95 protein-coding genes and 3 pseudogenes (1 of these 98 cut by a window edge) are annotated in these 115,343 nt (G+C 68.2%); 59 read left to right on the forward strand and 39 right to left on the reverse strand.

The features are described 5' to 3' along the window. Positions 1-285: 285 nt before the first annotated feature. The 3 genes from CTP10_RS27390 (at position 286) to CTP10_RS27400 (ending at position 6,124) form a co-directional block, all read left to right on the forward strand. Entirely contained in the window at positions 286-933 is a 648-nt protein-coding gene (locus tag CTP10_RS27390) for a response regulator transcription factor (protein WP_116319491.1), read from the forward strand. Between the two features lie 26 nt (positions 934-959). After that, positions 960-4,565: an ATP-binding protein gene (locus CTP10_RS27395; protein ID WP_116319490.1), complete on the forward strand. Its 3,606-nt coding sequence runs from the start codon at positions 960-962 to the stop codon at positions 4,563-4,565. 167 nt (positions 4,566-4,732) lie between these two features. After that, positions 4,733-6,124: an MFS transporter gene (locus tag CTP10_RS27400; RefSeq protein WP_116319489.1), complete on the forward strand. Its 1,392-nt coding sequence runs from the start codon at positions 4,733-4,735 to the stop codon at positions 6,122-6,124. A 42-nt stretch (positions 6,125-6,166) separates the two neighbouring features. On the opposite strand, the gene CTP10_RS27405 is transcribed toward CTP10_RS27400, so the two are convergent. After that, positions 6,167-6,979 (reverse strand): SDR family oxidoreductase, encoded by an 813-nt coding sequence (locus CTP10_RS27405; protein ID WP_116319488.1) that lies wholly within the window; start codon positions 6,977-6,979, stop codon positions 6,167-6,169. A 3-nt stretch (positions 6,980-6,982) separates the two neighbouring features. Next, entirely contained in the window at positions 6,983-7,960 is a 978-nt protein-coding gene (locus tag CTP10_RS27410) for an IclR family transcriptional regulator (RefSeq protein ID WP_233528121.1), read from the reverse strand. 221 nt (positions 7,961-8,181) lie between these two features. Here CTP10_RS27410 and amrS point away from each other — a divergent pair, with 221 nt between their 5' ends. Continuing rightward, positions 8,182-9,393 carry an AmmeMemoRadiSam system radical SAM enzyme gene (amrS, locus tag CTP10_RS27415; protein ID WP_233528120.1) on the forward strand — a complete coding sequence of 404 codons (1,212 nt, stop codon included), beginning with the start codon at positions 8,182-8,184 and terminating at the stop codon, positions 9,391-9,393. A gap of 25 nt (positions 9,394-9,418) precedes the next feature. After that, positions 9,419-10,447: a TGS domain-containing protein gene (locus tag CTP10_RS27420; RefSeq protein WP_116319486.1), complete on the forward strand. Its 1,029-nt coding sequence runs from the start codon at positions 9,419-9,421 to the stop codon at positions 10,445-10,447. A gap of 80 nt (positions 10,448-10,527) precedes the next feature. On the opposite strand, the gene CTP10_RS27425 is transcribed toward CTP10_RS27420, so the two are convergent. After that, complete coding sequence (locus CTP10_RS27425) at positions 10,528-10,830, reverse strand: hypothetical protein (RefSeq protein ID WP_116319485.1); 303 nt, start codon at positions 10,828-10,830, stop codon at positions 10,528-10,530. Between the two features lie 420 nt (positions 10,831-11,250). Between CTP10_RS27425 and CTP10_RS27430 the strand changes: the two genes are divergently transcribed. The 7 genes from CTP10_RS27430 (at position 11,251) to CTP10_RS27460 (ending at position 16,677) form a co-directional block, all read left to right on the forward strand. Beyond that, the gene (locus tag CTP10_RS27430; protein ID WP_271815817.1) at positions 11,251-11,379 is read left to right on the forward strand and encodes a hypothetical protein; all 129 of its coding nucleotides are present in this window, start codon (positions 11,251-11,253) and stop codon (positions 11,377-11,379) included. 115 nt (positions 11,380-11,494) lie between these two features. After that, the gene (locus CTP10_RS27435) at positions 11,495-12,358 is read left to right on the forward strand and encodes a branched-chain amino acid ABC transporter permease (RefSeq protein WP_116319484.1); all 864 of its coding nucleotides are present in this window, start codon (positions 11,495-11,497) and stop codon (positions 12,356-12,358) included. Positions 12,359-12,371: 13 nt separating this feature from the next. Beyond that, the gene (locus CTP10_RS27440; protein WP_116319483.1) at positions 12,372-13,400 is read left to right on the forward strand and encodes a branched-chain amino acid ABC transporter permease; all 1,029 of its coding nucleotides are present in this window, start codon (positions 12,372-12,374) and stop codon (positions 13,398-13,400) included. Continuing rightward, positions 13,393-14,157 (forward strand): ABC transporter ATP-binding protein, encoded by a 765-nt coding sequence (locus CTP10_RS27445; RefSeq protein WP_012356559.1) that lies wholly within the window; start codon positions 13,393-13,395, stop codon positions 14,155-14,157. The genes CTP10_RS27440 and CTP10_RS27445 overlap by 8 nt, the downstream gene beginning before the upstream one ends. After that, positions 14,144-14,851, forward strand: coding sequence for an ABC transporter ATP-binding protein (locus CTP10_RS27450; protein ID WP_116319482.1), 708 nt, complete (start codon positions 14,144-14,146; stop codon positions 14,849-14,851). The genes CTP10_RS27445 and CTP10_RS27450 overlap by 14 nt, the downstream gene beginning before the upstream one ends. A 57-nt stretch (positions 14,852-14,908) precedes the next feature. After that, positions 14,909-16,081, forward strand: a complete 1,173-nt coding sequence (locus CTP10_RS27455; protein WP_116319481.1) for an ABC transporter substrate-binding protein — start codon at positions 14,909-14,911, stop codon at positions 16,079-16,081. Between the two features lie 125 nt (positions 16,082-16,206). Continuing rightward, complete coding sequence (locus tag CTP10_RS27460) at positions 16,207-16,677, forward strand: DUF1801 domain-containing protein (protein WP_116319480.1); 471 nt, start codon at positions 16,207-16,209, stop codon at positions 16,675-16,677. A gap of 19 nt (positions 16,678-16,696) precedes the next feature. Here CTP10_RS27460 and CTP10_RS27465 read toward each other — a convergent pair whose 3' ends face one another. The 3 genes from CTP10_RS27465 to CTP10_RS27475 form a co-directional block, all read right to left on the reverse strand. Beyond that, on the reverse strand, positions 16,697-17,284 hold the full coding sequence (locus CTP10_RS27465; RefSeq protein WP_116319479.1) for a J domain-containing protein: 588 nt from the start codon (positions 17,282-17,284) through the stop codon (positions 16,697-16,699). Between the two features lie 74 nt (positions 17,285-17,358). After that, positions 17,359-20,244, reverse strand: coding sequence for a DUF6600 domain-containing protein (locus CTP10_RS27470; protein WP_116319478.1), 2,886 nt, complete (start codon positions 20,242-20,244; stop codon positions 17,359-17,361). Positions 20,245-20,568: 324 nt separating this feature from the next. Then, the gene (locus CTP10_RS27475) at positions 20,569-21,897 is read right to left on the reverse strand and encodes a putative bifunctional diguanylate cyclase/phosphodiesterase (protein ID WP_116319477.1); all 1,329 of its coding nucleotides are present in this window, start codon (positions 21,895-21,897) and stop codon (positions 20,569-20,571) included. A gap of 319 nt (positions 21,898-22,216) precedes the next feature. On the opposite strand from CTP10_RS27475, the gene CTP10_RS27480 reads away from it, so the two are divergent. The 9 genes from CTP10_RS27480 (at position 22,217) to CTP10_RS27520 (ending at position 32,641) form a co-directional block, all read left to right on the forward strand. Next, the gene (locus tag CTP10_RS27480) at positions 22,217-23,833 is read left to right on the forward strand and encodes a methyl-accepting chemotaxis protein (RefSeq protein ID WP_116319615.1); all 1,617 of its coding nucleotides are present in this window, start codon (positions 22,217-22,219) and stop codon (positions 23,831-23,833) included. Between the two features lie 53 nt (positions 23,834-23,886). Next, the gene (locus CTP10_RS27485) at positions 23,887-24,360 is read left to right on the forward strand and encodes a chemotaxis protein CheW (protein WP_116319476.1); all 474 of its coding nucleotides are present in this window, start codon (positions 23,887-23,889) and stop codon (positions 24,358-24,360) included. Next, the gene (locus tag CTP10_RS27490; RefSeq protein ID WP_116319475.1) at positions 24,357-25,643 is read left to right on the forward strand and encodes a CheR family methyltransferase; all 1,287 of its coding nucleotides are present in this window, start codon (positions 24,357-24,359) and stop codon (positions 25,641-25,643) included. Before CTP10_RS27485 ends, CTP10_RS27490 begins: the two co-directional genes overlap by 4 nt. Further along, entirely contained in the window at positions 25,636-26,412 is a 777-nt protein-coding gene (locus CTP10_RS27495; protein WP_116319474.1) for a chemotaxis protein CheW, read from the forward strand. The genes CTP10_RS27490 and CTP10_RS27495 overlap by 8 nt, the downstream gene beginning before the upstream one ends. Beyond that, positions 26,409-28,718, forward strand: coding sequence for a hybrid sensor histidine kinase/response regulator (locus CTP10_RS27500; RefSeq protein ID WP_116319473.1), 2,310 nt, complete (start codon positions 26,409-26,411; stop codon positions 28,716-28,718). Before CTP10_RS27495 ends, CTP10_RS27500 begins: the two co-directional genes overlap by 4 nt. Continuing rightward, the gene (locus CTP10_RS27505; protein ID WP_116319472.1) at positions 28,715-29,758 is read left to right on the forward strand and encodes a chemotaxis response regulator protein-glutamate methylesterase; all 1,044 of its coding nucleotides are present in this window, start codon (positions 28,715-28,717) and stop codon (positions 29,756-29,758) included. The genes CTP10_RS27500 and CTP10_RS27505 overlap by 4 nt, the downstream gene beginning before the upstream one ends. An 82-nt stretch (positions 29,759-29,840) precedes the next feature. Further along, positions 29,841-30,887, forward strand: coding sequence for a response regulator (locus CTP10_RS27510; RefSeq protein WP_367395062.1), 1,047 nt, complete (start codon positions 29,841-29,843; stop codon positions 30,885-30,887). Between the two features lie 379 nt (positions 30,888-31,266). Beyond that, on the forward strand, positions 31,267-32,049 hold the full coding sequence (locus tag CTP10_RS27515) for a DUF4397 domain-containing protein (RefSeq protein WP_116319471.1): 783 nt from the start codon (positions 31,267-31,269) through the stop codon (positions 32,047-32,049). A gap of 223 nt (positions 32,050-32,272) precedes the next feature. Then, positions 32,273-32,641 carry a VOC family protein gene (locus CTP10_RS27520; RefSeq protein ID WP_116319470.1) on the forward strand — a complete coding sequence of 123 codons (369 nt, stop codon included), beginning with the start codon at positions 32,273-32,275 and terminating at the stop codon, positions 32,639-32,641. Positions 32,642-32,661: 20 nt separating this feature from the next. Here the strand turns inward: CTP10_RS27520 and CTP10_RS27525 are convergent, their stop codons facing one another. The 4 genes from CTP10_RS27525 to CTP10_RS27540 form a co-directional block, all read right to left on the reverse strand. Further along, a complete protein-coding gene (locus tag CTP10_RS27525) occupies positions 32,662-32,970 on the reverse strand; it encodes a helix-turn-helix transcriptional regulator (protein ID WP_116319469.1) in 309 nt (102 codons plus the stop codon). 220 nt (positions 32,971-33,190) lie between these two features. Beyond that, positions 33,191-34,693, reverse strand: coding sequence for a tripartite tricarboxylate transporter permease (locus CTP10_RS27530; RefSeq protein ID WP_063237226.1), 1,503 nt, complete (start codon positions 34,691-34,693; stop codon positions 33,191-33,193). 13 nt (positions 34,694-34,706) lie between these two features. Beyond that, positions 34,707-35,168, reverse strand: a complete 462-nt coding sequence (locus CTP10_RS27535; protein ID WP_116319468.1) for a tripartite tricarboxylate transporter TctB family protein — start codon at positions 35,166-35,168, stop codon at positions 34,707-34,709. Between the two features lie 496 nt (positions 35,169-35,664). Further along, on the reverse strand, positions 35,665-37,119 hold the full coding sequence (locus tag CTP10_RS27540; protein WP_116319467.1) for an MATE family efflux transporter: 1,455 nt from the start codon (positions 37,117-37,119) through the stop codon (positions 35,665-35,667). Between the two features lie 380 nt (positions 37,120-37,499). On the opposite strand from CTP10_RS27540, the gene CTP10_RS27545 reads away from it, so the two are divergent. Both CTP10_RS27545 and CTP10_RS27550 read left to right on the forward strand, forming a co-directional pair. Beyond that, complete coding sequence (locus tag CTP10_RS27545) at positions 37,500-38,294, forward strand: MHYT domain-containing protein (protein ID WP_116319466.1); 795 nt, start codon at positions 37,500-37,502, stop codon at positions 38,292-38,294. 220 nt (positions 38,295-38,514) lie between these two features. Continuing rightward, a complete protein-coding gene (locus CTP10_RS27550) occupies positions 38,515-39,954 on the forward strand; it encodes an NAD-dependent succinate-semialdehyde dehydrogenase (protein ID WP_029047530.1) in 1,440 nt (479 codons plus the stop codon). 65 nt (positions 39,955-40,019) lie between these two features. On the opposite strand, the gene CTP10_RS27555 is transcribed toward CTP10_RS27550, so the two are convergent. The 6 genes from CTP10_RS27555 to CTP10_RS27580 form a co-directional block, all read right to left on the reverse strand. Beyond that, entirely contained in the window at positions 40,020-40,406 is a 387-nt protein-coding gene (locus CTP10_RS27555) for a cytochrome C oxidase subunit IV family protein (RefSeq protein ID WP_116319465.1), read from the reverse strand. 8 nt (positions 40,407-40,414) lie between these two features. Next, entirely contained in the window at positions 40,415-41,116 is a 702-nt protein-coding gene (locus tag CTP10_RS27560; protein ID WP_116319464.1) for a heme-copper oxidase subunit III family protein, read from the reverse strand. A 33-nt stretch (positions 41,117-41,149) separates the two neighbouring features. After that, complete coding sequence (locus CTP10_RS27565; protein ID WP_116319463.1) at positions 41,150-41,797, reverse strand: bb3-type cytochrome oxidase subunit III; 648 nt, start codon at positions 41,795-41,797, stop codon at positions 41,150-41,152. Beyond that, positions 41,794-43,551: a cytochrome c oxidase subunit I gene (ctaD, locus tag CTP10_RS27570; protein ID WP_116319462.1), complete on the reverse strand. Its 1,758-nt coding sequence runs from the start codon at positions 43,549-43,551 to the stop codon at positions 41,794-41,796. Before ctaD ends, CTP10_RS27565 begins: the two co-directional genes overlap by 4 nt. A 10-nt stretch (positions 43,552-43,561) precedes the next feature. Beyond that, entirely contained in the window at positions 43,562-44,899 is a 1,338-nt protein-coding gene (locus CTP10_RS27575) for a cytochrome c oxidase subunit II (RefSeq protein ID WP_116319461.1), read from the reverse strand. Between the two features lie 302 nt (positions 44,900-45,201). Further along, positions 45,202-45,705: a hypothetical protein gene (locus CTP10_RS27580; RefSeq protein WP_116319460.1), complete on the reverse strand. Its 504-nt coding sequence runs from the start codon at positions 45,703-45,705 to the stop codon at positions 45,202-45,204. Positions 45,706-45,991: 286 nt separating this feature from the next. Here CTP10_RS27580 and CTP10_RS27585 point away from each other — a divergent pair, with 286 nt between their 5' ends. Together CTP10_RS27585 and CTP10_RS27590 are read left to right on the forward strand one after the other, a co-directional pair. Next, positions 45,992-46,171 carry a hypothetical protein gene (locus CTP10_RS27585; protein ID WP_116319459.1) on the forward strand — a complete coding sequence of 60 codons (180 nt, stop codon included), beginning with the start codon at positions 45,992-45,994 and terminating at the stop codon, positions 46,169-46,171. 68 nt (positions 46,172-46,239) lie between these two features. Then, positions 46,240-46,404, forward strand: coding sequence for a hypothetical protein (locus CTP10_RS27590; protein WP_199414578.1), 165 nt, complete (start codon positions 46,240-46,242; stop codon positions 46,402-46,404). Positions 46,405-46,444: 40 nt separating this feature from the next. Here the strand turns inward: CTP10_RS27590 and CTP10_RS27595 are convergent, their stop codons facing one another. Then, complete coding sequence (locus tag CTP10_RS27595; protein ID WP_116319458.1) at positions 46,445-46,642, reverse strand: rubredoxin; 198 nt, start codon at positions 46,640-46,642, stop codon at positions 46,445-46,447. A 93-nt stretch (positions 46,643-46,735) separates the two neighbouring features. Then, entirely contained in the window at positions 46,736-50,758 is a 4,023-nt protein-coding gene (locus CTP10_RS27600; RefSeq protein ID WP_116319457.1) for a DUF748 domain-containing protein, read from the reverse strand. Positions 50,759-51,035: 277 nt separating this feature from the next. Between CTP10_RS27600 and CTP10_RS27605 the strand changes: the two genes are divergently transcribed. Further along, a complete protein-coding gene (locus CTP10_RS27605) occupies positions 51,036-52,346 on the forward strand; it encodes an MFS transporter (protein ID WP_116319456.1) in 1,311 nt (436 codons plus the stop codon). 75 nt (positions 52,347-52,421) lie between these two features. Here the strand turns inward: CTP10_RS27605 and CTP10_RS27610 are convergent, their stop codons facing one another. Beyond that, a complete protein-coding gene (locus CTP10_RS27610) occupies positions 52,422-53,543 on the reverse strand; it encodes an extracellular catalytic domain type 1 short-chain-length polyhydroxyalkanoate depolymerase (RefSeq protein WP_116319455.1) in 1,122 nt (373 codons plus the stop codon). Between the two features lie 325 nt (positions 53,544-53,868). On the opposite strand from CTP10_RS27610, the gene CTP10_RS27615 reads away from it, so the two are divergent. Further along, entirely contained in the window at positions 53,869-54,588 is a 720-nt protein-coding gene (locus CTP10_RS27615) for a Crp/Fnr family transcriptional regulator (RefSeq protein ID WP_376790662.1), read from the forward strand. 108 nt (positions 54,589-54,696) lie between these two features. On the opposite strand, the gene CTP10_RS27620 is transcribed toward CTP10_RS27615, so the two are convergent. Together CTP10_RS27620 and CTP10_RS27625 are read right to left on the reverse strand one after the other, a co-directional pair. Then, positions 54,697-55,080: a hypothetical protein gene (locus tag CTP10_RS27620; protein WP_116319454.1), complete on the reverse strand. Its 384-nt coding sequence runs from the start codon at positions 55,078-55,080 to the stop codon at positions 54,697-54,699. Positions 55,081-55,159: 79 nt separating this feature from the next. After that, the gene (locus CTP10_RS27625) at positions 55,160-55,450 is read right to left on the reverse strand and encodes a transposase (RefSeq protein ID WP_158577668.1); all 291 of its coding nucleotides are present in this window, start codon (positions 55,448-55,450) and stop codon (positions 55,160-55,162) included. A gap of 952 nt (positions 55,451-56,402) precedes the next feature. Here CTP10_RS27625 and CTP10_RS27630 point away from each other — a divergent pair. After that, positions 56,403-57,362 carry a LysR family transcriptional regulator gene (locus tag CTP10_RS27630; RefSeq protein ID WP_116319452.1) on the forward strand — a complete coding sequence of 320 codons (960 nt, stop codon included), beginning with the start codon at positions 56,403-56,405 and terminating at the stop codon, positions 57,360-57,362. Between the two features lie 346 nt (positions 57,363-57,708). Beyond that, positions 57,709-58,374 (forward strand): response regulator, encoded by a 666-nt coding sequence (locus tag CTP10_RS27635; RefSeq protein ID WP_116319451.1) that lies wholly within the window; start codon positions 57,709-57,711, stop codon positions 58,372-58,374. 41 nt (positions 58,375-58,415) lie between these two features. Here CTP10_RS27635 and CTP10_RS27640 read toward each other — a convergent pair whose 3' ends face one another. The 3 genes from CTP10_RS27640 to CTP10_RS27650 all read right to left on the reverse strand — a co-directional run bounded on the left by CTP10_RS27640 (position 58,416) and on the right by CTP10_RS27650 (position 61,273). Next, positions 58,416-58,877: a MarR family winged helix-turn-helix transcriptional regulator gene (locus CTP10_RS27640; RefSeq protein WP_116319450.1), complete on the reverse strand. Its 462-nt coding sequence runs from the start codon at positions 58,875-58,877 to the stop codon at positions 58,416-58,418. A gap of 63 nt (positions 58,878-58,940) precedes the next feature. Beyond that, a complete protein-coding gene (locus CTP10_RS27645) occupies positions 58,941-60,536 on the reverse strand; it encodes an MFS transporter (RefSeq protein WP_116319449.1) in 1,596 nt (531 codons plus the stop codon). A 74-nt stretch (positions 60,537-60,610) separates the two neighbouring features. After that, complete coding sequence (locus CTP10_RS27650; protein ID WP_116319448.1) at positions 60,611-61,273, reverse strand: TetR/AcrR family transcriptional regulator; 663 nt, start codon at positions 61,271-61,273, stop codon at positions 60,611-60,613. A gap of 222 nt (positions 61,274-61,495) precedes the next feature. On the opposite strand from CTP10_RS27650, the gene CTP10_RS27655 reads away from it, so the two are divergent. Genes CTP10_RS27655 through CTP10_RS27665 form a run of 3 tightly spaced genes read left to right on the forward strand, consistent with a single transcriptional unit; the run spans position 61,496 to position 66,583 of the window. Then, positions 61,496-62,938 carry a coniferyl aldehyde dehydrogenase gene (locus CTP10_RS27655; protein WP_116319447.1) on the forward strand — a complete coding sequence of 481 codons (1,443 nt, stop codon included), beginning with the start codon at positions 61,496-61,498 and terminating at the stop codon, positions 62,936-62,938. 25 nt (positions 62,939-62,963) lie between these two features. Then, a complete protein-coding gene (locus CTP10_RS27660; protein ID WP_116319446.1) occupies positions 62,964-64,553 on the forward strand; it encodes a GMC family oxidoreductase in 1,590 nt (529 codons plus the stop codon). Between the two features lie 44 nt (positions 64,554-64,597). After that, a complete protein-coding gene (locus CTP10_RS27665) occupies positions 64,598-66,583 on the forward strand; it encodes an alkyl/aryl-sulfatase (RefSeq protein WP_116319445.1) in 1,986 nt (661 codons plus the stop codon). 95 nt (positions 66,584-66,678) lie between these two features. On the opposite strand, the gene treF is transcribed toward CTP10_RS27665, so the two are convergent. The 4 genes from treF to CTP10_RS27685 form a co-directional block, all read right to left on the reverse strand. Further along, on the reverse strand, positions 66,679-68,421 hold the full coding sequence (gene treF / locus CTP10_RS27670) for an alpha,alpha-trehalase TreF (protein ID WP_116319444.1): 1,743 nt from the start codon (positions 68,419-68,421) through the stop codon (positions 66,679-66,681). Positions 68,422-68,610: 189 nt separating this feature from the next. Then, positions 68,611-70,077, reverse strand: a complete 1,467-nt coding sequence (locus CTP10_RS27675; protein ID WP_116319443.1) for a sensor histidine kinase — start codon at positions 70,075-70,077, stop codon at positions 68,611-68,613. Next, a complete protein-coding gene (locus tag CTP10_RS27680; RefSeq protein WP_116319442.1) occupies positions 70,074-70,799 on the reverse strand; it encodes a response regulator transcription factor in 726 nt (241 codons plus the stop codon). Before CTP10_RS27680 ends, CTP10_RS27675 begins: the two co-directional genes overlap by 4 nt. Positions 70,800-70,936: 137 nt before the next feature. Beyond that, positions 70,937-71,116, reverse strand: coding sequence for a hypothetical protein (locus tag CTP10_RS27685; protein WP_233528119.1), 180 nt, complete (start codon positions 71,114-71,116; stop codon positions 70,937-70,939). Here CTP10_RS27685 and CTP10_RS27690 point away from each other — a divergent pair. Further along, a complete protein-coding gene (locus CTP10_RS27690; protein WP_233528118.1) occupies positions 71,115-73,052 on the forward strand; it encodes a ligand-gated channel protein in 1,938 nt (645 codons plus the stop codon). The genes CTP10_RS27685 and CTP10_RS27690 overlap by 2 nt on opposite strands. A gap of 77 nt (positions 73,053-73,129) precedes the next feature. Next, positions 73,130-74,068, forward strand: a complete 939-nt coding sequence (locus CTP10_RS27695; protein WP_116319440.1) for a siderophore ABC transporter substrate-binding protein — start codon at positions 73,130-73,132, stop codon at positions 74,066-74,068. Between the two features lie 57 nt (positions 74,069-74,125). Here the strand turns inward: CTP10_RS27695 and mdtD are convergent, their stop codons facing one another. After that, positions 74,126-75,574, reverse strand: a complete 1,449-nt coding sequence (gene mdtD / locus CTP10_RS27700; protein WP_233528117.1) for a multidrug transporter subunit MdtD — start codon at positions 75,572-75,574, stop codon at positions 74,126-74,128. 145 nt (positions 75,575-75,719) lie between these two features. Then, a complete protein-coding gene (locus CTP10_RS27705) occupies positions 75,720-77,906 on the reverse strand; it encodes a TonB-dependent receptor family protein (RefSeq protein WP_116319439.1) in 2,187 nt (728 codons plus the stop codon). Between the two features lie 305 nt (positions 77,907-78,211). On the opposite strand from CTP10_RS27705, the gene CTP10_RS27710 reads away from it, so the two are divergent. From CTP10_RS27710 to CTP10_RS27730, 5 genes and pseudogenes are all read left to right on the forward strand, one after another. Next, complete coding sequence (locus CTP10_RS27710; RefSeq protein ID WP_116319438.1) at positions 78,212-78,832, forward strand: flavodoxin family protein; 621 nt, start codon at positions 78,212-78,214, stop codon at positions 78,830-78,832. Positions 78,833-79,146: 314 nt separating this feature from the next. Further along, positions 79,147-80,871, forward strand: a pseudogene (locus CTP10_RS27715) (ribonucleoside triphosphate reductase); the annotation flags it as partial. Then, positions 80,868-81,041, forward strand: a complete 174-nt coding sequence (gene nrdD, locus CTP10_RS27720) for an anaerobic ribonucleoside-triphosphate reductase (protein WP_116319437.1) — start codon at positions 80,868-80,870, stop codon at positions 81,039-81,041. The pseudogene CTP10_RS27715 and the gene nrdD, both read left to right, overlap by 4 nt. Then, entirely contained in the window at positions 81,004-81,783 is a 780-nt protein-coding gene (locus CTP10_RS27725; protein WP_116319436.1) for an anaerobic ribonucleoside-triphosphate reductase activating protein, read from the forward strand. Before nrdD ends, CTP10_RS27725 begins: the two co-directional genes overlap by 38 nt. A gap of 168 nt (positions 81,784-81,951) precedes the next feature. Beyond that, positions 81,952-83,055 carry a methyl-accepting chemotaxis protein gene (locus CTP10_RS27730; protein ID WP_116319435.1) on the forward strand — a complete coding sequence of 368 codons (1,104 nt, stop codon included), beginning with the start codon at positions 81,952-81,954 and terminating at the stop codon, positions 83,053-83,055. A gap of 139 nt (positions 83,056-83,194) precedes the next feature. On the opposite strand, the gene CTP10_RS27735 is transcribed toward CTP10_RS27730, so the two are convergent. Continuing rightward, entirely contained in the window at positions 83,195-84,538 is a 1,344-nt protein-coding gene (locus CTP10_RS27735) for an aspartate aminotransferase family protein (protein WP_116319434.1), read from the reverse strand. Positions 84,539-84,902: 364 nt separating this feature from the next. On the opposite strand from CTP10_RS27735, the gene CTP10_RS27740 reads away from it, so the two are divergent. The 8 genes from CTP10_RS27740 (at position 84,903) to CTP10_RS27775 (ending at position 93,247) form a co-directional block, all read left to right on the forward strand. Beyond that, complete coding sequence (locus CTP10_RS27740; RefSeq protein ID WP_116319433.1) at positions 84,903-85,367, forward strand: SRPBCC family protein; 465 nt, start codon at positions 84,903-84,905, stop codon at positions 85,365-85,367. Then, positions 85,336-85,695, forward strand: a complete 360-nt coding sequence (locus tag CTP10_RS27745) for an ArsR/SmtB family transcription factor (protein WP_116319432.1) — start codon at positions 85,336-85,338, stop codon at positions 85,693-85,695. The genes CTP10_RS27740 and CTP10_RS27745 overlap by 32 nt, the downstream gene beginning before the upstream one ends. A 204-nt stretch (positions 85,696-85,899) precedes the next feature. Continuing rightward, positions 85,900-87,117 (forward strand): efflux RND transporter periplasmic adaptor subunit, encoded by a 1,218-nt coding sequence (locus CTP10_RS27750; RefSeq protein ID WP_116319431.1) that lies wholly within the window; start codon positions 85,900-85,902, stop codon positions 87,115-87,117. Between the two features lie 37 nt (positions 87,118-87,154). After that, a complete protein-coding gene (locus CTP10_RS27755) occupies positions 87,155-87,847 on the forward strand; it encodes an ABC transporter ATP-binding protein (protein ID WP_116319430.1) in 693 nt (230 codons plus the stop codon). A 6-nt stretch (positions 87,848-87,853) separates the two neighbouring features. After that, positions 87,854-89,008 carry an ABC transporter permease gene (locus CTP10_RS27760; protein ID WP_116319429.1) on the forward strand — a complete coding sequence of 385 codons (1,155 nt, stop codon included), beginning with the start codon at positions 87,854-87,856 and terminating at the stop codon, positions 89,006-89,008. 14 nt (positions 89,009-89,022) lie between these two features. Further along, on the forward strand, positions 89,023-90,189 hold the full coding sequence (locus CTP10_RS27765; RefSeq protein ID WP_116319428.1) for an ABC transporter permease: 1,167 nt from the start codon (positions 89,023-89,025) through the stop codon (positions 90,187-90,189). Between the two features lie 291 nt (positions 90,190-90,480). After that, on the forward strand, positions 90,481-91,671 hold the full coding sequence (gltS, locus tag CTP10_RS27770) for a sodium/glutamate symporter (protein ID WP_116319427.1): 1,191 nt from the start codon (positions 90,481-90,483) through the stop codon (positions 91,669-91,671). Between the two features lies 1 nt (position 91,672). Further along, entirely contained in the window at positions 91,673-93,247 is a 1,575-nt protein-coding gene (locus CTP10_RS27775; protein WP_116319426.1) for a TAXI family TRAP transporter solute-binding subunit, read from the forward strand. A gap of 40 nt (positions 93,248-93,287) precedes the next feature. On the opposite strand, the gene CTP10_RS27780 is transcribed toward CTP10_RS27775, so the two are convergent. Next, positions 93,288-94,127, reverse strand: a complete 840-nt coding sequence (locus CTP10_RS27780; protein WP_233528116.1) for a CDP-diacylglycerol diphosphatase — start codon at positions 94,125-94,127, stop codon at positions 93,288-93,290. Beyond that, positions 94,115-94,348 (reverse strand): CDP-diacylglycerol pyrophosphatase, encoded by a 234-nt coding sequence (locus CTP10_RS27785; RefSeq protein ID WP_116319425.1) that lies wholly within the window; start codon positions 94,346-94,348, stop codon positions 94,115-94,117. Before CTP10_RS27785 ends, CTP10_RS27780 begins: the two co-directional genes overlap by 13 nt. 139 nt (positions 94,349-94,487) lie before the next feature. On the opposite strand from CTP10_RS27785, the gene CTP10_RS27790 reads away from it, so the two are divergent. Further along, on the forward strand, positions 94,488-94,973 hold the full coding sequence (locus CTP10_RS27790; protein WP_116319424.1) for a DM13 domain-containing protein: 486 nt from the start codon (positions 94,488-94,490) through the stop codon (positions 94,971-94,973). Between the two features lie 137 nt (positions 94,974-95,110). Here the strand turns inward: CTP10_RS27790 and CTP10_RS27795 are convergent, their stop codons facing one another. After that, positions 95,111-96,181, reverse strand: a complete 1,071-nt coding sequence (locus tag CTP10_RS27795) for a porin (RefSeq protein ID WP_116319423.1) — start codon at positions 96,179-96,181, stop codon at positions 95,111-95,113. Positions 96,182-96,499: 318 nt separating this feature from the next. On the opposite strand from CTP10_RS27795, the gene CTP10_RS27800 reads away from it, so the two are divergent. Continuing rightward, on the forward strand, positions 96,500-99,097 hold the full coding sequence (locus tag CTP10_RS27800; protein WP_116319422.1) for a penicillin-binding protein 1A: 2,598 nt from the start codon (positions 96,500-96,502) through the stop codon (positions 99,095-99,097). Positions 99,098-99,153: 56 nt separating this feature from the next. On the opposite strand, the gene CTP10_RS27805 is transcribed toward CTP10_RS27800, so the two are convergent. After that, entirely contained in the window at positions 99,154-100,479 is a 1,326-nt protein-coding gene (locus CTP10_RS27805) for a DUF1501 domain-containing protein (protein ID WP_116319421.1), read from the reverse strand. A 22-nt stretch (positions 100,480-100,501) separates the two neighbouring features. After that, a complete protein-coding gene (locus CTP10_RS27810) occupies positions 100,502-102,121 on the reverse strand; it encodes a DUF1800 domain-containing protein (RefSeq protein WP_116319420.1) in 1,620 nt (539 codons plus the stop codon). Between the two features lie 183 nt (positions 102,122-102,304). On the opposite strand from CTP10_RS27810, the gene CTP10_RS27815 reads away from it, so the two are divergent. Both CTP10_RS27815 and CTP10_RS27820 read left to right on the forward strand, forming a co-directional pair. Next, on the forward strand, positions 102,305-103,234 hold the full coding sequence (locus CTP10_RS27815; RefSeq protein ID WP_116319419.1) for a DMT family transporter: 930 nt from the start codon (positions 102,305-102,307) through the stop codon (positions 103,232-103,234). Continuing rightward, positions 103,218-103,991 (forward strand): AraC family transcriptional regulator, encoded by a 774-nt coding sequence (locus CTP10_RS27820; RefSeq protein ID WP_116319418.1) that lies wholly within the window; start codon positions 103,218-103,220, stop codon positions 103,989-103,991. The genes CTP10_RS27815 and CTP10_RS27820 overlap by 17 nt, the downstream gene beginning before the upstream one ends. Before the next feature lie 20 nt (positions 103,992-104,011). Here the strand turns inward: CTP10_RS27820 and CTP10_RS27825 are convergent, their stop codons facing one another. Next, positions 104,012-104,773 (reverse strand): NADPH-dependent F420 reductase, encoded by a 762-nt coding sequence (locus tag CTP10_RS27825; RefSeq protein WP_116319417.1) that lies wholly within the window; start codon positions 104,771-104,773, stop codon positions 104,012-104,014. A 175-nt stretch (positions 104,774-104,948) separates the two neighbouring features. Between CTP10_RS27825 and CTP10_RS27830 the strand changes: the two are divergent. The 4 genes and pseudogenes from CTP10_RS27830 to CTP10_RS27845 form a co-directional block, all read left to right on the forward strand. Further along, positions 104,949-105,374, forward strand: a pseudogene (locus CTP10_RS27830) (outer membrane protein assembly factor BamB family protein); the annotation flags it as partial. Positions 105,375-105,954: 580 nt separating this feature from the next. Further along, on the forward strand, positions 105,955-107,334 hold the full coding sequence (locus CTP10_RS27835; RefSeq protein WP_116319416.1) for an amino acid permease: 1,380 nt from the start codon (positions 105,955-105,957) through the stop codon (positions 107,332-107,334). Between the two features lie 83 nt (positions 107,335-107,417). After that, entirely contained in the window at positions 107,418-107,555 is a 138-nt protein-coding gene (locus tag CTP10_RS27840) for a hypothetical protein (protein ID WP_158577667.1), read from the forward strand. Between the two features lie 2 nt (positions 107,556-107,557). Further along, positions 107,558-108,706 (forward strand): glycosyltransferase, encoded by a 1,149-nt coding sequence (locus CTP10_RS27845; protein WP_116319415.1) that lies wholly within the window; start codon positions 107,558-107,560, stop codon positions 108,704-108,706. A gap of 65 nt (positions 108,707-108,771) precedes the next feature. Here the strand turns inward: CTP10_RS27845 and hpnA are convergent, their stop codons facing one another. Next, positions 108,772-109,776 (reverse strand): hopanoid-associated sugar epimerase, encoded by a 1,005-nt coding sequence (gene hpnA / locus CTP10_RS27850; protein ID WP_116319414.1) that lies wholly within the window; start codon positions 109,774-109,776, stop codon positions 108,772-108,774. A gap of 234 nt (positions 109,777-110,010) precedes the next feature. On the opposite strand from hpnA, the gene ispH reads away from it, so the two are divergent. The 3 genes and pseudogenes from ispH to CTP10_RS27865 form a co-directional block, all read left to right on the forward strand. Continuing rightward, positions 110,011-111,036: a 4-hydroxy-3-methylbut-2-enyl diphosphate reductase gene (ispH, locus tag CTP10_RS27855; protein ID WP_116319413.1), complete on the forward strand. Its 1,026-nt coding sequence runs from the start codon at positions 110,011-110,013 to the stop codon at positions 111,034-111,036. Positions 111,037-111,054: 18 nt separating this feature from the next. Next, on the forward strand, positions 111,055-112,236 hold the full coding sequence (gene hpnH / locus CTP10_RS27860; protein ID WP_116319412.1) for an adenosyl-hopene transferase HpnH: 1,182 nt from the start codon (positions 111,055-111,057) through the stop codon (positions 112,234-112,236). Positions 112,237-112,299: 63 nt separating this feature from the next. Further along, positions 112,300-112,800 (forward strand): annotated as a pseudogene (locus CTP10_RS27865) (lysylphosphatidylglycerol synthase domain-containing protein); the annotation flags it as partial. Here the strand turns inward: CTP10_RS27865 and CTP10_RS27870 are convergent. Next, positions 112,797-113,432, reverse strand: a complete 636-nt coding sequence (locus CTP10_RS27870) for an MlaC/ttg2D family ABC transporter substrate-binding protein (protein ID WP_116319411.1) — start codon at positions 113,430-113,432, stop codon at positions 112,797-112,799. The pseudogene CTP10_RS27865 and the gene CTP10_RS27870 overlap by 4 nt on opposite strands. A gap of 195 nt (positions 113,433-113,627) precedes the next feature. Here CTP10_RS27870 and CTP10_RS27875 point away from each other — a divergent pair, with 195 nt between their 5' ends. After that, positions 113,628-115,343, forward strand: the 5' portion of a protein-coding gene (locus CTP10_RS27875; RefSeq protein WP_116319410.1) for an MMPL family transporter. The gene runs 927 nt beyond the window's last position; the window shows 1,716 of its 2,643 coding nt (coding positions 1-1,716); it begins with the start codon at positions 113,628-113,630; the stop codon falls past the right edge of the window.

The following is a 115,343-nucleotide window of genomic DNA, read 5'->3' on the forward strand; positions in this document are numbered from 1 at the left end:
GTCGGCGGTTCACTTCCGCCGTGCATTGATGTCACGCAAATGCCATGGCGCGCGAACCGCGGATCAATGGCGCTGCCACCGTGCAATTCGCCGTAAAGGCGTGGGGGCCAGACCGTACCCTTGTACACCTCATGCCGGCCTGGCACGACGGCAGTGACCGTGAACTAGCCGAATTACGATTCAGGGGCGCCGGGAACATAGCCAGAATGCGGATTCGCCGTGATGCCGTGGCGCCGGCAGGTGCCCCGGGCCAGCAAGCGTCGAGAACCCGAGGACCCGAAAACGATGTACGACCAGATCATCCGTGTCGCACTGGCGGACGACCATCCGCTGGTCATGGCCGCGCTGCGCGACTGCCTGCAGCGCACGCCCAACTTCCAGGTCGGCAGCACCTGCGGCAACGGCACGGAATTGCTGGCCGCGCTCGACCGCGAGCCCGCCGGCATTGCCGTCACCGACTTCTGCATGGGCCGCGGCGATGCATCGCTGGACGGCTTCAACCTGCTGAACCGGCTCGCACGGCGCCATCCGCGCACCCGCATCGTGGTGCTCAGCGCCCAGGCCAACGCCGCCATCATCCGCCGCGCCATGAAGCTGGGCGTGCGCGCCTACGTCAGCAAGGAGGATCCGATCGATGAAGTGGTGCGCGCCTGCGTCCAGGTTGCCACCAGCGACGGCTGCTACTGCTCGCCTTCGGCGCAGGCCATGCTTGACAGCGCCGCGCTCGCCTCGGCACCGGCGACCGAGCTGACGCTGCGCGAACTCGAGGTGGTGAGGCTGTATTCGCAAGGAATCCAGCTCGCGGACATCGCCAACAAGCTCGGACGCTCGGTCAGCACCATTTCCAGCCAGAAGACGATCGCCATGCGCAAGCTCGGCGTGCAGACCAACACCGGGCTGATCCGCTACGCGTACGAAAATGGCCTTATCTGACGCGGCACCGGCCTGAACACGCGCCGATGGAATCGACCGTGGAGCGCACGCGCGAATCGCTCGCGAGCGCCTTCGATAAGCTGGCCGAGCAATCCCGGCGCCAGCTGCAGCGCTACGCCGCCACCATTGCCGTGCTGATCGCCGTGGTGGTGTTCTCCGGCCTGCTGCTGGCCGGGCTGGCCGCGGGCCGGCACCTTGATTACCGGCGCGGGCACGTCGCGCAGTACATGGCGGCGCTGTCGCAACTGCTGCAGAACGAGGCGTCGTTCCTGCGGCGCAGCGTGCTGACGCTCCGCTACCAGCGCGAAGCCCCTGCCCCCGAGCGGGCGCTCGATGCCGCCGTTGAATCGTTCCGGCGCATCGGCGCGGCCAGTATCCACGTCGATGCGGTAGGCAAGGACTACCACCTGCTCGCCGCCGCCGGCACGCGGCAAGCCTGGGGCGCAAGGCTGCCGGCGCAGTTCGCGGAGCTGCGCCATATCGCGCTGGCCACCATGGCAACGCAGCTGGCATTCGGCCTCGATCACGATGCCTATGCCGTCGCGCTGGACGAAGACAGCGCCGTGGTCATCCGCCAGCCCGAAGCCGGCGCGCGCGCGCCGATGGCGCTCGATCCCACGCTGATCCCGCTGCTGCGCACGCGCCTGACCGAAGCGCTGCTGGACCGTACCGGCCATGCCGTGCCGACGCGCGACCAGCCGGTGTGGATCGGTCCGCTGCGGCACCCGGTCGACGATACCCCGGTCATGATGCTGGTCAGTGCCGCCTACGCCGGCGACAGGCCGACTACGCTGGTCGCCGCCTGCATCCCGGTTCAGGATTTTCTGACGAACCTGCACCGGCCAGGCAAGCCGGCGCTGCTGCTGCTGGTCAGTGAAGCCGACGAGATCATCGGCGTGTCGCCGCGCGAGGGCGTGGTGTCGGCCGCCCAGATTTACCACCTGGCTGCGCGGGCGCGCCACGTCGATCACGATACGCTGCTGTACACCGGCAATGGCGTGCTGCTGGTCGAGCCACTGCAGGCGGGCCTTGGCCTGCTGGTGTACTTCCTGCCTTACCGGATGCTGGCCGCAGCGCTCGCCGCAGAGTTCGCAGGCATCGCGGCGGCCATGCTGGTGCTGGTGGGCGGCATCGTGCTGACCGCGCGCTACTGGAGCCGCCACCTGCTGCGGCGCACGCACGCCGAAGCCTCGCGCGCGCTGGAAAGCGAGCTGATGACGCATATCCTGGTCAGCGCCACGCCGGTCGGCCTGTGCATCGTGCGCCAACGCGACTATGGCGTGCTGATGCGCAACCAGCGAGCCGACATGCTGCTGCAGCTGCATGGCTCCATGCAAATGCCCGACGCGCTGGTACAAGCTTTCGGGGCGCAAGCGTGCCGCCGCGGCGACGGTCCTGCCGCCATTGCCAGCCTGACTGTCGCCGCGCCGGCAGCGGCCCCGGCGGACGAAGCCGCATCGAACGCCGTGCAGGTCGACGGTACCGCACTGCCGGCCGACGCCACCAACGCCACCAACGCCACCAACGCCACCAACGCCACCATCGCCGCCAACGCCGCCAGGCGCTTCCTGCAGATCACCTATGCGCCGGCGCGCTACCGCGATGACGACGTGCTGTTCTGCGCGGTGCTGGACTGTACCGCACAACAGGCGCTGGAGGACCAGCTGCGCTCGGCGCAACAGGCCACGGAGTCCATGATGCGCGCCCGCTCGACTTTCTTTGCCGCCATGAGCCACGAGATCCGCACGCCGCTCAATGCGCTGCTCGGCAACCTGGAGCTGCTCGCGCGCAGCCCGGGGCTGCAGCCGCATGCGGCGCGCCTGCAAGCGCTTGACGCGGCCGCCGAGGCATTGCGGCGCATCGTCAACGATGTGCTGGACTTCTCCAAGATCGATGCCGGCAAGCTCGAACTGTTCGAAGAACCCTTCCGCCCGATCGACGCACTCGAAAGCCTGGCACTGACCTATGCGCCGATGATGGCGGGCCGGCCGCTGCGCTTTCAACTCCTGCTGTCGCCGTCGCTCGACGTGGAAATCACTGGCGACAGCACGCGGCTGGTACAGGTGTTCAACAACTTGCTGAATAACGCGTTCAAGTTCACCGCCAGCGGACGCATCATCTTCAGCGCGGAACTGTGCACTGACGGCCAGGGCGTACCCCAGCTGGTCTGCCGCGTCGCCGATTCGGGCATCGGCATGCCGCCGTCGCTGGTGGAGCGGGTGTTCCAGCCGTTCGTGCAGGGCGATGGCGTCGGCGCCGGGCGCCATGGCGGCACCGGGCTCGGGCTGTCGATCTGCGCGCGGCTGTGCGAGCTGATGGGCGGCAGCGTCACGGTGGCGAGCGTTCCCGATATCGGCAGCGCCTTCACGGTGCGCCTGCCGGTGCGGGTCACGCCGGCGGCGCACCCGGCCGCCGGGCACGCTGACACCACTGCGCCGCGGAGCGATGTGCTGGTGCTGTGCCAGGATGCGCGCATCGGGGAAAACCTTGCAGCATGGCTCAAAGCCGCAGGCTGGCGCGCGAACTGGCTGGCATCACTGGCAGCGGCGCAGGAATACCTGGCGTACAAGCCCGCCCGGGTCATTGTCGCCAGCGACGACTTTCCGCTGGCCGCGCTCACCACGCTGCTCGAAGCGGCCGCCGCCACGGTGGCATGGGTCACGCCGGACGGCCCCCATCGCCCGCGCCAGCGCGCGCCCGGGATTCTCGAGGTCACGGCCTACAGCCATCATGCGTTGCTGGCGTGCGTAGCCATGGCAGCCGACAACGCTGCGCAGGCTCTGCCCGCCGCGGTCAGCGACCGCCCCAGCGATGCACTACCTCATGCACTACCCCATGCACTACCCCATGCACTACCCCATGCGCCAGACCATGCCGTCAGCAATGGCAGCATCGCGCCCGCGGCGCCGCAGGCTCCACCAGCCCAAGCCACGCCGCTGGCAACCATCCTGGTGGCCGAGGACAACCCGCTGAACCGGGCCCTGGTCACAGAGCAGCTGCAGACACTCGGCTATCAGCCGATCGTGGTCAGCAACGGCAAGCAGGCGCTTGCCGTGCTGGAGACCACGCCGGTCGACGCCTTGCTGACCGACATCCAGATGCCGGGCATGAGTGGCTACGAACTGCTGGAAGCGGTGCGCGACCGGCATGCCGGCGTGCCGGTGCTGGCGTTCAGCGCGTTCGCGGGCAGCGAGTGGACGACCGGCTGGCGCCAGCGCGGGTTCGCCGGCCATGTGTCCAAGCCGGCCTCGCTGCAGGACCTGCAGGCATGCCTGCGCAGGTTGCCTGGTTGCTGCCCGGCCCATGCCGATGCCGAGGGCAACGCCGGCGCGGATGCCGGCGCCGCCGACCGCGAGCGCTATGAAGCCATGCTGCGCACCCAGCTGCGGCAGGACCTGCCAGAACTTGAGCACATCATCGCGCAATGCGAGCTGGCTGCGCTGCGGCGCTGGACACATTCCGTGGCCGGCGCCTTCATGATCGTGCGCCGCAAGTCGATCGTACGCGAGTGCCGGGCATTGGAATCGCTGTGCGTCGCGGCCAGAGCCTGGACACCCGCGATCGCCGCCGCTGCCGCGGCGCTGCGCGAGCGGCTGCGCAGCTACATCGAAAACATTGGCGCCGCGTCCTAGCGCGCCCTAGCGTGCCTGCAAGTGCCCGCAAGTGCCTTGCCGGCACGCCTTACCACAATTGGCGGATTTGCGAGTACCGCCACGCAGGACGATAATGGCGGGGCCGCGCGATGGCCCGCCATCCCCCCGCCTTTCCGGGCGCGCCATTGTCTCCAATGTCTTCCCCCATGCAGCCAGAACAAGGCCTCCCCCAGCCGCAACGCACCTGGGCGATCCTCACCGTTTTCTTCGGCCTGATCATGGCCGTGCTCGATGGATCGATCGCCAACATCGCACTGCCCTCCATCTCGCGCCAGCTGCAGGCCGAGCCGTCGAGCACTATCTGGGTCGTCAACGCCTACCAGCTCACCGTGACGGTGTGCCTGCTGCCGCTGTCGTCGCTGGGCGACATCCTCGGCTACAAGCGCGTGTACCGCGTCGGGCTCGCTACCTTCCTGGTGGGCTCGCTGCTGTGCGCGCTGTCGGTCAACCTGCCCATGCTGGTGGCGGCGCGCGTACTGCAAGGCATTGGCGGCGCGGGCATCATGAGCGTCAATACCGCGCTGGTGCGCTTTATCTACCCGCCCACGAAGCTGGGTCGCGGCATCGGGCTGAATGCGGTGGTGGTTGGCGTGACCATTGCGGTGGCGCCTTCGCTGGGCGCCATGATCCTGGCGGTGGCCAGCTGGCAGTGGCTGTTCGCGGTGAACGTGCCGGTGGCAATCCTTGCATTGGCCATGAGCCGGCGCTCGCTGCCGGAGACGCCGCCGCAGCCTCGCGACTTCGACTATCCCAGTGCGCTGCTGTCGGCGCTGGTGTTCGGCCTGTTTATCCTGAGCGTGGATGGGCTCGGCCATGCCCGCTGGCGCGCAATCGGCGTCGCGGGGCTTGTCGCTGCAATCCTGCTGGGATGGCTGCTGGTGCGGCGCCAGCGGGGCCGCACCGCGCCGCTGGTGCCGGTGGACCTGTTTGCCAGCCGGTCCTTCACGCTGGCGGTAGGCACCTCGTTCTGCTCCTTCATGACGCAGATGCTGTCCTTCGTGGCGCTGCCTTTCTACCTCGAATACCAGCTTGGCCGCTCGCTGCAGGAGACCGGGCTGCTGATCACGCCCTGGCCGCTGATGGTGGCGGTGATGGCCGCGCTGTCGGGGCGGCTTTCGGACCGCTACCCGGCCAGCATCCTCGCGGGCCTCGGGCTGGCCATGCTGGCCGGCGGGCTGGTGGGACTGGCTACGCTGGGACCGGATGCCAGCAGCCTCGACATTGCGTGGCGCATGGCGATGTGCGGCACCGGCTTCGGCTTCTTCCAGTCACCCAACAACCGCGCCATGATCGGCGCCACGCCGCCGGCCCGCAGCGGCGGTGCCAGCGGCGCGCAGGCCACCACGCGGCTGCTGGGGCAGACCACCGGTACGGCGGTGGTGGCCTTGCTGTTCAGCCTGGTGCCGGACGGCGCTGCGCGGGTCGCGTTGTATGTGGCGGCGGCGGTCGCGACCGTCGGCGCCATCATCAGCCTGAGCCGGCTGCGCGATCCCAGCGGCGAAGGCAATGCGCAGGCGGCGGCCGAACCGGACGCCTGAGGACGACACGCGAGAGCCCGCGGCCGCAGGCCCTGTGCGGTTCTACACCGCGATGCCGCCGAACTCCTGCATCACCTTGTCATGCAGGCGCCGCATGCCGCGCAGCCAGCGATCGTAGTCCTGGCCCTTGCGCCGGTAGTATTCCAGCACCTCCGGGTGCGGCAGGATCAGGAAGCGCTCGTCGGCCACGCCCTCGAGAGTCACCGCGGCAACATGCTCGGCGGTGACCGACCCCTCCTGCAGGAAGCCCTTGCGCTCTCCTTTCTCGCCGAACAGCATGTTGGTCTGCACGCCCTGCGGGCAGATGCAGCTGACCTTGATGCCGCGGTCGCCGTAGGTGATCGACAGCCATTCGGCAAACCCGATCGCCGCGTGCTTGGTCACCGCGTACGGAGCCGAGCCGATCTGCGACAGCAGCCCCGCCGCCGATACCGTGTTGATGAAGTAGCCGTCGCCGCGCTCGAGCATCTGCGGCAGCACCGCGCGCGCCGCATGGATATGCGCCATCACGTTGATTTCCCAGATGCGCTGCCATTCTTCGGCACCGGCGTCGAGGCCCTTGCGCAGGATGATGCCGGCGTTGGAGCAGAAGATATCGACCTGCCCGAAGCGGCGGGTGGCTTCGTCGGCCAGTGCCTGCACCGCGTTCGCGTCGGCGACGTCGACCGCTTGCGCGAACACCTGGCACGACGGCACGGCCTCCTGGACTTCAGCGGCGACGCTGGCGGCGCCGGCCTCGTTCAGATCAGCCACGGCCACGCCACGCGCTCCGGCCTGTGCAAACGCCAGCGCCAGCGTGCGGCCAATGCCGGTGGCCGCACCGGTTACCACGACGGACTTGTTGCGTACTTCCATGCGCTATCTCCTCATTGATCCTTGTTGATATGGGTGTGTCACCGCGTCATTCGTTGGTGGCCGCTCGCTGGCGGCACACGCGCCCGCCTCGGGCGCATCCGCTGGCAGCCGCATCGACGCGCGCGCGCCGCCGGGCTGCCACAGGCGCGCCTGCAGGGTCCCGGCCAGGTCGCGGATGCGCGGGCCGAGATTGCCTTCCAGGATCTCCGGCGACAGGCGCGCCGCGGAGCCACCGATATTCATCGCCAGCACTTCGCTGCTGCCCGCGAGCCGCAGCGGCGCGGCGGCGCCGCTGACGGTGCGGTCCCATTCGGCGTGCGCGACGCAGAAGCCGCGCCGGGCATGGTCTTGCAGCGCCCGCTCGATGCCGCTGCGCACGGCGGGCCAGCGGGTGCCGTAGTGGCGCGCCAGCTCGCCCAGCGCGGCCTCGCGATGGCCGGCGTCGAGTCCCGCCAGCCAGGCGCGACCGATCGCCGAGGTCGCCATCGGCAGGCGCGCACCCGGCGCCAGCCGGATCACCAGCGCGCCGCGCGGCTGGCAGCTTTCCAGGTAGACCATGGCGTGCCGGTCCGGCATCGCCAACGCCACCGTGCAGTCGGTGGCGAAAGCCAGCGACTGCATCAGCGGCTGCGCGATCTCGCGGATGCCCGCGCCGGCGATGTAGCGATGGCCCAGCACCATCGCGCCCTGCCCGAGCCGGTATTTCTCCGAACCCTCGATATAGGTCAGGTAGCCAAGCGTGGCCAGCGTGTAGGTCAGCCGCGACACGGTCGGCCGCGGGATGCCGGTGCGGCGCGAGAGCTCGGCATTGCCGAGGTAATCGTCCTGCGGCCCGAAGGCCCGCAGCAGCTCCATGCCGCGCGCCAGCGCCGTGACGAAGTTGCGGTCGTCGGCGCAGTTCGGACCCGCCGGCGCGTCAGCCGGCGCAAGCGCATGGGCAGCGTCAGGTGGCGGAGTCGGGATGGTGGTGGAGCGCTTCATGAGGCAGGCGGCGACGGCTTGCGGCAACGGCAGAGGACTCTTGATAGCAGTTTCCTGCCCGGACCTGGCACCGCTATGTAGCAAAAACATGTGAGCCAATAACGGGACTTATAGATTCAAATCAAGGTGTTAGCACCCTTCCTGAGACGCAAGGACCAGGCGCAGTAACGGGGGCAGAGCGAGCGCAGAGGCGGGGCGCAGTAGCGGGCAGATACGTCCCAATGGAATCAAGCACTTACCTGCCGGACCCGCCTGCCGCCAGGGGCGCGAACCGCGGTCTAGAATGGAACTGCCCTTTGGCGATTGAGTCGCTTTGGGCGCTTCGGGAGGGATATGCCATGACGGCAATCGAAGAGCCCTCTCCGGGAACGTATCCCGGTCGCTACTGGCATTTCCTGGACGATGGCCGCATGCAGTGCGACCTGTGTCCGCGCCACTGCCGCCTGCATGACGAGCAGCGCGGCGCCTGCTTCGTGCGCCAGCGGCTTGGGGACCGGATGCTGCTGACCGCCTATGGCCGCTCATCCGGCTTCTGCATCGACCCGATTGAAAAGAAGCCGCTCAACCACTTCTACCCGGGCAGCGCCGTCCTGTCGTTCGGCACGGCGGGCTGCAACCTGGCCTGCAAGTTCTGCCAGAACTGGGATATCAGCAAATCACGTGAAATGGAGACACTGGCCGTGGCAGCCATGCCCGAAGCCATCGCCGAAGCGGCGGCGGCCCATGACTGCAAGAGCGTGGCTTTTACCTATAACGACCCGGTGATTTTCGCCGAGTACGCGATGGACGTCGCCGATGCCTGCCGCGAACTCGGCATCCTGGCGGTGGCGGTGACCGCCGGGTATATGGGCGAGCAGGCACGACGCGATTTCTACAGCAGGATGGACGCGGCAAACGTCGACCTGAAGGGCTTTACCGACGCGTTCTATGTCGCACTCACCGGCGCGCATCTGCAACCGGTGCTGGATACGCTCCTGTACCTGAAGCACGCAACCAAAGTCTGGTTCGAGATCACGACGCTGCTGATTCCCGGCAAGAACGACAGCGATGATGAGATCCGCGCTGAGGCCCGGTGGATCGCGAGAGAACTTGGCACCGACATCCCGCTGCACTTTACGGGGTTTCATCCAGACTACAGGATGCGCGACGTGCCGCCCACGCCGTTCTCCACGCTTGCGCATGCCCGCAAGCTCGCGATCGATGAGGGGCTGCGTTACGTGTACACCGGCAACGTCCACGACACTGAAGGCGCAACCACCTACTGCCCCGCCTGCCGTGCACCGCTGATCGTGCGCGACTGGCATGCGATCGATAGCTATCGCCTCACGCCCACCGGAACCTGCCCGGATTGCTTTGAGCCGGTTGCCGGCTGCTTCGGGCATTTCAGGCATCACTACGGGCGGCGCCGGATTCCTGTGCACGTCGGAACGTAGGCCAGTGATGCAGCACTGACGGCCCATGCCAGCAAACCTCACCCCCGAATACAAGCAGGCCGAACAAGCCTACCGGCTGGCACGCCAGCCGCGCGAGCAGCTCGAATGCCTGAAGGAGATGCTCCGTGTCATCCCCAAGCACAAGGGGACGGAGCGTCTGCAAGCCGATATCAAGTCGCGGATCAGGGAACTGACCCAGGAATCAGCGGGCCACGGGAAGGCGGCGCACAGGGGGCCGTCACATGCAGTGCATGCTGAAGGCGCGGCCCAGCTCTGTCTGATCGGCCCGTCCGGCGCGGGAAAATCCAGCCTGCACGCGCGGCTGACTGGCTCGGGCAGCGAAGCCGGGCCCTACCCCCACCCGACCCAGTTGCCGGTTCCCGGCATGTTGCAGTTCGAGGACATTGCCTTTCAGCTGGTGGATCTGCCACCTGTCTCAGCCGAATTCATGCAACCCGGGCTCACCGATATCGTGCGGGTGACAGACGGCGTACTGCTCGTGGTCGACCTGAGCGCGCCAGACTGTACAGAACAGCTGGCGCTGATGCTCCAGCGACTCGCCGAGGCAAGGATTAACCTGTCGGAGCGCTGGCCGGGCCAGGCCGACAGCACTGCCGCATCGGCACCATCGGGGGAATCGGCGGCGGCTGACCCGTTCAGTGTTCACCTCCCTGCGCTGCTGCTGGCCAACAAGGCCGATCTCGCCAGCCCGGAGGACGCGGCCGTGCTCGAAGACCTGCTCGGCGTACATTTTCCGGCGCTCGCAACCTCGGCAACCCGCGGACAAGGACTGGCCGGGATCGGTCCGTTTCTTTTCGGGGCTCTGAGCATCGTGCGCGTCTACACCAAGGCGCCCGGGAAGCCCGTCGACCAGAGTCGGCCATTTACGATGCGCCGCGGCGACACCGTGCTGGATGTCGCCCTGCGGGTGCACCCGGATCTCGCGCGTACGTTCAAGTTCGCCCGCATTTGGGGGAGCGGAAAGTTCAGCGGGCAGCAGGTGGGCGCCGATCATCCGGTAGCCGATCGGGACGTGGTGGAACTGCATGCGTAGGTGCCGGCCCGCGCGGCGGGCGGCACAGCCGGCTTCAGGTTGACCGCCGCACTGGAGCGATTCCGGCAGGGCGACAAGCCCTAGATATCGGGAGCGAGCAGGAGTCCGGTCTTCACTGTGTGGATCAGCGCGAGGCGATCTTCGACTGCCTTGCGCAGGACTTCTCGTCCCCTGAACGGATCCGTCAGGTAACTGGCGTACTGGCTTGCCCGAATCTGCACCTTGAGGGTCATCACCATCGCCCCGCTCTCCGGCCATGTCACCGTGAACGCCGGATGGCTGTCCGCGCATTCAACGAAAGCCGTGTCAGGCGACACAAAACAGGAATCAGCGCCCTGGGCCAGGAACTGGAGATCCTTGTCCTTGAACTCGTAAGTTGCCATGTCTTTCTCCCATCGCGCGGAAGATCGTGGCGTGAACGTTATCAGCGCTGGCAGCCGCCGCAATCTGCTCATTCCCATGTTAATACGCCTGGAGCTTCCAGGAGTAGCCATCAATCAGGGACGGCGGCGGCCTGTGGAACGGCGTGGCACAAACGGCTAGTGGGCATTCCATCCCAGCTCCCTCAGGGCTTTCCCGAGGTCATTCCCCCAGCACTGGCGCCGCTATTTCGCTGTGCGGAATACTCCACCGGTTTCCTTGACGATGCCGCGAAGCCTATGCAAAAGTCGGTGAAAACGAACGACCGTGCGGGAATACTCCCGACACCTCGTCACCGGGCTTTCGCTGCCGCCGGCCTCGTCGGCGCAGCGTTACCCGGCAAGCCGGGCGGCCACGTTGCCGCATCGCACAGGAGACAGTCCATGCAGCATCCGCACCTCGCGTCCGCGCATCCGCCCCGTAGCCGTCGCGGCGCGATCCCGGCCACGCCGACCTGCCCGCGCCAGCCTGGCGCTGGCGCCCGCTATACAGCGCGCACGCCGCGCGCCTGATCCACACGCCCCGAATTCTTGCGTGGCAGCGCCCGGCGCTGCCGCGAGGGATCACGCCCGGGCCTTGTCCGCGCGTGCCTGGATTTCCGATTCGCGAACCGCATGAGGTAACCCCGTGGCATTGTTCCTACAACAGATACTCAACGGCCTGACGCTGGGCGGCGTCTACAGCCTGGTGGCGCTTGGCCTGACGTTGGTCTACGGCATCCTGCACGTGCCCAACTTCGCGCACGGCGCGTTCTACATGGCCGGCGCCTACGTGTCGTACTACCTGATGACATCGCTGGGCTTGAACTACTGGCTGGCCATGGTGGGCGCCGCGCTGGTGGTGGCCGTGCTGTCGATGCTGGCCGACCGGCTGGTGTTCCACCCGCTGCGCAATTCGCCCGAGCTGCACGACATGATCGCGGCCATCGGCATCCTGCTGTTCCTGGAGGCCGGCGCGCAGGCGCTGTGGGGCGCGGACTTCCACCGCATGCCGACGCCGTATGGGCAGATCGTCGACGTCTTCGGCCTGACCGCGCCCCTGCAGCGCCTGCTGATCATCGGCGCCGCCTTTGCGCTGATGGTGCTGCTGCACCTGTTCCTCACGCGCACCATGACCGGCGCCACCATCATGGCGATGGCGCAGAACCGCGAAGGCGCCGCGCTGGTCGGCATCGACGCCACGCGCGTCACGCTGCTGGTGTTCGCCATCTCGGGCGCACTGGCCGCGATCGCCGCCACGCTGTACGCGCCGATCAACCTGGTCTACCCGAGCATGGGCAACCTGGTCATCACCAAGGCCTTCGTCATCATCATCCTGGGCGGCATGGGCAGCATCCCGGGCGCCATCGTCGGCGGGCTAATCATCGGCATGGCCGAGAGCTTCGGCGGCTTCTACGTTTCCACCGACTACAAGGACATCATCGCCTTCGTGCTGCTGGTGGTGATCCTGTCAATCCGGCCGCAGGGCCTGTTTGCCGCCAAGGCAGCCTGAGGAGGCGCACAACATGAAAGCACTGCAAGGAAAGACCGGCTGGATGCTGCTGCTGGCACTGGCCATCGCGTTCCCGCTGGTCACGCCCAACAGCTACTACCTGAGCGTGATGACGCTGGCCTTCATCTATGCCCTCGCCACGCTGGGGCTGAACCTGATCACCGGCTACACCGGCCAGCTGAACCTGGCGCACGGCGGCTTCATGGCGATCGGCGCCTACACGCTGGGCATCCTGACCGTTGACCACCAGGTGCCGTTCTGGCTCGCGTTTGCGCTGTCCGGCGTGGTGTGTATGGTGCTGGGCTATGTGGTCGGTGTGGTCTCGCTGCGGCTGAAGGGCCATTACTTCTCGATCTTCACCATGTGCATCGGCTACATCATCTACCTGGTGATCGAGAAATGGGAAAGCCTGACGCATGGCACCGTCGGGCTGATCGGCATCCCGGTGCCGGCGGCGATCGGGCCGTTGGCGTTCGACAGCGTGCAAGCGCAGTACTACCTGGTGCTGTTCTTCCTGGCGGCGGGCACGTTCCTGATGCACCGGATCGTCACCTCGCTGCTGGGCCGCAGCTTCATGGCCGTGCGCAACAGCGACGCGCTGGCCGAGGCGCTGGGCATCAACCTGATGCGCACCAAGATCCTGTCGTTCGTGCTGTCGGTGGGCTACGCGGGCTTTGCCGGCGCGCTGTATGCCGGGCAGGTGCGCTTCCTGGGTCCGGACATTGCCCGCACCGACCTGACCTTCGACATGGTGATGTCGATGCTGGTGGGCGGCATCGGCACGCTGTTCGGGCCGCTGCTGGGCGCGGTGCTGGTGCCGTGGATCACGCAGTCGCTGCAGTTCATGCAGGACTACCGCATGCTGGTGTTCGGCCCGGTGCTGATCCTGCTGATCATCTTCGTGCCGGACGGCATCGTGGGCTCCTGGCTGAAGAAGCAGGCACGCAGGGCCGCCGCCGCACGCCGCGGCAAGCCCACGCAGCCCGCCGTTACCGGCAATCACGCTGTCCCGACCACCCGCGCCGGAGCCGACCATGCTTGAGATTCGCAACCTGACCAAGAAATTCGGCGGCCTGACCGCGGTGCACGATGTCTCGGTGACCTTCGAGCAGGGCCACATCAACGCCATCATCGGCCCCAACGGCGCCGGCAAGACGACCTTCTTCAATCTGGTGGCAGGCACGCACGCCCCCTCCTCCGGGCAGATCCTGTTCAAGGGCCAGGACGTGGCCGGCCTGCGCGCCGACCAGATCGCGCGCCTGGGCGTGGCGCGCACCTTCCAGGCGACCGCGCTGTTCGACCGCGCCACGGTGCTCGACAACCTGATCGTCGGCCACCGGCTGCGCACGCGCTCGGGGCTGGGCGACGTGCTGTTCAACACGCGCCGCCTGCGCGAAGAGGAACGCCTGTGCCGCGACAAGGCCGAAGCCGCGCTCGACTTCGTCGGCCTGTCGCACCTGGCGCATGAAGTCGCCGCCGATATCACGCAGGAAGCGCGCAAGCGCGTGGCCTTCGCGCTGGCGCTGGCGACGGACCCGGAACTGCTGCTGCTCGACGAGCCCGCGGGCGGCGTGAACCCGGAGGAAACCGTGGGTCTCGCCGAACTGATCCGCAAGATGGTGCGCCATGGCAAGACCGTCTGCCTGATCGAACACAAGATGGACATGATCATGCGGCTGGCAGACAAGATCATGGTGCTGAACTACGGCGAGAAGATCGCCGAAGGCACGCCCGCGCAGATCCAGCAGGATCCGCATGTCATCGAGGCCTACCTGGGAGCCGACCATGTTGCAGCTTGAACGCGTCTCGCTGTCGTACGGCAGCTTCCGTGCCCTGGACAACATCACGCTGCACGCCGCGGCAGGCGAGCTGGTGGTGCTGCTGGGCGCCAACGGTGCCGGCAAGAGCTCGATCTTCCTGGCGATGAGCGCGATCCACCGCATCAGTGGCGGCAGCATGCGCTTCGACGGGCGCGAGCTGTCCGGCATGAAGCCATCGCAGATCGTGCAGGCGGGGCTGGTGCATTGCCCGGAGGGACGCAAGCTCTTTCCGGCGATGAGCGTGGAGAAGAACCTGGTGCTGGGCGCGTACGTGCACCGGCGCGATGGTGCGGGCATCCGCAAGACGCTGGAGGAAGTCTATGAACTCTTCCCGATCCTGAAGCAGAAGAAAGACGACCCGGCCGGCTCGCTGTCAGGCGGACAGCAGCAGATGGTGGCACTGGGCCGCGCCCTGATGAGCCGGCCGCGCGCGCTGCTGCTGGACGAGCCGTCGCTGGGGCTGGCGCCGCTGGTGGTCAAGCAGATGTTCGAGATCATCCAGCGCATCAACCGTGCGGGGACGACGGTATTGCTGGCGGAGCAGAACGCCTACGCGGCGCTGGGGATCGCGCATCGCGCCTATGTGATCGAGAGCGGGCGGATCGTGATGGAGGGGGACAGGGATACGTTGCTGAAGGATGAGGGGATTCGGAAGGCGTATATCGGCGGGTAAAAGTCAATCGCAAGACCGCCGCAACTGACAAGCGCAGTACTTTCAGGAGACATAGCAATGCAAAGCAAGATCATGCGCCGCATCATCCCGCTGGCCGCCACCGCCGTGGCCGCGATGCTGGCTTCGGGCGCCGCGCTGGCGCAGGAAGTCGTCAAGATCGGCTATACCGGCCCGCTCTCGGGCGGCGCTGCGCTGTATGGCAAGAACGTGCTGTCGGGCGTGCAGATGGCTGTGGACGAGATCAACGCCGCGGGCCTGGAAGTCAAGGGCAAGAAGGTCAAGCTGGAAGTGGTGGCGCTGGACGACAAGTACTCGCCCGCCGAAGCCGCCATCAACGGCCGCCGCCTGGTGCAGCAGCACAAGACGGCGGCGGTCTTCGTGCCGCACTCGGGCGGCATCTTCGCCCTGCAGGCGTTCAACGAGCAGGAAAAATTCCTGGTGATGGCCTATTCCAGCGTGCCGCGCATCACCGATGCCGGCAACAAGCTGACCATCCGTATCCCGCCGGCATACACCGGCTACATCGAACCGTTCATCAAGGCGCAGATGAAGCGCTATGGCAAGAACGTGGCGCTGACGCCGGCCGACCACGACTACGCCAAGGCGTGGGTGCAGGCCTTCGTGCCGGCGTGGGAATCGGCGGGCGGCAAGGTGGTGGCCAACAATCCGATGTCGTACACCAAGGCCACTGACTTCTACAGTGGCGTGTCGCGCGCCATCAGCGAAAAGCCGGACGTGATGTTCGTCGGCGGACCGTCGGAGCCGACCGCGCTGGTAGTCAAGCAGGCACGCGAGCTGGGCTTCAAGGGCGGCTTTATCGTGATGGACCAGGCCAAGATGGACGAGATGGCCAGGGTCACCAACGGGCTGGCGATGCTGGAGGGTTCGATCGGCGTGCTGCCGCTGGTCAACGACAACCGCCCGGCGGCGCAGGCATTCAATGGCAAGTACAAGAAGCTGCATGACGGGCGCGATGCGACCACCGAGATGTCGCTGAACTACACCATGGTCTATGCACTGGCCGGCGCCATGAAGCTGGCCGGCACCACCAGCGATGCCGCGGCGATCCGCGCGAAGATGCCCGACGCGGTGAAGGGGCTGGCCAAGGAGGTCAATCCCAACGAGGTCGACGGCATCGACGCCAAGGGCGGCTCGGTGGCCGATACCGTGGTGGGCTGGGTGCAGAACGGCAAGATCTCGCAGGTGCGCCTGTCCGAGCTGGCCAAGTAAGCTAGTCAACTAAGCGGACCGGCCGCGCCGGTGAAGCCCTGCAGGCCGCGTGGCCTGCAGGGCTTTTTCTTTGGGCGGCCAGCCGATAGGATCCGTGCTTGTGCGTCTTAGTTGGAGGGAAGCCGATGGCCAGCCAGACTCCCAGGAAGCCGGCAAAAGCCGCAAGCAAGGTCGCTGACAAGGGCGGCGACGGAAGGCCCCGCCTGCTCTCCGGCGGCAATCCCCAGATCGCCAAGGCCGACGGCGATGCGCCGGTGCAGGCATATATCGCGGCCATGCCGGGCTGGAAAAGCGACGTCGGCCGCCGCCTTGACGCGCTGATCGTGCGTCACGCCCCCGACGTGCGCAAGGCGGTGCGGTGGAACTCGCCCTTCTATGGCATCGAGGGCCAGGGCTGGTTCCTCAGCTTTCATTGCTTCACGAAATACATCAAGGTGGCGTTCTTCCGCGGCGCGGCGCTGAAGCCCCTGCCGCCCGGCGAGTCCAAGGATCCGGACACGCGCTATCTCGATATCCGCGAGCAGGACGCTATCGACGAAGAACAGCTGGCGAGCTGGATCCGGCAGGCGTCGGCATTGCCGGGCTGGACCCCATAGCGTCCCGCGTGCGCTGCCGCTACGAGCGAACGCCGAACAGGCCGTGCCAGAATGAATCGAAGGCGCCGGGCTGGCGCCTGGCCCGCTCGGGGGCCTCGTGGCCCGACGCCGTTGCGGCCTCCGCCTCGGATGCTTGCGCAGCGGCCGCGCTTGCCCGGCGCGATGCCTGCAAGGCCGAAACACTGTCGGCGATACGTGCCGCCAGTTCCGCCTCGCAATCCCGGCCAAGCAGCACGCCAAAAAGGACATCGCGGTTGTGCCCGTCGTCGGCAAAGCGCATGGCGATGGCGACCATCTTCTCGTACTGCTCCTGCGCCACGCGCTGGGCCTCGCGTTGTACGGCGCGCTCCTGCTCTTCCTGTGCGTCTTGCTCCGCTTGCCAGCGGCGCATCTCGCGCTCGAAGACTTCGTCGTAGATCTGGCGCTGTTCGGCGTCGGACAGGATCGCGTAGGCGTCGCGGATGTCCTGGAACGCCGCGTGCGCCTCGGCCTCGCGGCCGAGGTTGCGATCCGGGTGCCATTTCATGGCGGCGCGCCGGTACGCCTGCTTGATCTCGTCAAGGGTAGCGTCGGATTGGACGCCTAACGTCGCGTAAAGAGTGGTCATGGGCCGATGGGGAGCGCTGCTGGGCTGGCGTTCATGCTAGCACGGCACGGTGACCCCTCGGTGGGCCACCGCCGCTACTGGCGCCTGTCGCCGTCACGATTGCGTGCTTCCATCTGCCCACGGTCGTGCTGGGCGCGCTGCTGTTGCTGTTGCTGGCGCTGCTGTTCCTGCTGCTGGCGCTGGCGGTCCTGCATCTGCCGCTGCTGCTCCTGCTGATGGCGCTGCTGCTCCTGCATCGCCCGCTGCTGCTCCTGCATCTGCCGCTGCTGCGCCTGCGCGGCGCGTTGCTGCTGCTCTGCCTGCTGGCGCTGCATGGCCTGCTGGCGTTGCTGCTCCTGCATCTGACGGTGCTGTTCCTGCATTTGCCGTTGCTGCTCCATCTGCTGGCGCTGGGCCGCCTGCGCCTGGCGCTGCTGGGCTTCCTGGGCCTGGCGCTGCTGCGCCTCTTGCATCTGCCGCTGCTGCTCGAAGCGTTGGCGCTGCATCTCCTGGCCCTGACGCTGCTGCTCGGCCATCTGGCGCTGGCGCTCCACCTGCTGACGCTGCTGCTCGCCCGCCTGCCGCTGCTGGTCCATCTGCTGGCGTTGCGCGTCCTGCGCCTGGCGCTGCTGGTCCAGCTGCTGGCGCTGCGCGTCCTGCGCCTGGCGCTGGCGGCTTTCCTGCATCTGGCGTTGCTGGGCGTCCTGCGCCTGACGCTGCTGCGCCTCTTGCATCTGGCGTTGCTGCTCGAAACGCTGGCGCTGCATCTCTTGCGACTGGCGCGCCGTATCGGGGCGATCCTGTCCGTCCGCCCACTGGCGTTGCTGCGCGCGCTGCTGTTCCTGCTGGCGCCGCTCCACCGCCTCCTGTTGCTGGCGCTGCAGCTCGCGCGCCTGCTGTTGTTCGCGGCCCGGCTGGCCCTGCCACTGGCGCTGCTGTTCCTGCTGGCGGCGCTCCATCGCTTCCTGCTGCTGCCGCTGCTGTTCGCGCGCCTGCTGCTGTTCGCGGCCCGGCTGGCCCTGCCACTGGCGCTGCTGCTCCTGCTGGTGGCGCTCCATCGCTTCCTGCTGCTGCCGCTGCTGTTCGCGCGCCTGCTGCTGTTCGCGGCCCGGCTGGCCTTGCCACTGGCGCTGCTGTTCCTGCTGGTGGCGCTCCGTCGCTTCCTGCTGCTGCCGCTGCTGTTCGCGCTGCATGGCCTGCGCCTGCCGTTGCGCATCGGGCTGGCCGGCGAAGCCGCGTGCGTCGTCGGGACGCGCGCTCTGTCCGCGGCCATTGCCGCGCCAGCCATCCGGGCCCTGACCCGGGTCTGGCCGACCGGCGCGCGGCTGCTGCTCGCGTGCGGCCAGGGCTGCCTGGCTCATGCGCACGTCTGGCATCCGCTGCGCCTCGCGCCCCGGCCGCCCCGGGCGTTGCTCGGCACCGCCACGCCAGGCCGGGCCCGCGCCAGGGACGACGCCCCCCTCGCGGGCGAAGCGGCGGGCCAGGTCGTCGGTGGCGGGCCGTCCCGGGGGATACGCCGCGATCGCCTGGCGCTCGAAGCCCGGTCGTGCTTGTGGCGGCAGTTGCCGCACCGGCGCGGCGCCGACCAGGCTGTTCTTGACGGGCGCCACCGGCGGGCCACCGCGTGCCTCGCCCGCCGGCAGGTTGCGCCATTCGGCGCGATGCATGCCGCGCGCCGGGCGTCCCTCGACAAAATTGCGCGCCGGCATGCCGGTGATGGCGCCAGGCACGTTGCGGTTGGCGTAGGGCGCGGGCCGACCCCGGTCGCCCATCACGAAGTTGTTGACGGTGACACGGTTGATACGCGCGACATAGCTGGGGCTGGCGCGGTATGCCGGCCGGTAGGCATCGCGCGGGCCCAGCGGGTACCACGCCACGCCGGGGCCGCCGCCCACATGCACGCCGCTCCAGCCGTGCCCGCCGCCGCCACCGCCGACAAAGGCGACCACGGCCGGCGAGTAGCACGGCCGCACGCGCGGGCCCGGCACCCAGCCCCAGCGCGTGCCCACATAGGCCCAGCGTCCGTAATGCGACGGGGCGAAGCCCCATGGGGCATCGTCGATCCAGGTCCAGCCCCATGGCGCGACCCAGGCCCAGTGGCCGACGCTGTAGGGTGCCCAGCCTGCACTGACGGCGCGCGGGAACCAGACCGCGCCATAGGCGGGTTCTTCCTGCCAGTCGCCGTAGTCATCGAGCGCCGCGTAGCCAGGCATTTCGCGCGGCAGGTAGCGGGCCGACGGCGACGCGTCTTCGCGCGCGTCGCGTGCCAAGGTCCAGCGGTCGAAGCCGTCGTCGGCAACGGGGCCGCCGCCGGCGTCGGCCAGGTCGGTGCCGGCAAAGCGCATGCGGTCGCCGCGCTGCAGTTCGATCGAGCGGCTGTCGCCGTAGACCATGGCGCTGCCATGCCGCATCGTCACCGTGGTGGTGCTGCCGTCCGGCGCCACGTCGAGCCGGTAGTCGCCCGGTTCGCGCGGCACGAAGGCGAGGTTGGGGGTATCGATCTCGACGGTCTGGTCCTGCGGCAGCGCGCGCACGCGTACCTGCAGCGTGCCCTGCGTCAGCTTGACCTGCGTGGTGTCGTCGTCCAGGTTCAGGATGCTGGCCGCGGTGGCGCCGCCCATGCGCATGGCGACCGTGCCGGCATGCAGCTCGGCGCGGCCGCCGGCGTCCATCCACAGCCGGTCGCCCGTGGTGACCGGCCGGTTCAGGCCCGTGGCGGCCCACTGATCCGAGCCCGCCGGCGCGAAGCTCAGGTTGCCTTCGACCGCGGTCAGCGTGGCGATGCGGGCGGACGGGTCGGCCTGCGCGACCGCGGCGTCGGCCACCGGCGCGTCCAGGTAGGGCTGGCCGGGTGCCGGCACCTGGGCCAGTGCAGCAGCCGCCACCGCCAGGGCGGCCGCGGCGGCCAGCGTGGTCAGGGCGAGCCGGCTGCGCGGCCCGGCAAGCGGGCGGGTACCACCAGGTTGGACGGATTCGGACATGATTTCAGGTCGGGACAAGACGCTCCGGATGCGGCGCGGGCCCACTGATCGGAGGCCGATCGGCGAAGCCAATGGCAACGCGCCATCCTATTGTCACCATACATTGCCGGGAAGCCAGGCAGCACGGCCCGCGCGGCGGACTTTGTAAGCGCGTATTTCGCCATGTGGCATGGCGGCTCGCGGCGCAACCGGGCGCGAGGCAGGCGGCGGGCGGGAAGGCGGGCGGCCGGCGATGCGCGGCGGCACGCCGGCCGTCAAAGGTGGAAACAACTATTGCCGCTATGGCCAAGCCCGGCGCATGCCGGCTGCTGGCCGGCGGCGGATTCAGCCGCCTTGCTGCTGGCGCAACAGTTCGGTCACGCGGTCGGCCGGCATCGGCCGCCCATACAGGTAGCCCTGGGCCTCGTAGCAGTCGTTGGCCAGCAGGAAGTCGCGCTGGTCGGTGGTTTCGACGCCCTCGGCAACCACGCCGATGTGCAGGCTCTTGCCCACGTTGATCACCGAGCGCACGATCGCGGCGTCGACCGGATCCTGGGTGACATTGCGGATAAAGGACTGGTCGATCTTCAGCCGATCCACCGGGAACGACTTGAGGAAGCTCAGCGACGCATAGCCGGTGCCGAAATCGTCGCAGGTCAGCGTCACGCCGTCTCGGCGCAGCGCCTGCAACTGGTCCGAGACTTCGTCGCCCTGCTGCAGCGCGATGGTCTCGGTAATCTCGATTTCCAGGCATTCCGGTGCCAGCTCCAGCGCGCGCAGCACGTGGCGCACCTCGGTCAGAAGGCGGCTTTCGGACAGTTGCGCGGCAAACAGGTTGATGGCCACGCGCGGCGGCTGCGGGAACGCCAGTGCCCAGGCGCGCGCCTGCGCGCACGCGGTCTGCAGCAGCCACATGCCGACATCGCTGGCGATGCTGCTGGCGGCCAGCGCATCGATGAACAGCGCCGGCACCACCAGGCCCCGGGTCGGATGGCGCCAGCGCATCAGCGCCTCGGCGCCGCGGATGCGGCCGTCGCGCAGGTCTACCTGCGGCTGGTACAGCAGTTCGAACTGGCGCTGCGCGTAGGCTTCGTGCAGGGCCTGCACCAGAGACAGCCGGGCGGTCACGTCCGAGCGCATCTGCGGCTTGAAGAAGCGGATGGTGCGGCCGCCATCGTGCTTGGCACGGGCCAGCGCCAGGCTCGCGGCGGCGAGGACGTCAGAGCCCTGTTCGCCGGCAGCGGGGATCACGCAGGCACCGATGCTGGCCAGCACATGGTGGCGGCGCCCGGCGTGCTCATGCGGGGAAGACAGCATTGACAGGATCGCCGCGCCAACATGCCGGACCAGCGTGGGATCGGAAATGGAAGGCAGCAGCACGCCGAACTCATCGCTGCCGACGCGGCCGATGGCAGCATCGCGCGGCGATGCGTCGCGCAGGCGCCGGGCCACGCGCTGCAGGATGACGTCGCCCTCGACATGGCCGTGCATATCGTTGAAGGCACGGAAATCGTCGATGCCGATCAGCAGCAATGCGCAGCGGGGCACTGCCTCAGCCTGCAGGCGCGCCTCCAGCCGCTTCAGAAACCCCTGGCGATTGTCAACGCCGGTCAGCGGATCGAGATCCGAGCCTGGCGAGGCGCCAGCCGCCTTCGCGCCGGACTTGGCCACCATCCCTGCCCCATCTGTAATTGTCGACATTGTTACCCGCTAGCAATTTAGCAAGTGTGACGAAAACTTGGAAAAAATCAAGAAGTTCCCGCCGGCTGCCGAAACCCCAATGCGGCGGCGCAACGCTGGCGAGCCCGCCGCGCCGTTGCGCGTTGAATCGGCATCCGGCTTACAGTACCCTACCGCGCACCAGGGCAGTGCCAGCGGCCGTGCCGCCGGAAGCCGCCCTGGGCGCGGCGATGCGGGCAATGGCCGCTCCCCGGAGCCTGTGCTCCGTAGCCACTGCCCCACCCTGAACAAGAACATAACCGGGACCTTCACCGTGAACGCTTGGACCATCCGCACCCGCATTCTGGCCAGCTTTTCCATGATCCTGCTGGTCATGGCCCTGATGGGCGTGGTCGCGTACACGCGGCTGACCGCGATCGAGCGCGAAACCACGCTGATGCTGCATGACGCGCTGCCGGGGCTGAACTACAGCACCGGCATCCGCGGCGTCTGGGGCGAGCGCTATGTGCTCGCCTGGCAGACCATCAATGCCTCCGGCGACGCCGAGCGGCGCAGCTTCCAGCAGGAGAGCCAGAATGCCGCCGCGCGCCTGGACAAGCTGGAGCAGCAGTACGAGGATTCGATCACGCGCAGCGACGACCGGGTCGCCTTCCAGGCCTACCGCGACCTGCGCGCCCAGTATGAACAGGCCGCACAGGTGCTGGTCCAGCCCGGCGACTGGAACGGCGCGGCCGCGGTAGCTGCCCTGCGCGGCAACGTGCATGATCGCTGGATCGCCGCGCGCAAGGCGGCCCAGCACCTGGTCGACGACAACAGCGCGGTCAATGCACGCGCCGCGCGCGGCATCGACGACGCCGTCAACGCGGCCAAGATCGGCATCGAGGCCGCGCTGGTCGTCGCCCTGCTGGTCGCGGTGGTCTGCGGCTACCTGCTGCTGCGTTCGATCACCGTGCCGATGCAGTCGATCGTCGGCCTGCTCACCGGCATGCGTGGCGGCGACCTGCGCCTGCGCATGGCGCTGCGCCGCAAGGACGAGTTCCTGGAGGTCGAGGAAGGCTTCAACCAGATGACCGGCGAGCTGACCTCGCTGGTGGGCCAGGCCCAGCGCACCGCGATCCAGGTCACCACCTCGGTCAACGAGATTGCCGCCACCGCGCGCCAGCAACAGGCCACCGCCACCGAGACCGCCGCCACCACCACGCAGATCGGCGCCACCTCGCGCGAGATCTCGGCTACCGCGCGCGACCTAGTGCGCACCATCCATGAGGTGTCCAGCGCCGCCGAGCAGGCGGCCGGGCTGGCCGGCACCGGGCAGGTGGGCCTGTCGCGCATGGAAGGCACCATGCAGCACGTGATGGAAGCCGCCGGCTCGGTCAACGGCAAGCTCGCCACGCTGAACGAGAAGGCCGGCAATATCAACCAGGTGGTGACCACCATCGCCAAGGTGGCCGACCAGACCAACCTGCTGTCGCTCAATGCCGCGATCGAGGCCGAGAAGGCCGGCGAGTACGGCCGCGGCTTCTCGGTGGTGGCCACCGAGATCCGCCGCCTGGCCGACCAGACCGCGGTGGCCACCTACGACATCGAGCAGATGGTGCGCGAGATCCAGTCGGCCGTGGCCGCCGGCGTGATGGGCATGGACAAGTTCTCGGAGGAAGTGCGCCGCGGCATGTCGGAGGTGACGCAGGTGGGCGACCAGCTGTCGCAGATCATCGCGCAGGTGCAGTCGCTGGCGCCGCGCGTGGTGATGGTCAGCGAAGGCATGCAGGCACAGGCCGGGGGCGCCGAGCAGATCAACCAGGCGCTGATGCAGTTGTCGGAGGCCGCGCAGCAGACGGTCGACTCGCTGCGCCAGTCGAGCCAGGCCATCGACGAGCTGACGCTGGTCGCCAACGACCTGCGCAGCGGCGTCTCGCGCTTCAAGGTCTAGGCGGCCACGTCGGCCTGCCGCGCTGCCTTTGCCATGTTTTCCGCCTCGCGACCATGAAGCTCTTCCTGCTGTTCCGCCTTGGCGCCGACCATTACGCGCTCGATGCGGCGGAGGTCGCCGAGGTGCTGCCGCTGACGCGCCTGAAGCAGATTCCCGGCGCGCCCCCCTGGGTGGCCGGCATGATGGAGCGCCGCGGCCAGCCGGTGCCGGTGATCGACCTGCCCGCGCTGGCCACCGGCGTGCCGGCGGCGCTGCGCACCAGCACGCGCACGGTGCTGGTTTACTACCGCCATCGCGGCACCGCGGCGCCCCGGCTGCTGGGCCTGCGGCTGGAGTCCGCCACGCAGATGCTGCGCTGCCCGGCCGAATCCTTCGTCGACGGCGGCATTGCGGGCGCCAGCCCGCGCTACCTGGGGCCGGTGCGCCATGACGCGCGCGGCCTGGTGCAGTGGGTGCGCATCGACGCCCTGCTGCCAGACGAAATCCATGCGATGCTGTTCGCCGACACGTCCGGAGACCCAGCATGAGCACTGCCACGCACATCGAGGCCCTGCTCAAGGCCCGCATCGGCCTGGACGCCGATGCCATTGGCAGCGGCGCGGTGGAACGCGCGGTGCGCGAGCGCAGCCAGGCGGTGCAGGCGGCCGACACGCAGGCTTACTGGAACTTGCTGCACGGCACCGCGGGCGAGTTCCAGGCGCTGATCGAGGCCGTGGTAGTGCCCGAGACCTGGTTCTTCCGGCACCGCGAAGCGCTGCTGGAGCTTGGCCGCTTCGCTGCCGAGCGCGTTTTTGCGAACGGCACGCGCACGCTGCGCGTGCTCAGCCTGCCCTGCTCCACTGGTGAAGAGCCCTACTCGATTGCCATGGCCCTGCTCGATGCCGGCGTGCCCGCGGCGCGCTTCCGCGTCGACGCCGTCGACATCAGCGCGCGTGCGCTGGCGCGCGCGCGCCAGGGCGAGTACGGCGCCAACGCCTTCCGCAGCGGACCGCTCGACTTCCGCGACCGCTATTTCACGGCCAGCCCCGCCGGCTACGCGCTGGACCCGCGTGTGCGTGCGCAGGCGCGGCTGCTGCAGGGCAACCTGTTCGATGCCAACCTGCTCGCCGGCGAGCCGCCCTATGACTTCGTGTTCTGCCGCAACCTGCTGATCTATTTCGATGCGCCCGACCAGCGGCGCGCGGTGCAGATGCTGGCGCGGCTGACCATGGCCGACGGCCTGCTCTTCGTCGGTCCGGCCGAGGCCAGTTTGTTGAGCGCGCAGGGGCTGGTGCCCGTGGGCGTGCCGCTGACCTTTGCCTTCCGCAAGCCGGCGCCGCCCGTCCCCTTGCACGCGGCGCCGGCCGCTACCGCCCATCCGCCGCAGGTGGCGAGGATGGCCGCTCCGCCGCGCCTGCCGCGCGCGCCGGTGCCAGCCCGGCCGGTGCCCGCGCGTCCGGCCACGGTGGCTGCCTGGCCCGCCATACCCACCCCGCCTGCCAATGCACACGCCGCCAAACTGGTCCGCATCGCCGCCATGGCCGACCGCGGCGAGCTGGAGGCCGCCACCGCCGCCTGCCAGGCGCTGCTCGAGCGCATCGGCACGACTGCCGGCGCCGTTGGTGCCTGGTGCATGCTGGGCGTGCTGCACGACGCCGCCGGCCGCACCGCGCAGGCGCACGCCACCTACCGCAAGGCGCTGTACCTGGACCCGTCGCACCAGGAAAGCCTGTATCACCTGGCCGCGCTGCTCGACACCGAAGGCGACCACGACGGCGCCATGCGCCTGCGCCACCGCGCGCAACGCCATACCCGCAAGCATCATGGCTGAACCGCAAGGCACTTTCTCGGGCACTTTCTCGGGCACATTCTCGGGGTCCTCAGGCAACTTCGCGGACACCTCCGCGGCCACCATCGTGGTGGACGATTGCTGGCGCCGCATCGGCGTGCGCGGCGACGGCTCCTGCCCGGCGCTGGCCGAGCATGCGCACTGCCGCAACTGCCCCACCTACGCGCAAGCCGCTGCCATGCTGCTGGATGCGCAGCAACTGGACCAGCTCGCCGATTCACTGCCCGACGCGGCAATGCTCGCCGCGGAAGCAGACGGCCCGTACACCGGGGATGGCACGGCGCTGTCGTGCCTGGTCTTCCGCATCGGTGACGAATGGCTGGCGCTGCCGACCGCGGCGCTGGGCGAAGTCACCGCGCCGTGCCCGGTGCATTCGCTGCCGCACCGCCGCGATGCCGCCGTGCTTGGCCTGGCAGCCGTGCGCGGCAACCTGCTGGTGTGCCTGTCGCTGGCACGGCTGTTTGGCTCCGGCGCCGGCACCGGCAGTGCCAGGCCCGCTACCGTCGATGCCGGCGAGGCCGCGGGCAGCCGCTTCCTGATCCTCGGGCAGGGCCGCGCCGCGCTTGCGCTGCCGGTGGCCGAAGTATCCGGCGTAGTGCGCGTGGCCAGGCCCGCGCTGCAGCCGCTGCCGGCCACGCTGGGCCGGGCGTCGGCGCACTACTCGCAGGCGCTGTTCCTGGACCAGGGCCGCAGCGTCGGCCTGCTCGACGCGACCCTGCTGCGCCAGGCCCTGGCACGGAGCCTGGCATGAACCCGGAACAATTGCGCGACGCCTCCCTGCTCGAGCTGTTCGCGCTCGAGGCTGAATCGCAGGCCGAGATCCTCAACGCCGGGCTGCTGGCGCTGGAACGCAACCCGGCCGCCGCCGAGCACCTGGAAGCGTGCATGCGCGCGGCGCATTCGCTCAAGGGCGCAGCGCGCATCGTCGGGCTCGATGCCGGCGTGCGCATCGCACACGCGATGGAAGACTGCCTGGTGGCCGCGCAAGGCGGCATGCCGCTGGCCGCCGCGCACATCGACGCGCTGCTGCAGGGTACCGACCTGCTGCTGCGCATCGGCCATCCGCCCGGCGGCGATCCAGGCTGGGCCGACGCTGCCGGCCGCGCCGAGATCGATGCGGTGGTGCAGCGGCTGGGCACGCTGGACGGCGGCCTGGCCTTGCCGCCTGCCACCGCTCCGATGGCCGCGCCCTCGACCGTGCAGGCAGGCGACGCGCCCGCCGTGCCACCTGCGCCATCCGCACCCGTCCCGCGGCCGCAGGCAGTGGAGACCCTGCCGCAGCCGACCGCCGCCGGCGAGGCGCAGGAACGCATGCTGCGCGTCAGTGCCGATGCCCTGGACCAGCTGCTGGCGCTGTCCGGCGAGGCCATGGTCGAATCGCACTGGCTGCGGCCTTTCAGCCAGGCGCTGCAGAAGGCCAGGCGCCAGCAGGCGCGCGCCCTTCGCGTCGCCGACGCGCTGCAGGACGCGCTGCAGGACACGCTCGGGGACAACGCCGGCGCGCGCGCGGCGCTGGCCGAGTTGCGCCAGCTGCTCGACGACGGGCATGGCGAGCTGTCGCGGCGGGCCGATGAATTCGACCAGTACGACCACCGTGCCACGCGCCTTGCGCGCCGGCTCTACGACAGCGCACTGGGTTCGCGCATGCGCCCGCTGGCGGATGGCCTGACCGGCTACGCGCGCATGGTCCGCGACCTGGGGCGCACGCTGGGCAAGTCCGTGCACCTGGAACTGGTCGGCGCCGGCACCCAGGTCGACCGTGACATCCTGGAAGCGCTCGACGCCCCGCTCGCCCACTTGCTGCGCAACGCCGTGGACCACGGCATCGAGCCGCCCGCGGTGCGCCAGGCACAGGGCAAGCCCGCCGAAGGCCGCGTCACGCTGCAGGCGCGCCACAACGCCGGCCGGCTGGTGATCGAGATCTTCGACGACGGCGCCGGCGTGGACCTGGACGCGCTGCGGCGCGCGATCGTGCGCCGCGGCCTGGCCTCGGAAGACACCGCGGCGCGGTTGTCGCAAGCGGAGTTGCTCGATTTCCTGCTGCTGCCCGGCTTCAGCATGCGCGACACCGTGTCGGACGTCTCCGGCCGCGGCGTGGGGCTGGACGCGGTGCAGGAGATGGTGCGACGCGTGCGCGGCAGCCTGCGCCTGACGCAGCAGCCCGGACAGGGCCTGCATTTCCAGCTCGAGCTGCCGCTGACGCTGTCGGTGGTGCGCACGCTGCTGGTCGAGGTCGCGGGCGAGGCCTATGCCTTCCCGCTCGGGCGCGTGCTGCGCGCCACCGCGGTCGGGCGCGCGCAGATCGAGCAGACCGAAGGCCACCAGCATTTCCGCCATGAGGGCCGCGCCGTCGGCCTGGTCAGCGCGGCGCAGGTGCTGCAGCGGCCGGAGAGCGCCGCGCCCGAGCACGACGACGTGCAGGTGATCGTCGTCGGCGAGGGCGAACGCACCTACGGCATCGCGGTCGACCGCATGCTGGGCGAGCGGCTGCTGGTGGTGCAGCCACTGCCCGCCGCGCTGGGCAAGGTGAAAGACATTGCCGCCGGCAGCCTGACCGACGACGGCACGCCAGTGCTGATCTTCGATGTGGAGGACCTGCTGCGCTCGGTCGAGAAGCTGGTCTCCGAAGGCCGCATCGAAGGCGTGCGCCAGGCCGCCGAAGCCAGCGTGCAGTCGCGCGCGCGGCGCGTGCTGGTGGTGGACGACTCGCTTACCGTGCGCGAGCTGCAGCGCAAGCTGCTGGCCGGGCGCGGCTACGATGTCGCGGTGGCGGTCGACGGCATGGACGGCTGGAACGTGCTGCGCGCCGAGCCCTTCGACCTGGTCATTACCGACATCGACATGCCGCGCATGGACGGCATCGAGCTGGTGAGCAGGATCCGCCATGATGCCGCGCTGCGCCAGCTGCCGGTGATGGTGGTGTCGTACAAGGACCGCGAACAGGACCGCCAGCGCGGCCTGGAAGCAGGCGCGGACTACTATCTGGCCAAGGGCAGTTTCCACGACGCCGCGCTGCTCGACGCGGTGCAGGACCTGATCGGCGAGGCACGCTCATGAAAATCGGCATCGTCAACGATTCCCCGCTCGCGGTCGCCGCGCTGCGCCGCGCCATCGCGCTGGACCCCGCCTTCGAGGTCGCCTGGGTCGCCGGCGACGGCGAACAGGCCGTGCAGATGGCGGCGGCCCGCACGCCCGACCTGATCCTGATGGACCTGCTGATGCCAGTGATGGACGGCGTCGAGGCCACGCGCCGCATCATGGCGGCCACGCCTTGCGCGATCGTGGTCGTCACCATGGATCTCGGCCGCAATGCCGCGCAGGTGTTCGACGCGATGGGACACGGGGCCATCGACGCGGTCGATACGCCCACGCTGGCGGAAGCCGATGCGCAGCTCGCGGCCGGCCCGCTGCTGCGCAAGATGCGCAATATCGGCCGGCTGCTGGCGGGCCGCGTGGCCCCGCAGCACACACTGCAAGCCGCCCCGCGCGCGCTGACCGCGCCGCGGCTGGTAGCGATCGGCGCTTCCGCCGGCGGCCCCGCCGCGCTGGCGACGTTGCTGGGCGCGCTGCCGGCCGACTTCGGCGCGGCGGTGGTGGCCGTGCAGCACGTCGACGAGGCCTTTGCCGCCGGCATGGCCGACTGGCTCGATGGCCAGTGCGCGCTGCCGGTGCGCATCGCCCGCGCCGGCGACACGCCGCAGGCCGGCACGGTGTTGCTGGCCGGCACCAACGACCACCTGCGCCTGGCCAGCCCGACGCGCATGGTCTATACCGAGCAGCCGTGCGACTACTTGTACCGGCCCTCCATCGATGTTTTTTTTGAAAGCGTGGTCGAACACTGGCGCGGCGACGTGGTCGGCGTGCTGTTGACCGGCATGGGCCGCGACGGCGCGCTCGGCCTGAAAGCGATGCGCGACCGGGGCTTCCTGACGATCGCACAGGATCGCGCCACCAGCGCGGTGTACGGCATGCCGAAAGCGGCGGCGACAATCGGCGCGGCCGCCGAGATCCTGCCGCTGAACCGCATCGCGCCGCGGCTGGTGCAGGCATGCGGGCGCAGCGGCCTGCCGGCCCCCATGCCGTCTCCCTTGCCCTGAGCGCCCCTGAACACGCTGAGCGCCACCAGACCGTTCGACGACATCCCGCCCGGCAGCGGGACCGAATACCCAGGATTACAGCATGCAACCCCAATACCCTGCCTCTTCACCCAATGCGGCCGCCACGGCTGCCACGCCTGGCACCACACAGGACTACCAGGTCATGGTGCTGCTGGTGGACGACCAGGCCATGGTCGGCGAAGCGGTGCGCCGTGCGCTGTCCACCGAGCCCGACATCGATTTTCACTATTGCTCGCAGCCCGACGAGGCCGTCGCCGTGGCGCAGCGCACCCGCCCCACGGTGATCCTGCAGGACCTGGTCATGCCGGGCGTGGACGGACTGACGCTGGTCCGCCACTATCGCGAGAACGCCGCCACGCGCGATATCCCGATCATCGTGCTGTCGACCAAGGAAGAGGCCTCGATGAAAAGCGCGGCCTTCGCCGCCGGCGCCAACGACTACCTGGTCAAGCTGCCCGACAGCATCGAGCTGATCGCGCGCATCCGCTACCACTCGCGCTCGTACCTGAACCTGCTGCAACGCGACGAAGCCTACCGTGCGCTGCGGCAAAGCCAGCAGCAGTTGCTCGAAACCAACCTGGAACTGCAGCGGCTGACCAACTCGGACGGCCTCACCGGGCTCTCCAATCGCCGCTACTTCGACGAGTACCTCGGTGCGGAATGGCGTCGCGCGCAGCGCGAGCAAACGCAGCTGGCGCTGGTGATGATCGATGTCGACGCCTTCAAGGCCTACAACGATACCTATGGCCACGTCGCCGGCGACGACGTGCTGCGGCGCGTGGCCGCGGTGATCAAGGACAACTGCGCGCGGCCCTCTGACCTGCCCGCGCGCTTCGGCGGCGAAGAGTTCGCGATGGTGCTGCCGGGCACCTCGCCCGGCGGCGTGCGGCTGCTGGCCGAGAAAGTCCGCCGCGCGGTGCAGGGCCTTGCCATCGCGCACAGCGGCTCGCCCACCAGCGATTGCGTGACCGTCAGCATCGGCGGCGCGCTGCTGGTACCGCAGGCCGGCGAGCCGTCGAGCCGGCTGGTGGAAGTCGCCGATGCGGGTCTTTACCAGGCCAAGCGCAACGGGCGCAACCAGGTCATGATGTCGCTGCCGCACGGATGAGTCCGATCGCGCCAAAACCATTGCCTTAATGACGGCGTCAATCTGGCGCCTCGCCCCTTGCAACAACCGGTTACACAGTAGTTGCCGCGGGCCCGCACAAGCCTGCGCGTCGGGCCGCCAGCCGCCACCCTATGCCCGCTCACGCTTTGCCGCATTTCGGACGGATTTTGGGCACTGTGGCTTGTGGGATTCCTCCGACAGGGAATTCGGAACCGCGCGCCTGTCTCGCACCACCCTTCATACCTATCGTTGCATCACGGCACGCGCGTTCTTCAACGCGTCTGCAACCCACGCAGAAAGCCAACTGGCCACGCTATCGGCGCTCCCGTCCCGCGGCATGGGCCAGATCGTCTCTGAATCCAACGGTAAGAGGTGACCCATGTTCCGATCCAAGACCAGCCTTATCCTCGGCCTCGCGCTGGCCGCAACGGCAATCCTGTCCGCCTGCGGCGGCGGCGGCGATGACGGTATCGACGATCGCGTCGGCCTGAGCAAGCCGACCATCCGCGCGATCCATGCGGTCACCGGCGGTCCCAACGTCGACATCCGGCAGAACGGCGCGCTGACCAGCTTCACCAACAAGCCGTACAAGTTCGTCTCGACTTACTTCAACGTTGAAACCGGCAACCAGCTGATCTCGTTCAACACGGCTGGCACGCAGACCGAACTCGGCCGCGCAGTCGTGACGGCAGCGACCGGCCACAAGTACACGGTGGTTGCCCTGCCTGGCGCCACGGGGGCCGAAGTGCTGCAGATCGATGATCCGTTCGAGAAGGGCCTGCTGTCCAACAAGGCGCGCGTGCGCACGCTGAACGCTTCGTTCAATGCCCAGGCAGTTGACTTCTACCTGACCATGCCGGCGATCGATATCAACTCGGTGGGTCCGAACTTTAGCAACGTGGGGTACAAGCAGGCAGCGCCCGCTTCAGGCGTTGACTCGGTCGACATGGACGGCGGCACCTATCGCCTGCGCATCACGGCGGCAGGGACCAAGACCGTGATCTTTGATTCCGGCGCGCTGACGCTGGACAACAACGCCGACTGGCTGATCACCACCATTCCGGTCGACGGCATCGGCGCAACCGTGCCGAACAAGATCAAGGTGCTGGTGGCGCGTGGCAACGACGAATCGCAGGCCGGCCTGGAGCTGGTCACGCAATAACGCAACAAGCAAGCATCCCCTTGCCTGTGCCATGCGCGCAGGCAAGCGCTGCAGGCCGGTCCACAGGACCGGCCTGCTTTCATTCCATGCACTCGGTCCGGCCGCGACTGACGACATTCGGGTGCCGAGCCTGTACGCTATGGGGGGAACGTGCGTGGCGACGCTGCCCGTTGCGGCAATTCGCGCGCTGCTTCCTGCACACATCCTTCGGGGAGATTGAGACATGGCCATCCAGCTCAACCACACCATCGTGTTTTCCCATGACAAGAAGGTATCCGCCGACTTCCTTTGCGAGATCCTCGGACGCCCCGAGGCGGTGCCGTTCGGGCCATTTCTCGGAGTCCGGCTCGACAACGGCGTCACCCTGGACTTCATGGACGCCGAAGGCGATGTTGCCCTGCAACACTATGCCTTCCTGCTCAGCGATGCCGAGTTCGACCAGAGTTTTGCCCGCATCCGCGCGCGCAACCTGATGTACTGGGCCGACCCGTACCGCCGGCGGCCAGAAGAAGTCAACACCGACGATGGCGGGCGCCGGGTCTATTTCGAAGACCCGAGCAAGCATTTCCTGGAGATCTTTACGAGGGAATGACGAGCAGAAGGGCTTGCCCGTCAGCCCTGCTCGCCCTCCTCCGGTGCCAGCTCGGCCTTCAGCACCGCAAGGTGCGAGATGTACTGCTCCAGCTCGGCGCGCCCGCGCTCCGTAATGCAGTAGACACGGCCGCTGCCTTCCACCAGTTCGGCGGTGATGGCACGCGCCATCATCAGGCTGCGCAGCACCGGGCGCAGCGAGCGGATGTTCTTGTCGATGCCCCGCTCGCGCAGGCGCTCGACCAGGTTCAGGACCGTCGCAGGGCTCGACTGCACGAGCTTCAGGACGTAGATACGTGAGAAAAACCGGTCAAATGTTGGCGGTTTCATGGGCGCTGTCGGCGCACCCGATGGTGCGGGAATCCTGATCATCATGCGCAGCCCATGACTGCTGCCGCAGTCGGGCACTCTCTTGTCGGCGGACCGGCTTCGGCCAGGGGCCGCGGTCCAAAGAAAAACGGGGTGCACAGAGGCACCCCGAAACGCTTGCGTTGTGATGCGCCGTCTCGGGTGAACCGTTCCGACGGCGCAATCCCGGGGGCGCGCGACGCTATTCTTCCTGGAACGCCTCTTCGCGCTTGGCCTTGATCGACGGCAGGGCCACCACCGCCACCAGTGCGGCAGCCGCGATCAGCAGGCCGACCGACAGCGGACGTGTCACGAACACGGTGAAGTCGCCACGCGACAGCAGCAGCGAGCGGCGGAAGTTCTCTTCCATCATCGGCCCGAGCACGAAGCCGAGCAGCAGCGGCGCGGGCTCGCACTTCAACTTCAGGAACAGGTAGCCGATGATGCCGAAGCCGGCAGCCATGAACACGTCGAAGGTCTGGTTGTTGACCGAGTAGACGCCGATGCAGCAGAACGTCAGGATGGCCGGGTACAGGAAGCGATACGGCACGGTCAGCAGCTTCACCCAGATACCGATCATCGGCAGGTTCAGGATGATCAGCATCAGGTTGCCGATCCACATCGAGGCGATCAGGCCCCAGAACAGCGCCGGGTTGCTGGTCATCACCTGCGGGCCGGGCTGGATGTTGTGGATGGTCATCGCACCCACCATCAGCGCCATCACCGCGTTGGGCGGAATGCCCAGCGTCAGCAGCGGGATGAAGGAGGTCTGCGCCGCGGCGTTGTTGGCCGATTCCGGACCCGCCACGCCCTCGATCGCGCCCTTGCCGAACTCGTGCGCAAACTTGGAGGTCTTCTTCTCCAGCGAGTAGGCCGCGAACGATGCCAGTGCCGCCCCGCCGCCCGGCAGGATACCCAGCGCCGAACCCAGCGCCGTGCCGCGCAGCACCGCGGGGATCATGCGCTTGAAGTCTTCCCTGGTCGGGAACAGGTTGGTGACCTTGTTGGTAAAGGTCTCACGGGCTTCCTTCTGCTCCAGGTTGGCGATGATTTCCGCGAAGCCGAACATACCCATGGCCAGTGCCACGAAGTCGATACCGTCGGTCAGTTCCGGCACGTCGAACGAGAAACGCGCCGCGCCCGAATTCACGTCAGTACCGATCAGGCCCAGCAGCAGGCCCAGCACGATCATCGAGATCGCCTTCGGCAGCGAGCCGGAGGCCAGCACCACGGCACCGATCAGGCCCAGCACCATCAGCGAGAAGTACTCGGCCGGGCCGAACTTGAACGCGATCTCCGACAGCGGCGTGGCAAATGCGGCCAGGATCAGCGTGGCCACGCACCCGGCGAAGAACGAGCCCAGGCCGGCGGTGGCCAGCGCCACCCCCGCTCGCCCTCGCCTTGCCATCTGGTAGCCGTCGATGGTCGTCACCACCGACGACGATTCACCCGGCAGGTTCACCAGGATGGCGGTGGTCGAACCGCCGTACTGGGCGCCGTAGTAGATGCCGGCCAGCATGATCAGCGCGGCCACCGGCGGCAGCGTATAGGTGATCGGCAGCAGCATGGCGATGGTAGCCAGCGGCCCCAGGCCCGGCAGCACGCCGATCAGCGTACCCAGCACGCAGCCCAGGAAGGCATAGGCCAGGTTCTGCAGCGACAGGGCTGTGGAAAAGCCCAGCGCAAGATGGTCAAACAATTCCATGGTGTGCGACTCCTTAGCCGGTAATGAAGGCCGGCCACACCGGCATCTGCAGGTTGATGCCGTAGACGAAGGCGCCCAGGCTGATCAGCACCAGCACCACACCGTTGAGCAGCGCGCCCTTCCAGCTGAATTCATGGCTCGCCATCGACGACACCAGGACCAGCACGAACACGGACAGCACCATGCCGAGCGGCTTGAGCAGCAACCCGAACAGCACGACCGAACCCAGGATCCACAGCAGGGTCTTCAGGTCCCAGCGGGCGAGATGGTCTTCCTCACCCTTGGACGAGAGCGAGCCCAGCAGCACCACCGCGCCCAGCACGGCGAGCACCAGGCCCAACAGGAAGGGGAAATATCCGGGCCCCATCTTCGCCGCCGTTCCCATGGAATAGCCGCGTGCGACCCAGGAAAAGCCCAGACCGACCAGGATAAACATCAGGCCGGAGGCAAAGTCCTTTTGGCTGCGTATGCGCAAAACGATTCTCCTCGAAGTTCATGAAAAGCAAGGCCGGGACGTGCGCCGGCTCTGGCGCAACGCGGCATGCGAAAGGCATGGTTCCCGACGGTTGGATCGAACCTTAAAGAGGTGATCTTTCAGGTGCCTTTCATTTGTCTTGGTTTAGGGGTATTTACCGATACGCCTTGAAACAAGGGGCTTTTTTGATAGCTGCGCGTGAGTTAATACATCACTCTGTGATGTATTTGTTCGCATTGCTTCTGCTGTGGAAGGGCTCGTCGGCGCAGGCAGAACTGAGGGGATTTTGGCCTGGCGAATAAGACGGCGCGCGCGCTTGCGTCAGGGCAAGGCGCGGCCGTTAAGACGCGCTTGCATGTACAGGCGCGTGTGCTGGGAGGGAGTACCAGCGGTGGCAGGATGACAGGTTGATCTTTCGAATGGCTTTCAGTTTTGGATGCCTGATTGTTCCTGGGGGCTTTGAGCAGATCTCAAGCGCAGCGAGAACAAATCAAACTCACCGAACCTGCTCCACCCCCACATCCTCACAAGGCGTCCCCATACTCGTATCAGGCGCCTGCCCCACCGCCTCCCCAGGATGCCCGCCAGCCGGCAGGATATGACTACGCCGCCAGTCCCCAAACTGGTAATACGCAGCGGCAAGCCCCAACGACACCACCGACCCCAGCGGAAAACTCCACCAGATCGCATCCGCCCCGATGCGCTCACCAAGCAGCCACGCAAAAGGCAACCTGATTACCCACATCGACAAGAACAAAATCACCAGCGGCGCCATCACCGCCCCAGTAGCGCGTACCGTACCAAAAATAACAATAGTGAAGCCAAACAAGATAAACGACCAAAGCACCACCACGTTGATATGCTGCGCGATGCCAATGGCAACGCTGTCGCCACCAAGAAAGATGCCGAGCGAATGCCGATTGAACAGGTAGATCAGGCCAACCAACGCCCCAGTCATGGCCACATTGAACACCAACCCCACACGCGTGATGCGCGAAACCCGCTGCCACAGCCCGGCCCCAACATTCTGCGCGACCATCGACGACACGCTGGCACCAACCGCCAGCGCCGGCATCTGCACATACGTCCACAGTTGCGACGCCACGCCATAAGCCGCCGTCGTCTGCGAGCCATAAGCGTTGACCAGCGCCATCATCACGATCGCCGACGACGAGATCACGACCATCTGCAACCCCATCGGCAACCCCTTCAGCACCAGCGCACGCAGGATCGCCGGGGCCGGGCGCAGTAGCGAAAGCTGGCCACGATGCAGCAGCAGGAAATGCCGGCGGCGATAAAGCAGCACCATCATCGCCGCCAGGCTGACCAGTTGCGCGATCAGCGTCGCCAGCGCCGAGCCTGCGATACCCATGGCAGGCAGCGGCCCGACGCCGAAGATCAGCACTGGGTTGAGCGCCACGTCCAGCACCACCGACAACAGCATGAACCAGAACGGCGTGCGTGAATCGCCCGCGCCGCGCAGCGTCATCATCACGAAGTTGTAGAAGTACATGAACGGCAGCGCCAGGAAGATGATGCGCAGGTAGCTCACCGCCAGCGGCGCGGCGTCTTCCGGCGTACGCATCGCCGCCAGGATGTCGGGCGTATAGACAAAGCCGAGCACCGACGCCAGCACCGACAGCGCGACAAAGAACGTGGTGCTGGTGCCGACCACACGCCGCGCCTCGTCCAGGTCGCGGGCACCCACTGCCTGCCCGATCATGATGGTGTTGGCCATGCTGATGCCGAACACCACGCCAAGCAGGAAGAACAGGATGATATTGGCGTTGGAGGTCGCCGTCAGCGCGGCTTCGCCAAGAAAGCGCCCGACCCAGACCGAATTGATCGAGGCGTTCAGCGATTGCAGGATGTTGCTGCCGAGCACCGGCAACGAGAACAGCAGCAGCGTGCGGCCGATCGGGCCGGTGGTCAGTCTGGCGTCTGGCTTCATCGGAGGCATGGCGCGGAGCTGCGGCGGCCGGCGCCGCGCCCCGGCGCCCAGGGTGCGTTGGATGGCATCGGGAAATCCGGCCAGTCTATCGCTGCGAAGCTGCCGTCACAAGCGTGGGCCGCGCGGCTTTGCCCCGCATTTTTTTACCTGAATGAGTTATTCCGGGCCAATGCTGCCCCACGCATACTCGGTGCGGGGCGGCGCCTGGCAGAGGCGGTGCGCCAAACCGGCACGCCACGGACCGGCCCGCAGAGGCCGCTTGCCGTTTCCACATCACGCATCACGCATTCCCACGAAGTTCCGGCAGCAAGCGCAGCGTATCGTACGCGCGCGCCCTTCAGTCGCGGTTCCTGTCGCGGTTCGTTCGAGGAGGTGGGGTCATGTTTGTCGGTTTCCAGCCTGTTCCCGGCACCGTGGTGCCGTACGCCTATGACTGGCCCATGGTGGCCCTGTCGTTCCTGATCTCGGTTTGCGGTGCCTACGTGGGGCTGCGCTGGTCGCGGCGCATACGGCTGCCAGACGGGCGGCTGGACGTTGACCGGCTGCTGTGCGCCAGCGTGGCACTGGGCGGCGGCGCGGTCTGGTCAATGCATTTCATCGGCATGGTGGCGTACCAGACGCCGACCCACCGCGAGTTCGGGCTGTTCATGACGCTGGCATCGCTGCTCGTCGTCATGGTGCTCGCCGGCACCGGACTGGCCATCGCCTCGCGTCCGCGCGGCAGCCGCTCCGACAACGTGGTGAAGGGCGGCGTGCTGACCGGGCTGGGCGTGGTGGCGATGCACTACACCGGCATGGAGGCAATCCGCTCCAATACCCGCTTTGACTGGGACCTGGGCGTGATCGCGCTGTCGGCGGTGATTGCCGTGGTGGTATCGGTGGTGGCGCTGTGGCTGGCCACCACGGTGACGACGCGCGGCAAGCAGCTGGCCGCGGCGGTGGTGATGGGCGTGGCGGTCTGCGGCATGCACTACACGGGCATGTCCGCCGGCACCATGGTCTGCACCACCCCCACCTATGCGCCGAGCCTGTTCGCCATCGAGGGCGACAGCATCGGCTATGCCGTGTTCGGCCTGACGCTGATCACGCTGCTGGTGATCCTGGTGGTGGAAGCCACCCGCACCGGCGCCGCCACCGCCGCCACCGCCGCCGCCCGGCCGCGCGACCTGGCCTGAGCGCCACGGGCCCGGGCCCGGCCAGGCGCGCATCCGCCCCGACCCGGCGGGACCGCTGCCGCACTTTCCACCTTGCCTGCGCCCGGCCGGGGAGCAGCGCCCACTGCATGATCGCCGCAGTCGGGGTAAGCTTGCGTTTTCGCTGATGGCCGCGGCCGCGGGGTTGCCCGCCGCCGCGGCCTTGCCCTTCGCCCATCGAACGCCACCAAGGAGAACACGCATGTACCAGGATCTCGCCCTCTATATCGACGGTGAATTCATCAAGGGAGGCGACAGGCGCGAGCAGGACGTCATCAATCCGGCCACCGAGGAAGTGCTCGGCAAGCTGCCGCACGCAACCCGCGCCGACCTGGACCGCGCGCTCGCCGCCGCGCAGCGCGCGTTCGAGAGCTGGAAGAAGTCCTCGCCGCTGGAGCGCGGCAAGATCCTGCGCCGCGTAGGCGAGCTGGCCCGCGAGCGCGCCAAGGACATCGGCCGCAATATCACGCTGGACCAGGGCAAGCCGCTGGCCGAAGCCATCGGCGAAATCATGGTCTGCGCCGAGCATGCCGACTGGCACGCCGAGGAATGCCGACGCATCTACGGCCGCGTGATCCCGCCGCGCCAGCCCAATGTGCGCCAGATCGTGGTGCGCGAGCCGATCGGCGTCTGCGCCGCGTTCACGCCGTGGAACTTCCCGTTCAACCAGGCGATCCGCAAGATCGTGGCCGCGGTGGGCGCGGGCTGCACGCTGATCCTGAAGGGGCCGGAGGACTCGCCCAGCGCGGTGGTGGCGCTGGCCCAGCTGTTCCATGACGCCGGCCTGCCCCCGGGCGTGCTGAACATCGTCTGGGGCGTGCCCGGCGAAGTCTCGACCTACCTGATCGAATCGCCGATCGTGCGCAAGATCTCGTTCACCGGCTCGGTGCCGGTAGGCAAGCAGCTGGCCGCGCTGGCCGGCGCGCACATGAAGCGCGTGACCATGGAGCTGGGTGGGCATTCGCCGGTGCTGGTGTTCGACGACGCCGACATCGAGCCCGCCGCCGAAATGCTGGCGCGCTTCAAGCTGCGCAATGCCGGCCAGGTGTGCGTGTCGCCGACGCGCTTCTACGTCCAGGAAAAGGCGTACGACAAGTTCCTGGCGCGCTTTACCGAGGTGATCGGCTCGATCAAGGTCGGCAATGGCCTGGACGACGGCACCCAGATGGGCCCGCTGGCGCATGAGCGCCGCGTGCTGTCGATGGAGCAGTTCCTGGACGACGCCAGCCAGCGCGGCGGCAAGGTGGTGGCCGGCGGCTCGCGCATCAGCGCGCTCGGCAACGACAAGGGCTATTTCTTCGCGCCGACCGTGGTGACCGACCTGCCCGACGATTCGCGCCTGATGACCGACGAGCCGTTCGGTCCCGTGGCACCGGTCACGCGCTTCAAGGACACCGCCGAAGTGCTGCGCCGCGCCAACAGCCTGCCCTTCGGCCTGGCCTCGTATGTGTTCACCAACTCGCTGAAGACCGCGACGGAAGTGTCCAACGGGCTGGAAGCGGGCATGGTCAACATCAACCACTTCGGCATGGCGCTGGCCGAGACACCGTTCGGCGGCATCAAGGATTCGGGCATTGGCAGCGAGGGTGGCCTGGAGACGTTCGATGGCTACCTGGTGACCAAGTTCATCACCCAGGTCTGAAGCCAACAGCCAGTCAGAGGCGGCCTGCCGCCGGCTTCCTCCCGGAGCCGGCGGCGCCCTCCCCGTCAGCGGAAGAAGATGCCGCGCGTCAGGAACGTATAGTTCGCTTCTTCCGCCATCAGCCAGACCAGCACCAGCAGGCACAGCGGCGGGACCAGGATGGCGCAGATCAGCGCCATGCGTTCCCAGGCCATGTGCATGAACACCGCCACGATCAGCCCCGCCTTCAGCGCCATGAACACCAGGATCAGCGTCCAGCGCAGGTATCCGGTGACATGGAAATAGTCGACCATGTAGGACAGCGTCGACAGCACGAACAGCAACAGCCAGATCTTCAGGTACAGCCCGATGGGATGCTGCTGGCCGCTGTGCGCCCCGGCATGTTCGGGCTCGTGCGCGGCCGGCTGCGCAGGCGGCGGGGGGGATGCGGGGGATGTGGGAGTCGATGCCATGGCCGCCCTCACCAGAGATAGAACAACGCGAAGATGAATACCCAGACCAGGTCAACGAAGTGCCAGTACAGGCCGGCGATCTCGACGATCTGGTAGTTGCCGGTGGCTTCGTAGCGCCCGCGCAGCACGCGCGTGGCCACCACCAGCAGGTAGATCACGCCGCACGACACGTGCAGCCCGTGGAAGCCTGTGATCATGAAGAAGGTCGAGCCGAACTGCGCGGCGCCCATCGGATTGCTCCACGGGCGCACGCCCTCGTCGACGATCAGCTTGGTCCATTCGAACGCCTGCATGCCGACAAAGAGCATGCCGAACACTGCCGTCGCCAGCATCAGCATGGCGCACTGGCGGCGTTCGCGCCGGTAGGCGAAGTTGACCGCCATCGCCATGGTGCCGCTGCTGGTGATCAGCACGAAGGTCATGATGGCGATCAGCAGCAGCGGGATATCGGCGCCGCCCACGTGCAGCGCGAACACCTCGCTGGGATTCGGCCATGGCACCGTGGTCGCCATGCGCACCGACATATAGCCGGTCAGGAAGCAGCTGAAGACAAAGGTGTCGGACAGCAGGAAGATCCACATCATGGTCTTGCCCCACGACACCTTGAAGGCCTGCTGGTCCGACGACCAGTCGGCCAGCAGGCCGCGCACGCCACCCAGCGGCGCGCCCGCGGCGGGCGTGGCCGATGACGAAGACAGTTGCGTTGACATGCCGCTCTCCCTCAAAGCCGCTGCGCGCACCGGCTAGTCCGTGCCGCAGATAAAGCGCACCAGCTCGGGCGTGAGCCAGCCCAGCGCCGCCAGCAGCACCACCCATACCGCCAGCAGGAAATGCCAGTAGCGTGCGCACAGCCGCATGCGCAGCACGGCAACGTCGCCGCTGCCACGCGCGGCAACCGCGAAGCCCCAACCCGCCAGCCCGCCCAGCACGTGCAGGCCGTGCATAGCCGTCAGCAGGTAGAAGAAGCTGCCCGCGGGATTGCCGGCCGGCATGACCTGCATCGCACCCAGCGCCTGCCATGCCCACAGCTGCGAAGCCACGAACGCAGCCGCACCCAGCCCGCCCAGGCGCAGCGCCAGCCGCGCCACGCCCATGTGGCCGCGCCGCGCGGCCCGCGACGCCACCTCCATCGCTACGCTGCCCGCGGCCAGCAGCGCCGTCGACAGCCACACCTGCCACGGCAGCGCGATGCGGTGCCAGTCCGGGCTGTCCATGCGCAGCGCATACGCGGTCAGGAACAGCGCGAACAGCGAAGTGACCACGCCCATGAACACCCACAGGCCGATGCTGGCCGGCGCGCGCCGGTGCGGGCGCCTGTGTGCGGCATTTTCGCCGGAGGGATTGCCGCCGAAGTCGTCGCGGCTGACCTTGTAGACGGCGTCGGCGTTCATGCTACGGCTCCGCGGCTGGCATGCGGTTCAGGCTCGGCCCCGCCCGCTTCGGGCGGCGCGTTCTGCGCGATGAAGTCCTCGGGCGCGCCTGGCACGCTGTACGCATAGGCCCAGCGGTATGCCACCGGCAGGTGCGGGCCCCAGTTGCCGTGCACGGGCGGCGTCTGCGGCGTCTGCCATTCCAGCGATGCCGCGCGCCAGGGGTTGCCGTCGGCCTTGCGGCCATGGCGCAGGCTCCAGGCCAGGTTGAACACGAACAGCAGCTGCGCCGCAGCCACGACAAAGGCCGCCACCGAGATGTACATGTTCATCACATGCGCCGACTCCGGGATGAAGGCGTAGTTCTCCCACGCGTAATACCGGCGCGGCATGCCCAGCACGCCCAGGTAGTGCATCGGGAAGAAGATGGCGTAGGTGCCGATGAAGGTAATCCAGAAATGCACGCGCCCCATGGTGTCGTCGAGCATGCGCCCGGTGACCTTGGGATACCAGTGGTAAATGCCGCCAAACACCACCAGGATCGGCGACACGCCCATCACCATATGGAAGTGCGCCACCACGAAATACGTGTTCGACAGCGGGATATCCACGCTGACGTTGCCCAGGAACAGCCCGGTCAGCCCGCCAATGACAAAGGTGCTGATGAACGCGATCGCGAACAGCATCGGCACCGAGAAATGGATATCGCCGCGCCACAGCGTGATGACCCAATTGTAGACCTTGATCGCCGTGGGCACGGCAATGATCAGCGTGGTGGTGGCAAAGAAGAAGCCGAAATACGGGTTCATGCCGCTGACGAACATATGGTGCGCCCACACCACCACCGACAGCACGCCGATCGCCAGGATCGCCCACACCATGGTGCGATAGCCGAAGATGCTCTTGCGCGCATGCACGCTGACCAGGTCCGAGACGATGCCGAAGGCCGGCAGCGCCACGATATACACCTCGGGGTGGCCGAAGAACCAGAACAGGTGCTGGAACAAGAGCGGGCTGCCGCCCTTGTACTGCAGCTGCTGCCCCATCGACACCATCGCCGGCATGAAGAAGCTGGTGCCGAGCGTCTTGTCGAGCAGCATCATCACCGCGGAAACGAACAGCGCCGGAAACGCCAGCAGCGCCAGGATGGTCGCCATGAAGATGCCCCACACCGACAGCGGCATGCGCAGCAGCGTCATGCCCTCGGTGCGCGCCTGCAGCACGGTCGTGACGTAGTTGAGGCCGCCCATGGTCGCCGCGACGATGAAGATCCCCAGCGACACCAGCATCAGGATGATGCCCCAGTCATGGCCTGGCGTCCCGGGCAGGATCGCCTGCGGCGGATACAGGGTCCAGCCGGCACCGGTCGGCCCGCCCGGCACGAAGAAGCTTGCCAGCAGCACGATCACCGACAGCAGGTAGACCCAGAAGCTGAGCATGTTGAGGAAGGGGAACACCATGTCGCGCGCCCCCACCATCAGCGGGATCAGGTAATTGCCGAAGCCGCCGAGAAACAGCGCCGTCAGCAGGTAGATCACCATGATCATGCCGTGCATGGTGACGTACTGGTAATAGCGGTTGGCGTCGATGAACTCGAAGCGCCCGGGAAAACCGAGCTGCATCCGCATCAGGTTGGACAGCACCACGCCCACCAGGCCCACCACGATCGCCACGATGGTGTACTGCACCGCGATCACCTTGTGGTCCTGGCTCCAGACGTAGCGCGTCCAGAAGCTCTGTGGCGCGTGATGGGCGGCATCGTCGGCGTAAGCCATGCGGGTCTCCTCACTTCCGGGCCGGCGCGGGCGCCGCGGAAGGCGGCACGGCCACGGCGGTCGAAGTCGTATAGGTACCAGAGGCGGCGCCCGGCGTCGGCACGGGTGCGGCCGTGCCGGCGGCGGCGGTAGTGGCGGCGCTGGTGGCGGCAGCCGGTGCGCCCGGCGCCACGGCCTCCGGCGCGGCGGCGCCGGTGCCTGCCGACTTGATGTATGCGGTCAGCGCCGCGACCTCGTCCTCGCTCATCGGCAGCTTGGGCATCACCGGACCAAAGCCTTTCACCAGGCGCGCGTGCGGGTCCACGATCTCCTTGTGCAGGAAGGCGTCATCGACCGCCGCGCTGCTGCCGTCGGCGAAGGTCTCGGTCTTGCCGTACAGGCCCTTCCACGTCGGGCCTACGCTCGGGTTGCCGTCGATGCTGTGGCACGCGGTGCAGCCCTTGCCCTGCGCCAGCGCGCGGCCCTTTTCCACCATGCCGGCGTCGCCGGCGGCGCCCGGCGCTGCGGCGGCCATGGCCGCCGGCGGTGCCGCCGCCTTCGCCAGCGCCATGGCAAAGGTCTGCTGCTTCGCCAGCCAGGCCTCGTACACGGCGGGTTCGTCCACCACCACGATGCCTCGCATGTTGTAGTGCCCCACGCCGCACAGCTGCGCGCACAGGACTTCAAAGCGTCCCGTTTGCGTCGGCGTGAACCAGAACGACGTCACCATGCCCGGCACCATGTTCATGCGCGCGCGGAACTGCGGCACGTAGAAGTCATGCAGCACGTCCTTGGAGCGCAGCAGCACCTTCACCGGCTTGTTCAGCGGCAGGTGTACCTCGGGCCCCACGATGATGACGTTGTCCTGCCCGCGCGGATCCTCCGGGTCCAGGCCCAGCGGATTGGAACCGGTGATGAAGCGCGGGTCGGAGGCACCCAGCTGGCCGCTCTTGCCGGGAATGCGGAACGCCCACGACCACTGCTGGCCGACCACCTCCAGCACCATCGCTTCGCGCGGCGGGCGCACGTAATCGGCATAGACAAACAGGCCCGGCGCCAGCAAGGCCACCACGCCAAGCGTGGTGCCGCCGATCAGCCACCACTCGAGCTTGCGGTTCTCCGGCTGGTAGGCGGCGCGGTGACCGGTGCCGCCATTGGGGTGCGGCGCATTGTGCCGGTAGCGCCAGACGATATAGCCGACGAAGAGGTTGATGACGACGAAGAAGATGCCGGTGATGACGAGGGTAATCGTCAGCGTGTCGTCCATCTGTTTCCAGTTGGACGCCAGCGGGGTCGCCCACCACGGGCTCAGGAAATGGAAGAGCACCGAACCGACGACCATGACGACGAGTGCGATGGCCAACGCCATTACCACCCTCCTCCTCGCGCGCGGCGAGGGATGTGGAAGTCACGCAAAGTTGAGATAAGACTAGTGCATGCCGTCAGGTCACTGCAAGGCGACATGGCGGACCTATGCGTCCCGCAATGCACAAGCGTTTCGCGCAGAAAAAGCGGCGGCAGGAACCCTTGGCTCCATGCCGCCGCCGTGGTCGCGCGCGGGCCCGTGTAGTGTGGCCAAAGCGCGCTGTAAACGTGCAACACGTCTTGCCGTGCCCATCGGGCACGATCCCCGGGTTAAAAAAATCTCAGTCCAACGCTCAGTGCCGCCTCTCAGTGCGACACATCCTTGCTTTCCAGCTTCCAGTAGCATGCCGCCGCCGCCACGCCGAAGATCACATGGCCGATGAACGTATGCCAGCCACGCACCTCGATAAACCACGAGAACGCGCGCGTCATCACAAAGAAGTTGAAGAAGTAGACGACCAGCCCGAACACGGCGCCGGCCAGCATCGCCATGCCGAGGCTCGAGTCCAGCGTGAACGGCGCGATGATCGCCGCCAGGATCATGCCGAGCACCGCCCCCAGCACGAAGTGGATCACCAATGCCGCGGCCACGGTGCCGATGCTGAACAGCGACGTCTGCAACTCGTCCGGGCCCATCACGATCGCCGCGATCATGCGCGTGGCCACCCACGGATTGACGCCCGACACCATCGACGACCAGAACAATTCCAGCACCAGCAGCAGCGCGCCCGCAGCCAGCCCCGACACCGCTGCCGCGGTCCAGTCGGGCTGGCGTCGCACATAATGGTGCGATCGCATGTGAAGTTCCATAGCCACCTCCGTCTCTCTCGAATCGGCGGGGCGTTCGACATGGATGGGACCGGGCCCCGCGTCTCTGATCAGCATAGGACACGCGTTTCCGATAAGGCTGCCGGCACGGCGAAAAACTCGCCCGGTGCGTACGCCGCGCAACGCCTGGTGCGCGGGATGTGCCGGTGCCGATACCTGCGGCGCTCGCCCGCTGTGCACGCTACGGGACAATCCCGATGCACGCTGCCTTGCGCACGGCACACACTACCTATACTGGAATCACAAAAGAGAAAGACAGGAGACCACCATGCACTTCAACGCGCATGATCTTGTATTCCTGATTCCGATGGCGCTGGTGGGCGTGATCGTCATGGGGTCGATCCCGGTGACCGCCAAGTACCTGCGTATCAGTTGCCGGACCATGGGGGCGCTGATCGGCGCGCTGGTCGCGGTGCTGGTGCTGGAAGCGATACCGATGCTGATCTGATTCCGGCCCGGGAGGCCGGGCCGGCAGTTCCCGCACGATCCGCATGATCCGTGAAGGGGAGGGCCGCCATGTCGATCGGCCTGCTTGCCGCCATCATGGCGGCGTTGCTGTTTCTTACCGTGTTGCGGGCTCTCTGGCGCTGCAGCCACCCATACCGCACCCGCTACCGGCGCTGCGCCGCGCAACGGCAGCGCGCCGGGCTGAACCGGCCGCCATTGCGGCGGCATGGCTAGTCAGGCGCACTCTGGCTGCTGCTGCAAAGCGCCGCTTGCGTTACAGCTCGATCATCGCGAAATCGCCCTTGCCGACGTCGCATTCCGGGCAGCGCCAGTCGTCCGGGATGTCTTCCCAGCGCGTGCCGGGGGCGATGCCGTCTTCGGGCCAGCCTTGTTCTTCGTCGTACACCCAGCCACAGATCACACACACCCAGGTCTTGTAGGCGACGGCGGCTTCAAGTTGATCCTGCTGCAAAACACACTCCTGATTCGGTCATGACGGATAGTCCGGGCCGAATCATACCGTCTTTTGCCGGCGGCCCCATGGCGGGCGCCGCCGGCGGCCCGGCTACTGGCGGATCGCGAAGTCCACCCGGTTCGGCGCCCCCTTGTCCTTGATGCCCTCCGCCGTGAGCTTGGGCGCGGTCAGGAACAGCCGGCTCTCGGGCACCTTGCCTTCGCGCTCCAGCGACTGCTTGACCACCAGAGCGCGCTGGTCGGCAAGACGCGTGAGGTCGGCTTCGTTGACGGTGGCATTGGCCATCAGCAGCCTCTCCATTTCCTCGGGCGGCAGCGACTTGGCAAAGCCGACGAAGTTGCGTGGCTTCTTCATCGAGGTGCGCTTGTAGACCTCTTCCAGGTATTTCGGATATTCCTGCTTCGACACCTTGATCTCGGCGCCCTGCTCGCCCGACTCGTCATCGCCGGCCTCGGTGCCGGCCTGCGCGCTGTTGCGCTGGTCGCGTCGCTTTTGCTCGGCAACGCGCGCATCCAGCCACTCGCGGCGCGCGCCGGCCTCGTCGGTGGCCGGGTCGATGCGGCCGCTGATTTCCAGGCGCAGCGAAGGCCGGTCGTTGAGCGCCTGGCCGAGCTTGCCGATCTTCTCTTTCGCCGCCGGCGTCAGCGTCGACGTGCCGGGCGCGAATTCGACATACCCGAGTTCGTCGCCGCCGCCGCCGCCGAAAGCCGAGGCGATCAGCGAGAACGGCGAAGTGATCGCCTTGGTCAGCAGGTTGACGATCACGCGCACGATCACGCCGCCGATGCTGAATTCCGGGTCCGACAGCGAACCGGAAACCGGCAGGTTCACATCGATCACGCCATTGCGGTCCTTCAGCAAGGACACCGCCAGCAGCACCGGCAGCTTGGTCGCGTCCGGGCTGTCGACGCGCTCGCCAAAGGTGAGCTGGTCAAGGAACAGGTGGTTGCGCGCATCCAGCTTGCCGTTCTCGATCTTGTAGGCGACGTCGACGGTCAGCTTGCCCTTGGTGATCGGGTAACCGGCGTACTTGGCCGCGTATGGCGTCAGCCGCGTCAACTCCACCCCCGAAGCCTTGGCGGCGATGTCCAGGAACAGTTGCTCGCCCAGCGGGTTGATCTTGCCGTTGATGGTTACCGGCGCATCGTCGTCGATGCGGCCATCGAGCACCAGGTCGGCAGGCGCGGGATCGCCCGAGGACACCTTGGACACCGAGCCTTTCATCCCGGTCAGGTTGGCGGTGTAGTTCGGCCTGACGAAGAAGTCCGAGAAATTGATGTTGCCCTGGCTCACCGACACGCCGCCGATGCGGATCTGCGGCTTGGGCCCGCCCGGCTTCTGCTCGACCTGCGCGGTGCGCGTGTCGCCAGCCTGCACCGGCGGCGTTGCCGGCGCCGAGGCCGGGTTGGCCTGCGTCAGGCTGGTCGACGGCGCCGCCTCGCCCTTGGCCGCGCCACCGGCCATCACGTCCTGCAGGTTCAGGCGGCCGTTGGCGTTCAGGATCACGCGCGCGTAGAAGTCAGACAGCGCGACATTGCCCAGGCTGACGCGCATCGGCCCCTTGCTCTCGTCCATCGCGAAGTCGATGCCCGACACCGCGAGCGAGCGCCAGCGCAGGAAATCATCGCCGCTTACGCGGTCGACCGTGCGGACGTTGCCGGCCAGCACGTTGCCGGCAAAGTTCGCGGCGATCGGCTTGCCGGTCGGGGCGTCGACATTGAGCTTGCCCTTGACCGTCAGCGTGCCGCTGCGCAACGCCGCATTCAGGCGGTCAGCCAGATAGGGCTGCAGCGGGCCCATTTCGACCTGGCGCAGGTCGAGTTGCAGGCGGCTTGCCGGAATGGCGGGCAACAACGAGCCGTCGATTCCGATCACGCCGCGCTTGCCGGACTCGGCATGCAGCTTGACCGGCACCGCCGCCGGTGTCAGCGGCCAGGCAATGGCGCCGGTGCTGAGCGCGACATTGCGGAACTGGTGGACCACCGGGCGGCCGCGGTTGGCCTCGGCCGGCTGGTAGTCCGCTATGCGCGCGCTGCCGCCGTCGACGGCAACCTTGCCGATCCTGGCTTGCCAGCCACCTGGCGCGGCACTGGCGTTCTTGCCGTTGCCGCCATTGGTGGCATTGGTGGCATTCGGGGTGGGGGCCGGTGCCTTGCGCGGCGTGGCGCGAGCCTGCTGGGCCGATTCGCTGGCCCACAGCCGCGCCATTTCGAGCAACTCGCCATGGTGGTCGCGCGTGGCCGCGATCTGCGGCTGCGCCAGCGTCACCTGGCTGGTCTCGAACGTCTGGCGCGCGAGGTCGAGCTGGATATCGTCGAGCACCAGCTTCTCGGCGCGCAGCAGCGGCAGGTTGGCGCCTGCACGGTCGGCGTCGCCGCGCTCACGCGCACGGCGGCCCGCGCGCTGCGGGGCCTGCGCCGCCGCTTCCTTCGCGGTGTTGCCGGTGGCGGCAACAGGCGCGGCCGGCATCACCACCGGTTCGCGCGTGGCGACATAGAGCGGCGCCAGTTCCACCCGTGACTTTTCCAGCACGAACTGGAACTGCGGCGCGGCCCATGACATGCGGTAGTGCAGCTCGGCATTGACCGCGGTCTCGCCGAACTGGCTGCGCAGCTCGCGCGGCCACCAGGCGGCGAACCCCTGCGGCCGCAGCCCCTTGGTCTCGAGCGTGCCGGCCAGCGTGCTGTCGCGCAGCAGCAGGTCGCCGGCATGGTGCAGGGTCTGGCCGTCGGCCACGGTCAGGGTGGCGTCGATATGCGCCGGCTTGTCGCCTTCGGTGCCGGCAAAGCCCTTGACCTCGGCGTCGAGCGGGCCGATTGCCAGCTTGCCCGGGCCCGACGGCGCCAGCGCATCCTCAAACCCGAAGCTGGCCTGCTTGACCACAACGCGGTCGACCGCATAGCGCCACGGCTGGTCCTTGGGCGCGGGGCCGGCCGGCGTGGCTTGCCCGGAAGAAGCGGAAGAAGGCGCGGCAGGCGCAGACGCCGCCGGGGCCGGGGCCGGGGCCACGCCGTCGGTCGACTTGCTTACCGTCTGCGGCAGGAACGCCGTCGCCAGGTTCAGCGTGCCGTCGGCGCGCCGCACGGCCTGTACCCCCAGCCCTTCGATTTCCACGCTGCGCAGCTGGGCCCGATGCGCCAGCGGCTCGATCCGGGCGATGTCCAGCGCCAGCCGGCCGCTCTTCAGCAGCGGCTGGCCGGCCCGCGTGCGGATATCGGCATCGCGCAGCGCAGCGGTGCCCATCAGCAGCATTTCCTGCGTGTCCTTCTGCTGGCGGAACGCCACCGTCAGGCGTGTATCGAGCTTGCCGGACTTGACCTCGGCATCGCGCAGCGGCGGCGCGAACGCCATGAAGCGCGTCACGTCGAGCCCGTCGAGATTCACATTGAGCCGGGTCTGGCGCGAATCGGCGAACGGCAGCACCTCGCCGTCGAGCGCCAGCGGCGTGCCGTTGATTAGCGCGCTCAGCGTCGGCCGCGTGACGATCTCGACGTCATGCGGCAGGTTGGACAGGAATGGCAGCGTCAGCGTCAGGTGGTCGACGCGCAGGCTGGTGTCAAGCAGCTTGTCGTCATAGCTGAAGCTGCTGCCAGTCACGGCAATATTGTTGACGGAGAAGCGCGCCGGCTCGGCGTCGGCCGGCTTGGGTGGCATTGCCGCGAACTTTTCCTGGACATCGGCAAAGCTCATGCGGCCATCGGCGCCGCGCGCCACGCGTACGGCAAGGCGGTCGACGTGCAGGGTGTCCACAACCGGGGCAAGATGCCACAGCGATGCCAGCGAGGTATTGGCCTCGGCCTCGCCCAGCGTCAGCGCAGGCGTCTTGCCGTCACGCTCGAAAATCGTCAGGTCAGACAGCGTGGCAGCCAGCTCGAATGGCCGCACATGCGCCTTGCCCAGCGTGACCTTGCGCCCCAGCGCTTCGGTCGCGTTCTTTTCGATCAGGTATTTGAGCAGCGGCGGTCCGCCGAAATAGCCCGCCAGCCCGAAAACCGCGAGCGCGGCGACCACGCCACCGACAACGCGGGTCGCCAGCCGGCCGCGCGGCGTAGCGGCCACTGCCTGAATGGATTGCTTGAATTCCATGTCGTCCCAGAAAAACTGACCCCGCATTCCGACGTTACACGCTTCTTTGTGCCCCGGATTTCACTTTTTTGTCGACATTATGGCAACGGTTTCGGACAAAGCAAAGAAAGTCATCAGAATTGCGTAGTCAACGCCAAAATCGCCGATCTGGTATCTTTACGGCCTTTGCGAAGCGTCTCGTCGCAAGCCTGCGGCTTACCCGCCACACCGTGCCTGCTTCTCCCGCGCTGTATCCTCCGGCCAAATTCTCCACGTACTCCGTGTTGTGCGCTTCGCATGCGATCTCTTCCATGCGAGTCCATTCATGTCCACCTCCAGCAGTACCGCAACGGGCGCCGGCGCAACACAGTTCCGTGCGCGCGCCCTGACCGGCCAGGATTACAAGACCCTCTCCCTTGCCGCCCTGGGCGGCGCGCTCGAGTTCTACGATTTCATCATCTTCGTCTTTTTCGCGACGGTGATTGGCCAATTGTTTTTCCCGCCGTCGGTGCCGGACTGGCTGCGCCAGCTGCAGACCTTCGGCATCTTCGCCGCCGGCTACCTGGCGCGGCCGCTGGGCGGGATCATCATGGCGCACTTCGGCGACCTGCTCGGCCGCAAGAAGATGTTCACGCTGTCGATCCTGCTGATGTCGGTGCCGACGCTGCTGATGGGCCTGCTGCCCACCTACGCGTCGATCGGCCTGGCCGCGCCGGTGCTGCTGCTGGTGCTGCGCATCCTGCAGGGCGCGGCAGTCGGCGGCGAAGTGCCGGGCGCCTGGGTATTCGTGTCCGAGCACGTGCCGGCGCGCCACGTCGGCTATGCCTGCGGCACGCTGACCGCGGGGCTGACCGCGGGCATCCTGCTGGGTTCGCTGGTGGCCACGGGGATCAACAGCGTCTTCACCCCGGCCGAGCTGGCTGACTACGGCTGGCGCGTGCCGTTCCTGATCGGCGGCGTGTTCGGCATTGCGTCGATGTACCTGCGCCGCTGGCTGCATGAGACACCGGTCTTTGCCGAGCTGCAGCAACGCAAGGCGCTGGCGGCGGAAATGCCGCTCAAGTCGGTGATGCGCGATCACGGCCGCAGCGTGGCGGTGTCGATGCTGCTGACGTGGATGCTGTCGGCCGGCATCGTCGTGGTGATCCTGATGACGCCTACCTTCCTGCAGAAGGTGTACGGGTTCGATGCGCGCACCGCGCTGGTGGCCAACAGCGTCGCCACGCTGTGCCTGACCATTGGCTGCGTGGTGTCGGGCGCGCTGGCTGACCGCATCGGCGCGCGCCGCACGCTGTTCTTCGGCGGGCTGCTGCTGGCGGTCGCCGCCTACGCGTTCTACACCACCATCTTCACCCGCCCGGACCTGCTGCTGCCGCTGTATGCGCTGGCGGGCTTCCTGGTCGGCACCATCGGCGCGGTGCCGTTCGTGCTGGTCAATGCGTTTCCGGCGCAAGTGCGATTCTCGGGCCTGTCGTTCTCGTATAACGTGGCGTACGCCGTCTTTGGCGGCCTGACGCCGATGATCGTCACGCTGATGCTCAAGCAGGACAAGCTCGCCCCCGCGCACTACGTGGTCGCGCTGTGCGTGCTGGGCATGGTGACGGCGCTGTTCGTCAAGGACCGCTCACGCGGCTGACGCGCGGCAGCGGTCGCCTGAAACGCAAGGGGAGGGCAGTTGCCCTCCCCTTTTTCATGCCTGCGGGGTCACGGCTCAACGCCGGTGCTGCCGCAGGAAATCCCACATCATCGCGCTGGCATCGGGTCCGATGTCGCTGTGGAAGCCGTAGCTGGCGTCGCCACCGCTCCAGGCGTGGTCCAGGCCTTCCACCTCCACCAGCGTGACCAGGTCGCGCCTCCAGCGGCCGAAGCGGTATTCGCGGCAACGGCCGGGCTCTTCGGCCAACTTGTCGGCCAACCCGTCGGCCAACCCCTCGGCCGGCGCTGCGTCCGGCGTGCCGGCAAGCCGGTCCTCCAGGCCGTTGTAGGCGAGGAACTGCCGCGCCAGCAGCCTGCCGTTGACCGGATGCACCGCATCATCGGCCAGGCCATGGATCACCAGCGCGGGCATCTCGGGGCCGCCTGGCGTCACGCCAGCAGCGTCCAGCAGCCACGCGGGCTCGGCCGTGGCGCCGTGCAGCATGGCGTGCAGGCCGGCGCGCGGGGTATCGGCGGCGCCGATCACGACACCGGAATGCAAGGCCACCGCCGCCACCTTGCCGGGGTAGCGCAGCGCCACCACAGCGGCCATGGCCGCACCGGCGGACATGCCGGCGAGATAGATCTCGCGCTCGCGCACATCCTGGCGCGCGGCCAGCGCGTCGAGCAGCGCCGCCAGGGCCTGCGCCTCGCGCCCGCCTTCGGCGGCGCTCAGGTCGAACCACTGCCAGCAGCGCTGCACCTGCCGCCGCAGCGGCTGTTGCGGGTAAGCGACGATAAAGCCCTCCTGCTCGGCCAGCGCATTCATGCGCGTGCCGGCACTGATTGCATCGGGCGTCTGCCGACAACCATGCAGCAGCACCACCACCGGCAACGGGCCGCGATGGCGCTTGGACGGGATATAGAGGTGATAGGACAGCTGCGGCACCAGTTCGCCGGGCATCGCAGCCAGGCGCAGCCGGTGTGCCTGCCAGGTGCCGGGCAATTCACCCGGCGCGGCGGGCGTAACGACCGGACGGCGCGGCCGGGCCGGCACGTCTTGCGGACGTGATGGTGTCAGCGGGTTCAGTGAGTCGAAACGTTCCAGCCAGGACTTCACCTGTGTTTCCGTTCGGGCCTGCACCCGGCTCAGGCGCCGGAGTTGTGTGTGCCAGTCAGAGGCTAGGCTCTTGGTCATGAGGACTCCTGGTCGTATGACGGAATCTCCCCCTATGCCTTTGTTGTTGCGTTGCAGCATACCACACCCGCCGAGCGACGGAAGTGAGACAAATATGACGTTACAGATCGCCGCGGCCTTCCTCTCGGTTTTCTTCCTGACCCGGCGAAAATATTGAACACCGGATTCGAAAGAATGAAGATCCCGGCAAGTTAGCTGGCGATGCCAGCGTTTTATACTGGCTTGTCGAATGCCCTCGCCCAAAGTTGCCATGCCGGATCACGGCGCCCCCGCCTGTTCGCTTTGCCTGTTCCATGCCGTCTGTGGCGTAGCCGAGACGGGCAGTATGCCGGCGCCCGCCGGCGCGCGCCTGCATCCTGAGCGCTTGACGGTGCGCATCGGCGACCCCGTCTTCCGTCAGGGTCGCCCGGCTCTGACGGTCTACCCGCTGCGCGCGGGCAGCGCCAAGCAAGTCTACGAATCGCCACTGGGGTGGCGCCAGGTCACCGGCTTCGCCATGCCGGGCGATGTGCTGGGACTGGAACCGCACGAAGCGCCGCAGTACAGCACCGCCGCGGTCGCGCTGCAGGACTCGGTGGTGTGCGCGGTTCCGGTCGAATCGCTGCGCGAGTTGATGGCGGCGCCGGCCTTCCGCGTTGCCGCGCTGGAGGTGATGCGGCGCAATGCCGAGCGCGAGCGTGTGCTGCTGGTTGCCGTGGGTTCGATGAAGGCCCCGCAGCGCCTGGCCATGCTGCTGCTGGACCTTGCCGGCGAGCAGGCCCGCCGCCATGGCCGGCAGGACGGCACGCTGACGCTGGCAATGCCGCGCACCGATATCGCCAGCCTGCTTGGCCTGACGCTGGAAACCGTATCACGGCTGCTGTCGCGCTTTGCCTCGGTCGGGCTGATCGCGGTGCGCCAGCGGCGGCTGCGCATCATCGATCCCGCCGGGCTGGCCTCGATCTATGCCGACCTCGAAGCCGGCGCGCAGCGACCCGCGCGCGAAGGCGATCAGGGCGCGGAATTCGCGTCCGGGATGAGAATGTGCCGGGAGGCGGCGACTTAGTGGTCGGCGACGCGCTGCCAGCCGTCCGGCGCGAAGCCGCGCAGTGAGCCGGCGCGCGCCGCCGTGCCCGCTCCCAGCAGGCAACGGCCTGCAGCCCGGGTTGCGCACTCAGCGACGTTGCTGCGCGCACTCCTGCCGATATGCTTCTTCCAGCCGCTTGCGATCCGGCTGGCGCTCCAGTGTCGGATATGTGCGCCCGTCGGCTGTGGTCACCGACGACTTGCCTTCGGACCACTGCGGGCCTTTCGACAGCGCATTGAGCTGGTCCAGCAAGCCCTGGCAGTGCTGGCGCTGCGATGCGGACAACGTGCCACCAGGGCCTTCGACGGCAGTGGCTTCGTCCAGCATCCGCGGCGGCGGCGGCGCCACCATCGGCGTGCCGGCGGCGGCGGATGCGGATGCGGCATTACCCGCCGCCCATGACGTAGCCTGCAGTGAAACTGCCACCATGGCGGCAGTCAGCAGGCCGCACTTGCAAACAAACTTCTTCAAAACCAGTACTCCAGGGGCCGGCGCAGCGCATGGCGGCAGCCATGGTGCGCGGCGTGCATTGCGGAAACCGGCCGTGCCTTCAGCGGTCCTTGCCGTTGCCCTGGCGGCGGCCGGTACGGTTGCGCAGCAGCTCGAGCTTGAGCAGCGCGTCCGCAAGCATACTCTTGAGCCGCGCATTCTCCTCTTGCAGCTCGCGCAGCTTGCGCCCGTCGCGGGCATCGTTCTGGCTCTGGTCTCCATAGCGTGCCCGCCATCCATAGAACGAGGCATCGCTGAAGCCATAGCGCGCGCACAGCTCGCGCACCGGCACGCCACTGGCCGCCTCGGCCAGGTAGCTGCGGATCTGTTCTTCCGAATACCGTCTGTTCACGAATCTCTCCGCTCCACAACGGCGCCGGCGCTGGCGCGGGCAACGCCGGCCGCGCCGCCAACCGTGCCGACTCTGGGCGTACGTTAGCCCACTGCCGCGCCAAAAGGCAATTCAGTGTCTTCGCAAGGCGAGTTAAGAAAATTATCTGGGCGGACCTGGCTTACAGCGTTGCCGCAACGGCCTGCGCAAGCCATCGGAGGCACTGCCGGTGGCGCGGGCGTGCGGGCATTTCCTGCATCTCATTTTTCCGAAAATCCACAAGCCTCGGCGTGGCCGCGCGGGCTAGCCAACCACGCCAGCAAGGCCGCTGCCACATGCGATATTTTGTTAGGCCAATTTGGAGTCCACTTTGTTTCAGCAATGTGGCAACGGCGGAAAAGGCCGTGGCAATCCGCACGCGCCCTTGCGCCGGCAAGGCTGGCCCTACGTAACGGCGCGTCGGATAAGGGCGAAGAAAGCAAAGTTAGAAGGCTGTCATCAAATCAAGTTTCTAGGACTTTTGCAGACCATGTATTAAGATTCCTCGGCACAACTAAATTTCGCACGTTTTCGCAATGCACCACGCGGTGCTCGCAGGAAGCGGCCCGGCAGCCCGAAGTCACCGTGAAGAGAACCGGTGGCCGGTTCCCACGCTGCCGGCAAATATCAGGCCTGAAGGATCGAGGAGTCACTGCGCCAATTTGTCGACGCAAGTCGGAAATTAGGAGTCGTGCATGCACATCCAAAGCGTCCTGCCCGGACGGCACGGGCCAATGCGGTCTGCCGCGCTGCCTGTTACGGGCAGCCCTGTGACAGGTGCCATTTTCCAAGCTGGCTTTGCGGTACGGGCAACAGATTGTCGCCCGGTCGGATAAGCACGTTTCATGCTTTGCTGCGCGCTCTCTTCGCGCCGCGCTGTACGCATCGGACAAACAAAAAACAGAAAAAGAATCATGGATCGGGAGAAGCCAGAATGCGTCACGTCAGCACCAAGCTATTACATGTCTTCGTCCTGGTGATGGAGTATCGCGACCTCAACGCGGTCGCTGCCTGTACCCAGGGACGCGTGCCCACCGTTGCCTACAGCCTGACGCGCTTGCGTGAAATCACGGGCGATCCGCTGTTCGTCAAGCGCAATGGCATGCTTGAACCGACGCCCCACGCCTTGCGCCTGGAGCAAACCGCGCGCCAGATCCTGGCCAAGTGGAACCAGCTGGTGCGCCCCGGTGAAGCGGGCCTGGGCCAGCGCCGCACGAGCGGCAGACGGATTTCCATCGGCTTCTCGTCCTCGATCGGCGATCCCGTCATTACGGAAATCCTGACCACGCTGTGCGAGCAGTTTCCGCAGGACAGCTTCATCACGCGTCCCGTGATCGCCGATGCGGCGCTGGCCAGCCATCTCGACAGCGGCGAACTGGACTGCGCGTTTGTCGTCGACGGCGGGCACGACCCCGAACGCGTGCTGCAGCAGAACATCATGGCCACGCCGCGCCGCCTGGTCAGCGCCACCCGCGAAGGCAGCTACGACGAAGGCGAAACGGACTGGATCCTGCTGCAGGAAGATTGCGAAGCCGGCAGCCCGCTGCGCACCTTCCTGAGCCGTCAGGCCGGCACACCCGGACACCGCGAGACCGTTGTGCCTTCCTGGCACACGCAGATCACGCTGCTGCACGCCGCCGGTGGCATCTGCCCGGTGCTGGACTTCAACGTGCCGCTGATCACGCGCGAGCGGAAGACGCGGCTGCTGGCACCACCCAGCAGCTTCCCGGAATGGGCCGCCCTCCATTTCTGGGGACCGGAACGCAGCCACGACAAGACGGTGCTGCGCGACATCATGGAAGTCGGCAGCGCGGTGTTGCGCGATCCGCTCAAGTCTATCGACGGCCGCCGCAACGTGCGCCACGCTGCCACGACCGCAGCTGCACTCGCCTGACCCGGACACTGACGCCCGCCGCCATGTAACCGATACTGACACGCATTCGATGCGCCACCAGGCGCTGGCCACCCGCAGGTGCCAGCGCCTTTTTCATTGGCGACACGTCGGTCGGCTGCGCTTTGCGAATTCTCCTAGTTTCGCGCCAGGGCTCTGACAGTATCCTGCGCATGCATCGCAGCGCGCCGGCCGTCTCCCGTTTGGCCCGGTTCGCGGCGATGCATGCAGTTGTCTGGCGACTATTTGTCTGGCGTCGCCATTTCGCCGCACGTCGGCTGACGTGCGGCGTTTTCTTGAGCGCCGGCGCGGCATGACGCGCAGCACGATTAAGGACCGAGGAGACCCGATGGCATTGAGGATCCTGCTTGCCGATGACCATCCGGTAGTCAGCGCGGCCGTTGCCGACCGCCTGCAAACCCAGACCGGATGGGAAATCTGCGGCACCGTGACCAGCGCAACGGCATTGCTGAACAGCGTCGAGACCCTGCGGCCCGATGTCGTCGTCACCGACTACCACATGCCCTCGCAGCAGGAAGGCAGCGGCGACGGGCTGCGCATGCTGGCCGCGCTGCGCCGGCGCCATCCGTCGCTGGCCGTCACCGTGCTGACGATGATCACCAACCCGCTGGTGCTGCGCTCCATCCTCGATACGCAGGTGCATGGCCTGCTGTTGAAAGACGCGCCGCTGTCGGAACTGGTCACGATGGTCAGCCGCATCCAGCGTGGCTTCCGCTACATCGGCAAGTCGGCCATGGAGATCCTGTCCCATGCCGATCCCGGCAACCCGGCGGCAAGCCACGGTGGCGCCGAGCGGCTGTCAGCGCGTGAAATGGAAGTGCTGCGGATGTACCTGGCCGGGCGATCCGTCAGCGAGATCGCGATCCTGCTGTGCCGCAGCGTCAAGACCATCAGCCGCCAGAAGAACTGTGCCATGCAAAAGCTGGGGGTCACCAACGACCGCGAGCTGTTCGAATTCGCGGCCCTCAACGGCATGCTGCTGTCCGGCTGCTGAGGCCCGCCAATAAATGCCCGGCGCCAGCATGAGCCCGGCGCTCAGGCCACGACGTCCGGCTGCTCCAGCCGCGCCAGCGCATGCGCGATGCCGGTCTCCAGCTGCGCCAGCCCGCGCGACAGGTCCTGCATGGTCGATGCCGAGACCTCGGTCAGCACATCCTGCAGGAAGGCGGAGCGCAGCGGCATCAGGCGCGCCACCAGTTGCTGCCCCGCGTGCGACAGCGTGACATGGGTCACGCGGTTGTCGCGCTCCGACGTGGTGCGCTCGACCCAGCCCAGTTCCTGCATGGCCTTGAGCTGGCGCGTCAATGCGCCCGGATCCATGCCAACGCGGTCGGCCAGCGCCCGCTGCGCGATGGCGTCTTCCTGCAGGTGCAGTGCATGCAGGATCCGCCAGCGCGCCAGCGGCAGGCCGATGCACTGCTCGAATGCGCCCGCATACGCGCGGTAAGTGCGTCCGAACTGCTGCAGTACGGCCACGCTTTGTCGCTCCAGTTCCATCCATTCTCCTCAGGGATACACAGGCGCCATCTTAAGCGCAAGCGCCGCCTCTGGCATGCGCGCTTACTCCGCGGCCATCGCCGGCTCGACGGAGCGCACCAGCCTGACCGGCGGCACCCGGTGCGCACACCAGACCCCCACCGCCGCGGCGATCCCGGCCGCCAGCAGGCCAAGGTGGATCGCGCTGACCAGCGACATGCGCGCCTGCTCCAGCAGCAAGGCGCCATTGTGCCCGGCCTGGCCCAGCTCGCCGAGCAGTGCCAGTTGCGAGCCCTTGTCGATCAGCACCTGCGGATCGCCCATGCGCGCTGCCCACTGGCTTGCGCCGGCGGCGGCCATGGCGTGGTCGACGCCGCCGGTATAGCTGCGCGTGACCAGCGTACCCACGATCGCCGTACCGACCATGCCACCCACCATCCGCAACGATTGCAGCATCGCCGTGGCAATGCCAAGGTGCTCGCGCCCGGCGGTCTGCTGCGCGAACACCGTCAGGTTAGGCATGATGAAGCCCAGCCCGAATCCGCCCACCAGCATGATGGCGAGCAGCATCCCATGCGGCATGGCACGCGTGGCCTGTGACAACGCCAGCGTAGCCAGCGCCAGCATGCCGAAGCCGGCATACAGCATCGCATTGGGCCGGCGGATGCGGGTGATGACGCGGCCGTTGACGATGCTGCCGACCGTGATGCAGACCACCAGCGGCGTGATCAGCAACCCCGCTTCCTTCGGCGACAGGCCAAAGCCGCCCTGGAACAGCAATGGCGCGTACAGCAGCAGCGCGAACATGGTGACGCCGGCGAACACCGACAGCTGGAACAGCGGCGCCAGGGCCGGGTTGCGGAACATCTCCACCGGCAGGATCGGGTTGGCGCAGCGCTGCTCCCAGTGCCACAGCGCCACCATCGCGAGGGCCGACAGCACCAGCAGGCCAGAGGTATAGGCATCGAAGCCGCGCCCCGGCAGCAGTTCGACGCTCATCTGCATGGCGCCCAGGCCGACGGCGATCAGCAAGGCCCCGAGCCAGTCCACGCGCACCGGCCCGCTGTGCGCCTGCTGGCGCAGGTGCGGCAGGTAGCGCCAGGCAAACCACAAGCCCAGCACGCCGACCGGCAGGTTGACGTAGAACACCGCGCGCCAGCCGTACCACTCGGTCAGGATGCCGCCAAGCGACGGGCCGATGGCATTGGCGATGCCGAATGCCGCACTCAGCATCACCTGCCAGCGCAGCCGCACATGCGAATCGGGAAACAGGTCGGCAATGCACGCGAAGGCGGTGCCCACCAGCATGCCGCCACCGATGCCCTGCAGCGCCCGCGCCAGCACCAGGAACGGCATGCTGGTCGCAATCCCGCACAGCGCCGACGCGACGGTGAACACCACGATCGACGCCAGCACAAAGGGCTTGCGGCCGTAATAGTCACCCAGCCGGCCGAAGATCGGCACGGTGATGACCGAGGTCAGCAGGTACGCCGTGACCACCCAGGCGTAGTACTCGAATCCTTGCAGTTCCGCCACGACGGTCGGCAGCGCGGTACCGACCACGGTCTGGTCCAGCGCCACCAGCATCACCACGAATGACACGCCCAGCATGGCCAGCAAGGACTTGCGGAATGGCAGGATCTGGCCGGGGGCCTCACCGCTCTGTGGCTGGGGCGTCATGTGATTGCTCGATCAATCGTTGTGATGTCAATGATTATAGGACACACATCGAAGACCGCCAGCCCTCAATGCGCTTATTCCGCGCCGAGATACCAGTGGCGGAACATCTCACGCGCCGGCGCCAGGTAGCTGCCGATGGCCTCCTGCCGGCCATTGGCATACCAGTGGCAATAGCAGCCATGGAATACCGCCAGCAGTGCGCGCGCCGCCTCGGGGGGCAGCGGGCGCTCGGGCGTGCCAAGCGCCTCCACCAGCACCCGTACATGGCCATTCCACCCCTCGCGGATGTGCTCGCGCACGCTCTGCGGCGCATTGCCTGAAAACAGCAGCGCCAGCACGATCCCCTTGGTCTCCGGGTTGCGCGTGAAGTAGTCGGCCACGCGCTCGAACAGTTCATCAATGCGCTGCGACACGGTCAGGCCTTGCAGGTCGGCCGGGTCGAACTGCACCTCGATCTCCTGGAACAGGCTGATCGCGGCTTCTGCGAGCAGCATCTCCTTGCTGCCGAAATGCCACAGCAGGCTGCTCTTGGCCACGCCCGCGTGCGTCGAGACCTGGTCCAGCGTGACTTCGCCATAGCCGTGCTCGGCGATCAGGGCCTTGGTCAGGTCGATGACGCGCTGCCGCGTTTCGAGGCCGCGCCGGTATTTGGTCGTCCCGCCGCGCGACGGCGGTGTTTCCGGTGCGCTGCCGCTGGGGCGTTCGGCGCCCGTGGCACCTTTTTCTGATGAATGCATAGCTGCGTCGGCGCGGGGCCTGGAAAATGTTGAGCGTCGGCCATTTTCCTCTCGGTATTTGCCCTAAAGGCGGCATGCCGTCCTTGACAGCCTACCATCGCCCTACCCAAACTTGAAATTGTACCGACCGTTCAGCACAAATTAAAGGGAATAACCGTCGTGGCGAATACAGGACAATTCGATAGCCCGCTGGCCCTGCTTACAAGGCAGCGGGCAGCCTTCATGGCATCGCCCTTTCCGTCGCTGGCCCAACGCCGAAGCGCATTGCAGCGGCTGCGCCAGGCGATCCGGGGCCACGCCCACCGGCTCGCCGCCGCCGCGGCCCGTGACTTCAGCGCGCGCGCCGATGCCGAGACCCTGATGGTCGACGTGCTGCCGTCGGTGCTGCATATCAACCACCTGCTGCGCGGCCTGCGGCGCTGGATGAAGCCGTCGCGCCGGCACACCGAACTGCTGTTCCTCGGCAACGGCGCGCGCGTGATGTTCCAGCCCAAGGGTGTGGTCGGCATCGTGGTGCCGTGGAATTTCCCGGTCTACCTCGCGCTCGGTCCGCTGGCGACGGCGCTGGCTGCCGGCAACCGCTGCATGGTGAAGACCTCCGAATACGCGCCGCACACCTCGGCCGCGCTGCGCGCCCTGCTGGCCGAAGCCTTCGATGAAGACGAAGTGGCCGTGGTCGAGGGCGATGCCACCGTGGCCCGCACCTTCACCAGCCTGCCGTTCGACCATATCGTCTTCACCGGTTCGCCTGAGGTGGGCCGCCATGTGATGCGGGCCGCCGCCGACAACCTGACGCCCGTGACGCTGGAACTGGGCGGCAAGTCGCCGGCGATCGTGTCGCGCAGCGCGGCGCTGGAAACGGCGGCCACGCGCATTGCCCACGGCAAGACCCTGAACGGCGGCCAGATCTGCGTCGCGCCGGACTACGCGCTGGTGCCGGAGGAACTGGCCACGGATTTCGCCAACGCCGTGATCGCTGCTGCCGCCCGCATGCATCCACAGGGCAGCGACGACTACACCGCGGTCATCCACGACGCCGCGCTGGCACGCCAGCGTGCGCTGCTCGACGATGCCCGTGCGCTGGGCGCGCGGGTCCTCGCGGCCGCGATGCCGGCGGACGGACGGCGCCTGCCCCTGCACGTCGTGCTCGGCGTCACGCCGCAGATGCGCCTGGCGCGCGAGGAAATCTTCGGGCCGATCCTGCCAGTGGTGACCTACCGCACCTTCGACGAGGCCATCGCCTGCGTACAGCGCGGCACGCGGCCGCTGGCGCTTTACTACTTCGGCCATGACAAGGCCGAGACCGGCCCGCTGCTGGAACGCACCCACGCCGGCGGCGTCACGCTAAACGACTGGGGCTGGCACGTAGTCAACCACGACCTGCCCTTTGGCGGCATCGGCACCTCCGGCATGGGCAATTACCACGGCGCCGAAGGTTTTCGCGAGCTGTCGCATGCCAAGGCGGTGTTCACCGAGCGCCGCTGGTTCCCGATCGGGCTGTTCCACCCACCCTATGGCGGCCTGATCCAGCGGCTCGCGCTGCGCCTGTTCCTGGGCACGCCGCATCCGACCGAGGCACCCACGCGCACCGCCGTCGGCACGCAAGCGGCATCGACCGCATCGACCGCATCGACCGCTTCCGCCGCTTCCACCAGCCGCGACTGACCCACCTTCCCTACCCCTGACTGCCATGGAATTCGACTACGTGATCGTAGGCGCCGGATCGGCTGGCTGCGTGCTGGCGAACCGCCTCAGCGCCGACCCCGCCGTGCGCGTCTGCCTGATCGAGGCTGGCCCCACCGACCGCTCCCCGCTGATCCACACGCCGGCCGGCATCATCGGCATCCTGCCCACCCGCCACGTCAACTGGGCCTTCAAGACCGTGCCGCAGCCCGGCCTGGGCGGCCGCCCGGGCTACCAGCCGCGCGGCAAGACGCTGGGCGGCAGCAGCGCCATCAACGCGATGATCTACATCCGCGGCCATCGCACCGACTTTGACGACTGGGCGGCACTGGGCAACGACGGCTGGTCCTACGACGAGGTGCTGCCGTGGTTCCGCCGCTCGGAAGACCACTTCGGGGGCGCCAGCGCCTACCACGGCGCCGGCGGCGAGCTGAGCGTCAGCGCGCTCGACGCGCACCCGGCCACGCACGCCTTCATCGAAGCCGGCCGCGCCGCCGGCCATGCCGTCAACACCGACTTCAACGGCGCCGACCAGGAAGGCGTGGGCCACTACCACGTCACCATCCGCAACGGACGCCGCTGCAGCGCGTCGGTGGCCTTCCTCCACCCGTTGCGCGGCACGCGCGCCAACCTGACCGTGGTGACCGGCGCGCATGCCACCGGGCTGATCCTGCACGGCAATGAGGCCCGGGGCGTGAAGGTACGGATGAAGGGGCGCGAAGTCGAGCTGCTGGCACGCCGCGAGACCATCGTGTCGGCGGGCGCGTTCGGCTCGCCCCAGTTGCTGCTGCTGTCCGGCATCGGCGACGAGCCGGCGCTGCGCCCGCATGGCATTGCCGTGCACCATGCCCTGCCGGGCGTGGGCCAGGGACTGGTTGACCATCCGGACTACATCCTGCCGTACAAGACCCACGACACGTCGCTGATGGGACTGTCGCTGCGTGGCGCGGCCACCATGACCCGCGCCTTCTTCGAATACCGCCGCGGGCGCACCGGCGTGCTGGCCAGCAACTTCGGCGAGGCCGGCGCCTTCCTGCGCACCGACCGCGCGCTGGCCCGTCCCGATGTGCAGCTGCACTGGGTCACCGGCATCGTCGACGACCACAACCGCAAGCAGCATCTTGGCCACGGCATGAGCTGCCACGTCTGCGTGCTGCGCCCGAAGAGCCGCGGCTCGGTGGGGCTGGCCTCCGCCGACCCCATGGCGGCGCCGCGCATCGACCCAAATTTCCTCGGCCACGACGACGACGTCGACACGCTGCTCAAGGGCTACAAGCTGTCGCGTGAAATCATGGCGGCGGCGCCGCTGTCGCGCTACGCCCCGCGCGAGTTGTACGTGAAGAACGTGCGCAGCGACGACGAGCTGATTGCCCTGCTGCGCCGGCGCACCGACAGCATCTACCACCCCGTCAGCACCTGCCGCATGGGCAATGACGAGATGGCCGTGGTCGACCAGCGCCTGCGCGTGCGCGGCATGGAGCGGCTGCGCGTGGTCGATGCCTCGATCATGCCGACGCTGGTCGGCGGCAACACCAATGCCCCGTCGATCATGATCGGCGAGAAGGGCGCGCACATGATCGCGCAAGACTGGCAGTGACGCCTGCCCTGCTGAACCACATAAAGAGCACCACTGGAGTCCCCATGTTTCGCAAGTTCGCCGTGCCCGCCATCTCGATGGCCTGCGCCCTGTTGCTGCTGCCGCCCGCCGTTGCCGCCGAGCCGGCCACCCCGGCCGCCCCGGGCGATGCCACCGCCACCACGCGCCAGGCCAATGCCGAGGTGCTGAAGCGCCTGCCCTTCTCCAATCGCCAGGACTTCGAGGACGCCCGCCGCGGCTTCATCGGCACCCTGGACACCGGCGAGATCCGCGATGCCAGCGGCCGCGTGATCTGGAACCTCGACGCCTACGCCTTCCTGAAGGACGACACCGCCCCGGCATCGGTCAACCCGAGCCTGTGGCGCCAGGCGCAGCTCAACCTGCACCACGGCCTGTTCCGCGTGACCGAGCGCATCTACCAGGTGCGCGGCTTCGACCTGTCCAACATGACGGTGGTGGAAGGCGACACCGGTCTCATCATCATCGACCCGTTGCTCACCGCCGAAACCGCGCGCGCCGCGCTCGACCTGTACTACAAGCACCGTCCGAAGAAACCGGTCGTCGCGGTGATCTACACCCATAGCCATGTCGACCACTTCGGCGGCGTCAAGGGCGTGGTCAGCGAAGACGACGTCAAGGCCGGCCGCGTCAGGATCGTCGCGCCCGAAGGCTTCATGGAAGAGGCCGTCAGCGAAAACATCTACGCCGGCAATGCCATGAGCCGGCGCGCACAGTACATGTACGGCCCGCTATTGCCGAAGGGCCCGCGCGGGCAGGTCGATGCGGGGCTGGGCAAGACGGTGTCGCTCGGCACCGTCACGCTGATCCCGCCCACGGACCTGGTCGGCAAGACCGGCGAGACCCGCACCATCGACGGCGTGCAGATCGAGTTCCAGATGGCGCCCGGCAGCGAGGCGCCGGCCGAAATGCTGATGTACTTCCCGCAGTGGAAGGCCCTGTGCGCGGCCGAGGACGCCACCCACACGCTGCACAACCTCTACACCATCCGCGGCGCGCAGGTGCGCGACGCCAACCAGTGGTGGCGCGCCCTCGACGAGACCGCCGACCGCTACGGCCACCGCACCGAGGTCGTCTTTGCCCAGCACCACTGGCCGATGTGGGGCCAGCAAAACATCCTGGCGTACCTGGGCAAGCAGCGCGACGGCTACAAGTACATCCACGACCAGTCGCTGCGGCTGGCCAACCAGGGGTACACCATGACCGAGATCGCGGAAATGGTGAAGCTGCCGCCGTCGCTGGCCAACCAGTGGGACCTGCGCGACTACTACGGCACCGTCAACCACAATGCCAAGGCGATCTACCAGCGCTATCTCGGCTGGTACAGCGGCAACCCCGCGGACCTGCACCCGCTGCCGCCCGAGCAGTCCGCGCAGCGCTATGTCCGCTTCATGGGCGGCGCGGACAGGGTGCTGGAGCAGGCGCGCGCCTCGTACGCGCAGGGCGACTACCGCTGGGTGGCCGAGGTGGTCAAGCACGTGGTGTTCGCCGATCCGTCGAACCACCCCGCGCGCAAGCTGCTGGCCGACGCGCTCGAGCAGATGGGCTACCAGGCCGAATCCGCCGCCTGGCGCAGTGCCTACCTGGTGGGCGCGTACGAACTGCGCAACGGCGTACCGAAGACACAATCCACGCAGACCGCCAGTCCCGACATGGTCCGCGCGATGACCGACACCATGTTCCTGGACTTCCTCGCCGTGCGCCTGAACAGCGAACGCGCGGCCGGCAAGCAGGTGAAGATCAACTGGGTCCAGCCCGACACCGGCAAGCGCTATGCGCTGTCCGTCGACAACTCGGTCTTCATGTACCGCGCCGAGCGCCAGCACCCCGACGCGCAGGTCACGCTGACCGCGCCGCGGGCCGTGCTGGTCGGCGCGCTGCTAGGCCAGACCACGCTGCAGGCGGCAACGGGCGCCGGACAAGCCAGGATCGACGGCGACCCCGCCGCGTTGCAGACGCTGTTCGGCATGCTCGACAAGTTCGATCCGCAATTCGAGATCGTGGCGCCGTGACGCCCGCCGGCGGCGCTGCAACTTTCCCGCGGCAGGCACTTGTTTTCCTCCGCCGCTGATCAAGGTCCAGTAGCGCTGCGGCCGGACCTCCAGCGCTAGACGTTCAGGCACGTCGCCGGCAAATCCCCGTACAGCGCCATCAGCGCGCTGGCAACGCCGTTGGTCCAGCCGAACCCGTCCTGCAGCGGATACTCGCCGCCTCCGCCACCCCTGGCCCGCGCACCGGTAGCCTCGATGCGGTATTTCTCCACCAGCTTGCATTCCTTGGCATAGACGCCGGCAACGGTGGCTAGCCAGCGCTGCGCGATGTCGCGTGCCAGGCCGTCGTGGCCGTAGCGAGACAGGCCGCGCACGGCGAGCCATTGCAGCGGGGCCCAGCCGTTGGGGTGGTCCCACTGCTGGCCGGAGGTGAGTTCGGTGGTGGCCAGGCCGCCGGAATCCATCAGGCGTGCTGCCACCGCGCGGGCCACGTCGGCGGCCTCTTCCGCGCGGGCAAGACCGAGGTATAGCGGCATCATCGTGGCCGCGGTCAGGCATGGCCGCTGCGATCCGCGGCACCAGTCGTAGTCGACGAAGATGCCGGCGGCGTCATCCCAGAGGTATTGCCGGATGGCGGCTTCGCGCCGGCGCGCGGCAGCGAGGAAGCGATCGGCATCGGCATCGCCGGCCTGGTCGCACAATGCGGCGAGACGCGTTTCCAGGTGCCACAGCAAGGCGTTGAGGTCGACCGGCAGGACCGCGGTGGTGCGGATGGTCGCCAGATCCGCCAGTTGCCCCGCCAGCGGCAGGTCGAGCCAGCGGGAACTGAAGTCCCAGCCCGATTCGGCGGCGGCGCGCAGGTCGCGGAACACCAGGTGGTGCGGGCGGCCGCTGCGCCCGGCGGTCTGCACGTCTTCCAGGAAGGCTTCCTCGCGCGGGCACGGCCGGTCGTCCCAGTAGCGGTTGAGCACTGCGCCGTCGGGCATGCGGAGCGCGCGCCGGTGCGCGCAGCCCGGCCGCAGGGCCTGGGCGCCATCCATCCAGAAGTCGTACTCGCGCCGCAGCTGCGGCAGGAAGTCGCGCGCGCTGGCGACCTGTTCGTGCTCGAGCAGGTCGACCATCAGCGCGAACACCGGCGGCTGCGAGCGGCTCAGGTAGTAGTTGCGCGTGCCGTTGGGCACCAGCCCGTAGGTGTCGATCAGGTAGGCGAAGTTGCGCGCCATTTCCAGCAGCAGGTCGCCGCGCCCGCTCGCGGCCAGCCCGACCATGGTGAAGTAGGAATCCCAGTAGTACAGCTCGCCGAAGCGCCCGCCCGGCACCACGTAGCGATGCGGCAGCGGCAGCAGCGACGACATCGGCGGATGCGCGACCGGCTCGCGCGTCAGCACCGGCCACAGGCCGTCGATGTGTTCGCGCAGCGTGTTGGCCGGGTCGGAGACATAGTGGCTGTCCGGCACCACCGCGCGCGTGAAGTGCGCCTGCACGAAGTCGGCCAGGCAGAAGCCAGGCGCGGCGCGTGTTTCGCGATAGTGCGTGACGATCCATTCGGGGTCGCAGCCGGGAATGCAGTCCGGGAAGGTCTTGCTGTCGGCAAACAGGCCGCTGTGCTGGACGTCGACGAACAGCTCGCCGTAGCGCACGGCCGGCGACAGCGTATCGGCCTGCGGACAGCTCGACAGTGCATGCGGCTGCGGGCATTCGCGATGCGCGGCCAGCGGCGGATGGGCCACCGCGTGGACCTTGGCCGGCGCGGTGACGGCGCCAGGGACTGCGCCGGCGCCATCGGGCGTGGCCGGGTCCGTGCGCGGCACCGTGTAGGCGCCCGCGCTGCCGGCGCGGCGGTCGTCACTGCTGCGCATGGTTCTGCGCAAGCCGCAGCGCGACGGTACGGCCGATGCCGCTGGCGCTACCGGTGACAAACACAAACGCGGCCTTGCCGGACAGTTTCATGGCGCCTCCCTGCGTCGGTGCCGGCAGCCTGGCGCCGCCGGTCCATGACGATAGGAGCCGCCAGGCGCCGCGAAGTTCTCCCGCAGGCGTAGCGGACTTCAGTGCAGTGCAGCGAGGTCGACCACGGTGTCTTCGGCTGCCTGGGCTGCATGGCGCGGCAGGCAGATCCGCACCGCCAGGCCGTGCGGTGCAGCATTGTGCGCCGTGACGGTGCCGCCATGCGCGGCGATCGCAGCCTGTGCGATGCTCAGCCCCAGTCCCGCGCCGGCCGGATGCCCGGCGCCGTTGCGCACGCGGAAAAAGGGCTCGAACAGGCTCGGCAACGCGGCCTCAGGCACGCCCGGGCCGCCGTCGACGATGTCGAGCCGGACCGCGTCCGCATCGGCGGCAAGGGTGACCGTGACCGGCGCCGCCGGATCGGTGTACCGGACGGCGTTGCGCAGGATGTTCTCGATGGCGCTACCCAGCGCCGCGCCATCGGCATCGAACGGCAGCGCCGCCGGCGCCGCCCAATCGATCGCCGCACCGCGTCCCGCCGCCTCGAAGCGTGCATCGGCAACAATCACGTCGACCAGTTCGGTCAGGTCGATGGCGCTGCGCACCGGCTCGACCGCATGCAGGCGTGCCAGCTGCAGCGTGCGTTCGACCAGCGCGTCGAGCCGTTCGGTCTCGCGCTCGATGCGGTCGAACTGCAGCGCCAGCGTAGCGTCGCGGCGCCGCGCCAGTTCCAGCGACAGGCGCAGGCGCCCCAGCGGCGAGCGCAGCTCGTGCGCGATATTGCGCAGCAGTTGCTCGCGCCAGTCCATCAGGCGCTGCAGGCGGCCGGCCATGGCATCGAAGTCGCGCGCGAGCTGGCCCAGTTCGTCGGCGCGGCGGGCCAGTGATGGCGGCGTGCGCGTGGCGAGGTTGCCGGCGGCAAGCGCCTGCGTGGCCTCGCGCAGGCGTCGCGTCGGGCCGGTCACGTGGCGCGTCAGCGCCCAGCACAGCGGCGCCGACACCGCCAGCGCAAACAGGCCGAACGCCAGCGCCACTGGCGACAAGTGCAAGACTTCCCAGCGCGACGAATCGAACGGCAGGAACAGCATCAGCAGCTCGGTGCCCTGCGGGCCGCCCGGCAGCGCGATCGGCTGCGGGTCCCACCACGAGACACGCGCGCCCGGGCGCGGCACATGGCCGCGGTCGGGATGGCCGAGCTGGCCAGCGTGCCACATCGGCACCAGCCGCTCCGACAGGTGGTTGCGCAGCCGAGCCGGCAGCGGCCGGCCCAGCAGCTCGTTGAGGTGGTCGTCGACGATATAGATATTGAGCGCCGACGCATGCGAGTCCATGGCCCTGAGCCAGCGCACGAGGCCCGGCCGGCCGTGCGTGGCGGCGGCCTCTCTTGCGTCTTCGGTCAGTGCGGCGGGGCTCAGGCCATCGAGCGCGTCGAAGCGGTACCACGCCACCGCGGCGGTCAGCGCCATGCCGATGCCGACGATGGCCGCCGCGCCCAGCCAGAACGTCAGGAAGTTGCGCCAGAACAGCGGCAGCGGGAACAGCGCGCGCACGCGGCGCCACGGCGTCATGGCGACTGCACCAGCATGTAGCCGCGGCCGCGCAGGTTGCGGATCAGCAGCGGCGAGGTGGTGCCGTCGATCGCCAGCTTGCGCCGTACCGCGCTGATATGGGTGTCGATGCTGCGGTCGAAGCGCTCGGGCGCGCGGCCCAGCGCGAACTGGCCGATCTCGGCGCGCTCGACCACGCGGCCGGCGGCGCGCAGCAGGATCTCCAGCACGCGCTGCTCGGCACCGGTCAGCATCGCCTGCATCTTGCCGTGCATGGCCACGCCCGTGGCCAGGTTCAGCCGCAGCGTGCCGGCCTGCAGCCAGGTGTCCTGCTCCGGCTGCGCAGCCTCCGCGCCGGTGCGAAAGCGGCGCAGCACCGCGTGCATGCGCGCCTTCAGCTCGCGCGGGCTGAACGGCTTGCTCAGGTAGTCGTCGGCGCCGAGTTCCAGGCCTAGCACGCGGTCGGTTTCGTCACCGTGCGCGGTGAACATGATCACCGGCCGCTGCGAGCGGCTGCGGTGCTGCCTGAGCAGGTCCAGCCCGTTGCCGTCGGGCAGCATCAGGTCGAGCAGCGCCACGTCGTAGTCGTTGCGCGCCAGCAGGACTTCGCCCTGCCCGCGGGTGTGCGCCAGCGTAACCGTGCAGTGATCGGGTTCGAGGTATTCGCGCAGCATCTGCGCGAGCTCGATGTCGTCGTCGATCAGCAGCACGCGCGCGGCGGCGGTGTTGAAGCACATCTGCATCCAGCCTTCCCGGTGCGGCACCGGCTGGTGTTGCTGCCGCGCGCCCCGGGTTCCGTCAAGAAACGTCAAGAAAACAAAAGCTATCCAAAGTGACTGGTAAGCACTTTGGATCCGGAATTCTAATATGAGAATGATTGTTATTTACATGGTACGGGGAAAATAATGAAGGACAGGCAAGCCACCGGGCACAGCGTGGCGGCAAATTCGGCGGCAGGTTCGGCGGCAAATCCGGCGGCAAGTTCGGCGGCAAATCCGGCGGCAACGAGCGCCGGATCGTGGGGCCGGGTCGTGGCGGCGCTTTGCGCGGCTTCCGGCATGACGGGTGCGTGGGCGCAGGCCGAGCAGCCGGGCGCAGACGCCAGGAACCTGCCCACGGTGGTGGTCACCGCCGCCGGCAGTGCGCAGGACATCCGCGACGCGCCCGCGTCGATCAGTGTGGTCACGCGCGATGAACTGGAAAACAAGGCCTACCGCGACCTCAACGACGCGCTGGTGGAAGTGCCCGGCGTCATCATCAGCGGCGGCGGCGATACCACCGACATCAGCCTGCGCGGCATGGGCCCCAAGTACACCCAGATCCTGATCGACGGCAAGCGCCAGAGTTCGCGCGAGACGCGCACCAACTCCGACTCTTCTGGTGTCGAAAGCAGCTGGACCCCACCGCTGTCGGCGATCGAGCGTGTCGAAGTCGTGCGCGGGCCGATGTCGTCGCTGTATGGCTCGGATGCCATGGGCGGCGTGATCAACATCATCACCCGCAAGGTGCCCAGGCAATGGACCGGCGAGCTGCGCGGCGACGCCACGCTGCAGCAGCACAGCGACTCCGGCAACATCTACCAGGGCAACTTCTACCTGGCCGGCCCGCTCAAGAACGACCTGCTTGGCCTGCAGCTGTACGGCCAGAGCTACCACCGCCAGGAAGACGACATCGACTACGGCTTCCGTGGCCGCCGCGCCGAGAGCCTGACCGCCAGGCTGGCGCTCACGCCCACGCGCAACCACGACATCGTGCTGGAAGCCACCACCATGCGCCAGCTGCGCAGCGAGACCGTGGGCAAGACCGTGCCTGCGCTCGCGCCCGGCGTCAGCTGTCCGCGTACCGGCTGCCCGGCCTCGTCCGAAACCGACTACCGCAGCGAGAAGTTCGCGCTGTCGCATACCGGCCGCTGGGGCTTCGGCGTCTCCAACAGCTATATCCAGCAGGAGGAGTTCGATAACCGCAGCCGCCAGATGAAGATCAAGAACCTGGACCTGCGCACCAGCTGGGCCATGCCGCTGGGCAATCACATGCTGTCGGTCGGCGCCGAGTACCTGAGCCAGCGCCTGCATGACCAGACCGGCAACCAGATCGCCAACGGCCCGGACAAGGTCGAGCGCTACCAGTGGGCGCTCTTCGCCGAGGACGAATGGCGCCTGGCGCAGAGCTTCGCGCTGACCGGCGGCGTGCGCATGGACTATGACGAGAACTTCGGCCAGCACTACAGCCCGCGCCTGTACGGCGTATGGCAGCCGGCCGAGCGCTGGACCGTCAAGGGCGGCGTCTCCACCGGCTTCCGCGCGCCGGACCTGCGCCAGACCGTGGCCGGCTGGGGCCAGACCAGCCGCGGCGGCAACATGTACGGCAATCCGGACCTGAAGCCCGAGACCATGCTGTCGCAGGAACTCGGCCTGCTGTATGACCAGGGCAATGGCCTGCAGGCCGGCGTGACGCTGTTCAACAACGACTTCAAGGACAAGATCACGCGCGTCGCCTGCCCGATCACGCAGTGCACCGATGGTGCCAACCAGTTCGGCGCCAGCCCGACCACGTACATGAACGTGGACAGCGCCTACTCGCGCGGCGTTGAAGCCAGCCTGCGCTGGCCGCTCGCGCGCACCTTGTCGCTGACCGGCAGCTATACGTACACCAAGTCGGAACAGAAGAGCGGCCAGTACGCGGGCCAGCCGCTGAACCAGTTGCCGATGCACCTGTTCGTCGCCACGCTGAACTGGCGCCCGACCGAGAAGCTAAACGGCTGGGCCCGCGTCAACTATCGCGGCAAGGAAAGCCAGCCTATCACCGGCCCGTCGTCCAGCACCGTGGTGGCGCCCTCGTACGCGTTCGTCGACCTTGGCGCGACTTACGCGGTTACCAGGAACGTGTCGGTGTTTGCCGGCATCTACAACCTCTTCGACAAGCAGGTGAACTACACCGACTACGGCTATGTCGAGGACGGCCGGCGCTACTGGATGAGCGTGTCGGTCAAGTTCTGATCCTTTCGGCTTGCCAACCCGCCCGGTGGTCCTTGCAGGCAGGCCATCGGGCGCTATCCATTCAACGAGGAACTCTCATGACCCCATTCCAACCCGGCAGGCGCCGACTGGTCGCCGCCGGCGCCGCGGTCCTGCTCTCAACGGCGCTGCCCGCCCTGCCCGCGCGGGCGCTGCCGGTGAAGCATGCCAAGGGCACCACCGAAGTGCCCGACCATCCCTCGCGCATCGCCGTCTTCGACCTGGCCACGCTCGACACGCTGCGCGTGCTGCAGGTCCCGGTCGCCGGCGTGCCCGAAGGCAAGTTCCCCGGCAAGCTGGCGATGTACCAGGATGCACGCTACGCCCGGCTGGGCCCGGCAAGCGAGCCAGACCTGGCGGCGATCCGCGCGCTGGCCCCGCAGCTGATCGTGGTCGGCGGCCGCTCCGCCGCCAGGTACGACACGCTGGCGCAGCTGGCACCGACGCTCGACCTGTCGCCCGGCCGCGACGACCTTGTCGGCAGCGTGGCCGCGCACGCGGAACTGCTGGGCCGACTGACGGGGCGTGCAGCGCAGGCCGCGCAGCAGGCCTTGGCCTTGCGCGCCGCGGTGACTCAACTGCAAGCCCTTGCGGCAAATGCTGGCACCGGACTGGTGCTCCTGACCACCGGGGGCAAGCTCAGCGCGCAACCGCCCGGCACGCGCTTCGGCGTCATCCATCAGGCCTTTGGTATCCGCCCCGCCATCGCCACCTTGACGGAGGAAGGCGCGCGCGGGCTGCCCGTGACGCCGGAAGACATCCGCAAGGTCGACCCCGACTGGCTCCTCGTCATCGACCGCGACGCCGCCATCGGCCGCGAGGGGCCGGGCGCGCGTGAATTGCTTGACGTTGCGCCGATGCATGGCGCCAAGGCCTGGCAGCGTGGGCAGGTGGTTTATCTCGATCCGGCGAACTGGTATTTGCTGGGCGGTGCGGGGTTGGGGGCGATGCAGGATAACGTCAGGCAGCTGGCAAGAGCGTTTGGAAAGGCGAGCTGAGGACGATAGCGGGGCATGTCATTCCCCGCGTTACGACGCCCTAGCACAAGCCGCCCTTCACACCTCCTTCTCCCCATGCCTGACCGGCAACGCCGGCGCCGCCTCCTGCACCCCGAGCTGCATGAAGATCCACGCCGACGCGCAGGTAATCAGCCCCATGCAGGCAAAGGTGGCATGAAACGCCGGCAACACCGCGGCCGTATCCCCGCCAAACCGGTGCTGGAACGTCGCCAGCAACGCCCCCGCCGATGTCACCGCCAGACTCATCGACAGCATCTGCACCATCGACAGCATGCTGTTGCCGCTGCTGGCGCCGGCGCCGCTCAGGTCCTTGAGCGTCACGGTATTCATCGCCGTGAACTGGATCGAATTGACCATGCCGAACACAGCCAGCAGCGGGATCAGCAGCCACAACGGCAGCTGCGGCGTGATCAGCGCGAAGGCGGCCATCACCAGCCCGACCACGAAGGTATTGGAGACCAGCACGCGGCGGTAGCCGTGGCGCTGGATCAGGCGGGTGGCGAGCCGCTTGGAGGCCATGCCGGCGGCGGTGACCGGCAGCATCATCAGGCCGGCGTCGAATGGTGAGTAACCCAGGCTGACCTGCAGCGTCAGCGGGATCAGGAACGGCATCGAGCCATTGCCGATGCGTGCGAACAGATTGCCCAGCAGGCCGACGCTGAAGCTGTGGATGCGGAACAGGCGCAGCGGGAACAGCGGCTGCTTGCGGCGGTTGGCGTGCAGGCCGTAGGCCGTCAGCGCGGCCATGCTGGCGATCAGCAGCATCAGCACCGTGGCGTGCTGGAAGCCCAGGCCTGCCAGGCCGTCGAGCGAGAAGGACAGCGCCAGCATGGCGGTGGCCAGCAGCAGGTAGCCAGCGATGTCAAAGCGGCCCATGCCGGACAGCCTGGCGTTGGGCATATAGCGGATCGTGGCAAGCGCGCCCAGCAGGCCGACCGGCACGTTGATCAGGAAGATCCAGTGCCACGACAGCGCCTGCGTCAGCCAGCCGCCCAGCGTGGGGCCGATCAGCGGGCCAATCATGCCGGGGATGGCGACGAAGCTTAGCGCCTGCAGGTACTGTTCGCGCGGGAAGGTGCGCAGCACCGAGAGCCGTCCGACCGGCAGCAGCATGGCGCCCCCCACGCCCTGCACCACCCGCGCGCCGACCAGGAAATTGAGTGTCGGCGCATAGGCGCACAGCAGCGAGCCGGCCACGAACAGGCCGATCGCGGCCTGGAAGATGGTGCGCGTGCCGAAACGGTCGGCGAGCCAGCCCGAGGCCGGGATGATCACCGCCATGGTCAGCGAGTAGGCGATCACCACGGACTGCATCCGCAGCGGACTCTCGCCCAGGCTGCGCGCCATCGACGGCAAGGCGGTGTTGACGATGGTCGAGTCCAGCGTCTGCATGAAGAAGCCGACCGCCACGACCCACAGCATGATGCGGCGGGTGCGGTCATCCGGCGGCGGCACGACGGGAAGGTCCGGCAGGGGCGCGGTCATGTTCGCAAGCTCCGGTCTGGCCGGCTGCCGGCCTGTATCGACCGGAAGGAAGGCACAGGCGGCGCGGCCAAAGCCAACACCTTAAAGGGCAATGGCGCAACAGGCAATCAGCGAGATTGGGCGCAACCGCCGCCGCACACCGCGGCTACAAGGCCGCGCGCAGGCCGACGAAGAAGCGCCGGCCCGGTGCCGGCTCGAAGTAACGCCCGTTGGCCTCGTTGACGATCACCGAGCCGATGTAGCGCCGGTCGGTCACGTTGTCGATGCGGCCGAACAGGTAGACGCGGGTCGGGCCGACGCGGAACTCGTAACCGGCGCGCAGGTTGAAGACCGCGTAGCCTGGCGCGGCCTGGGTGTTGAGGTCGTCGGCATAGACGCGGCTGTCGACGCGCATCTCCGCGCCGAGCGTAAGCGGCGCCAGCGGCCGCCAGGCCAGGTCGGCGCCGACGCTGTGGCGCGCGGTGCCGGGCAGCCGGTTGCCCGCGGCCACGGTCTGGCCTTGCGCGTTGACGAAGGCCTCGCCGAAATAGGCATCGAGCCAGGTATAGGCCAGCCCGGCCTCGATGCGGCTGCCGCCGCCCTGCCCCTGCGCGCCCACCTGCCCCAGGAAGCCGCCGCGCCAGCCCAGCTCGAAGCCGCGCCGGCGCACCCCGTTGACGTTCTGGTAGACGGTGCGGCCGGCGTTGTTCGATTGCGGCACCACTTCGTCGTGGCTGTCGGCGTCGAACAGCGCCGCTTCCAGCCGCTGCCCGTCGGCCTGCCACTTGATGCCGATCTCGCCCTGGCGGCTGGTCGAGGCGCGCAGGCCGAGGTTGCTGCCGACCCCGCCGGGGCCGTAGGCGACCTCGGTCAGCGTCGGCGTCTCGAAGCCGCGGCCGAGGTTGGCATAGACGTTCAGGCTATCGAGCGCATGCCACACCAGCCCGAGCACCGGGCTCACGTTGCTGTAGGTGGCGGTGCCGCTGTCGTCCGGGCTGGCCGCGGTGATGAAATGGTCATCGATGCCCAGCCGCACGCGGCTGGCGCGCACGCCGCCGACCACTTGCCAGGCGGGATGGAACGTCCAGTCGACCTGCGCGAAGGCGCCGAGGTCGGTCGCGGTATTGGTCTCGTCGCGCCGCAGCGCGCCCTGGGTGCCGTCCTGGTTAACGTAGCCGTTGCGCCCGTCGCGCATGCCGTTGGCCTCTACCCCGGCGGTCCACAGCAAAGGCAGGCCGTTGGCGGTGGTGCGCCGGCTCCAGGACAGCGCGCCGCCGCCAAAGGTGCGATCCAGGTCGACGATGCCGCCGGCTGACGTCGGCGCGGCGCCGCTGAACCCGAGCCGCTGGTACAGGTTGCGGGTCCCGCCGTAGAGACGCCCGGAGACGCTGTCGATGTCGGTCAGCTGGTGCTCGATCACCACGCCCGCCTGCGCCTGCTCGACATTCTTGCCAGTATCGAACTGGGTCGCCGCCGGCACCGCCTGGCGCGGGTTGGCGTCGGCCTGCGCACGCGTCAGCCCGAGCGGGTCCTGCGCCAGCGGCTGGTTGAAGTAGTTGAACTGGCCGCTCACGCGCGTGCCGCTTGCCGGCTGTGCCACCACGCGCGCATTGAGCTGGTAGCGGCGCGCCGCCGAGTGGTCGCGGTAGCCGTCGGTCTGGTAAGTCCAGGCATCGAGCGAGCCGCCCAGGCGCTCGTTGCCACCGGCCAGCGCCACGCCAGCCTGCCACTGGCCGTCCGAGCCGAAACCGGTCGACGCGCGCGCAGTGAAGCCGTCCCTGGGTGGATCGGGCGTGAACACCTGCACCACACCGCCGGAGGCATTTCCGTACATCTGTGCAAACGGGCCGCGCAGCACCTCGACGCGGCCGGCGTTGGCCAGGTCGGCGGTGGAAGCCTGCCCCTGCCCGTCAGGCATGGTCGCGGGGATGCCGTCGACGTAGAGCCGCACGCCGCGCACGCCAAACGTCGAGCGCGTGCCGAAGCCGCGCACCGCCAGCTGCAGGTCCTGCGAATAGTTCTGCCGGTCGCGCACGGCCACGCCCGGGACCCCGGCCAGCACTTCCGACAGGTTCACCAGCGGCGTGGCGCTGCGCAGCGGATCGACCGGCACGCTGTCCACCGCGGCGGGCGCATCGAAGCGGCGCTGCTCGCTGCGGGTGGCGCTGACCACGACGTCGGGGAGGGTTTCGCCAGTGGCGGCGGCTACCGCACTGTCCGGCGCATCGGCGGCGCGTACCCCGGCGCATGTGAGCAGCAAGGCGGCCAACGCCAGCGCCCTGGGCACCGGCACAGCGGCGCAAGGACGGCGCTGAAGCCTGGCCGACAAAGGTTGCGTGCCGCCTGGTCTCATGGTTGTCGGGGGGCGCAGGGCACGGGTGTAGGTGCCGCAACTTTATCGCGTCCCGGGGTGCATTTCCATGGCAGCCACTGCGGGGAAAACCCGGTGTACCGGTGCCCGGGCGATCGCGCGGCAGGAGCGCGAACGCTTGTTCATAAATTTTCAACGACTTGTTTCACGAACGGCCCCTCGAGGGTCCGGCGGCCTGCCTAAACTCTCTTCACCGGCCGATGCAAGCCAACGCACAAAGCAAAACCCGCTACAGCGCAACGCAGCAAACGGTCATTCAGATTTTTAAAATCAAGGGACTAGACACCATGCATACCCAATCCACCCGCGTCGCCATCGTCTACCACAGCGGCTACGGCCACACCGCCAGGCAGGCCCAGGCCGTCGCCCGCGGCGCCGGCAGCGTGGCGGGCGCCGAAAGCCTGCTGATTCCGGTGGAAGACATCGACCAGCATTGGGACACGCTGGAGCAGGTCGATGCCATCATCTTCGGCGCGCCGACCTACATGGGCAGCGCCTCGGCGCAGTTCAAGGGCTTCATGGACGCCACCTCGCGCAATGTCTTCGCCAAGGGCGGCAAGTGGGCCAACAAGGTCGCGGCCGGTTTCACCAACGCCGCTTCGCGTTCGGGCGACAAGCTGGCCACGCTGCAGCAGATGGCGATCTTCGCGGCGCAGCACGGCATGCATTGGGTCAACCTGGGCCTGCCGCCGGGACACAACAACTCCAAGTCGACCGAAGACTCGCTGAACCGCCACGGCTTCTTCCTGGGCGCCGCCGCGCAGTCCAACGCCGATGAAAGCGCCGACGTGGTGCCGCCGCTGGCAGACCTGCGCACCGCCGAGCACCTTGGTGCGCGCGTGGCCGAAGTGGCGCAGCAACTGGTCGCAGGCCGGCGCGCGCTGGCGGAGCTGAAGCAGGCCGCCTGAGCTTTCTCCACGCCCTGCGCGTGAACTGCCTGCCGGCCCTTCGGGGCCGGTTTGCATTTCTGGAAGCCGTGCGCTGCGCCAGCCGGAATGCCCCGACCACCAACATGGCTTTGCGCCCGCGCAAGCGCCGTCCCCCGCCGGCCAGGTGCCGGTCATGCCGGTTGACAGCCATCAACCCGGGCGCAGAACACCCGACTTCGGCAACTCATGACCACTATATGTAGTGCTAATCTGCGCAGCACACACTACATAAAGGGGTAAGCATGCGCGACGCAGTGCAAACCGGCACGCCGACGGCACCGCCTGGCGGGCAGGTCGACGTGGCCAGCGCCATTGAGGAATACCTGGCCCAGCGCGACTGGCGCGTGCGCGCCAACGCCAACCAGGGCTACAGCCTGGGCGGGCTGATCCTGAACGTCGCCGGCAAGGTCACGGCCAACTACTGGCTATCGCATATCTTCAGCCCGGAAGCCGGGCAGGCGCATCGCGACGGCGACCTGCATATCCATGACCTCGACATGCTTTCCGGCTACTGCGCCGGCTGGTCGCTGCGGCAGTTGCTGGCGGAAGGCTTCAACGGGGTGCCGGGCAAGGTCGAGGCGAATCCGCCGAAGCATATGTCGGCCGCTGTCGGCCAGATCGTCAATTTCCTCGGCACGCTGCAGAACGAGTGGGCCGGCGCGCAAGCGTTTTCCAGCTTCGATACCTACATGGCGCCGTTCGTCCGGCACGACCGCATGGACTACCGCGCGGTGCGCCAGGCGATGCAGGAGCTGGTGTTCAACCTGAACGTGCCGAGCCGCTGGGGCACGCAGACGCCGTTCACCAACCTCACCTTCGACTGGACCTGCCCGCAAGACCTGGCCGGCCAGGTGCCGTATATCGCCGGCGTGGAACTGCCGTTCACCTACGGCGAGCTGCAGCCGGAGATGGACATGATCAACCGCGCCTACATCGAGGTGATGATGCAGGGCGATGCGCGCGGGCGCGCCTTTACCTTCCCGATCCCCACCTACAACATCACGCCGGACTTCGACTGGGACCATCCCAACGCCGAGCCGCTGTTCGAAATGACGGCGCGCTACGGGCTGCCCTACTTCCAGAACTTCATCAATTCCGACCTGGAGCCGCACATGGTCCGCTCCATGTGCTGCCGCCTGCAGCTGGACCTGCGCGAACTGCTCAAGCGCGGCAACGGCCTGTTCGGCTCGGCCGAGCAGACCGGCTCGGTCGGCGTGGTCACGGTCAACTGCGCGCGCCTGGGCTACCTGCACCGGGGCGACGAGGCCGGGCTGATGGCGGCACTGGACCGCCTGCTGGCGCTGGGCCGCGACGTGCTGGAAGACAAGCGCCGCGTGGTGCAGCACTACATCGACGCGGGGCTGTATCCCTATACGCGCCGCTATCTCGGCACGCTGCGCAACCACTTCAGCACGCTCGGCGTCAACGGCGTCAACGAGATGATCCGGAATTTTTCCGGTGATGCCGATGACATCACGACGCCGGGCGGTCACGCCATGGCATTGCGGCTGCTCGACCATGTGCGCGCGCGCATCGGCGAATTCCAGGAAGCGACCGGCCATCTCTATAACCTGGAGGCAACCCCGGCCGAAGGCACCACCTACCGCTTCGCGCGCGAGGACCGCAAGCGCTGGCCGGACATCCTGCAGGCCGGCACGGCCGAGCAGCCTTACTACACCAACTCCAGCCAGCTCCCGGCCGGCTACACCGACGACCCGTTCACCGCGCTGTCGATGCAGGAAGCGCTGCAAGGAAAGTACACCGGCGGCACCGTGCTGCACCTGTACATGAACGAAGCCCTCTCCAGCGCGCAGGCTTGCAAGGCGCTGGTCCGGCGCGCGCTGTCACGCTTTCGCGTGCCGTATATCACCGTCACACCCACCTTCTCGATCTGCCCGAAGCACGGTTACCTGAGCGGGCGCCACGAGTTCTGTCCCCGGTGCGATGCCGAACTGCTGGCACGCATCCCAGCCGCGGCCAGCGCGCCGCAAACCCAACCTGAAGAGGAGCTCTCATGAATACCGAATCGCGCCAGCCAGCCACGCCGGCCCTCGATCCCGCCCTGCGTACCCGCTGCGAGGTCTGGACCCGGGTGATGGGCTACCACCGGCCCGTTACGTCCTTCAACACCGGCAAGCAGGGAGAGTTCAATGAGCGGCGTTTCTTCACTGAAAGCGCCTGTCGCTGACGGCCCCTGCCTCCCGGCCCGCGCCACGGTGGCCGTACCCGTGCCCGCGCCGGCGGCCGCCGCGTCATTGCGCGGCGGGCCGGCGCTGGCCGGGCTGGTGCCGTTCTCCAGCGTGGACTGGCCCGGACAGCTGGCGGCGGTGCTGTTTATCGCCGGCTGCCCGTGGCGCTGCGGCTATTGCCACAACGCCCACCTGCAGCGGCGCCATGCGGCCTATGCCTGGCCGTCGGTGCTGGACTGGCTGGCGACCCGCGCCGGGCTGCTCGACGGCGTGGTGTTTTCCGGCGGCGAGCCGCTCAGCGAAGCGCGCCTGCCGGAGCTGGCCAGGGCGGTGCGCGCACTCGGTTTCAGGGTGGGGCTGCATACCGCCGGCATCTATCCGCGCCGGCTCGCCGCGCTGTTGCCGCAACTGGACTGGGTCGGGCTGGACATCAAGGCGGATTCCGCCGGCCACGATGCGCTGGTCGGACGGCCCGGCGGCCTGGCGCGCGTGCAGGCCAGCCTGGCGCTGCTGCTCGGCGCCGGCCTTCCATTCGAATGCCGGACCACGTGGGATCCCGCCTGCCTCAGCGAGCCGCGCTTGCTGGCGCTGGCACGCTCGCTGGCCGCGCAAGGCGTGCGCCGCTATGCCGTGCAGGCCTGCCGGACCGGCACGGCCACGGTGCCTGGCGCATCGTTGAGTGCGCCGGCGCGCGAGGCGCTGGCGTCATGGTTCGAGACGTTCTGCTACCGCGAAGGGTGAGCCGGGCCGCCTGAGCGTGCCGTTTGCGCCAGCCTGCAAATAATTCCCTAAAGCCCCGCCTTCCGGCGTCGATAACCGTAGGTTGAGGCGTCAAGCGTGCGGGCCGGCAAACCGGCACCGCCCCGGCGCCGAAACGGCCGACTTGGAAAGCTGGGGAACGGAGGAGACATGCAGAACCTGGGGATACGGATAAGAATTGGCGCGGCGTTTGGCGCCATGTGGGCATTGGCTGCGGTCGGCATCGCGATCGCACTGCCGCGCATGCAGGGCGCCGGCGACGGCAACGCACGCAACCTGCTGGTGGCGCTTGGCGTGGCTGGATTGGGCGTGGCGGTGGCGGCTACCTGGGCGCTGGCGCGCAGCATCGAGGCGCCGCTGGCCGAAGCGGTCTATATCGCCGAAACGGTGGCCGCCGGCGACCTGAGCCAGGACTTCGAAACCGAGCGCGGCGGCGAGTTCGGCCGGCTGCTGGGCGGGCTGGGCGAGATGGAAGACATGCTCACCGACCTGGTGACGCGCATCAAGGCCGCTACCGATTCCATCGGCGCGGCCTCGCACCAGATCGCCGCCGGCAATACCGACCTGTCGCAGCGCACCGAGGAACAGGCCGCCTCGCTGCAGCAGACCGCTGCCAGCATGGGCGAGCTGACCGCGATGGTGCGCCAGAATACCGAACGCGCACGCGCGGCCAATGGCCTCGCGGAAGCCGCATCCGGCATCGCCGAGCGCGGCGGCGAGGTGGTCGGCAACGTGGTCCAGACCATGTCAGCGATCAGCGCCAGCTCGCGCAAGGTCACCGACATCATCGAAGTGATCGAAGGCATTGCCTTCCAGACCAACATCCTGGCACTGAATGCCGCGGTGGAAGCGGCGCGCGCCGGCGAGCAGGGCCGCGGTTTCGCGGTGGTGGCGGGCGAGGTGCGCACGCTGGCGCAGCGCAGCGCCGCGGCGGCCAAGGAGATCAAGCAGCTGATCGATGCCTCGGTGCAGCAGGTGGACAGCGGCTCGGCGCTGGTGGGACAGGCCGGCGAGACCATGCATGAGATCGTGCAATCGGTCAGCCGCGTCACGGCGCTGCTGGGCGAGATCACCGTGGCGTCGGAGCAGCAGAGCGCGGGGATCGCGCAGGTGAATGAAGCGGTCGCGCAGATGGACAGCGTGACGCAGCAGAACGCGACGCTGGTGGAGCAGGCGGCCAGTGCGTCGAGTGCATTGGCGGGGCAGGCAACGGAACTGCAGCAGGTGGTGGGGGAGTTCAAGCTGGACGCTTGAGCAGGAATTGAGGCGAGTATTCCGGCCCGACGGCACTGCGAATGTTGTCGCCCCTCTCCCGCAAGCGGGAGAGGGGAGCAAGCCGATGGCATGGGATCTGTCTTAAGCTTTCCCACGCAGCCTTTGCCGCGCTAATGCCTTACACCGCCGCGGCCACCCCCGCCGGCAGCACCGTCTGCACCGCCTCGGCAAAGCGCCCCACGATATCGTCGATATCCTGCGCGGTGCAGATAAACGGCGGCGCAAACAACACGTGGTCGCCGCGCACGCCGTCCACCGTGCCACCCATCGGATAGACCAGCAACCCATTCTGCATCGCAGCCGATTTCAGCCGCGCATGCGTCTTCAGCGCGGGATCCAGCGTTGCCTTGCTGTCGCGGTCCGCGACAAACTCCACGCCGACGAACAGCCCCCGCCCGCGCACGTCGCCCAGGTTGGGATGCTCGCCCAGCGCCTCGCGCAGCCGCGCGCGCAGTTGCTCGCCGCGGGCCAGCACATTGGCCAGCAGCTTGTCTTCGGCAATCGTGCGCTGCACCGCCAGCGCCGCCGCGCATGCGGTGGCGTGGCCGATGTAGGTATGGCCGTGCTGGAAGAAGCCGCTGCCGCCGACGATGGCGTCATAGATGCGGCGCGTCGACAGCATTGCCCCGATCGGCTGGTAGCCGGCACCAAGGCCCTTGGCGATGGTGACGATATCCGGCACCACGCCATCCTCTTCGCACGCGAACAGGTAGCCGGTGCGGCCCATGCCGGACATGACTTCGTCCAGGATCAGCAGCACGCCGTACTTGTCGCAAACGGCGCGGATGCGCTTGAGGTAGTCGCCCACCGGCGGCACCGCGCCGGCGGTGGCACCGACCACCGTCTCGGCGACGAACGCGGCGACGGTGTCCGGCCCCAGTTCCAGGATCCTGGCTTCCAGCTCATCCGCCAGCCGCTGTGCGTACTGCGCATCGGTCTCGCCCGCCTGCTGGTCGCGGTAGGCGTAGCACGGTGACACGTGGTGCGCCGGCACCAGCAGCGGCAGGAACGGCTCACGCCGCCAGGCATTGCCGCCGATCGCCAGCGCGCCGAGCGTATTGCCGTGATAGCTCTGGCGACGCGCGATGAAATGGCGGCGGCTCGGCTGGCCCACCTCGACAAAATACTGTCGCGCCAGCTTCAGCGCCGATTCCACGGCCTCGGAGCCGCCGGAGACGAAATACACGTGGTCGAGATCACCCGGCGCGGCTTGCGCCAGCGTTTCGGCAAGCGTCTCCGACACCTCGGTGGTGAAGAACGAGGTATGCGCGTAGGCGATGGTATCGAGCTGCGACTTGATGGCCTCGATCACGCGCGGGTGCGCATGCCCAAGGCACGATACGGCGGCGCCGCCGGAGGCATCGAGGTAGCGCCTGCCTTCGCTGTCGATCAGTTCGATCCCCTCCCCAGCAACGGCGACGGGCAGTTTCTGGCGCGGATTGCGATGGAATACGTGGGTCATGATGGTGTTGAGGTGGCAGTGCCTTGCCGCGCGTCTGGGGGCGCGCGGCGGATGAAGGCGTTTGCCGGACTGGTGGCCAGCATCAAGGCCAACCCCGGCAGGGCGCCTCCGGCACCTGAGCGGCCAGAAGGAATGCCTTCGGCGGGCAGGCATCCGCAGTATGGGCCAGCCCCGGAGCAAATGCAACATTTGTTTCTCAATTGCATAGATAGAAACGGTCGTTTCCCCACGCCCTTGCGACCTCGACCGCTGGAAACGCCGCTGGCCCCGGCAACCAGCAACCATCTGGTTGCCTTTTCCGCCCCGGTCTCCTAACATGCAACCACAACGTTGCATATCAACCCCCTGAAACAGGAGACCGGACATGCCCTCAGAAACCGACCGCATCGAACGCAGCATCCTGATAGAAGCCCCCGTGGCGCGCGTCTGGCACGCGCTGGCCGATGCCGACACCTTCGGCAGCTGGTTCGGCGTCAAGTTTGACGGCGCCACCTTCACACCCGGCCGGCGCGCCGTCGGCAGCATCACCTACCCCGGCTACGAATACCTGAAATTCGACGTTCAGGTGGAACGCGTGGAGCCGGAAAAGCTGCTGTCCTGGCGCTGGCACCCCGCCCCGCTGGAACGCGGGCGCGACTACTCCGACGAACCGAGCACGCTGGTGGAATTCACGCTGCGTGAAGTCGATGGCGGCACCATGCTGACCGTGGTCGAGTCGGGCTTCGACCAGATCCCGCCAGAGCGCCGCATGGAAGCGTTCCGCATCAACGGCGGCGGCTGGGATCAACAGGTGAAGAATGTCCACAAGCACGTCACCGGCACCGCCTGAAGCGCTGGACCTGCAACAGTCCGCCGCGGTCTTTGCCGCGCTGGGCGACGAGACCCGGCTGCGGCTGGTCGCGGCGCTGTGCGCGGGCGGCGCCATGTCGATCGCGCAACTGACCGCCGGCAGCGCCATGACGCGGCAGGCGGTGACCAAGCACCTGCAGGTGCTGTCGCAGGCCGGTCTGGTGCGCGACAGCAAGGCCGGGCGCGAGCGGCTGTGGATGTTCGAGCCGGCGCAGGTCGAGGCGGCGCGGCGCTCGCTGGAGGCGATCGGAAGGCAGTGGGAATTTGCACTGGGCAAGCTGAAGCTTGCGGTGGAGACGAATCACTAGCTGACAACGCACCGCACCCGCCGGGTTTGCTTCCTCTCCCGCTTCGGGGAGAGGGACCAAACAACGACAGCCCCCACCGCAGCCCGGCTGCCTCACCACAAGCAAGTAATCCCCCGCGCACCCCGCTATACTGGGAAGCCCCCCGCCCCCACCACGGCAACACGCAGGCCGCGATCGCCCAGGCCTGCCGGAGGAAGCGCGCAATTGGCTGACCACGACCTGTCCAGGCTGAAAATCGACCGCAGCGCCACCGCCGCGCCCGGCGCCCACATCCGTCCCCGGCGCAGATGGCTGCGCTATGCGGTCATTGCGCTGATCCTGCTGGCCGTGCTCGGCATTGCCCTCAGGCTCGCCGGCCCGCAGTCGGTGCAGACCACCACCGTCGCCTCGGCCTATCCCACGCAGAATTTCACGCTGCTCAACGCCACCGGCTATGTCGTGCCGCAGCGCAAGGCGGCGGTCGCGTCCAAGGCGCAGGGCCGGCTCGAATGGCTGGGCGTGCTGGAAGGCTCGCACGTGAAGAAGGACGAGGTCATCGCCAGGCTCGAGAGCAAGGACGTGTCCGCTTCCTTCGCCCAGGCGCAGGCCCAGGTGAAAGTGGCACAAGCCAACCTGGCGCTGCAGCAGGCGGAACTGAAGGACGCCGAGGTCAACCTGCGCCGCTCCGAGATCCTGATCGTGCCGAACGCGATTTCGCGCAACCAGTACGATGCCGACGTCGCGCGCTTTAACAAGGCCAGGGCTTCGGTCAGCAGTTCGCAGGCATCGATCGCGTCGGCGCAGGCCAACGCGCGCGCGGCCGAAGTCGCGGTGGAGCAGACAGTCGTGCGCGCGCCGTTCGACGGCGTGGTGCTGGTCAAGCATGCCAACGTCGGCGACAACATCACGCCGTTCTCTGCCGCCGCCGACACCAAGGGCGCGATCGTTACCATTGCCGACATGGAGACGCTGGAAGTGGAAGCCGACGTCGCCGAATCCAATATCGCCAGGATCCGCGCCGGCCAGCCGTGCGAATTGCTGCTCGACGCCCTGCCCGGCGTGCGCCTGGCCGGCCAGGTATCGCGCATCGTGCCGACGGTGGACCGCTCCAAGGCCACGGTGCTGGTCAAGGTGCGCTTCGTCGACCGCGACGCGCGCGTGCTGCCGGACATGAGCGCCAAGATCGCCTTCCTGTCGCGCGCCGCCACGGCGCGCGACCGCCAGCCGATGGTCGCGGTGCAGCCCGCCACCGTGGTCACGCGCGACGGCCGCCAGGTGGTCTATGTGGTCCGTGACGGCAAGGCGCACGAAACCCAGGTCAAGACCGGCGACAAGCTCGGCGAGCTGGTCGCGGTGCAGGGCGTCAAGCCGGGCGACGTGCTGGTGCTGTCGCCCGGCGACAAGCTCGGCGACGGCGACCGCGTCACGCCGGCCAAGCCTTGAAATGACAACATGAAGGTGACCACATGAGGGTGACCACATGAACGCCGCGCCGCTGGTCCGCATCAGCCATGTCGCCAAGTCTTACCGGCGCGGCATGCAGACCGTGCCCGTGCTGACCGATATCTCGCTCGATATCGGCGAAGGCGACTTCGTGGCGCTGATGGGCCCGTCCGGCTCCGGCAAGAGCACGCTGCTGAACCTGATCGCGGGCATCGACCGGCCCGACAGCGGCACGCTGCAGGTGGCCGGGCTCGATATCACGCAGCTGCCCGAAGCCGCGCTGGCGGACTGGCGCGCCGCCAACGTCGGCTTTATCTTCCAGTTCTACAACCTGATGCCGGTACTGACCGCGTTCGAGAACGTGGAACTGCCGCTGATGCTGACCAGCCTGCCGCGCGCGGAACGGCGCGCGCGCGTGGAACTGGTGCTCGACATGGTCAACCTCGCCGACCGCATGAGCCACTACCCGTCCGAGCTGTCGGGCGGGCAGCAGCAGCGCGTGGCGATCGCGCGGGCACTGATCACCGACCCATCGCTGATCGTCGCGGACGAACCCACCGGCGACCTCGACCGCACCTCCGCCGCGGAAATCCTGGCGATGATGCAGCGCCTGAACGCGGAACTCGGCAAGACCATCATCATGGTCACGCACGATGCCCATGCCGCTGCGGCGGCGGGCTCGCTGGTGCACCTGGAGAAGGGCGAGCTGATCCGCGGCGAGGTGGCCTGACCCATCATGTACGCGCTCAAGCTGATCACCCGCAACGCGCTGCGGCACAAGCTGCGCACCGCGCTGACCGTGCTGGGGCTGGTGATCGCGGTGCTGGCGTTCGGCCTGCTGCAGACCGTGATCGACGCGTGGTACGCGGGCGCCTCGGCGGCGTCCAGCGCGCGGCTGGTGACGCGCAATGCGATCTCGCTGGTGTTCCCGCTGCCGCTCAGCTATGAGGGACGCATCCGCGGCGTGGACGGCGTGACCATGGTGGCGCGTTCCAACTGGTTCGGCGGCATCTATCGCGACCCCAAGAATTTCTTTGCGCAGTTCGCGGTGTCGGACAACTACCTCGATCTCTATCCGGAATTCATCATCCCCGAGCAACAGCGCGCCGAATACCAGCGCGACCGCAAGGGTGCGCTGGTCGGCCGCCAGCTTGCCGACCAGTTCGGCTTCAAGATCGGCGACGTGATCCCGATCAAGGGCACCATCTACCCCGGCACCTGGGAGTTCGTGGTGCGCGGCATCATGGACGGCCGCGACGAAAGCATCATCACGCGGCAGATGGTGTTCCACTGGGAATACCTGAACGAGACTATCCGCAAGAAGACGCCGCGCCAGGCCGACCAGGTCGGGGTCTACGTGCTGGGCGTGGACAACCCCGACAACACCGCGGCGATCTCGCGCAATGTCGACGCGGTGTTCCGCAACTCGCTGGCGGAGACGCTGACCGAGACCGAGCAGGCCTTCCAGCTCGGCTTCGTCGCCATGTCGAACCAGATCATCGCGGCGATCCGCGTGGTGTCCTACGTGGTGATCGTGATCATCATGGCGGTGATGGCCAATGCCATGGCGATGAGCGCGCGCGAGCGCACCGTCGAGTACGCCACGCTGAAGGCGCTGGGCTTCGGGCCGGGCTTCCTGGCGCTGCTGGTGTTCGGCGAGTCGCTGGCGATCTGCGTGGCCGGCGGCGCGCTCGGCATGCTGGCCACGCCGCCGATGGCTGCGGCCTTCAAGCAGGCGGTGGGCGGCGTGTTCCCGGTGTTCACGGTATCACCGGAAACGATGCGCGCGCAGGCCGCGTGCGCGCTGGCGGTCGGCATCGCCGCCGGCATCGTGCCCGCGGTGCAGGCCGCGCGCGTGCGCATCGTCGAAGGCCTGCGGGCGATCGGCTGACGCGCCCGGCAACCATGGCGATCCCGCTCACCTATATCGCGCGCAACCTGTGGGCCCGGCGCCTGACCACCGCGCTGACCGCGGGCGGGCTGGCGCTGGTGGTCTTTGTCTTCGCCACCATGCTGATGCTGGATGCAGGCCTGAAGAAGACACTGGTCACCACCGGCGAGCACGACAACGTGGTGGTGATCCGCAAGGGCGCCGAAACCGAGATCCAGAGCGCCGTCGACCGCGGCCAGGCCGGCATCCTGGAAATGCACCCGGCGGTGGCCATGACCGGCGCCGGCCAGCCGATGGCTTCGCGCGAGGCCGTGGTGCTGATCTCGCTGACCAAGTCGAGCACCGGCCAGCCCTCCAACGTGGTGATCCGCGGCATCTCGCCGCTGGGCATGGAACTGCGCCCGCAGGTCAGGCTCGTGGCGGGACGCATGTTCCGCCCGGGATCGGCCGAGATCATCGTCGGCAGCAGCATTGCCGGCGGCTTTGCCGGCGTGCAGATCGGCCAGCAGTTGCGCTTTGCCCAGCGCGAATGGACCGTGGTGGGCCACTTTGACGCCGGCGGCAGCGGCTTCGACTCGGAGATCTGGGGCGACGTCGACCAGCTGATGCAGTCGTTCCGGCGCAATGCGTATTCGTCGATGGTGGTACGGCTGGCCAACCCCACGCTGTTCGAGCGCTTCCGCGCCGATATCGACGTAGACCCGCGCCTGGCCGACGAGGCCAAGCGCGAGCAGGTCTTCTACAGCGACCAGTCCAAGGCGCTGTCGAGCTTTATCAATATCCTGGGCTTTACGCTGTCCACCATCTTTTCGGTCGCGGCGATGATCGGCGCCATGATCACCATGTACGCCTCGGTGGCGAATCGCGTGTCGGAGATCGGCACGCTGCGCGCACTGGGGTTCAAGCGCGCCAATGTGCTGGTGGCCTTCCTGATCGAGGCGGCACTGCTGGGCCTGGTGGGCGGCCTGGCCGGACTGGCCTTTGCGGCGCTGATGCAGTTCGCGTCATTCTCGACCACCAATTTCCAGACGTTTGCCGACTTGTCGTTCCGCTTCATCCTGACGCCCGGGATCGCGCTGCAGGCGCTGGCGTTCGCAATGGCGATGGGACTGGTGGGCGGCTTCCTGCCAGCGGTGCGCGCGGCAAGGATGAATATCGTGGACGCGTTGCGGGCGCATTGAACGCGTGCGTTGCCGGCTGTTTGTTCCAATCTCCCGCTTGCGGGAGAGGGGCCGGGGGAGAGGGCCGGTGCCTCCACGAAAGTCATGCTTATAAAAGCCATAGAGCCCGCCTGTCGTGGCCCGACACCGTCGCGTTCGCTGCCGGCTTCCGATCCTTTCCTTGCCTTCTCCCCACTGTCCGTCTACAACCCGTAGTGATGCATGCTACGCGCCAGGCCTCGCTGGCGGCCAGTGCACAACCGGCACGGCCAGCGGCGCCCCACCGCAGGACTTACCGCCAGGACGCCCCCGATGAATCTCGACCTGCTGGCTTCATTGCTGACTGCCGTGGTGGTGCTGCTGATCGGCACCCTGGTCAACCGGAGCGTGGGCATCCTGTCGCGCTACAACATCCCCGACCCCGTCACCGGCGGCCTGCTGTTCGCCATCGTCGCGTCGGTGGCCGCGGCGGGCGCGAATTTCCGCGTGGTCATCGATCCCGGCATGAAGCCGGTACTGCTGCTGATGTTCTTCGGCGGCGTGGGGCTTGGCGCCGACCTGCGCATGCTCAAGCGCGGCGGCAAGGCGCTGGTGATCTTTATCATCATCCTGCTGCCCTATATCCTGGTGCAGAACGTGGTCGGGGTGGCCATGGCCAGGACGCTCGACCTGCACCCGATCTTCGGGCTGGTGAGCGGCTCCATCACGCTGGTGGGCGGCCACGGCACGGGGGCCGCGTACGCCGAGCGCTTCGCCGAGGTCAACAACCTGCAGGCGGTCATGGACCTGTCGATGACGGTGGCGACCATCGGCCTGGTCGTCGGCGGCATCATCGGCGGCCCGGTGGCGCAGTACCTGATCTCGCGCTACAAGCTGCGCTCGACCTCGCGCGAGGCCGGCGACACCGAGGAAGAAGCCGCCGCCGCATCGCCGATCACCACGGTCGGCGCGCTCGCGGCGCTGGCCGGCATGCTGGCCGCGGTGATCGGCGGCCGCTGGATCGCGGCGCAGATGCCGGCCGGTCCGATCACCATCCCCGGGTTCCTGTGGTGCATGATGCTCGGCATCGCAATCCGCAACCTGCTGCCGTTCATCGGCCTGCGCTTCGACGACCGCGCCACCGACCTGATCACCAACGTCTGCCTGTCGCTGTTCCTGGTGATGACCATGATGGCGCTGGACCTCGCCGAGGTGGCGCTGTCGGCCGGCCCGTTCCTGCTGATCATCGCCATGCAGGTGGTATTCATCATCCTGTACGTGGTGTTCGTCTGCTTCCGCTTCATGGGCCGCGACTACGAGGCGGCGGTCACCTCGGCCGCGTTCATCGGCTTCAACATGGGTTCCACGGCGACCGCCATGGCCAATATGCGCGCGATCACGGCGCGCTACGGGCCGGCACCCACCAGCTACCTGATCACGCCGCTGGCCGGCGCGTTCTTTGTCGATCTGATGAACGCGTTCGTGCTGACCCTGCTGCTGGCCTTGCCGTTGATCGGAGGCTGACATGCGCCGCGCCTGCCTTGCCCTCTTCTTCGCGCTGCTGGCCAGCCTCTGGCTGGCCGGTTGCGGTGGCGGCCCGAACGCCGACGGCATCCGCGCCAACCTCAACGAGCGCCTGGCGCAGGCGCTGCCGCCGGGCACCGTGCAGCTGGCCGGCATCGACCGTCGCGGCTCGCAGTCCGATACCAAGGCACCCACCGGCGAGACCCGGCGCGTGGTGTACTTCGACGCGGAACTGAAGCTGCTGCGCGACTATGACTTCGGCGCGTGGGATTCTCCCGGCGTGGCCGGGCTGATCTCGGCGCTGGGCGCCGGACCGCGTGGCATCACCGGCATCACCAGCGGCGGCAACAAGGCCGGCGACATCCTGCGCGCGCACGGCACCGCGCTGTACCGGCGCGACGGCGAGCGCTGGGTCAGCGTGCAGTCCGCCGGCTATCGGCCGGCGGAGGCGCCCGCCGTGGCCACCAACGCGCCCACCGGCCCCGCGGCCATCCTGGACGCCATGCGCAAGGTGGTCGAGGCGGTCCAGAAGGACGCCTCGCCGGCGCAGCGTGCCGTGATCGAGCAGGAACTGACCACCGCGCACGCCAATATCCGCGCCCGGCTGGCCCGCATCGACGAGGGCTACGCCATTGCCGCCGGCGCCGAGCACGGCCAGTACCTGCGTTTCGTGCGCGCACTGGTGGACGGCGCGCGCGTGCGCGCCATCCCGCTGGTGACGCGCGGCGGCGACGAGAACCTGCGCCTGCTGCGCAGCGGCAAGGTCTCGGCGGCGATGGCGCAGGGCGATGCCGCGCTGGAAGCGTACGAGGGCAAGGGCGCCTTTGCCGAGGATGGGCCGCACGCGTCACTGCGCGCCATCGGCAGCCTGTACCCGGAACCGGTGCATGTGCTGGTGCGCGACGGCGACCCGGCGCGCTCGGTGTCCGACCTGCGCGGCAAGCGCATCGCGGTGGGCGAACGCGGCGCGGCGTCGCGCGGCACGGTGCTGCGCGTGCTGGCCGCGCACGGGCTGACCGAGAAGGATTTCAAGGCCGAGGAAGTGGGCCTGGGCGCGGCGCTGGTGGCGTTGCGCCAGAACCAGGTGGATGCCGTGATGCAGGTGATCGGCGTGCCGTCCGACAGCATCCGCGATGCGTTGAGCGAACTGCCGTTGCGGCTGCTGCCGCTGGACGAGCGCGCGATCGTGGCGATGGTCGGGCAGAAGGCGGGGTATTTCCGCGCCAGTATTGCGCCCGGCACCTATCCGGGCCTGCGAGAGCCGGTGCGCACCATCGCCACCGCGGCGATTCTGGTGACCGGCCCTGACCTGTCGGATACCGAGGTGGCAGACCTGACGCGGCTGGTGTACCGGCATGGCCGCGACTTTGTCGCGCGCGGCAGCGCCCAGGGCGGACAGATCAACGTGGCGACTGCGCGCGAAGGGCTGATGATCCCGCAGCACCTGGCGGCGGCCAAGGTGCTGGACGGGCTGGCGGCGGGCACGGCGGCCAAGCCGGGGCAGCGCCCCGCCGCGCCATCCACACCGGCGCCGGCGTCGGCAGCCGCCACCGCCTCCGCGCCCGCCGCCCGCTAGCCGGGAAGATGGCTGGCCGCTTCGCGCCGCCACATCGGCCCTACCCCGCCGCCGGCAACTCCGCCGCCAGCCGGCAACGCCGGTCCAGGAAATCACTCGCATGGCCGTTGCTGCCGGCCGCGGCATGGACTGGCTGGTCCACCAGGAAGAAACCGGCGCGGCCCTGCCGGTCTTGCCCGTAGGTGAGGAAGATGCCGCGGTCGGGCGGCGGCGCCGCGCTGCCACTGGCAGCCGGATCGTCGGCCTTGCCCCCGACCAGGGCAAACGGGTCGGCCGACAGCACCGGCGCGGCGGCCGGGATAAACCTGGCCCGCACCGGCTTGCCGTCGAATCGCAGCGAAGTCCACTCCGTGCCGATCGGCCCGTTCGCGCCATTGACGAAGGCGCGCGCCGCGGCGCTGATGCAGTCGAGATGGATATGGAGCTGGTCCTGGCTGCGCGAGGCAAGGGAATTGACCGCCAGCCCCAGCATGTCGTCAGGCACCGGCTTGCCCAGCGACTGTCCCACGATGCCGCGCTCGGCCCAGCCGTAGGCCCAGGCGTTGGCACCGCTGCCATCCCACGCCCTGCGGTCCTCCACCCCCTTCACCGGCCGAGCCGGGATCACCAGGTAGTGCGACGCGCCGATCGCGTCCTTGTACAGCACCAGCCCGCGCGTGCGGTCGACGCTGGCGCAATCGGCATGTTGCGGCTGCGGCGGCGCCAGGCAGCGTTGCTGCACGTTGCGCCACAGGCCGTCGCGCCCGCCGGACAAGACGCCGACCACGTTTTCGGCGGTGCAGCCCGCCAGCATCAATGCCGCCGCCAGCGGCAGCGCGCCGCGCCGGCGTGCCGGGCGTGCCGTTATCGCCGGCAACAGCGCCTGCATCAACGCCGGCATGGAATGCCGTAGTACGTCCCCACCCGCGGGTTGGACACGATGTAGGCGTGGCGCTGGGCCCAGAACTGGGCGTCGCGAAAGACCTCGGCCTCGCGTTCGCTCCAGGGCGTGGCCAGCAGGGGCAGGGCTTCGCCGTCGGTGGTCGGGTAGACCTGGGCCTGGTAGCGGGCCGTCTGCAGCGCGCCCGTACGGATGGTACGGATCGTGACGTGGAGTGTCATAGGCAGCTTCTCGTCATGAGGACGTCAAATCATAACCACATTCCTGTGTTGCTTTGATGACTGTGTCTGAAACCTGCTGTCAGGAGGCTGCCGCAGCCACGACCAACCCATGTCCCCCCGCCAGAAACCGGAGCCAGACATGACGGCCACGTCTCCCCGCAAGATCGCCATCCTCGTGCTGACCCACCTCGCCATGCTGGCGACCGGCTTTGCCGCCGGGATCTATGTGCTGCCGATCCTGACCGAGCAGGCTGGCGCAAGCACCGGGCAAGTGCAGGCGGTATCGCAACAGGCGGCCTTTTCCGGCACGTTCCGCAAGGAGCTGGCCGGCAGCGACGCGTTCCACTGGGCCAGCGGGCAGCTGCATGTGTCGGCCAGGGCCATCGCCTTCGAGGGAAGCGTGGCGCCGGGCCCGGACTACCGGATCTATCTGGTACCCGAGTTCGTCGACACCAAGGCGGATTTTCTCAAACTCAAGGACCGCGCGGTGCAGGTTGCGCCGTTGAAGACGTTCGGCAACTTCGCCGTGGCGCTGCCGGATGGCGTCGATCCCGGCCAGCACCGGGCGGTGGTGATCTGGTGCGAGCGGTTCGGGCAGTTCATCAGTGCCGCGGCCTACCGGTAGGCCGCGCAAGAAAAAAGGGCCGATCGAGGAACCGGCCCAACGAACCCCGCAAAGGCAAGGTGTCGATATGAACATCACGCGTCCGCCCGTGCGCGCCGCCGGTGCGCCATCGCCGGGCGGGTATCAGGCGGCTGGGATCAGAAGCGGTGGCGCATGCCGATGGTGGCGCCGGTCTGGTTCTCGCCCGCGACCACGGTGCCCACGCCGTTCAGGCCCAGCGCCGAGCCGCTCTTGTTCTTGGCGTAGCCCACGTTCAGGTACACGTCGGTGCGCTTGGACAGCGAATAGTCGGCGGACAGCACGAACATCCACGGATCGGCATCGCTGTTGCGGGTGTCGTTGTAATAGGCGGCACCAGTCACCAGGAAGGCGGGCGTAAAGCGGTACTGCGCGCCGGCCCAGTAGACGTTGGTGCGGGTCGCGGCCGCGGTGGCGCTGGACACGCCGTCGTCCTTCAGCCAGCGGTAGCCGGCGAAGACCTTGGCATCGCCGAAAGCGTAGGCAGTGCCCACCGCGGCGCGCTTGGCGCTGCGGTCCTGCAGCGCCACGGTGGCGCCCTGGTACTGGTCGTAGGCGGCGCCGACCGAGAAGCCGCCCGTGGCATACGACAGTCCACCGCCGAAGTTGCGCGCGACCTTGGGTTCGCCCGGCACTTCGCCGTTGTTGTCGCGGCCGAAGCTGTAGAAGCCGGTGGCGGTCAGGCCGCCGAACTTGCCGGTGTACTTGATGGCGTTGTCGGCGCGGCCGTTGAAGGCCGAGTCGACGCTGTTGAGCGAGTAGCGCGGACCCACGCCCATCGGGTCGAAGGCGCCGAACAGGTCGTACAGCGCGTTCTGCTGGCGGCCCAGCGTGACGGCGCCAAAGCCGCCCTGCAGGCCCACGTACGCCTGGCGGCCGAACAGGCGGTTGCCCTGGCCCGAGATGCCGGTATCGATATCGAAACCGCTTTCCAGCACGAAGATGCCCTTCAGGCCGCCGCCCAGGTCTTCGGTGCCGCGCACGCCCCAGCGCGAGCCGGACAGGTTGCCCGAGTTCAGGCGGGTGGTCGTGCCCTGGGCACTGTTGGTGCCGGGCACGTGGCTGATGACTTCGAGGCCGGCATCGGCGATGCCGTACAGCGTTACGTTCGATGCGGACTGGGCCGAGGCCACCCCGGATACCGCCGTAGCGGCCACTGCTGCCGTCATTGCAAGGAGAGCTTTCTTCACTGTGATTTCTCTGTTTTATGGTGATCCATGACACCGCGCCGGTCCGACCGGGGCCGGCGGCCACCCGCGCCTGAGCCGGCTGGCCGCGCCATAGCCCTGGCGGCGGCGCACGTCCGCACATGTGCGGCCGGCGCATTGTGCTGGCGCAATATGAAAGCCTTGTGACGAATAGTACGCAGCACAATGTGCCGAATAGCACCCGCATGGGGGTTTTCCCTGTAAGCAACGGGATCGTTTTGGTAGGATGCATGCTTTTCCGACGACGGTAATGCCAGTGCCCCGTGCCGCCATGCGCCTTTGCCTCGGCAGCTTCGCCTCATGAAGCTGGCAGAGATCAAGACCCGGCTTGCCTCGCTGCAGGCTCCGCTCCCCGCCTCGATCCAGCAACGCCTGTCGGGCCTGCGCGCGCGCAGCGCGCGCCTCGGCCTGACCCGCCCCGGCTCGCTGCGGCCCACGCGCCGCGGCGTGCTCGTGGGCATGGCCGCCGTGCCGACGGCCTTGCTGCTGTACGTGCTGGTGCTGGTGCCGTTTACGCCGGGCATCAGCGACATCCGCAAGGCCAAGTCCGAGCAGCCGGCGCAGGTGCTCTCGGCCGACGGCAAGGAACTGGCGGTCTTCAAGTGGGCCAACCGCGACTGGGTGCCGCTGAAGCAGATCTCGCCCAACGTGGTGGCGGCGCTGATCTCGACCGAAGACCACCGCTTCTATGAGCACCATGGGCTGGACTGGCGCCGCCTCGCCTCGGCCGCGGTGCATACCTTCACGGGTGACCGCCAGGGCGGCTCGACCATCACCCAGCAGCTGGCGCGCAACCTCTATCCGGACGAGATCGGCCGCGCGCCCACGCTGACGCGCAAGCTCAAGGAAGCGATCACCGCGTTCAAGATCGAGGCGCTGTACACCAAGGACGAGATCCTCGAGACCTACCTGAACACGGTGCCGTTCCTGTACAACGCGTTCGGCATCGAAATGGCCGCGCGCACGTACTTCGACAAGCCGGCGCGCTCGCTCGACGTGCTGCAGAGCGCGACGCTGATCGGCATGCTCAAGGGCAACAGCTACTACAACCCGGTGCTGAACCCCGAGCGCGCGCTGGACCGGCGCAATATCGTGCTGGGGCAGATGGTCAAGCGCGGCAAGCTCGACGCGGCCCGCTACGAGCAGCTCAAACGCCGTCCGCTGCGCATCGACTTCGAGCGCCAGACCGAGCCGCCAGGCCCCGCGCCGCATTTCGCGCAGCAGCTGCGCAAGTGGCTGATCGGCTGGGCCGACCGCAACGGCTACGACATCTACGCCGACGGCCTGGTGGTGCGCACCACCATCGACGCGCGCCTGCAGGCCATGGCCACGCAGGCGGTGGCGCAGCAGGGCAACCGCCTGCAGGCGATCGCCAATGCCGCCTGGGCGCCGCGCGCGGGCTGGGCCGCGGACCGCGCGCTGGTGCAGGCCTTCGTGCGCGAGTCGCCGGAATACCGTGCCGCCACCGCAGCCGGCACGCCGCCGGAAGACGCAATGAAGCAGCTGCTGGCAAACGGCACCTTCATGCGCGCGCTGCACCAGCAGAAGACGCGCATCCAGGCCGGCTTCCTCGCCATCGATCCGCGCAGCGGCGAGATCCGCGCCTGGGTCGGCAGCCGCGACTACACGCAGGACGCCTTCGACCACGTGCAGCAGGCGCGCCGCCAGCCGGGCTCGACCTTCAAGCCCTTCGTCTACGGCGCGGCGTTCGAGGAAGGCAAGTCGCCCGACGACACGCTGATGGACCAGCCGGTCGAGATCGAGCTGGCCGGCGGCGAGATCTGGCGCCCGACCGACGAAGGCCGCCCCACCGGTCGCGCGATGAGCCTGCGCGACGGCCTGGTCTACTCGCGCAACACCATCACCGCGCAGCTGATGCAGCAGGTAGGCCCGGCGCGCGTGGCGCGGCTGGCGCGCGAGATGGGCGTGCGCGAAAGCCGGCTCGACGAGGTGCCGTCGCTGGCGCTGGGCACCAGCCCGGTCACGCTCAAGGAAATGGTGGCCGCCTATGGCACCATCGCCAACGCCGGCAACTACATCGCGCCCACCATGGTCACGCGCATCGAAGACCGCAACGGCAATGTGCTGCAGGTGTTCCGCCCGGCGCGCGCCGAACACGCCCTGCCCCATGCCACCACGCAGACCCTGCTCGACGTGATGCGCGACGTGATCGACCGCGGCACCGGTGCCGGCATCCGCTCGCGCTTCGGCATCCGCGCCGACGTGGCCGGCAAGACCGGCACCACGCAGGACAACGCCGACGGCTGGTTCATCATGATGCACCCGGAGCTGGTTGCCGGCGCCTGGGTCGGCTTCAACGACAGCCGCGTCACGCTGCGCAGCGACTACTGGGGCCAGGGCGCGCACAGCGCGCTGCCGATGGTCGGCGACTTCTACCAGCGCGCGCTGCGCGGCCGCGTCATCGACGGCCGCGCTCGCTTTGCCGAGTATGAGGAAACCAACGTGTTCGCCTCGCTCGGCAATCAGGTGCGCGGCTGGTGGACCCAGCTGTTCAGCCGCGACAAGGCCAACGACGCCACCGCGCCGCGCCCGGCGCCGCGCCGTCCGGCCCTGCCGGCGCCTGAGGCGGATATGACGCCGCCGGCGAGCGCGCCGATGGCGTCGGCGTCCGCGCCGGTGAGCGGTGGTGGCAGTGGCGGAGAGGAGTCCAGCCTGGCGCTGGATCAGGGGGAAACGGTGATGGCGGTGCCGCCGCAGGACCCGGCGACGGCGAGCGCACCCACCGCGCCGGCAGCGCCGTCTGGCCAACCCGCGCCCGCGGCACCGGCCAGCCCCACCGCTGCTGGCCTCCCACCACCGCCGCCCACAACGGCTCCTGCCGCGCCCATCTATCCGGTCGCGCCGACCACGATCTCGCCGGGTAGTGGCAATAACTGAAGCCAGTAACTGAGGACTGCAACCGAGCGCTGCGGCTCGCCTGCCGCGGCGGCTTGCTAGACCAGCCCCAGATCGCGCCCGGGCACCCCCGGAAACACCTGCGCCAGCCGCGCCGTATCCAGCCCATACAGCCGCTGGAACAGCCCGCCCAGCACCGCACGATACTCATTGCGCACCGGCCAGTCCCGATCCTGGTTCAGCGCCGCGCGCTCCACCGCGACCTGCTCGCCCGCGATGCGGCCACCGCGCACCGCTCCGCCAGCCACCCAGTAGGCCGTGCCGTGGCCATGGTCGGTGCCGCGGGTGCCGTTCTCGCGGAAGGTGCGGCCGAATTCCGACAGCACCAACACGGTAGTCTGGCGCCATGCCGGACCCATGCCGTCGGCGAAAGCGGACAGGCCGCGGCCGAGGTTGTCGAGCAGGCCGGCGAGCTGCCCCTGCGCCGCGCCCTGGTTGACATGGGTATCCCAGCCGCCGACGTCGATAAAGCCAAGGTTGAAGCGGTCTCGCATCAGCCCCGCCATGCGCCGCGCCTCGACCTCGAAGCCGCGCGCGCTGAGCGAGCGGCGGTTGGCGGCCTGCATCTCCTGCGGGCGCTCGGCCATGTTGCCGCCGGCCATGTCACCTGCGGTGGCTTCTGCCTGGCGCGCCACCGCCTGGCGCAGTTCGAAGCCTTCGTCGATCAGCGACTCGAAACGCGTGCCGCGGTACATCTGCGCCAGCAGTTGTTCCTGGCGCGCGTCGAACGGGGTGCGGCCGCTGCCCCTGAGCGAGACGTTGGGCACGTCGCGCGGCCCCGACAGCACCATCGGCAGGCCGTCGGTGAAGGCCACCGGCGCGGCCTGGCCGCCCATGGCCTGCGCCAGGCGGTTGAGGAAGCCGCTGCCGCGCAGCGCGGCGAGCTGGCTGCGGTTGTGTGGATCAACGCCAGCGCCCGGCAGGCCTGACTCGATGGTGTCCTGGGTCTCGAAATGGCTGCGCGACAGGTCATGGGTGCCGGCAAACGGCACGAAGGCCAACTGCCCGCGCTGCCACAGCGGCAGCATGGTCGGCGCCAGTGCGGGGTGCAGCGCCCATTCGCCGATGCCGCGCGCGGCGCTGTCTGCGGCGAAGGCCGGCGCCAGCGCGACGGCGGCGCCCGGGTCGGTGTCCGCGCCGGCGGCGGGCGGTCGCCGGATCGCGATACTGGGGCGTGCCGCATAGTAGAAGTCGCTGCCGCTCGGCACCAGCACGCTGGCAGCGTCATAGCCGCCGCGCAGGAACACCAGCAGGAAGCGGGCGTCGGCCTGGCCCGGCAGCGCGTAGACGCGCGAAACCGTGGCGGGCAGCGCCCACGCCAGTGCGGCGCCGCCCATCGTCTTCAGCCATTGTCTGCGTTGCATACCGGACCCCGTCCCGCGCGCGTCAGCGCTGCATCCATTCGGGCGAACTGAGCAGCACGGTATTCCACTCCGCCTGCGAGGCCGCCTGCGCCAGCGCGGCGCGCGTGGCCGGACCGAGCGTGGCTTCGATGCTGTTGTAGTAAAGCTTGTTGCCGATCACCGGGAAGCGCGCGCCGCGCGGCATGCCCCCATCCCCGGCGAACAACCCCGCCGGCCCCGAGCCGATCACGCGCGCGATCTCGAAGCGCCGCACCATCTGCCCGGAACTGGCCCACGCGCTTTCCGCCGCGGGATAGCCGTCGGGTGTTACGTGGCCGTACAGCGGCTCGCCCAGCTGGTTCAGCCAGGTCAGCACCGGGCGCAGGTTGGTAACGGGCCGGCCTTCGTAGGCCAGCCGCAGCGACGACACCACGTAGACCATCGGATCCTTGAACTTGCGCGGGGATGACGCCGGCAGCCGGTCCAGCTCGGGTGCCAGCAACATGGTGCGCAGTACGGCAGCAATGTCGCCGTCGGTGCGGGTGAAGGCCTGGGCCATGCGCTCGACCAGCGCGGGCGGCGGGTTGTCGGCGATGAAGTACGCAGCCAGCCTGGCGCTGATAAAGCGCGCCGTGGCCGGCTCGCGCGACAGGATCGTCACGGCGCGCTCGACTTCATCAAACCCGGCCGGCTCGATGCGCTGCCCCAGCAGCGTCTTGGCGCCGAAGTCATGCCGCACCGGATTGAACTCGAACGCACCGTCGCTGCGGTACAGCGCCGCACGCGCGGGCGGCAGCCGCGGCGGCGTGCCGCGCAGGTTGACGCCGACACCGGTCAGCACGCGCGCCAGCTCCTGCACATCCTGCTGGGTGTAGCGCGAGCCGCTGGGGCCGCCCGCCACGCCCAGCGTATGCAGCTCCATCAGCTCGCGCGCGTAGTTCTCGTTGATGCGGTTGGCGCTGCTCTGCGCGTTGTCCAGGTAGAGCAGCATCGCCGGCGCGGTGACGGTGGCCATCAGCAGGTCGCGGAAACGCCCCAGCGAATGGGGGCGGATCGCGCGTTCCTCATAGTCGGGCAGCAGCCAGCGCACCTGCCCCTTGCCCGAATAAACACTGAAGTGATTCATCCAGAACCACGTCATCTGTTCGCGCAGCTGCGCCGGCGAGTACAGCGCCCGCAGCAGGTGGCGCCGCGCGGTGTCGGCCACCAGCTCGCGGCCCTGTGCGTTCAGGGCCTGGCGGGCCTGCTGCTTGCTGTCTTCGTCGGGCAGCGCCTCGATGCGCTCGCGCGACTGCCGTGCGGCCTGCAGCGGTGCGCCGGGATCGCCTTGCAGCGCTGGCAGCGCGGCGATGGCGGCGGCCAGTTCCGGCGGGTCGGCAAGCGGCATGGCCAGCTGGCGCTCCAGGTAGGCCGCGCGCCCCAGGCGGCGCAGCTCGGCCAGGCTGGCCTGGTCGGCGCCAAAGCTGACGGTGTTGAGCCAGTGCAGGTCGGCCGCGCTGTCGCTGCCGGCGGCTGGTAGCTGGGCACAGGCGCCAACACACGCGGCCAGCGCCAGCGCCGGGGCGGCGCGCCACGCCAGCCGCGGCCGCCGCACCGTGCCATGTCTTGCCTGTTGCGCGTGTTGCGCGTGTTGCGCGTGTTGCGCCTGTTGCGCCGCATCCATGCCCACCTCCTTGTCATGGCCGACCTGTCGATGTTACGTGCCAAGCGCGGTTCCGTTGACACCCCTGCACCGCGGGAGTGTTATCAGCGCTTTCAGGGCCGGAACCGGCGGCATTGCCGGAATTGCCAAGACAGCCCCGGCGCGCCTGGCTAGCCTTGCGCTTTGTCTTTTCCGTTTGCTGTCATGTCGCGCCCCGCCTTCCCCGCTCCCGCCTTCCCCGCCCCAGCCAGGCTGCCCAGCCTCGCCTTCGTGCTGGTCTGGTCCACCGGTTTTATCGTCGGCAAGGCCATCGTACCGCTGGCCGATACCAGCCTCTTCCTGCTCGCGCGCTTTGCCGTGGCCGGGCTGATGTTCGTGGCGTGGACGCTGGCCGCCGGCGCTGCCTGGCCACCGCTGCGCGAGGCGCCGCGCCACCTGCTGGCCGGCGCGCTGATGCAGGGCGTCTACCTGTGTGCCGGCTACGGCGCCGTGGCGCAAGGCCTGCCGCCGGCGATCATGGCGCTGCTGGGCGCGCTGCAGCCGCTGCTGACCGCGCTGCTTGCCATTCCACTGCTGAAAGAGCTACCTTCCAGGCGGACCTGGCAGGGCCTGGCGCTGGGTGCGCTGGGCGTCGCGCTGGTCGTGGCCCCGGCGATGCAGGCCGGCGTGCAGCCGGTCTCGCCGTGGATCGTGCTGCTGGGCGTGCTGGCCATTGTTTCGATCACCATGGGAACCCTGTTGCAGAAATCCGCGATCGCCGCCTGCGACCTGCGCGCCAGCTCGGCGTGGCAGAACCTGGGCGCCATGCTGGTAGCCGGCGTCATGGTCGCGACCGAAAGCGCCGGCGGCCCGCTGCACTGGCAAGGCGGCGCGGTGCTCTGGGCCGCGCTGGCGTGGGCCGGGCTTGGGCTTTCCGGCGCCGGCACGTGGCTGCTGGTCAGCCTGGTACGGCACGGGCAGGCGGCCAACGCCGCGGCGCTGATGTTCCTGGCACCGCCGCTGGCGGCAGTGCAGGCGTGGCTGCTGTTCGGCCAGGGACTGAATGCGCTGCAGGCGCTCGGCATGGCGGTGGCCGGCGCGGGCGTGTGGCTGTGCCAGACACAGGGCAGGCCGCGGCATGCCGAAGCGCGCTGAAGCCCCCGCGCCGCTGGTCGAGCACCGCCGCTACCGCGACCAGCCCGACGGCCACCAGCACCGCCACCACCAGTTGCTGTTCGGGCTGGCGGGCGCGACCGAGCTGGAGATCGATGGCCATGCGTACCGCGTCGACGCGCACACCGGGCTGATCGTGCCGGCCGGCAGCCACCATGAATTTCTGGGTTTCGACGGCAACCTGCAGCTGGTCGCGGACTTCCCGGCGCAGTCGGTGGCGCTGCCGGCAAGGCTGATGGCACGCCCCCGCACCTTTGCGCTGGACGGCGCCTTCGGCAGCCGCGTGCGCGCGCTGGCGGCGTGGCGCGCCGCCGCGGCCGCGCGCGGCCCGCATACCGACTGGCAGCTCGCCGCGACGCTGGCAGCGGCGCTGGCCGAGAGCCTGGGCATGCCAGCCGACCAGCATGTCTTCCCGCTGATGGCCGTCGATGCCTACCTGCGCGCCAACCTGTCCGAGCCATTGCGGGTGGCCGAGGTGGCCGGGCATTTCGGCTGGAGCGTGCGCCGCTTCCAGACCCTCTTCGCCGAGGCCTTCGGCGATACGCCGCACCGGTACCAGACCCGGCTGCGGCTTGACCGCGCGGTGCAGCTGCTGTCGCAGACCACGCTGCCGCTGGCTGAGATTGCGCTGGCGTCGGGCTATCCGGACCAGACCACCTTTACGCGCAGCTTTACGCGGCGCTTCGGGCAACCGCCCGGCGCATGGCGCGCGGCGGCCTTGCACGATCGACGGCGCTGAACGGCACGCGCGACTCGGCGCTACTGCCCGCTCATCTTCCTGCGGAATTCTTCGGCAGTACCGATCTGCCGGAACAATGGCCCACCCGGCGCAAACTTGTCCGCGCTGGCCAGCGGCCCTACCACCACCGGCTCAAACCCGGCATCGCGCACCAACTGCGCCGCCACCTGCAGCGCCGCCTGATCGTCACCGGCGATCGGCACGGCGATCAGGCCGCCGGGCCGGTGATGTTCATTGGCGAAGTTGGTCGCGCCCATGAAGTTGAACGCCCTCACCACGCGTGCCCCGCGCAGGTATTTCGCCGTGGTGATGCCAATGCCGTTGCGCTGCGCTTCATCGGCAATCGCGCCGTCGCGCTGGGCAATGGCATTGGTGGCATCCAGCACGATCTTGCCCGACCATGCCCCGGCATTCTCCTGGCTGAGTTGCGGCAAGGCGCTGTAAGGGGTGGCGAGGAACAGCACGTCGGCAAAGGCGATTGCCTCGGCGACCGTCCCCGCCCGCGCCAGCGGGCCGAGGCCATCGACCAGCGGCTTGAGTGATTCTGGATGCCGCGACGAGAACAGGACCGGATGCCCCGCCTTGACCCAGAGCCCGCCGACGGTGCCGCCAATGCGCCCGGAGCCGATCACGCCGATGCGCGCCGGGCCCGTGTTCGGGGCGGCGGCCGGCTTCTGGGCACAGGCGCTCAACGGCGGGACGCTCAACCCCAGCATTGCCAGTGCCCCCGCTCGCAGCATGCGGCGCCGTTCGGGATCGAAGACATTGGCCGGCTCTTGCATCGCGCGCTCCCAGGATGACTGCTTGCCAGCGCGACCACCATGCACACTACGCAGCATCTCCTGCCGCACACCAGCCGCCCAAGGAACTCTAGGCGAAAAAATGGCCTGCCGGGCAATCGCCCTTGGCACTGCCCGCGCGCTGGACTAGTTTAGGTTGCGCCACGCCAAGAAGTCCCCAAAGACGCGCCTTGCCTATGCCGCCAACCTGCATCAGCCAATGACGTATCAGGGGGAAGACGTGCCCTATCCGGGCGGCAAGCTGTGGCTGGGCGGCGCCTTCAAGGTCATCCCGGGCGAGCAGCAGTGGGGCAAGCTGTCGGCGGTCAATATCGATAGCGGCAAGGTGGCGTGGGACTACAAGACCGAGCAGCCGCTGATCGGCGGCGTGCTGGCCACGGCCGGCGGGCTCGTCTTTACCGGCGAAGGCAACGGCCTGTTCAAGGCGTTCGACGCGGCCAACGGCAAGCTGCTGTGGCAGTTCCAGTGCGGCGCTGGCGTCAATTCGCCGCCGGTGTCCTATACCGTCGGCGGCAAGCAGTACATTGCCGTGGCAGCCGGCGGCAACACGCAACTGGACTTCAAGCGCGGCAACAGCATCTTGTCTTCGCGGTGCAATAGGTCCACAGACAGGCGATCGGAGAATGCCAGGCACACCGATCAAATCCCCCGGGTAGCCGGGCAGCACTACGCGTATATCGTCAAGCAGCTGGAGGATTTCCGGGCCAGGCGCCGTACGAACGACGCGGGGAATATGACCAGCGTGTCGCGCAACCTGAGCGACGACGACATCAGGAACATCGCCAACCACATTACCGGCCTGAATTAGGCTGCATGTCCTACCGGCCACCGGAATGCCTCCCGGCCAGAGGCCACGCAGCGCCCGGCACGGCGTTGCGCAATAAGCGACTATCCCGGCACGCCGAGCAATGTTTTCTGGATTTCCCCGGGAATTCAGCAACAAATGCCCCCGCGATCTCATTAACCTGCCCGCTATTTTCCGTTTGCGGCCCCTCAGTGCCGCGCATCCCCTGAAGGTCGATGCTTCACCGGCGCACGCGGACTGCGCGGCGTGACGTGCTGCCGCCCCGGCGAAAGCCCCGTCGCGAACGCGAGAATTTGCTTCGCCCGCCAGCCCCACAAGGGCCGGCGCGGCCATTCTGACCATACGGAGACAACGAGAGATGAGTGCAAGCGCAGAGCATCTGCAACGCGGCCTGGGCGAACGCCATATCCGGCTGATGGCGCTGGGTTCGGCCATCGGCGTGGGCCTGTTCCTGGGCGCCGGCAATGCCATCAAGATGGCCGGCCCCGCCATCATGCTGGCCTACCTGATTGGCGGCGCGATGATCTTCCTGATCATGCGCGCGCTGGGCGAGATGGCCGTGCACAACCCCGTGGCAGGCTCCTTCTGCCGCTACGCGCAAGACCACATGGGCCCGCTGGCGGGCTACCTGACCGGCTGGAACTACTGGTTCCTGTGGCTGGTGACCTGCGTCGCGGAGATCACCGCCGTCGCCATCTACATGGGCATGTGGTTCCCCGACGTGCCGCGCTGGATCTGGGCGCTGGCCGCGCTGGCCGCGATGGGCTCGGTCAACCTGATGGCGGTCAAGGCCTATGGCGAGTTCGAGTTCTGGTTCGCCATGATCAAGATCGTAACCATCGTGCTGATGCTGTTCGGCGGCGGCGCGATGATCGTGTTCGGCTTCGGCAATGGCGGCGTCGCCACCGGCATCTCCAACCTGTGGGCGCACGGCGGCTTCATGCCCAACGGCGCCTCGGGCGTGCTGATGTCGCTGCAGATGGTGATGTTCGCCTACCTGGGCGTGGAGATGATCGGCCTGACCGCCGGCGAGGCGCGCAACCCGAAGAAGTCGATCCCGGACGCGATCAACTCGGTGTTCTGGCGCATCCTGATCTTCTACGTGGGCGCGCTGTTCGTGATCCTGGCGCTGTACCCGTGGAACGAGATCGGCGCGCAAGGCAGCCCCTTCGTGCTGACCTTCGAGCGCCTGGGCATCAAGACTGCCGCCGGCATCATCAACTTCGTGGTGCTGACCGCGGCGCTGTCGTCATGCAACGGCGGCATTTTCAGCACCGGGCGCATGCTGTACAACCTCGCGCAGCAGGGCCAGGCGCCGGCGGCTTTCGCCAGGGTCGACCGCAACGGCGTGCCGCGCCGCGCGCTGCTGGTGTCGATCGCCGCGCTGCTGTGCGGCGTGCTGCTCAACTACCTGGTGCCGGAAAAAGTGTTCGTCTGGGTGACCGCCATCTCCACCTTCGGCGCGGTCTGGACCTGGGCCATCATCCTGGTCACGCAGATCAACTTCCGCCGCAGCCTGTCGGCGGCCGAGCGCAAGGCGCTGGCCTTCCGCATGCCGTTCTGGCCGTATGGCTCTTACATCGCGCTGGCGTTCCTGGCGCTGGTGGTAGCCCTGATGGCGTACTTCCCGGAAACCCGTGTGGCGCTGTACGTGGGCCCGGGCTGGCTGGTGCTGCTGACGGTCTGCTACTACGCGCTGGACATGCGCTCGCGCGGACCGGTCAGCTACCGCGCCTGACGCTGCCGCAACCGCGGGCGGGGTGCGCGTGACGGCGCGCCTCGCTACAATGCCCCCCGGGCAATCCATCGCCAGGGGGCCGAATGTCCGGGACGTTTGAGACCTTTACCGCACCGCCACCCGCGCCGCCACGCAATAGCGCGGCTGACGCCGACGCGCGCCCGCTGCGCCCGGAAACCGTGCCGCGGCTGGCCCGGCTGGCGCGCCGCTTCGTGAAGTAGCCATGGCTATCATGCTGGCGCTGTCACTGCTGACGCTGGCGGTCTGGAGCGGGCTGCTGTGCCTGCGCGCCGGCTTCTGGCGCGTGCACAGGCCGGCCGCCGCACCGGCGCCGGCGCAATGGCCGGAGGTGGTCGCCATCATCCCGGCCCGCAACGAGTCCGAGGTGATCGCGCCCGCGGTGGCGGGCGTGCTCGGCCAGCGCTACCCGGGGCGGCTCACGCTGGTGGTGGTCGACGACCACAGCCAGGACGGCACCGCCGACCTCGCCCGCGCCGCCGCCGCGACTACCACGCGCCCGCAGGCGCTGTCGGTGATCAACGCGCGCGAGCTGCCCCCCGGCTGGAGCGGCAAGGTCTGGGCCCAGGCCGAGGGGCTGGCCGAAGCCGACCGCATCGCCCCGCAGGCCCGCTTCGCCTGGCTGACCGATGCCGACATCTGGCACGGCCCTGGCGTGCTGGCCGCGCTGGTGGCGCGCGCGGAGCACGAACGGCGCGACCTGGTCTCGCTGATGGTGCGGCTGCGCTGCGAATCGGCGTGGGAGCGGCTGGTCGTGCCCGCGTTCGTGTTTTTCTTCGCCAAGCTCTACCCGTTTGCCCGCGTGCGCGACCCGCGCTCGCGCGTGGCTGCCGCGGCGGGCGGCTGCATGCTGGCCCGGCGCTCGGCGCTGGCGCGCATCGGCGGCTTTGCCGCGATCCGCGGCGAACTGATCGACGACTGCAGCCTGGCGGCGCGCATCAAGCCCGGCGGCGCGATCCGGCTGGACCTGGCCGACGACAGCCTGTCGCTGCGCCCCTATGACGACTGGCGCAGCCTGTGGGACATGATCGCGCGCAGCGCCTATACGCAGCTGCGCTATTCACCGCTGTTGCTGGCGGGCGCGGTGGCAGGCATGACGCTGGCCTACCTGGCGCCGCCGGTGCTGGCGCTGGCCGGCGGCTGGCGGCTGTGGCCGGCGTGGCTGGCGTGGGGCGCGATGGCCTTTGCCTACCTCCCGATGCTGCGCGAGTACCGCCAGCCGGCATGGCTGGCACCGCTGCTGCCGCTGACGGCCTTGTTCTACCTGGGCGCGACCATCGATTCGGCGCGGCGCTACTGGCTGCGGCGCGGCGGGCAGTGGAAGGGACGGGCGCAGGCGCCGGTGCGGTCCTGAGCCGTGCCGCTCATTTGCCGCTCATTTGCCGCTCATTTGCCGCTCATTTGCCGCTCACTTGCAACTCACTTGCCGAGATACCCCTGCGTGCGAAACCACGCCAGCGCATCGCGCAGCCCTTCGCGGTAGGCGCGCGGCGCGTAACCCAGCTGCTGGCTCGCCTTCGCCGACGTAAAGAACATCCGGTACCGGGACATATTGAGTCCGTCGACCGTGATGAACGGCTCCTTCCCGGTCACCCGCGCCGCGGCCTCCGCCGCATGCGCCAGCGGATACAGCGGCCAGCGCGGCAGTTGCATGGTGGGCGGGCGCCGCCCGCACAGCTCGGCGATATCGCGCAGCATCTGCTGCAGCATTACGTCGTCGCCGCCCAGGATGTAGCGCTCGCCGGTGCGCCCGTGCTCCAGCGCCAGGAAATGCCCCTCGGCGACATCGTCCACATGCGCCAGGTTTAGTCCGGTATCGACAAAGGCCGGGATCTTGCCGGTCGCCGCCTCGACGATGATGCGGCCGGTCGGCGTGGGCCGCACGTCGCGCGGGCCGATCGGCGTCGACGGGTTGACGATCACCGCCGGCAGGCCGCGCTCGGCCACCAGCCGTTCGACCACGCGCTCGGCCAGCACCTTGCTGCGCTTGTAGGCGCCGATGGCCTCGTGCGGCTGCATCGCCGCAGTCTCGTCCACCGGCGCCTGCGCGCCGGCGACGCGCAGCGTGGCAACGCTGCTGGTATAGACCACGCGCTCGACTCCGGCGCGCTGCGCGGCCTCCATCACCGCCAGCGTGCCATCGACGTTGGTGCGTACGATCTCCTCCGGATCGGGCGCCCACAGCCGGTAATCGGCGGCAACGTGGAACAGGTAGCGCACGCCCTGCAGCGCGGCGGCCACGGCGGCGGCGTCGCGCATGTCGCCTTCGGCCAGCGTCACCGGCAGGTCCGCCAGGTTGGTGCGCGGACTCTGCGGGCGTACCAGCACGCGCACGCTGAAACCCCGCGCCAGCGCTTGCCGCGCTACCGCCGACCCGAGGAAACCCGAGGCTCCTGTCACCAGCACGTCATCGTTTCTCGTCATAACGCCGTTTTCCCGGTGTGGCACAAGCGCCGCGAAGGCGGCGCGCCCGCGCTCGCCGTCCGGCCCGCCCGGGCGCGGCGCTGCCAGACAAAGCGCGCGTGTCGGGTATATAGTAACCATCGTGCGACGGAAATGTGATCCTGATGAATCTCCGGTGCGGCGCCGGCCCCGGAATCACAAATTCTGCCATCCTAATTGCTGAAACCCGTTGCAAAGGGTCAGGGGGTCTACTCTATGCAGGTGATTCTGGCTCAGCCCCGCGGCTTCTGTGCCGGCGTGGTGCGCGCGATCGAGATCGTCGACCGCGCCCTCGTCAAGCACGGCGCGCCGGTGTTCGTGCGGCATGAGATTGTGCATAACAAGCACGTAGTAGAGGGACTGAAGGAAAAAGGCGCGCGTTTCGTCGAAGACCTCGACGAAGTCCCTACCGGCGCCGTGACCATCTTCAGCGCGCACGGCGTGTCCCGCGCGGTCGTCGCCGATGCCAGCCAGCGCCAGCTGCATGCCATCGACGCCACCTGTCCGCTGGTGATCAAGGTCCACACCCAGGGCCGCCAGTACGCTGCCAGCGGCCGCACCGTGATCCTGATCGGCCACGCCGGCCACCCCGAGGTGGAAGGCACCATGGGCCAGATCCCGGGCAAGGTGATCCTGGTGCAGAACGAGGCCGAGGTGGAGCAGCTCGACCTGCCGGCCGACACGCCGGTTGCCTACGTCACGCAGACCACGCTCAGCGTGGACGACACCCGCAATATCATCGCCGCGCTCGCCGCCCGCTTCAGCAACCTGGTGGGCCCCGACACGCGCGATATCTGCTACGCCACGCAGAACCGCCAGAGCGCGGTGCGCGACCTGTGCAAGCTGGCCGACGTCATCCTGGTGATTGGCGCGACCAACAGCTCAAACTCCAACCGCCTGCGCGAGATCGGCACTGAAAGCGGCGTGCCCAGTTACCTGATCGCCGACGGCAGCGAACTGGACCCGGCCTGGGTCCGCGATGCCAGCGTGGTCGGTATCACCGCCGGCGCCTCGGCGCCCGAGGAAATGGTCGAGGACGTGATCGGCGCGTTGCGCAAGCTGGGCCCGGTCGAGGTCAACACCATGGCGGGGCGCGAAGAGCATGCCGAATTCCGCCTGCCCGCCGAACTGGCCGACGTCAGGCAGTCCGCCGCGCCGCGCAAGGCTGCCAAAGCCGCCGCCCGCACCGACTCCGCCACCGCGCCCGCCGCTGCCGGCACCAACGAGAATATCGCCGGCTGAACTTAACCGGAGGAAGCCTTGGCCATTCCGCTCCTGCAGGTCGCCCGCGTGGGCGCCTACATTGTCGGCAAGCATCTGTCGCGGCAGAAACGGTATCCGCTCGCGCTGATGCTGGAGCCGCTGTTCCGCTGCAACCTGGCCTGCTCGGGCTGCGGCAAGATCGACTATCCCGATCCCATCCTGAACCAGCGCCTGTCGGTGCAGGAATGCCTGGACGCGGTCGACGAATGCGGCGCGCCGGTGGTCTCGATCGCCGGTGGCGAGCCGCTGCTGCACAAGGACATGCCGGAGATCGTTCAGGGCATCATCGCCCGGCGCCGCTTTGTCTACCTGTGCACCAACGCGCTGCTGATGGAGAAGAAGCTGGACCAGTACCAGCCCAGCCCGTACTTCATCTGGTCGGTGCACCTGGACGGCGACCGCGAGATGCACGACCGCTCGGTATGCCAGGAAGGCGTCTATGACCGTGCCGTGGCGGCGATCCGGCAGGCCAAGGAACGCGGCTTCCGCGTCAATATCAACTGCACACTGTTCAATGACGCCGAGCCCGAGCGCGTGGCCAGCTTCTTCGACTCCGTCAAGGCGCTGGGCGTGGACGGCATCACCGTGTCGCCGGGCTATGCCTATGAGCGCGCGCCCGACCAGCAGCATTTCCTGAACCGCGGCAAGACCCGGCAGCTGTTCCGCGACATCCTCGGCCGCGGCCGTGCCGGCAAGAACTGGGCCTTCAGCCAGTCGGCGCTGTTCCTGGACTTCCTGGCCGGCAACCAGACCTACCACTGCACGCCGTGGGGCAACCCGGCGCGCACGGTATTCGGCTGGCAGCGGCCGTGCTACCTGGTCGGCGAGGGTTATGCCAAGACCTTCCGAGAGCTGATGGACGAGACCGACTGGGACGCCTACGGCACCGGCAACTACGAGAAGTGCGCCGACTGCATGGTGCACAGCGGCTATGAGGCCACCGCGGTGGCGGACACCTTCGCCCATCCGCTCAAGGCGCTGGGCGTCAGCCTGCGCGGCGTGCGCACCAGCGGGCCGATGGCGCCGGACATCGCGCTGGACAAGCAGCGGCCGGCCGAATACGTGTTCTCGCGCCATGTCGAGATCAAGCTTGAGGAGATCCAGCGCGCGAAGCCGCCCGCCAATCAGGCCCGTACGGCCCGGCAGGCAGCCGAGGCCAACGGCGCCGGCACGCACTGATCCCGGGGCCTCGCCACGCTCGCCGCCATCCTGACCGGCGCTGTGCTGACCTGCGTGTCGGCCGCCTATGCGCTGGCCGCGGCGGTCTTCGAAAAGCTGGAAGGCGCGGCACGCCGCCTGTTCGGCGCAGACAACCGCGTGGTGGCCATGATCGACGGCGCACTGCCCGACGCCCATATCCGCGCGCTCAACCACCGCCGCAGCAAGCTGGTGCGCGCCGTGTTGTGGCAGCTCGCCGGGCTGGTCACGGGCACGCTTGAAGTCTGGCTGGCGCTGATGCTGCTGGGCCATCCGGTGCCGCTCTGGCACGCACTGGCGATCGAATCCCTGACGCAGGCCGCACGCAACGTGGCGTTGTTCGTGCCGGCGGGACTGGGCGTGCAGGAAGCGGTAGTGATGCTGCTGGGGCAGGCGCTGGGGATGGATGCGCAGGTCTCGCTGGCGCTGGCGCTGGTCAAGCGCGCGCGCGAGATCCTGTTCGGCGTGCCGGCGTTGCTGTCATGGCAGTGGGTGGAGTTGCGGCGCTGGCGCCGCGGCTGTGCACGCGAGGCGGAGAACGCCTAGCTGGCTGCGTTCTGCCGGGCGTTATGCGTGGTCAGGTAGTTCACCAGCCCGTCCACGCCGCCGCGCGCGACGATATCGGCGAACTGCTTGCGGTACACCTCGATCAGCCACGCGCCCATCATGTTGATGTCATAGATGCGCCAGCCGGCGGCGGTGCGCTGCAGCCGGTAGTCGATCTGCATCTCGTCGGCGTTGCTGATCACGCGCGTCTGCACCACCACGTCGGTGGCGCCGCTGCCGGCCTTGGACGGCTGGTAGCGGAACCTGACGTTCTGCTCGCGCAACTGCGCCAGCGATACCGCGTAGCTGCGCACCAGCAGCGTCTCGAACTGCTCGTAGAGCTGCTTCTGCTGCTCGGGCGTCGCGCTGCGCCAGGCGCTGCCGACCGCCAGCCGCGTGGTGCGCTGGAAATCGGCATAAGGCAGGAACTCCTTGCGCACGACCGCGGTGATCTTGCCGAGGTCGCCGGCGCGCGTGTCGGGGTTGGACTGGATCGTGCCGACCACGCCTTCGACCGCCGCCTGCACCAGCTTCTCGGGGCTGGCGCCGGGCTGGACCGCCTGGGCATGCGCCGTCGCAACCATGACCACCGCCGCAATCGGCACCAGGGGAAGCAAACCGTAGCTCTTCATGGATCTCGTGCAGTAAGGACAGTGTGGCCGCGCCTGTGGCGCATGGCTGTCAGGCGCAGTTGGCAGGTGCAGTTGGCAGGTGCGCGGCCAGTATAGCGGAACGCTGCGGGCCCACGCCGCCCCGCACGCCGCATGCCGCATACACCACGCCGCCAGCCGATATACTCGCGGTTCGTGCTCCTTCCGGATACGCCCATGCTGACTTCGCTGCTGACACGCATCGTCCGGCTCGCCACGACCTGGCCCTGGCGGGTCATCATGCTGGCGGCAGTACTGAGTGCGGCCAGCGGCGTCTACGTGGCGCGCAACTTTGCGATCAACACAGACATCGGCCGCCTGCTTGATCTAGACGCGCCGTGGGCGCAACGCAATGCGGCCATCGATGCCGCCTTCCCGCAGCGCAGCCAACTGAGCCTGGCGGTGGTCCAGGCGCCCGCGGCGGAGCTGGCCGATGCCGCCGCCGATGCGCTGGCCGAGGCGCTGCGCCGCCAGCCGGCGCGCTTCACCGCGGTCAGCCAGCCTGGCGGGGGGGCGTTCTTCGCGCGCAACGGGCTGCTGTTCGCCAGTCCCGACGAAGTCCGCCAGCTGTCGCAGCAACTCGTGCAGGCGCGCCCGCTGGTCAGTGCGCTGGCGCACGACCCCACGCTGCGCGGCCTCTCCGATACCCTCACCACCACGCTGACGCTGCCGCTGCAGATGGGCCAGGTCAAGCTTGGCGACATGGCGAAGCTGCTCGGCAGCAGCGCGCGAACACTGGACCAGGTTCTGGCCGGCAAGCCCGCGGCGCTGTCGTGGGCCGGACTGGTCGACGACAGCTTCAGGCCCGGCCCGGACGGCCATGCCTACAGTTACGTCGCCGTCAGCCCGGTGCTCGACTACAGCGACCTCCAGGCCGGCGCCGCGGCCTCGCGCGCGATCCGGCAGGCGGCCGCCGACCTGCAGCTGGCACAGCGCTACCAGGCCACGGTACGGCTGACCGGTCCGCAGGCGCTGGCCGACGATGAATTTGCCTCGGTCAGCGAAGGCGCCGTGCTCAACGGCGTGCTGACCGTGCTGGTGGTGGTGCTGATCCTGTGGCTGGCGCTGCGTTCGGCGCGGCTGATCGTGGCCGTGCTGGCAAGCCTGTTCGCCGGGCTGCTGATCACCGCGGCGCTGGGGCTGGCCATGGTGGGCGCGCTGAACATGATCTCGGTGGCGTTCGCCGTGCTGTTCGTCGGCCTCGGCGTGGACTTCGGCATCCAGTTCGGCGTGCGCTACCGCGCCGAGCGCCATGACCGCGACCACGTGGTCGAGGCGCTGGGAATGGCCGCTGACGCGGTCGGCGCGCCGCTGGCGCTGGCCGCGGCCGCGACCGCGGCGGCGTTCTTCTGCTTCCTGCCGACCGATTACCGCGGCGTGGCCGAACTGGGCCTGATCGCCGGCGTCGGCATGATGGTCGCGTTCGCCACCACCTTCACGCTGCTGCCGGCGCTGATCTGCGTGCTGCGGCCCGGCGGCGAAGCCGAGGCGCCCGGCTTTGCCTGGCTGGCGCCGGCGGACCTGTTCTTCGAGCGCTACCGCAAGCCGGTGCTGCTGGTGACGCTGCTGGCCATCCTCGCCGGCGCACCGCTGCTGCCGCAATTGCGCTTCGATTTCGACCCGCTGCACCTGAAAGACCCGCAATCCGAATCGATGGCGACGCTGCTGGCGCTGCAGGACGCGCCGCAGGCCGGCACCGAGGACGTGAGCGTGCTGGCGCCGTCGCTGCAGGCGGCGCGCGACAGCGCCGCCCGGCTCGTGGCCTTGCCGGAGGTGGCGCGCGCGGTCACGCTGCAGAGCTTCATCCCCGACGACCAGCCGCCCAAGCTGCAGGCAATCGCGCAGGCGTCGGCCGCGCTGATGCCCGCGCTCACGCAACCCACCGCCACCCCC

The organism is Cupriavidus sp. P-10 (assembly GCF_003402535.2).
Taxonomy (GTDB): domain Bacteria; phylum Pseudomonadota; class Gammaproteobacteria; order Burkholderiales; family Burkholderiaceae; genus Cupriavidus.

Bases quoted from the DNA above. Each gene is read 5' to 3' on its own strand.
- CTP10_RS27500 (WP_116319473.1), top strand. From the start codon at position 26,409: ATGAACCCGGAACAATTGCGCGACGCCTCCCTGCTCGAGCTGTTCGCG.
- CTP10_RS27405 (WP_116319488.1), bottom strand. From the start codon at position 6,979: ATGGAAGTACGCAACAAGTCCGTCGTGGTAACCGGTGCGGCCACCGGC.
- CTP10_RS27445 (WP_012356559.1), top strand. From the start codon at position 13,393: ATGCTTGAGATTCGCAACCTGACCAAGAAATTCGGCGGCCTGACCGCG.
- CTP10_RS27575 (WP_116319461.1), bottom strand. From the start codon at position 44,899: ATGGCGTTGGCCATCGCACTCGTCGTCATGGTCGTCGGTTCGGTGCTC.
- CTP10_RS27470 (WP_116319478.1), bottom strand. From the start codon at position 20,244: ATGTCCGAATCCGTCCAACCTGGTGGTACCCGCCCGCTTGCCGGGCCG.
- CTP10_RS27510 (WP_367395062.1), top strand. From the start codon at position 29,841: ATGCAACCCCAATACCCTGCCTCTTCACCCAATGCGGCCGCCACGGCT.
- CTP10_RS27490 (WP_116319475.1), top strand. From the start codon at position 24,357: ATGAGCACTGCCACGCACATCGAGGCCCTGCTCAAGGCCCGCATCGGC.
- CTP10_RS27520 (WP_116319470.1), top strand. From the start codon at position 32,273: ATGGCCATCCAGCTCAACCACACCATCGTGTTTTCCCATGACAAGAAG.
- CTP10_RS27485 (WP_116319476.1), top strand. From the start codon at position 23,887: ATGAAGCTCTTCCTGCTGTTCCGCCTTGGCGCCGACCATTACGCGCTC.
- CTP10_RS27650 (WP_116319448.1), bottom strand. From the start codon at position 61,273: ATGCATTCATCAGAAAAAGGTGCCACGGGCGCCGAACGCCCCAGCGGC.
- CTP10_RS27870 (WP_116319411.1), bottom strand. From the start codon at position 113,432: ATGAAGAGCTACGGTTTGCTTCCCCTGGTGCCGATTGCGGCGGTGGTC.
- CTP10_RS27810 (WP_116319420.1), bottom strand. From the start codon at position 102,121: ATGGATGCGGCGCAACAGGCGCAACACGCGCAACACGCGCAACACGCG.
- CTP10_RS27410 (WP_233528121.1), bottom strand. From the start codon at position 7,960: ATGAAGCGCTCCACCACCATCCCGACTCCGCCACCTGACGCTGCCCAT.
- CTP10_RS27630 (WP_116319452.1), top strand. From the start codon at position 56,403: ATGCGTCACGTCAGCACCAAGCTATTACATGTCTTCGTCCTGGTGATG.
- CTP10_RS27440 (WP_116319483.1), top strand. From the start codon at position 12,372: ATGAAAGCACTGCAAGGAAAGACCGGCTGGATGCTGCTGCTGGCACTG.
- CTP10_RS27400 (WP_116319489.1), top strand. From the start codon at position 4,733: ATGCAGCCAGAACAAGGCCTCCCCCAGCCGCAACGCACCTGGGCGATC.
- CTP10_RS27610 (WP_116319455.1), bottom strand. From the start codon at position 53,543: ATGACCAAGAGCCTAGCCTCTGACTGGCACACACAACTCCGGCGCCTG.
- CTP10_RS27465 (WP_116319479.1), bottom strand. From the start codon at position 17,284: ATGACCACTCTTTACGCGACGTTAGGCGTCCAATCCGACGCTACCCTT.
- CTP10_RS27550 (WP_029047530.1), top strand. From the start codon at position 38,515: ATGTACCAGGATCTCGCCCTCTATATCGACGGTGAATTCATCAAGGGA.
- CTP10_RS27680 (WP_116319442.1), bottom strand. From the start codon at position 70,799: ATGCAGATGTGCTTCAACACCGCCGCCGCGCGCGTGCTGCTGATCGAC.
- CTP10_RS27555 (WP_116319465.1), bottom strand. From the start codon at position 40,406: ATGGCATCGACTCCCACATCCCCCGCATCCCCCCCGCCGCCTGCGCAG.
- CTP10_RS27835 (WP_116319416.1), top strand. From the start codon at position 105,955: ATGAGTGCAAGCGCAGAGCATCTGCAACGCGGCCTGGGCGAACGCCAT.
- CTP10_RS27745 (WP_116319432.1), top strand. From the start codon at position 85,336: ATGTCCACAAGCACGTCACCGGCACCGCCTGAAGCGCTGGACCTGCAA.
- CTP10_RS27760 (WP_116319429.1), top strand. From the start codon at position 87,854: ATGTACGCGCTCAAGCTGATCACCCGCAACGCGCTGCGGCACAAGCTG.
- CTP10_RS27605 (WP_116319456.1), top strand. From the start codon at position 51,036: ATGTCCACCTCCAGCAGTACCGCAACGGGCGCCGGCGCAACACAGTTC.
- CTP10_RS27455 (WP_116319481.1), top strand. From the start codon at position 14,909: ATGCAAAGCAAGATCATGCGCCGCATCATCCCGCTGGCCGCCACCGCC.
- CTP10_RS27725 (WP_116319436.1), top strand. From the start codon at position 81,004: ATGAGCGGCGTTTCTTCACTGAAAGCGCCTGTCGCTGACGGCCCCTGC.
- CTP10_RS27785 (WP_116319425.1), bottom strand. From the start codon at position 94,348: ATGACACTCCACGTCACGATCCGTACCATCCGTACGGGCGCGCTGCAG.
- CTP10_RS27735 (WP_116319434.1), bottom strand. From the start codon at position 84,538: ATGACCCACGTATTCCATCGCAATCCGCGCCAGAAACTGCCCGTCGCC.
- CTP10_RS27790 (WP_116319424.1), top strand. From the start codon at position 94,488: ATGACGGCCACGTCTCCCCGCAAGATCGCCATCCTCGTGCTGACCCAC.
- CTP10_RS27780 (WP_233528116.1), bottom strand. From the start codon at position 94,127: ATGCCGGCGTTGATGCAGGCGCTGTTGCCGGCGATAACGGCACGCCCG.
- mdtD (WP_233528117.1), bottom strand. From the start codon at position 75,574: ATGACCGCGCCCCTGCCGGACCTTCCCGTCGTGCCGCCGCCGGATGAC.
- CTP10_RS27590 (WP_199414578.1), top strand. From the start codon at position 46,240: ATGTCGATCGGCCTGCTTGCCGCCATCATGGCGGCGTTGCTGTTTCTT.
- CTP10_RS27530 (WP_063237226.1), bottom strand. From the start codon at position 34,693: ATGGAATTGTTTGACCATCTTGCGCTGGGCTTTTCCACAGCCCTGTCG.
- CTP10_RS27740 (WP_116319433.1), top strand. From the start codon at position 84,903: ATGCCCTCAGAAACCGACCGCATCGAACGCAGCATCCTGATAGAAGCC.
- CTP10_RS27475 (WP_116319477.1), bottom strand. From the start codon at position 21,897: ATGGTGGCCAAGTCCGGCGCGAAGGCGGCTGGCGCCTCGCCAGGCTCG.
- CTP10_RS27390 (WP_116319491.1), top strand. From the start codon at position 286: ATGTACGACCAGATCATCCGTGTCGCACTGGCGGACGACCATCCGCTG.
- CTP10_RS27615 (WP_376790662.1), top strand. From the start codon at position 53,869: ATGCCGGCGCCCGCCGGCGCGCGCCTGCATCCTGAGCGCTTGACGGTG.
- CTP10_RS27655 (WP_116319447.1), top strand. From the start codon at position 61,496: ATGGCATCGCCCTTTCCGTCGCTGGCCCAACGCCGAAGCGCATTGCAG.
- CTP10_RS27765 (WP_116319428.1), top strand. From the start codon at position 89,023: ATGGCGATCCCGCTCACCTATATCGCGCGCAACCTGTGGGCCCGGCGC.
- CTP10_RS27545 (WP_116319466.1), top strand. From the start codon at position 37,500: ATGTTTGTCGGTTTCCAGCCTGTTCCCGGCACCGTGGTGCCGTACGCC.
- CTP10_RS27660 (WP_116319446.1), top strand. From the start codon at position 62,964: ATGGAATTCGACTACGTGATCGTAGGCGCCGGATCGGCTGGCTGCGTG.
- CTP10_RS27450 (WP_116319482.1), top strand. From the start codon at position 14,144: ATGTTGCAGCTTGAACGCGTCTCGCTGTCGTACGGCAGCTTCCGTGCC.
- CTP10_RS27460 (WP_116319480.1), top strand. From the start codon at position 16,207: ATGGCCAGCCAGACTCCCAGGAAGCCGGCAAAAGCCGCAAGCAAGGTC.
- CTP10_RS27730 (WP_116319435.1), top strand. From the start codon at position 81,952: ATGCAGAACCTGGGGATACGGATAAGAATTGGCGCGGCGTTTGGCGCC.
- CTP10_RS27425 (WP_116319485.1), bottom strand. From the start codon at position 10,830: ATGGCAACTTACGAGTTCAAGGACAAGGATCTCCAGTTCCTGGCCCAG.
- CTP10_RS27560 (WP_116319464.1), bottom strand. From the start codon at position 41,116: ATGTCAACGCAACTGTCTTCGTCATCGGCCACGCCCGCCGCGGGCGCG.
- CTP10_RS27505 (WP_116319472.1), top strand. From the start codon at position 28,715: ATGAAAATCGGCATCGTCAACGATTCCCCGCTCGCGGTCGCCGCGCTG.
- CTP10_RS27495 (WP_116319474.1), top strand. From the start codon at position 25,636: ATGGCTGAACCGCAAGGCACTTTCTCGGGCACTTTCTCGGGCACATTC.
- CTP10_RS27645 (WP_116319449.1), bottom strand. From the start codon at position 60,536: ATGACGCCCCAGCCACAGAGCGGTGAGGCCCCCGGCCAGATCCTGCCA.
- CTP10_RS27690 (WP_233528118.1), top strand. From the start codon at position 71,115: ATGACGGGTGCGTGGGCGCAGGCCGAGCAGCCGGGCGCAGACGCCAGG.
- nrdD (WP_116319437.1), top strand. From the start codon at position 80,868: ATGAATACCGAATCGCGCCAGCCAGCCACGCCGGCCCTCGATCCCGCC.
- CTP10_RS27695 (WP_116319440.1), top strand. From the start codon at position 73,130: ATGACCCCATTCCAACCCGGCAGGCGCCGACTGGTCGCCGCCGGCGCC.
- CTP10_RS27755 (WP_116319430.1), top strand. From the start codon at position 87,155: ATGAACGCCGCGCCGCTGGTCCGCATCAGCCATGTCGCCAAGTCTTAC.
- CTP10_RS27805 (WP_116319421.1), bottom strand. From the start codon at position 100,479: ATGCAACGCAGACAATGGCTGAAGACGATGGGCGGCGCCGCACTGGCG.
- CTP10_RS27565 (WP_116319463.1), bottom strand. From the start codon at position 41,797: ATGAACGCCGACGCCGTCTACAAGGTCAGCCGCGACGACTTCGGCGGC.
- CTP10_RS27395 (WP_116319490.1), top strand. From the start codon at position 960: ATGGAATCGACCGTGGAGCGCACGCGCGAATCGCTCGCGAGCGCCTTC.
- CTP10_RS27420 (WP_116319486.1), top strand. From the start codon at position 9,419: ATGCCAGCAAACCTCACCCCCGAATACAAGCAGGCCGAACAAGCCTAC.
- CTP10_RS27685 (WP_233528119.1), bottom strand. From the start codon at position 71,116: ATGCCGGAAGCCGCGCAAAGCGCCGCCACGACCCGGCCCCACGATCCG.
- CTP10_RS27845 (WP_116319415.1), top strand. From the start codon at position 107,558: ATGGCTATCATGCTGGCGCTGTCACTGCTGACGCTGGCGGTCTGGAGC.
- CTP10_RS27825 (WP_116319417.1), bottom strand. From the start codon at position 104,773: ATGCAAGAGCCGGCCAATGTCTTCGATCCCGAACGGCGCCGCATGCTG.
- CTP10_RS27705 (WP_116319439.1), bottom strand. From the start codon at position 77,906: ATGAGACCAGGCGGCACGCAACCTTTGTCGGCCAGGCTTCAGCGCCGT.
- CTP10_RS27540 (WP_116319467.1), bottom strand. From the start codon at position 37,119: ATGAAGCCAGACGCCAGACTGACCACCGGCCCGATCGGCCGCACGCTG.
- CTP10_RS27580 (WP_116319460.1), bottom strand. From the start codon at position 45,705: ATGGAACTTCACATGCGATCGCACCATTATGTGCGACGCCAGCCCGAC.
- CTP10_RS27820 (WP_116319418.1), top strand. From the start codon at position 103,218: ATGCCGAAGCGCGCTGAAGCCCCCGCGCCGCTGGTCGAGCACCGCCGC.
- CTP10_RS27640 (WP_116319450.1), bottom strand. From the start codon at position 58,877: ATGGAACTGGAGCGACAAAGCGTGGCCGTACTGCAGCAGTTCGGACGC.
- CTP10_RS27515 (WP_116319471.1), top strand. From the start codon at position 31,267: ATGTTCCGATCCAAGACCAGCCTTATCCTCGGCCTCGCGCTGGCCGCA.
- CTP10_RS27600 (WP_116319457.1), bottom strand. From the start codon at position 50,758: ATGCGGGGTCAGTTTTTCTGGGACGACATGGAATTCAAGCAATCCATT.
- CTP10_RS27815 (WP_116319419.1), top strand. From the start codon at position 102,305: ATGTCGCGCCCCGCCTTCCCCGCTCCCGCCTTCCCCGCCCCAGCCAGG.
- treF (WP_116319444.1), bottom strand. From the start codon at position 68,421: ATGCGCAGCAGTGACGACCGCCGCGCCGGCAGCGCGGGCGCCTACACG.
- amrS (WP_233528120.1), top strand. From the start codon at position 8,182: ATGGAATCAAGCACTTACCTGCCGGACCCGCCTGCCGCCAGGGGCGCG.
- CTP10_RS27775 (WP_116319426.1), top strand. From the start codon at position 91,673: ATGCGCCGCGCCTGCCTTGCCCTCTTCTTCGCGCTGCTGGCCAGCCTC.
- ctaD (WP_116319462.1), bottom strand. From the start codon at position 43,551: ATGGCTTACGCCGACGATGCCGCCCATCACGCGCCACAGAGCTTCTGG.
- gltS (WP_116319427.1), top strand. From the start codon at position 90,481: ATGAATCTCGACCTGCTGGCTTCATTGCTGACTGCCGTGGTGGTGCTG.
- CTP10_RS27800 (WP_116319422.1), top strand. From the start codon at position 96,500: ATGAAGCTGGCAGAGATCAAGACCCGGCTTGCCTCGCTGCAGGCTCCG.
- CTP10_RS27840 (WP_158577667.1), top strand. From the start codon at position 107,418: ATGTCCGGGACGTTTGAGACCTTTACCGCACCGCCACCCGCGCCGCCA.
- CTP10_RS27635 (WP_116319451.1), top strand. From the start codon at position 57,709: ATGGCATTGAGGATCCTGCTTGCCGATGACCATCCGGTAGTCAGCGCG.
- CTP10_RS27430 (WP_271815817.1), top strand. From the start codon at position 11,251: ATGCAGCATCCGCACCTCGCGTCCGCGCATCCGCCCCGTAGCCGTCGC.
- CTP10_RS27585 (WP_116319459.1), top strand. From the start codon at position 45,992: ATGCACTTCAACGCGCATGATCTTGTATTCCTGATTCCGATGGCGCTG.
- CTP10_RS27675 (WP_116319443.1), bottom strand. From the start codon at position 70,077: ATGACGCCGTGGCGCCGCGTGCGCGCGCTGTTCCCGCTGCCGCTGTTC.
- CTP10_RS27710 (WP_116319438.1), top strand. From the start codon at position 78,212: ATGCATACCCAATCCACCCGCGTCGCCATCGTCTACCACAGCGGCTAC.
- hpnA (WP_116319414.1), bottom strand. From the start codon at position 109,776: ATGACGAGAAACGATGACGTGCTGGTGACAGGAGCCTCGGGTTTCCTC.
- CTP10_RS27525 (WP_116319469.1), bottom strand. From the start codon at position 32,970: ATGAAACCGCCAACATTTGACCGGTTTTTCTCACGTATCTACGTCCTG.
- ispH (WP_116319413.1), top strand. From the start codon at position 110,011: ATGCAGGTGATTCTGGCTCAGCCCCGCGGCTTCTGTGCCGGCGTGGTG.
- CTP10_RS27665 (WP_116319445.1), top strand. From the start codon at position 64,598: ATGTTTCGCAAGTTCGCCGTGCCCGCCATCTCGATGGCCTGCGCCCTG.